111 protein-coding genes, 3 pseudogenes and 1 riboswitch are annotated in these 115,343 nt (G+C 46.2%); of the genes and pseudogenes, 70 read left to right on the plus strand and 44 right to left on the minus strand.

The window, feature by feature from the left end:
• Nucleotides 1-243: 243 nt before the first annotated feature.
• Nucleotides 244-1,359, minus strand: a complete 1,116-nt coding sequence (locus tag ACRN9H_RS06200) for a Fic family protein (RefSeq protein WP_432312928.1) — start codon at nucleotides 1,357-1,359, stop codon at nucleotides 244-246.
• 369 nt (nucleotides 1,360-1,728) lie between these two features.
• On the opposite strand from ACRN9H_RS06200, the gene ACRN9H_RS06205 reads away from it, so the two are divergent.
• Nucleotides 1,729-2,682: a sulfotransferase family protein gene (locus tag ACRN9H_RS06205; protein ID WP_432312930.1), complete on the plus strand. Its 954-nt coding sequence runs from the start codon at nucleotides 1,729-1,731 to the stop codon at nucleotides 2,680-2,682.
• A 9-nt stretch (nucleotides 2,683-2,691) separates the two neighbouring features.
• Here ACRN9H_RS06205 and ACRN9H_RS06210 read toward each other — a convergent pair whose 3' ends face one another.
• From ACRN9H_RS06210 to ACRN9H_RS06225, 4 genes are all read right to left on the minus strand, one after another.
• Nucleotides 2,692-4,110, minus strand: a complete 1,419-nt coding sequence (locus ACRN9H_RS06210) for an MFS transporter (RefSeq protein ID WP_432312932.1) — start codon at nucleotides 4,108-4,110, stop codon at nucleotides 2,692-2,694.
• 187 nt (nucleotides 4,111-4,297) lie between these two features.
• Nucleotides 4,298-5,362 (minus strand): phosphotransferase enzyme family protein, encoded by a 1,065-nt coding sequence (locus ACRN9H_RS06215; RefSeq protein ID WP_432312934.1) that lies wholly within the window; start codon nucleotides 5,360-5,362, stop codon nucleotides 4,298-4,300.
• Nucleotides 5,355-6,227 (minus strand): NTP transferase domain-containing protein, encoded by an 873-nt coding sequence (locus ACRN9H_RS06220; RefSeq protein WP_432312936.1) that lies wholly within the window; start codon nucleotides 6,225-6,227, stop codon nucleotides 5,355-5,357. Before ACRN9H_RS06220 ends, ACRN9H_RS06215 begins: the two co-directional genes overlap by 8 nt.
• A gap of 204 nt (nucleotides 6,228-6,431) precedes the next feature.
• Nucleotides 6,432-8,033: a hypothetical protein gene (locus ACRN9H_RS06225; protein ID WP_432312938.1), complete on the minus strand. Its 1,602-nt coding sequence runs from the start codon at nucleotides 8,031-8,033 to the stop codon at nucleotides 6,432-6,434.
• Between the two features lie 256 nt (nucleotides 8,034-8,289).
• On the opposite strand from ACRN9H_RS06225, the gene gmk reads away from it, so the two are divergent.
• The 28 genes from gmk (at nucleotide 8,290) to ACRN9H_RS06365 (ending at nucleotide 38,345) form a co-directional block, all read left to right on the plus strand.
• Complete coding sequence (gene gmk, locus ACRN9H_RS06230; protein ID WP_432312940.1) at nucleotides 8,290-8,913, plus strand: guanylate kinase; 624 nt, start codon at nucleotides 8,290-8,292, stop codon at nucleotides 8,911-8,913.
• A gap of 59 nt (nucleotides 8,914-8,972) precedes the next feature.
• Nucleotides 8,973-9,257 carry a DNA-directed RNA polymerase subunit omega gene (gene rpoZ, locus ACRN9H_RS06235; protein WP_076497135.1) on the plus strand — a complete coding sequence of 95 codons (285 nt, stop codon included), beginning with the start codon at nucleotides 8,973-8,975 and terminating at the stop codon, nucleotides 9,255-9,257.
• 44 nt (nucleotides 9,258-9,301) lie between these two features.
• The gene (gene spoT, locus ACRN9H_RS06240) at nucleotides 9,302-11,407 is read left to right on the plus strand and encodes a bifunctional GTP diphosphokinase/guanosine-3',5'-bis pyrophosphate 3'-pyrophosphohydrolase (RefSeq protein WP_432312942.1); all 2,106 of its coding nucleotides are present in this window, start codon (nucleotides 9,302-9,304) and stop codon (nucleotides 11,405-11,407) included.
• Nucleotides 11,408-11,432: 25 nt separating this feature from the next.
• Complete coding sequence (locus tag ACRN9H_RS06245) at nucleotides 11,433-11,816, plus strand: RidA family protein (protein ID WP_076497137.1); 384 nt, start codon at nucleotides 11,433-11,435, stop codon at nucleotides 11,814-11,816.
• A 225-nt stretch (nucleotides 11,817-12,041) separates the two neighbouring features.
• Nucleotides 12,042-13,706 carry an AMP-binding protein gene (locus tag ACRN9H_RS06250; protein WP_432312944.1) on the plus strand — a complete coding sequence of 555 codons (1,665 nt, stop codon included), beginning with the start codon at nucleotides 12,042-12,044 and terminating at the stop codon, nucleotides 13,704-13,706.
• Nucleotides 13,707-13,888: 182 nt separating this feature from the next.
• Nucleotides 13,889-14,833 carry a calcium/sodium antiporter gene (locus ACRN9H_RS06255; protein WP_432312946.1) on the plus strand — a complete coding sequence of 315 codons (945 nt, stop codon included), beginning with the start codon at nucleotides 13,889-13,891 and terminating at the stop codon, nucleotides 14,831-14,833.
• 189 nt (nucleotides 14,834-15,022) lie between these two features.
• Complete coding sequence (recG, locus tag ACRN9H_RS06260) at nucleotides 15,023-17,098, plus strand: ATP-dependent DNA helicase RecG (protein WP_432312947.1); 2,076 nt, start codon at nucleotides 15,023-15,025, stop codon at nucleotides 17,096-17,098.
• A 211-nt stretch (nucleotides 17,099-17,309) separates the two neighbouring features.
• On the plus strand, nucleotides 17,310-18,206 hold the full coding sequence (locus ACRN9H_RS06265) for a DUF3014 domain-containing protein (protein ID WP_432312949.1): 897 nt from the start codon (nucleotides 17,310-17,312) through the stop codon (nucleotides 18,204-18,206).
• A 345-nt stretch (nucleotides 18,207-18,551) separates the two neighbouring features.
• Nucleotides 18,552-19,298, plus strand: coding sequence for a beta-ketoacyl synthase chain length factor (locus ACRN9H_RS06270; protein WP_432312951.1), 747 nt, complete (start codon nucleotides 18,552-18,554; stop codon nucleotides 19,296-19,298).
• Nucleotides 19,291-20,148: a lysophospholipid acyltransferase family protein gene (locus tag ACRN9H_RS06275; protein WP_432312953.1), complete on the plus strand. Its 858-nt coding sequence runs from the start codon at nucleotides 19,291-19,293 to the stop codon at nucleotides 20,146-20,148. The genes ACRN9H_RS06270 and ACRN9H_RS06275 overlap by 8 nt, the downstream gene beginning before the upstream one ends.
• The gene (locus ACRN9H_RS06280; RefSeq protein WP_220771923.1) at nucleotides 20,132-20,386 is read left to right on the plus strand and encodes a phosphopantetheine-binding protein; all 255 of its coding nucleotides are present in this window, start codon (nucleotides 20,132-20,134) and stop codon (nucleotides 20,384-20,386) included. Before ACRN9H_RS06275 ends, ACRN9H_RS06280 begins: the two co-directional genes overlap by 17 nt.
• 9 nt (nucleotides 20,387-20,395) lie before the next feature.
• Nucleotides 20,396-20,644 carry an acyl carrier protein gene (locus tag ACRN9H_RS06285; protein ID WP_220771924.1) on the plus strand — a complete coding sequence of 83 codons (249 nt, stop codon included), beginning with the start codon at nucleotides 20,396-20,398 and terminating at the stop codon, nucleotides 20,642-20,644.
• Nucleotides 20,644-21,192, plus strand: coding sequence for a hypothetical protein (locus tag ACRN9H_RS06290; RefSeq protein WP_432312955.1), 549 nt, complete (start codon nucleotides 20,644-20,646; stop codon nucleotides 21,190-21,192). The genes ACRN9H_RS06285 and ACRN9H_RS06290 overlap by 1 nt, the downstream gene beginning before the upstream one ends.
• Nucleotides 21,189-22,553, plus strand: a complete 1,365-nt coding sequence (locus ACRN9H_RS06295) for an AMP-binding protein (RefSeq protein ID WP_432312956.1) — start codon at nucleotides 21,189-21,191, stop codon at nucleotides 22,551-22,553. The genes ACRN9H_RS06290 and ACRN9H_RS06295 overlap by 4 nt, the downstream gene beginning before the upstream one ends.
• A complete protein-coding gene (locus ACRN9H_RS06300; protein WP_432312957.1) occupies nucleotides 22,546-22,929 on the plus strand; it encodes a thioester dehydrase in 384 nt (127 codons plus the stop codon). The genes ACRN9H_RS06295 and ACRN9H_RS06300 overlap by 8 nt, the downstream gene beginning before the upstream one ends.
• Complete coding sequence (locus ACRN9H_RS06305) at nucleotides 22,923-24,779, plus strand: glycosyltransferase family 2 protein (RefSeq protein ID WP_432312958.1); 1,857 nt, start codon at nucleotides 22,923-22,925, stop codon at nucleotides 24,777-24,779. Before ACRN9H_RS06300 ends, ACRN9H_RS06305 begins: the two co-directional genes overlap by 7 nt.
• A complete protein-coding gene (locus ACRN9H_RS06310; RefSeq protein WP_432312959.1) occupies nucleotides 24,776-26,350 on the plus strand; it encodes an HAL/PAL/TAL family ammonia-lyase in 1,575 nt (524 codons plus the stop codon). Before ACRN9H_RS06305 ends, ACRN9H_RS06310 begins: the two co-directional genes overlap by 4 nt.
• On the plus strand, nucleotides 26,347-26,781 hold the full coding sequence (locus ACRN9H_RS06315) for an acyl-CoA thioesterase (RefSeq protein ID WP_006079813.1): 435 nt from the start codon (nucleotides 26,347-26,349) through the stop codon (nucleotides 26,779-26,781). The genes ACRN9H_RS06310 and ACRN9H_RS06315 overlap by 4 nt, the downstream gene beginning before the upstream one ends.
• On the plus strand, nucleotides 26,778-27,530 hold the full coding sequence (locus ACRN9H_RS06320) for an outer membrane lipoprotein carrier protein LolA (protein WP_432312960.1): 753 nt from the start codon (nucleotides 26,778-26,780) through the stop codon (nucleotides 27,528-27,530). Before ACRN9H_RS06315 ends, ACRN9H_RS06320 begins: the two co-directional genes overlap by 4 nt.
• A 2-nt stretch (nucleotides 27,531-27,532) precedes the next feature.
• On the plus strand, nucleotides 27,533-30,010 hold the full coding sequence (locus tag ACRN9H_RS06325; RefSeq protein WP_432312961.1) for an MMPL family transporter: 2,478 nt from the start codon (nucleotides 27,533-27,535) through the stop codon (nucleotides 30,008-30,010).
• Between the two features lie 23 nt (nucleotides 30,011-30,033).
• Nucleotides 30,034-31,323 carry an NAD(P)/FAD-dependent oxidoreductase gene (locus ACRN9H_RS06330; protein WP_432312962.1) on the plus strand — a complete coding sequence of 430 codons (1,290 nt, stop codon included), beginning with the start codon at nucleotides 30,034-30,036 and terminating at the stop codon, nucleotides 31,321-31,323.
• 4 nt (nucleotides 31,324-31,327) lie between these two features.
• Nucleotides 31,328-32,101 carry a DUF3261 domain-containing protein gene (locus tag ACRN9H_RS06335; protein ID WP_432312963.1) on the plus strand — a complete coding sequence of 258 codons (774 nt, stop codon included), beginning with the start codon at nucleotides 31,328-31,330 and terminating at the stop codon, nucleotides 32,099-32,101.
• Nucleotides 32,102-32,152: 51 nt separating this feature from the next.
• A complete protein-coding gene (locus ACRN9H_RS06340) occupies nucleotides 32,153-33,352 on the plus strand; it encodes a beta-ketoacyl-[acyl-carrier-protein] synthase family protein (protein ID WP_432312964.1) in 1,200 nt (399 codons plus the stop codon).
• 3 nt (nucleotides 33,353-33,355) lie between these two features.
• A complete protein-coding gene (locus tag ACRN9H_RS06345; RefSeq protein WP_432313049.1) occupies nucleotides 33,356-33,889 on the plus strand; it encodes a hotdog family protein in 534 nt (177 codons plus the stop codon).
• A gap of 48 nt (nucleotides 33,890-33,937) precedes the next feature.
• Entirely contained in the window at nucleotides 33,938-34,663 is a 726-nt protein-coding gene (locus ACRN9H_RS06350; RefSeq protein WP_432312965.1) for a 3-ketoacyl-ACP reductase FabG2, read from the plus strand.
• The gene (locus ACRN9H_RS06355; RefSeq protein ID WP_432312966.1) at nucleotides 34,664-35,923 is read left to right on the plus strand and encodes a beta-ketoacyl-ACP synthase; all 1,260 of its coding nucleotides are present in this window, start codon (nucleotides 34,664-34,666) and stop codon (nucleotides 35,921-35,923) included.
• 312 nt (nucleotides 35,924-36,235) lie between these two features.
• Complete coding sequence (locus ACRN9H_RS06360; protein WP_432312967.1) at nucleotides 36,236-36,832, plus strand: SCO family protein; 597 nt, start codon at nucleotides 36,236-36,238, stop codon at nucleotides 36,830-36,832.
• A 10-nt stretch (nucleotides 36,833-36,842) separates the two neighbouring features.
• Complete coding sequence (locus ACRN9H_RS06365) at nucleotides 36,843-38,345, plus strand: methyl-accepting chemotaxis protein (protein WP_263188134.1); 1,503 nt, start codon at nucleotides 36,843-36,845, stop codon at nucleotides 38,343-38,345.
• A 193-nt stretch (nucleotides 38,346-38,538) separates the two neighbouring features.
• On the opposite strand, the gene azoR is transcribed toward ACRN9H_RS06365, so the two are convergent.
• The 6 genes from azoR to ACRN9H_RS06395 all read right to left on the minus strand — a co-directional run bounded on the left by azoR (nucleotide 38,539) and on the right by ACRN9H_RS06395 (nucleotide 42,885).
• Nucleotides 38,539-39,135: an FMN-dependent NADH-azoreductase gene (gene azoR, locus ACRN9H_RS06370; protein ID WP_432312968.1), complete on the minus strand. Its 597-nt coding sequence runs from the start codon at nucleotides 39,133-39,135 to the stop codon at nucleotides 38,539-38,541.
• A 134-nt stretch (nucleotides 39,136-39,269) separates the two neighbouring features.
• A complete protein-coding gene (locus tag ACRN9H_RS06375; protein WP_432312969.1) occupies nucleotides 39,270-39,737 on the minus strand; it encodes a thioesterase domain-containing protein in 468 nt (155 codons plus the stop codon).
• Between the two features lie 110 nt (nucleotides 39,738-39,847).
• Complete coding sequence (dtd, locus tag ACRN9H_RS06380; protein WP_432312970.1) at nucleotides 39,848-40,285, minus strand: D-aminoacyl-tRNA deacylase; 438 nt, start codon at nucleotides 40,283-40,285, stop codon at nucleotides 39,848-39,850.
• A 43-nt stretch (nucleotides 40,286-40,328) separates the two neighbouring features.
• The gene (locus tag ACRN9H_RS06385; protein ID WP_432312971.1) at nucleotides 40,329-40,913 is read right to left on the minus strand and encodes a hypothetical protein; all 585 of its coding nucleotides are present in this window, start codon (nucleotides 40,911-40,913) and stop codon (nucleotides 40,329-40,331) included.
• Nucleotides 40,910-41,875: an alpha/beta fold hydrolase gene (locus ACRN9H_RS06390; protein ID WP_432312972.1), complete on the minus strand. Its 966-nt coding sequence runs from the start codon at nucleotides 41,873-41,875 to the stop codon at nucleotides 40,910-40,912. Before ACRN9H_RS06390 ends, ACRN9H_RS06385 begins: the two co-directional genes overlap by 4 nt.
• A gap of 23 nt (nucleotides 41,876-41,898) precedes the next feature.
• Nucleotides 41,899-42,885, minus strand: coding sequence for a virulence factor BrkB family protein (locus ACRN9H_RS06395; RefSeq protein WP_432312973.1), 987 nt, complete (start codon nucleotides 42,883-42,885; stop codon nucleotides 41,899-41,901).
• Nucleotides 42,886-42,966: 81 nt separating this feature from the next.
• On the opposite strand from ACRN9H_RS06395, the gene ACRN9H_RS06400 reads away from it, so the two are divergent.
• The 3 genes from ACRN9H_RS06400 to ACRN9H_RS06410 all read left to right on the plus strand — a co-directional run bounded on the left by ACRN9H_RS06400 (nucleotide 42,967) and on the right by ACRN9H_RS06410 (nucleotide 45,344).
• On the plus strand, nucleotides 42,967-43,188 hold the full coding sequence (locus ACRN9H_RS06400) for a hypothetical protein (protein ID WP_220771959.1): 222 nt from the start codon (nucleotides 42,967-42,969) through the stop codon (nucleotides 43,186-43,188).
• 29 nt (nucleotides 43,189-43,217) lie between these two features.
• Nucleotides 43,218-43,871 carry a DUF2959 domain-containing protein gene (locus tag ACRN9H_RS06405; RefSeq protein WP_432312974.1) on the plus strand — a complete coding sequence of 218 codons (654 nt, stop codon included), beginning with the start codon at nucleotides 43,218-43,220 and terminating at the stop codon, nucleotides 43,869-43,871.
• 258 nt (nucleotides 43,872-44,129) lie between these two features.
• A complete protein-coding gene (locus ACRN9H_RS06410; protein ID WP_432312975.1) occupies nucleotides 44,130-45,344 on the plus strand; it encodes a 4Fe-4S binding protein in 1,215 nt (404 codons plus the stop codon).
• Nucleotides 45,345-45,645: 301 nt separating this feature from the next.
• Here ACRN9H_RS06410 and typA read toward each other — a convergent pair whose 3' ends face one another.
• The gene (typA, locus tag ACRN9H_RS06415; protein ID WP_432312976.1) at nucleotides 45,646-47,457 is read right to left on the minus strand and encodes a translational GTPase TypA; all 1,812 of its coding nucleotides are present in this window, start codon (nucleotides 47,455-47,457) and stop codon (nucleotides 45,646-45,648) included.
• Between the two features lie 920 nt (nucleotides 47,458-48,377).
• Here typA and glnA point away from each other — a divergent pair.
• Nucleotides 48,378-49,790, plus strand: a complete 1,413-nt coding sequence (glnA, locus tag ACRN9H_RS06420) for a glutamate--ammonia ligase (RefSeq protein WP_432312977.1) — start codon at nucleotides 48,378-48,380, stop codon at nucleotides 49,788-49,790.
• A 151-nt stretch (nucleotides 49,791-49,941) separates the two neighbouring features.
• Nucleotides 49,942-50,603 (plus strand): annotated as a pseudogene (locus tag ACRN9H_RS06425) (dicarboxylate/amino acid:cation symporter); the annotation flags it as partial.
• Between the two features lie 56 nt (nucleotides 50,604-50,659).
• Here the strand turns inward: ACRN9H_RS06425 and ACRN9H_RS06430 are convergent.
• Together ACRN9H_RS06430 and ACRN9H_RS06435 are read right to left on the minus strand one after the other, a co-directional pair.
• Nucleotides 50,660-51,781, minus strand: coding sequence for an aminotransferase class V-fold PLP-dependent enzyme (locus ACRN9H_RS06430; RefSeq protein WP_432312978.1), 1,122 nt, complete (start codon nucleotides 51,779-51,781; stop codon nucleotides 50,660-50,662).
• Nucleotides 51,774-52,964 carry a PrnB family protein gene (locus ACRN9H_RS06435; protein ID WP_432312979.1) on the minus strand — a complete coding sequence of 397 codons (1,191 nt, stop codon included), beginning with the start codon at nucleotides 52,962-52,964 and terminating at the stop codon, nucleotides 51,774-51,776. The genes ACRN9H_RS06430 and ACRN9H_RS06435 overlap by 8 nt, the downstream gene beginning before the upstream one ends.
• A 262-nt stretch (nucleotides 52,965-53,226) precedes the next feature.
• Here ACRN9H_RS06435 and ACRN9H_RS06440 point away from each other — a divergent pair, with 262 nt between their 5' ends.
• Nucleotides 53,227-54,570 carry an anaerobic C4-dicarboxylate transporter gene (locus ACRN9H_RS06440; RefSeq protein WP_432312980.1) on the plus strand — a complete coding sequence of 448 codons (1,344 nt, stop codon included), beginning with the start codon at nucleotides 53,227-53,229 and terminating at the stop codon, nucleotides 54,568-54,570.
• A gap of 28 nt (nucleotides 54,571-54,598) precedes the next feature.
• Here ACRN9H_RS06440 and ACRN9H_RS06445 read toward each other — a convergent pair whose 3' ends face one another.
• From ACRN9H_RS06445 to moaA, 13 genes are all read right to left on the minus strand, one after another.
• Nucleotides 54,599-54,772 (minus strand): DUF2986 domain-containing protein, encoded by a 174-nt coding sequence (locus ACRN9H_RS06445; protein WP_432312981.1) that lies wholly within the window; start codon nucleotides 54,770-54,772, stop codon nucleotides 54,599-54,601.
• Between the two features lie 331 nt (nucleotides 54,773-55,103).
• Nucleotides 55,104-55,271 (minus strand): YqaE/Pmp3 family membrane protein, encoded by a 168-nt coding sequence (locus ACRN9H_RS06450; RefSeq protein WP_076497175.1) that lies wholly within the window; start codon nucleotides 55,269-55,271, stop codon nucleotides 55,104-55,106.
• A gap of 291 nt (nucleotides 55,272-55,562) precedes the next feature.
• Nucleotides 55,563-56,255: a TIGR01621 family pseudouridine synthase gene (locus tag ACRN9H_RS06455; protein ID WP_432312982.1), complete on the minus strand. Its 693-nt coding sequence runs from the start codon at nucleotides 56,253-56,255 to the stop codon at nucleotides 55,563-55,565.
• Nucleotides 56,256-56,289: 34 nt separating this feature from the next.
• Nucleotides 56,290-57,546 carry an ATP-binding protein gene (locus ACRN9H_RS06460; RefSeq protein WP_432313050.1) on the minus strand — a complete coding sequence of 419 codons (1,257 nt, stop codon included), beginning with the start codon at nucleotides 57,544-57,546 and terminating at the stop codon, nucleotides 56,290-56,292.
• 49 nt (nucleotides 57,547-57,595) lie between these two features.
• Nucleotides 57,596-58,273, minus strand: coding sequence for a response regulator transcription factor (locus ACRN9H_RS06465; RefSeq protein WP_220771971.1), 678 nt, complete (start codon nucleotides 58,271-58,273; stop codon nucleotides 57,596-57,598).
• A 49-nt stretch (nucleotides 58,274-58,322) separates the two neighbouring features.
• Nucleotides 58,323-58,844 (minus strand): PepSY domain-containing protein, encoded by a 522-nt coding sequence (locus tag ACRN9H_RS06470; protein WP_432312983.1) that lies wholly within the window; start codon nucleotides 58,842-58,844, stop codon nucleotides 58,323-58,325.
• A gap of 305 nt (nucleotides 58,845-59,149) precedes the next feature.
• Nucleotides 59,150-60,253 carry an ABC transporter ATP-binding protein gene (locus tag ACRN9H_RS06475; protein ID WP_432312984.1) on the minus strand — a complete coding sequence of 368 codons (1,104 nt, stop codon included), beginning with the start codon at nucleotides 60,251-60,253 and terminating at the stop codon, nucleotides 59,150-59,152.
• Nucleotides 60,234-60,914, minus strand: a complete 681-nt coding sequence (gene modB, locus ACRN9H_RS06480) for a molybdate ABC transporter permease subunit (RefSeq protein ID WP_432306030.1) — start codon at nucleotides 60,912-60,914, stop codon at nucleotides 60,234-60,236. The genes ACRN9H_RS06475 and modB overlap by 20 nt, the downstream gene beginning before the upstream one ends.
• A gap of 8 nt (nucleotides 60,915-60,922) precedes the next feature.
• Nucleotides 60,923-61,723 carry a molybdate ABC transporter substrate-binding protein gene (modA, locus tag ACRN9H_RS06485; RefSeq protein ID WP_432312985.1) on the minus strand — a complete coding sequence of 267 codons (801 nt, stop codon included), beginning with the start codon at nucleotides 61,721-61,723 and terminating at the stop codon, nucleotides 60,923-60,925.
• 67 nt (nucleotides 61,724-61,790) lie between these two features.
• Entirely contained in the window at nucleotides 61,791-62,264 is a 474-nt protein-coding gene (gene moaE, locus ACRN9H_RS06490) for a molybdopterin synthase catalytic subunit MoaE (protein WP_432312986.1), read from the minus strand.
• A 1-nt stretch (nucleotide 62,265) separates the two neighbouring features.
• On the minus strand, nucleotides 62,266-62,517 hold the full coding sequence (gene moaD / locus ACRN9H_RS06495) for a molybdopterin synthase sulfur carrier subunit (RefSeq protein WP_432312987.1): 252 nt from the start codon (nucleotides 62,515-62,517) through the stop codon (nucleotides 62,266-62,268).
• Between the two features lie 23 nt (nucleotides 62,518-62,540).
• The gene (gene moaC / locus ACRN9H_RS06500) at nucleotides 62,541-63,017 is read right to left on the minus strand and encodes a cyclic pyranopterin monophosphate synthase MoaC (protein WP_006079755.1); all 477 of its coding nucleotides are present in this window, start codon (nucleotides 63,015-63,017) and stop codon (nucleotides 62,541-62,543) included.
• 95 nt (nucleotides 63,018-63,112) lie between these two features.
• Nucleotides 63,113-64,093 (minus strand): GTP 3',8-cyclase MoaA, encoded by a 981-nt coding sequence (gene moaA / locus ACRN9H_RS06505; protein ID WP_432312988.1) that lies wholly within the window; start codon nucleotides 64,091-64,093, stop codon nucleotides 63,113-63,115.
• A riboswitch (molybdenum cofactor riboswitch) is annotated at nucleotides 64,081-64,214 on the minus strand. Its footprint overlaps the gene before it by 13 nt.
• Before the next feature lie 247 nt (nucleotides 64,215-64,461).
• On the opposite strand from moaA, the gene ACRN9H_RS06510 reads away from it, so the two are divergent.
• Together ACRN9H_RS06510 and ACRN9H_RS06515 are read left to right on the plus strand one after the other, a co-directional pair.
• Entirely contained in the window at nucleotides 64,462-66,111 is a 1,650-nt protein-coding gene (locus ACRN9H_RS06510; RefSeq protein ID WP_432312989.1) for an electron transfer flavoprotein-ubiquinone oxidoreductase, read from the plus strand.
• Between the two features lie 344 nt (nucleotides 66,112-66,455).
• The gene (locus tag ACRN9H_RS06515) at nucleotides 66,456-68,372 is read left to right on the plus strand and encodes a methyl-accepting chemotaxis protein (protein WP_263188100.1); all 1,917 of its coding nucleotides are present in this window, start codon (nucleotides 66,456-66,458) and stop codon (nucleotides 68,370-68,372) included.
• Between the two features lie 85 nt (nucleotides 68,373-68,457).
• On the opposite strand, the gene ACRN9H_RS06520 is transcribed toward ACRN9H_RS06515, so the two are convergent.
• From ACRN9H_RS06520 to ACRN9H_RS06530, 3 genes are all read right to left on the minus strand, one after another.
• Nucleotides 68,458-68,814, minus strand: coding sequence for a DUF4870 domain-containing protein (locus ACRN9H_RS06520; RefSeq protein ID WP_220771982.1), 357 nt, complete (start codon nucleotides 68,812-68,814; stop codon nucleotides 68,458-68,460).
• Nucleotides 68,815-68,851: 37 nt separating this feature from the next.
• The gene (locus ACRN9H_RS06525) at nucleotides 68,852-69,547 is read right to left on the minus strand and encodes an MOSC domain-containing protein (RefSeq protein ID WP_432306032.1); all 696 of its coding nucleotides are present in this window, start codon (nucleotides 69,545-69,547) and stop codon (nucleotides 68,852-68,854) included.
• Nucleotides 69,548-69,850: 303 nt separating this feature from the next.
• The gene (locus ACRN9H_RS06530; RefSeq protein ID WP_432312990.1) at nucleotides 69,851-70,702 is read right to left on the minus strand and encodes a PfkB family carbohydrate kinase; all 852 of its coding nucleotides are present in this window, start codon (nucleotides 70,700-70,702) and stop codon (nucleotides 69,851-69,853) included.
• Nucleotides 70,703-71,053: 351 nt separating this feature from the next.
• On the opposite strand from ACRN9H_RS06530, the gene ACRN9H_RS06535 reads away from it, so the two are divergent.
• The gene (locus tag ACRN9H_RS06535; protein ID WP_432312991.1) at nucleotides 71,054-71,236 is read left to right on the plus strand and encodes a hypothetical protein; all 183 of its coding nucleotides are present in this window, start codon (nucleotides 71,054-71,056) and stop codon (nucleotides 71,234-71,236) included.
• 18 nt (nucleotides 71,237-71,254) lie between these two features.
• Here ACRN9H_RS06535 and ACRN9H_RS06540 read toward each other — a convergent pair whose 3' ends face one another.
• Nucleotides 71,255-71,650: a hypothetical protein gene (locus tag ACRN9H_RS06540; RefSeq protein ID WP_432312992.1), complete on the minus strand. Its 396-nt coding sequence runs from the start codon at nucleotides 71,648-71,650 to the stop codon at nucleotides 71,255-71,257.
• Between the two features lie 374 nt (nucleotides 71,651-72,024).
• Between ACRN9H_RS06540 and ovoA the strand changes: the two genes are divergently transcribed.
• From ovoA to glnG, 9 genes are all read left to right on the plus strand, one after another.
• Nucleotides 72,025-74,139 (plus strand): 5-histidylcysteine sulfoxide synthase, encoded by a 2,115-nt coding sequence (gene ovoA, locus ACRN9H_RS06545; RefSeq protein WP_432312993.1) that lies wholly within the window; start codon nucleotides 72,025-72,027, stop codon nucleotides 74,137-74,139.
• A 248-nt stretch (nucleotides 74,140-74,387) separates the two neighbouring features.
• On the plus strand, nucleotides 74,388-74,699 hold the full coding sequence (locus ACRN9H_RS06550) for a pyrimidine/purine nucleoside phosphorylase (protein WP_432312994.1): 312 nt from the start codon (nucleotides 74,388-74,390) through the stop codon (nucleotides 74,697-74,699).
• 287 nt (nucleotides 74,700-74,986) lie between these two features.
• On the plus strand, nucleotides 74,987-75,583 hold the full coding sequence (locus ACRN9H_RS06555; protein WP_432312995.1) for a TetR/AcrR family transcriptional regulator: 597 nt from the start codon (nucleotides 74,987-74,989) through the stop codon (nucleotides 75,581-75,583).
• Nucleotides 75,584-75,764: 181 nt separating this feature from the next.
• Nucleotides 75,765-76,922: an iron-containing alcohol dehydrogenase gene (locus tag ACRN9H_RS06560; RefSeq protein ID WP_226059429.1), complete on the plus strand. Its 1,158-nt coding sequence runs from the start codon at nucleotides 75,765-75,767 to the stop codon at nucleotides 76,920-76,922.
• A 59-nt stretch (nucleotides 76,923-76,981) separates the two neighbouring features.
• Nucleotides 76,982-77,674 carry a type 1 glutamine amidotransferase domain-containing protein gene (locus tag ACRN9H_RS06565; RefSeq protein WP_011982143.1) on the plus strand — a complete coding sequence of 231 codons (693 nt, stop codon included), beginning with the start codon at nucleotides 76,982-76,984 and terminating at the stop codon, nucleotides 77,672-77,674.
• Nucleotides 77,675-77,798: 124 nt separating this feature from the next.
• On the plus strand, nucleotides 77,799-78,425 hold the full coding sequence (locus ACRN9H_RS06570) for a glutathione S-transferase family protein (protein ID WP_432312996.1): 627 nt from the start codon (nucleotides 77,799-77,801) through the stop codon (nucleotides 78,423-78,425).
• Between the two features lie 210 nt (nucleotides 78,426-78,635).
• On the plus strand, nucleotides 78,636-79,142 hold the full coding sequence (locus ACRN9H_RS06575) for a DUF4124 domain-containing protein (protein ID WP_432312997.1): 507 nt from the start codon (nucleotides 78,636-78,638) through the stop codon (nucleotides 79,140-79,142).
• 153 nt (nucleotides 79,143-79,295) lie between these two features.
• Nucleotides 79,296-80,342 (plus strand): nitrogen regulation protein NR(II), encoded by a 1,047-nt coding sequence (gene glnL / locus ACRN9H_RS06580; protein WP_432312998.1) that lies wholly within the window; start codon nucleotides 79,296-79,298, stop codon nucleotides 80,340-80,342.
• Between the two features lie 38 nt (nucleotides 80,343-80,380).
• The gene (gene glnG / locus ACRN9H_RS06585; protein WP_432312999.1) at nucleotides 80,381-81,793 is read left to right on the plus strand and encodes a nitrogen regulation protein NR(I); all 1,413 of its coding nucleotides are present in this window, start codon (nucleotides 80,381-80,383) and stop codon (nucleotides 81,791-81,793) included.
• Between the two features lie 109 nt (nucleotides 81,794-81,902).
• Here the strand turns inward: glnG and fieF are convergent, their stop codons facing one another.
• Nucleotides 81,903-82,781 carry a cation efflux pump FieF gene (gene fieF, locus ACRN9H_RS06590; protein WP_432313000.1) on the minus strand — a complete coding sequence of 293 codons (879 nt, stop codon included), beginning with the start codon at nucleotides 82,779-82,781 and terminating at the stop codon, nucleotides 81,903-81,905.
• A gap of 51 nt (nucleotides 82,782-82,832) precedes the next feature.
• Entirely contained in the window at nucleotides 82,833-83,330 is a 498-nt protein-coding gene (locus tag ACRN9H_RS06595) for a Spy/CpxP family protein refolding chaperone (protein WP_432313001.1), read from the minus strand.
• Nucleotides 83,331-83,621: 291 nt separating this feature from the next.
• On the opposite strand from ACRN9H_RS06595, the gene ACRN9H_RS06600 reads away from it, so the two are divergent.
• Together ACRN9H_RS06600 and ACRN9H_RS06605 are read left to right on the plus strand one after the other, a co-directional pair.
• The gene (locus ACRN9H_RS06600) at nucleotides 83,622-84,308 is read left to right on the plus strand and encodes a response regulator (protein ID WP_432313002.1); all 687 of its coding nucleotides are present in this window, start codon (nucleotides 83,622-83,624) and stop codon (nucleotides 84,306-84,308) included.
• Between the two features lie 14 nt (nucleotides 84,309-84,322).
• Nucleotides 84,323-85,672 carry an ATP-binding protein gene (locus tag ACRN9H_RS06605; protein ID WP_432313003.1) on the plus strand — a complete coding sequence of 450 codons (1,350 nt, stop codon included), beginning with the start codon at nucleotides 84,323-84,325 and terminating at the stop codon, nucleotides 85,670-85,672.
• A gap of 93 nt (nucleotides 85,673-85,765) precedes the next feature.
• Here the strand turns inward: ACRN9H_RS06605 and ACRN9H_RS06610 are convergent, their stop codons facing one another.
• The 3 genes and pseudogenes from ACRN9H_RS06610 to ACRN9H_RS06620 form a co-directional block, all read right to left on the minus strand.
• Nucleotides 85,766-86,746, minus strand: coding sequence for an MDR family oxidoreductase (locus tag ACRN9H_RS06610; RefSeq protein ID WP_432313004.1), 981 nt, complete (start codon nucleotides 86,744-86,746; stop codon nucleotides 85,766-85,768).
• Nucleotides 86,747-86,963: 217 nt separating this feature from the next.
• Nucleotides 86,964-87,116, minus strand: a pseudogene (locus tag ACRN9H_RS06615) (short-chain dehydrogenase); the annotation flags it as partial.
• Nucleotides 87,105-87,245, minus strand: a pseudogene (locus ACRN9H_RS06620) (DUF2809 domain-containing protein); the annotation flags it as partial. The pseudogenes ACRN9H_RS06615 and ACRN9H_RS06620, both read right to left, overlap by 12 nt.
• A gap of 220 nt (nucleotides 87,246-87,465) precedes the next feature.
• On the opposite strand from ACRN9H_RS06620, the gene ACRN9H_RS06625 reads away from it, so the two are divergent.
• The 7 genes from ACRN9H_RS06625 (at nucleotide 87,466) to ACRN9H_RS06655 (ending at nucleotide 92,069) form a co-directional block, all read left to right on the plus strand.
• A complete protein-coding gene (locus ACRN9H_RS06625; protein WP_432313005.1) occupies nucleotides 87,466-88,053 on the plus strand; it encodes a cytochrome b/b6 domain-containing protein in 588 nt (195 codons plus the stop codon).
• Between the two features lie 53 nt (nucleotides 88,054-88,106).
• Nucleotides 88,107-88,553: a DUF1924 domain-containing protein gene (locus ACRN9H_RS06630; RefSeq protein ID WP_432313006.1), complete on the plus strand. Its 447-nt coding sequence runs from the start codon at nucleotides 88,107-88,109 to the stop codon at nucleotides 88,551-88,553.
• A 103-nt stretch (nucleotides 88,554-88,656) separates the two neighbouring features.
• Nucleotides 88,657-89,220: a diheme cytochrome c gene (locus ACRN9H_RS06635; protein WP_432313007.1), complete on the plus strand. Its 564-nt coding sequence runs from the start codon at nucleotides 88,657-88,659 to the stop codon at nucleotides 89,218-89,220.
• Nucleotides 89,213-89,479 (plus strand): PepSY domain-containing protein, encoded by a 267-nt coding sequence (locus tag ACRN9H_RS06640; RefSeq protein ID WP_105251051.1) that lies wholly within the window; start codon nucleotides 89,213-89,215, stop codon nucleotides 89,477-89,479. Before ACRN9H_RS06635 ends, ACRN9H_RS06640 begins: the two co-directional genes overlap by 8 nt.
• Nucleotides 89,479-90,138, plus strand: a complete 660-nt coding sequence (locus tag ACRN9H_RS06645) for a winged helix-turn-helix domain-containing protein (protein ID WP_432313008.1) — start codon at nucleotides 89,479-89,481, stop codon at nucleotides 90,136-90,138. Before ACRN9H_RS06640 ends, ACRN9H_RS06645 begins: the two co-directional genes overlap by 1 nt.
• Nucleotides 90,139-90,143: 5 nt before the next feature.
• Nucleotides 90,144-91,460: a sensor histidine kinase gene (locus ACRN9H_RS06650; RefSeq protein WP_432313009.1), complete on the plus strand. Its 1,317-nt coding sequence runs from the start codon at nucleotides 90,144-90,146 to the stop codon at nucleotides 91,458-91,460.
• Nucleotides 91,461-91,592: 132 nt separating this feature from the next.
• The gene (locus tag ACRN9H_RS06655) at nucleotides 91,593-92,069 is read left to right on the plus strand and encodes a GNAT family N-acetyltransferase (RefSeq protein ID WP_432313010.1); all 477 of its coding nucleotides are present in this window, start codon (nucleotides 91,593-91,595) and stop codon (nucleotides 92,067-92,069) included.
• 78 nt (nucleotides 92,070-92,147) lie between these two features.
• On the opposite strand, the gene ACRN9H_RS06660 is transcribed toward ACRN9H_RS06655, so the two are convergent.
• The 4 genes from ACRN9H_RS06660 to ACRN9H_RS06675 form a co-directional block, all read right to left on the minus strand.
• Nucleotides 92,148-92,357, minus strand: a complete 210-nt coding sequence (locus ACRN9H_RS06660; RefSeq protein WP_220772328.1) for a hypothetical protein — start codon at nucleotides 92,355-92,357, stop codon at nucleotides 92,148-92,150.
• Nucleotides 92,358-92,727: 370 nt separating this feature from the next.
• Nucleotides 92,728-93,240, minus strand: a complete 513-nt coding sequence (locus tag ACRN9H_RS06665; RefSeq protein ID WP_220772326.1) for a DUF1993 domain-containing protein — start codon at nucleotides 93,238-93,240, stop codon at nucleotides 92,728-92,730.
• 163 nt (nucleotides 93,241-93,403) lie between these two features.
• Nucleotides 93,404-94,309 carry a helix-turn-helix transcriptional regulator gene (locus ACRN9H_RS06670; protein ID WP_220772325.1) on the minus strand — a complete coding sequence of 302 codons (906 nt, stop codon included), beginning with the start codon at nucleotides 94,307-94,309 and terminating at the stop codon, nucleotides 93,404-93,406.
• A 69-nt stretch (nucleotides 94,310-94,378) separates the two neighbouring features.
• Complete coding sequence (locus tag ACRN9H_RS06675) at nucleotides 94,379-95,251, minus strand: formate dehydrogenase accessory sulfurtransferase FdhD (protein WP_220772323.1); 873 nt, start codon at nucleotides 95,249-95,251, stop codon at nucleotides 94,379-94,381.
• Nucleotides 95,252-95,570: 319 nt separating this feature from the next.
• On the opposite strand from ACRN9H_RS06675, the gene ACRN9H_RS06680 reads away from it, so the two are divergent.
• The 12 genes from ACRN9H_RS06680 (at nucleotide 95,571) to ACRN9H_RS06735 (ending at nucleotide 109,269) form a co-directional block, all read left to right on the plus strand.
• A complete protein-coding gene (locus ACRN9H_RS06680; protein WP_220772321.1) occupies nucleotides 95,571-96,035 on the plus strand; it encodes a DUF3305 domain-containing protein in 465 nt (154 codons plus the stop codon).
• Entirely contained in the window at nucleotides 96,035-96,712 is a 678-nt protein-coding gene (locus tag ACRN9H_RS06685; RefSeq protein ID WP_432313011.1) for a DUF3306 domain-containing protein, read from the plus strand. Before ACRN9H_RS06680 ends, ACRN9H_RS06685 begins: the two co-directional genes overlap by 1 nt.
• A 190-nt stretch (nucleotides 96,713-96,902) precedes the next feature.
• Nucleotides 96,903-98,564: a 4Fe-4S binding protein gene (locus ACRN9H_RS06690; protein ID WP_432313012.1), complete on the plus strand. Its 1,662-nt coding sequence runs from the start codon at nucleotides 96,903-96,905 to the stop codon at nucleotides 98,562-98,564.
• 10 nt (nucleotides 98,565-98,574) lie between these two features.
• Nucleotides 98,575-99,252 carry a TorD/DmsD family molecular chaperone gene (locus ACRN9H_RS06695; protein ID WP_432313013.1) on the plus strand — a complete coding sequence of 226 codons (678 nt, stop codon included), beginning with the start codon at nucleotides 98,575-98,577 and terminating at the stop codon, nucleotides 99,250-99,252.
• A 140-nt stretch (nucleotides 99,253-99,392) separates the two neighbouring features.
• The gene (locus ACRN9H_RS06700) at nucleotides 99,393-99,590 is read left to right on the plus strand and encodes a twin-arginine translocation signal domain-containing protein (RefSeq protein WP_432313014.1); all 198 of its coding nucleotides are present in this window, start codon (nucleotides 99,393-99,395) and stop codon (nucleotides 99,588-99,590) included.
• Nucleotides 99,591-99,605: 15 nt separating this feature from the next.
• On the plus strand, nucleotides 99,606-102,458 hold the full coding sequence (locus tag ACRN9H_RS06705) for a molybdopterin-dependent oxidoreductase (RefSeq protein WP_220772316.1): 2,853 nt from the start codon (nucleotides 99,606-99,608) through the stop codon (nucleotides 102,456-102,458).
• A 26-nt stretch (nucleotides 102,459-102,484) separates the two neighbouring features.
• Nucleotides 102,485-103,081, plus strand: a complete 597-nt coding sequence (gene fdh3B, locus ACRN9H_RS06710; protein WP_076497216.1) for a formate dehydrogenase FDH3 subunit beta — start codon at nucleotides 102,485-102,487, stop codon at nucleotides 103,079-103,081.
• Between the two features lie 49 nt (nucleotides 103,082-103,130).
• Nucleotides 103,131-104,159, plus strand: coding sequence for a formate dehydrogenase subunit gamma (locus ACRN9H_RS06715; RefSeq protein ID WP_432313015.1), 1,029 nt, complete (start codon nucleotides 103,131-103,133; stop codon nucleotides 104,157-104,159).
• Nucleotides 104,160-104,542: 383 nt separating this feature from the next.
• On the plus strand, nucleotides 104,543-104,743 hold the full coding sequence (locus ACRN9H_RS06720; RefSeq protein WP_076497218.1) for a twin-arginine translocation signal domain-containing protein: 201 nt from the start codon (nucleotides 104,543-104,545) through the stop codon (nucleotides 104,741-104,743).
• 17 nt (nucleotides 104,744-104,760) lie between these two features.
• A complete protein-coding gene (locus ACRN9H_RS06725) occupies nucleotides 104,761-107,613 on the plus strand; it encodes a formate dehydrogenase subunit alpha (RefSeq protein ID WP_432313016.1) in 2,853 nt (950 codons plus the stop codon).
• Between the two features lie 29 nt (nucleotides 107,614-107,642).
• Nucleotides 107,643-108,212 (plus strand): formate dehydrogenase FDH3 subunit beta, encoded by a 570-nt coding sequence (gene fdh3B / locus ACRN9H_RS06730; RefSeq protein WP_220772313.1) that lies wholly within the window; start codon nucleotides 107,643-107,645, stop codon nucleotides 108,210-108,212.
• Nucleotides 108,213-108,288: 76 nt separating this feature from the next.
• Nucleotides 108,289-109,269 carry a formate dehydrogenase subunit gamma gene (locus ACRN9H_RS06735; RefSeq protein ID WP_220772355.1) on the plus strand — a complete coding sequence of 327 codons (981 nt, stop codon included), beginning with the start codon at nucleotides 108,289-108,291 and terminating at the stop codon, nucleotides 109,267-109,269.
• Between the two features lie 124 nt (nucleotides 109,270-109,393).
• Here ACRN9H_RS06735 and ACRN9H_RS06740 read toward each other — a convergent pair whose 3' ends face one another.
• Nucleotides 109,394-110,317: a bile acid:sodium symporter family protein gene (locus ACRN9H_RS06740; RefSeq protein WP_432313051.1), complete on the minus strand. Its 924-nt coding sequence runs from the start codon at nucleotides 110,315-110,317 to the stop codon at nucleotides 109,394-109,396.
• A gap of 455 nt (nucleotides 110,318-110,772) precedes the next feature.
• On the opposite strand from ACRN9H_RS06740, the gene ACRN9H_RS06745 reads away from it, so the two are divergent.
• Nucleotides 110,773-112,110 (plus strand): coproporphyrinogen III oxidase family protein, encoded by a 1,338-nt coding sequence (locus ACRN9H_RS06745; protein ID WP_432313017.1) that lies wholly within the window; start codon nucleotides 110,773-110,775, stop codon nucleotides 112,108-112,110.
• 132 nt (nucleotides 112,111-112,242) lie between these two features.
• Here ACRN9H_RS06745 and ACRN9H_RS06750 read toward each other — a convergent pair whose 3' ends face one another.
• Together ACRN9H_RS06750 and ACRN9H_RS06755 are read right to left on the minus strand one after the other, a co-directional pair.
• Nucleotides 112,243-113,178: a LysR family transcriptional regulator gene (locus ACRN9H_RS06750; RefSeq protein WP_220772310.1), complete on the minus strand. Its 936-nt coding sequence runs from the start codon at nucleotides 113,176-113,178 to the stop codon at nucleotides 112,243-112,245.
• 27 nt (nucleotides 113,179-113,205) lie between these two features.
• Nucleotides 113,206-114,063 carry a DMT family transporter gene (locus ACRN9H_RS06755; RefSeq protein WP_432313018.1) on the minus strand — a complete coding sequence of 286 codons (858 nt, stop codon included), beginning with the start codon at nucleotides 114,061-114,063 and terminating at the stop codon, nucleotides 113,206-113,208.
• 159 nt (nucleotides 114,064-114,222) lie between these two features.
• Here ACRN9H_RS06755 and trmL point away from each other — a divergent pair, with 159 nt between their 5' ends.
• A complete protein-coding gene (trmL, locus tag ACRN9H_RS06760) occupies nucleotides 114,223-114,687 on the plus strand; it encodes a tRNA (uridine(34)/cytosine(34)/5-carboxymethylaminomethyluridine(34)-2'-O)-methyltransferase TrmL (protein WP_432313019.1) in 465 nt (154 codons plus the stop codon).
• Nucleotides 114,688-114,731: 44 nt separating this feature from the next.
• Here trmL and ACRN9H_RS06765 read toward each other — a convergent pair whose 3' ends face one another.
• Complete coding sequence (locus ACRN9H_RS06765) at nucleotides 114,732-115,313, minus strand: hypothetical protein (RefSeq protein WP_432313020.1); 582 nt, start codon at nucleotides 115,311-115,313, stop codon at nucleotides 114,732-114,734.
• Nucleotides 115,314-115,343: the final 30 nt, after the last annotated feature.

Below are 115,343 nucleotides of genomic sequence, written 5' to 3' on the forward strand. Positions count from 1 at the left end.
TTTAATTAGAAGAAATGTGGATACCAATTGTGAGTATGCGCTTATTCAACTGCTAATTTATAACCTCACACAAGTACCACACTGAAGGTAAAGCGTTACAATGGCTGCACAGCGGAAAATGGTATTGATAAGCAGGCCCTCTGCGCCATGGATGGCGCGGTGGAGCCCTCAAGGAAGAGTTTACGGCGTGCCTGCGTCGATACCATTTGAGTGCCACAGCTGAGCCTTAAATCAAAAATCTCGCTACTTTCCACTCGACAATAAGTACCTCGTACTTCGTCCGCCTGCGTCGGCTTTTACTAAAAAGCGCTGTTCGACCATTTGCGCAAGATGACGGGTGGCGGTGGCGCGACTCACCTTCGCGACTTTTTGGTACTGGCTACTATTTATCCCTAGTTCAAAATCGCCATCTAACATCCGATTGAGCACTTTGGCTTGCTCTTGACTCAATAAAGATTGGTCAACATTTTGCCAATACTGCGTTTTCCGCAGAGTCTTGTTCACATCAGCCATCGCATTGAGTAAGCAATCATTGAGGGTTTCAAAAAACCAGACTAACCAAGGAGTAATATCTACATCGCCCCTTTGAGTGGACTCTAAAATGTCATAGTAGGCTTGGCGACGGGCAAGAATACTGACCGACATAGCGTAAAAACGAATCGAGCGTTTTTCCGCTTGTGCCAAAGCTAAATCAGTCAATAAACGCGTGATGCGCCCATTACCATCATCAAGTGGATGCAGAGTCACAAACCAAAGATGTGTTATCGCCGCACGGATAAGCGGATCTAAAACCTGCGCTTGCCGTGAAGCATTAAACCATTCGATAAACTGCGAGAGTTCAGCGTCCAAAGTCGCTCGAGAGGGGGCCTCAAAATGCACCGTTGGTTTATCAATGCGGCCTGAGACAACTTGCATAGGCGTATCGCCACGCAGCGTTCCACCAATAACGGGGTAAAACAGCGTATAACCCTGGGGAAATAACTGCTGATGCCAGCCTAATATCCGTTCGAGGGTTAATTCAGTCTCTAAATTTTTTAAGGCATCGAGCATAATGTCAGCTAAACCATCAGTTTGCGCTGTGGTCGGATACGGTTTGTCCTCAGTCACGCCGAGTTTTTTAGCTAAGGATGAGCGCACTGAAGCAGCATTGAGCTTTTCACCTTCGATGGCACTGGAATGGATAATGTTAGCGAGTAAGGTGTCGAGTGCAGCGTCTGACGTTAACAGGCTGTCGTCGTGACTTAGCATTTGCTTGCCAAGCAGCTGGCCCTGATTGAAATAGACCTGACGCAGCAAGGCATCAATGCTGCTGGTATTCCAATGAAACTTAGGCCAATCAGCTTGCTGCCAAATCCACATATCTTACCCCACGAGTCAAATAACAAGTCTATTCTACTCACATAATGAGGCGATTAACAAGTATATTCGCCTCAAATTATGAGTCGAATAGCACTAATAATCGCCTCATTAATACCAACATGCTATCCAATGAAGGGAAATGAGCCTTGTTGGTAATCTGGGATCTCGTTTCTAAGCCTTGTGGTCATCCATTTTTATCGTACAGCGGCCATACAATACTGTGGCGCATTGCCGTTGTTCGTGACTTTTATGTATAGCCACCGACAAAGCCTTCGCGCTGAGATATACTGCCGCCGCTGATTTGACGCGCCGATATGAAAACTCATTGCTTACATCGCACCGCTTGTACACACATTCTGAGCCCAATCTATGCCTGATAATGCCAACAATTCAACAGCTTCTGCTCACGCACAATGTTCTGCTAATGCACAACATATTGGCAATGCAGATCATGCCGCCAATACGCAGCATACTGGCCATTCACAGATTGCCACGCCAGCTGAGATGAATCCTGCAAAGTCGAATACGCTCGGTGGTGAACAGGCAAGTGTAGAAAAAAAGAAGCTTTTTATCATAGGTTTGCCACGTACGGGCACTACGAGTGTAAGTGTGGCGTTGTTGGAACAAGGGCTTAAAGTGGCGCACATGGCCTTTACTAAACAGGCGTTTATGCTAGCCGATGCGATTTCTGACGTGCCCTGTTTTAGTGACTATCGGCAGCTCGATGGTCTATTCCCTCAGGCCAAATTTGTCTACCTCGAGCGTGATATGGCGAAGTGGGTGCCTTCAATGCAAATGCTGCTGGGTAAAATGCTGCCGCATTTAGATGCAAAATCGGGGCGATTCCACCCGATTATGAAACGCAGTTTTCGGCACACGTTTGCTATTGATAAAGTGGCGTATCCCGCGGATGAGGCACATCTTATTGCTTGTTATCAAAGGCATCAAAACGAAGTGCTCGCTTACTTTCATGGCCGAGAAGATTTTATCTCGCTCGACATAAGCCATGCGGGGAGCTTGAGTCGCTTGTTGCAATTTTTGGGGTTAACCACGGATTGCCCAACCTTAGGCCAAGTGACAGATAGGGCATTCTCGGACTCTCAAATAAAAAGTGCACCAACCCATATATCACAGGAAGGAACGAGTCAGGCAAAGGCAGCCGTCCAACCACTGCCAGTCAACACCAGCGAGCATGGACTGGACTTCCCTAAATTAAACGCAGGCACACACGTCGCGGCTTGGCATGAATATAAACATCCCAATAAGGTGAACAGTAATAGCGCTGGCCCGCAAAGCCGTAAGTTTTTCGACTATACGCTTTAGCTGTACACCCTATTGCTTGCGGCGTTTTACCACAGTGAGCCAATCGAGGCTCACGCCCGAAATGGCATTAAAACCGCGGATACGGAAAATAAGTTGCAGTAACTGCGGCCTTGGACGCACTTTAGGTTCGACCGAGCGCGGAATAAACCAGAGTGTCACTAAGGCTCGCAGTACGGTCGAGACTAAAAACACCACGAAGATAGGGTTAGATAACAAGCTACCCCAACCCGACCAGACTAAAAAATCCGCCGCATGGGAGGCAATAGTGCCGCCCAATATCGCGCCAACAAATACACAGGCCGCACTCAAGGCTGCTTGCAAAGCGGCGTAGGTCGCAAAGTCACTGCGAAAGGGGCGGATATCATAAAGGTAATTTGCCGTGCTTAAGGTGAAGCCGCTCCACGCCAAGCCAGAGAAAGCTTGGATTGCTAAGATATACAGATAGTTATCTGAGAATAGCCAAATAAGCGGCAAGCTTGGGATCATACAACTGGTAATGATCATCACTAAACGATTGCCGAATTGATCGCTAAAACGACCCCAAAATCGCAGGGTGACAAATTGAGTCGCTATCGAAGCCACACTGGCGAATACAAATTCGAGATAAGTAAACTTCAAGCCTTCCAACATATAAACGGCAAAAAATGGTGCCGAGATCGCCACCATGCCCTGCATACTGGCGACAAACAAACTGTACTGACGAAAAGTTTTATCCTTCCACGCCTCACGAAAATGATCAATCGTCTGCAAAAATAAGCCGCGCTGTTTGGGCTCACGCGGATCGGGATCGTGCATCTGCAGCAGTAACCAAGCCGACACAAACCGCCCCATCGCCGCGATAGAAAACAGCAGACTAAAGCCCAGCCACGCCATCTGCATCGAGTCGGTTAAGGTGAGTATGCAGCCGCCAATAAAGAACACATTCAAAGATGCGCCCATAGTGAGCCGAGTGCGCGCGGCGAAGAAAGTGCCTCGGCGCCGTTCGGGAACAATAGAGCCCATCCACGCCCGCCAATGGGGTTGAATTAGATTAATAAAGCCATGGTAACCAACGGCTAAAGCGATAAAGATCCACACCGCATGTTCAGGGCCGAAAGCGGCTAACGCGCCCATAGCCAGCACAACACATGCCTGAAAGGCGGCACAAAAGACGATAAAAGTTCGGCGGGAGAAATGGCTGGCGAGCCAGACAGATAAAAGCTGGGAGATAGCACCAAAAAGCTGAGGTAAACCCGTGACAAACCCCATCTGCGCTAGGCTGGCACCGAGAAAAATAGCGTAGGCATTGAAGAAGTTATCGCTGGTCGCCGTCATCATAGACGAGGCAACCGCCTCCTGCTGCGGGCGACGCAGGGTACATCTTAACCAAGAGTTACGTTCGCTGCGCCGTGAACAAGTGACTAACGGCTGCGCCACAGGTGAATCCATACCAAGCACAAATCCATATGATATTAAGGGATTAATTATTGCACGATTATGTCCGATGAAATGGCATCTGCCTAGGGCTTATAACAATCGTATTAAAGCAAAACGCCCAAAGCAAAGCCTTGGGCGTTTTGTTTATCAGTGCATTGGATCGATAAACTGGCGCAATCACCAAGATCCATATCCTGACTTAGAAATGGGCTTTAAGTACCGTCTCTTGGTCGAGCAAGCTTTGGTACAAGGTAAACTGATTGGCGGCGCGGTCCAGATTGTGGCCTTCGCGGTGGATGTGGAAATACACATCACCGTTAAGATAATCCGTTAAAAAACGCACGCCTATCATCAAACAAATCACCCGCGCACCGAGCCATAGACTGCGTTTTTCATCTTCCGTTAAGACATCACCCAACTCGCTCAAGTAGCCACGGCAAATCGCAGCGAAGATATCTTGGCGCACTTGGACTTTATCCAAGGCCGTTGAGTCTTCTTCCTCTGGCGAGCAGAAAGTGCGTACCATGTCGCCGAAGTCATACATAAGATGACCTTTCATGCAGGTATCTAAATCGATAATCGCCATGCTGGACATATCGCGTTTATCAAAAAGCATGTTATTGATTTTAGTGTCGTTATGACAAATGCGCAGTGGCAGCTTTGGCGATATTTCTGCAAGTTCATCCAGCAAAGCCTGCTGAGATAACGCGTAATCAACCCAATGACGGCAGAGATCTAAACGGTGTTGGCTATCGAGCTCGGCGGCCTGTTGCAACAAGGCCATGCGTCCCGGTAAATGGTGAAACTGGGGGATCACATCTTCAAGCTCTGTCGCATCAAAATCACTCAAGGCTGAAGCAAAATGACCAAAGGCCTTGGCCGCCATTTCCGCTTCTTGTTCTGATTTAACCACTTCAATACTGAGACTGTGGGGCAAGTAACTGATCGCGCGCCAAAATCCTTGTTCGCCTAAATCAATAGCCAATTCACCCTCTTGGGTTAAACAAGGGCTAACGACTTTCAGGCCGTATTGTTGCTGCAACGACTTAGCGCATAAATGATGGCTAATTTTATCGGCATTGCTAACCAAAGCGTTGGGCGTTTTAAATACCTCAGTATTAATTCGCTGTAATACTAATTCGCCCGCAGGCCAGCGCACCAAAAGGGTGTCATTGATGTGGCCATTACCGAGGGCAGAAATTTTCGCCTCGGCAGATTCAATACCAAAATGAGGCAACACTGACTGCCTGATGAGTTCAATCACTCAATAACTCCGTTAATTTTTGTTTTACCCAGACAGTGTCCTGCGGATAAGTCACGCCGAGCCAAGGCTCACAGGCAACATCGACATAGACAGGCAAACCTTGCTCAATGCCCGCTTGTACTATGGCGGGCAAGTAACATTCAGACTTAGGTTGTTGACCCTGTTGCCCGATAAATTCGGTTAATTCACGTTTAATAACATCAAATATGCTTGGGGAGAAGCCCCAGCATGTCATAGATACCAAGGACTCGGGCGGCAAACTCGCATGTCCCTGTGGGCCATCACCCACCAATTGACCAGCTTGCTCGGCGATATTAAGCCATTCGGCGACCGATTTAAGCTGACCATTTTCAACCTGACACAGACCACGGTTAACACCGCCGTGCTCCGACAATGTGAGTTCGATAGGATACGCCACCATCATCCACTCTGCCGGTCTCATGCTTAAGCCTTTGCTTAACGAGGCAAATGCGCTATCACCATAAAAATCATCGGCATTGATAACGGCCATTGGCCCTTTAACGAGATGGCGCGCACTCCAAAGAGCATGGGCCGTGCCCCAAGGTTTTAGCCTGTGACTGAGATCAGCCAGCTGCGCCGCTTCGGGTAAATCCCTTAAGGCTTGATAGCAAAAATGATAGGCAAAATCGGCGGGTAAAAACCGTGTCAGTATCTCAGTTAATTCAGTTTCTAACTCTGGGCGGATCACCAGCACAGCACGCTGAAAGCCACTGCGAATAGCCGACATGATCGATAACACCAACATGGGTTCGCCAGCGGGACCGAGTGCTGCCAATTGCTTATCGCCGCCGAAACGACTACCTAGCCCTGCAGCCATAATGACTAAGGTCAATTCTGTATTCATGCTGGATTGATATATTCAGTTCAAATTTAAAGATGTTTCCCCAAACCGCCGCGCCCAATACCAAGGCATAACGCATTTAAAACGCGGTTTGAGAAAAAGAGGAGCAAAAGTGTAATCTACCCCTCTAATTGTGACTAGCATTTAAGCAGAAATTTTATCGACTTAAGTTGCTGACCTAAGCTGCGACCTAACTTGCAGTCTAAATCAACGCGCGATGTAATCACCAAAAGTACGATTCTGTTCCAATATCGCTTGGCTGCCCTTAAGGCTGAACTTATAACCACACAGGCTAATATTACCTCGACGGGCGAGGTCAATAATGATGGCTTGAGTATCGAGTGGTGAGAATCGCGCCTCTGAAGCGGAATCCGCTTTCAAATCCACAGTCACAGGGCGGTAATCGGTGCCACTGTTAAAAGACAATAGGCTACAGGTTTTATCGCCCTTTGCCGTAGCTAAGGACCACAGGTTTTTCGCCTTACCCTTCTCACCGAGCCAACGCATGATTAAAATATCGTCTTCAAGCGCCACAGAAAAGCCGTCGGGCAAGGCGAGCGTGACTCGCTCACCAGCATAAGGCGCAACCGCATTTACAGTCACAAGCTGTGCGCCATCGCCTTCAGCATCACCACTGGGCCAAAGCCCCCACACCAAGACGATAAACACCAGCACACCAGCACCTATTCCTGCTGGCCGCCAATAACGGCGTTCCACCTTGGGTAGATTAATCTTAGGTAGCTTAACTTTAGGTAACACGAGGAACCGCTTTAGCGGTGCTAAAAATTCAAATAAACCGCGAAACAGTTCAGTCATCGAGCCAGAATCTTTCGCTTCGGCGCGGCGTTGACGCACTTCTTCAGCATGATCTACATCATTAAAGCTATCTGTTTCGTTATCTTCTTCGGCGGCCAAACGCCAACTCGGCTCAGCACTGCGCTCGGCGGGATCTAATTGAGGTGCATTAAAATTGACATGCGTTAAATCCACATTAATCACATCAACATCAGCTAGTTCAATATTGGTGTGTTCGACACGGCTGGCATTGGCAGGGCGAAAATCGGCATGGGCATTGGGTACCACAAAATCGGCAGGATTCTGCGTCAATCGCGTTAATGCATCAAAACGTAATTCATCTTGGCGCTGGATTTCAAGCTCGGTATCAACCAATGAGGCATGAGTAACGGCTTGGTCATGGGTAAAGACATCGATTTCTGGTTCTGTGACTACGACTGATTGGGCATGCGTTTGCTCAACATGCGGCTCATGGCGTTCAACCTGTGGCTGTAGCTGAATATCTGAGCTTGAGTTAGCCGCCTGTCGTGTAATCACTTGTTTAGAATCTATAGCACTTGCATCTGTTGTTTTAGGGATGATTGTGGGTTCCACACGGCGCCGTGGCATGGCTTGTGATGTTGGCGCATCAAGCTCTGGGCCAAAATAGCCGTAGCGATAATCAACTATCGTAGGCGCAGGTAAACGCCAACCCCAAAAAGTGAGCCCTGCCGCTAAAATTAAGCACAGGCCAATAAGCGCAATGTGTGCATCGACAATAAATAACACGAGTAAAATAAGCAGCGGTAACAAAAATGCACCTGTCAGCACTTTTGACTTATCGACATCGGCTAAACGACGCAGGCTAGTGAGCCCTAATAAAGGTAAACCCAGCAGAGCCAGCAAATACATTAGAAAATTTGCCCCAAATGCCGCAGCGGCAATTGAAATACAGGCATATACACCAACACTAATAGCGACAAAGCGGGGACGAGAATCACGCCCGTGAAGGCAGAAAAGAGATTTTAACAGCACGACCCTTCCTTTATTGTTGTAAAAACTAAGTACCAAAAGACAATCATTCATTGCCTAATGAGGCACGAGCGTAACTAATTTACCCGCAATTGTCCGCGCCTACGACCCCAGTCGGGTAAAAATGCATATAATAAACGAATAAATCTAAAATAGGCTTAAATTGCCAAGCAACAAGCCCTAGTAATTCTGTGGTCAAAATCGCTATAATACACGGCTTTCAGGGCCCTTCTTGCGTTACCAATTGGATATTTAGCTCATGACCGCACGCGGAAATTTATTTATTGTGTCGGCGCCCAGTGGCGCAGGTAAATCCTCGCTAATCTCGGCTTTGCTTAAAGACAAGCCCGCCGATATGCAGGTTTCGGTATCACACACTACCCGTGCACCACGCCCAGGCGAAGTTGATGGTCAACACTATCACTTCGTTAATGTTGACCAATTCAAAGCGTTAATTGCTGAAAATGCTTTTTTTGAGTGGGCAGAAGTCTTTGGCAATTACTATGGCACCTCGCGCCATGTCATCGAACATACGCTCAGCCAAGGTATTGATGTATTCCTCGATATCGACTGGCAAGGGGCGCAGCAAGTGAAAGCGGTAATGGCAGATGCCGTTAGTGTGTTTATTCTACCGCCATCGAAAGCCGAACTTGAGCGCCGTCTCACAGGCCGTGGTCAAGATAGTCCTGATGTTATTGCCAGCCGCATGGCACAGGCCGTATCGGAAATATCCCATTACCGAGAATACGATTTTATTATCGTCAACGACGATTTTGACACCGCCTTAGCCGATTTGCGTGCGATCATTCGCAGCAAGCGCTTAACAGGTGCTAGTCAGATCCACGCGCAAAATGCTATGCTTCACGATCTGTTGGCAGACTAACCTGTCATAGTGTACAATTTTGCGTCATTTTTTCCCTAGATAAACTGGAGTTTCAACACATGGCTCGCGTAACTGTAGAAGACGCCGTAGAACAAATCGGCAACCGTTTTGATATGATCCTGGTTGCAGCGCGTCGTGCTCGCCAAATCGCCGTGCAGGGTAAAGACCCTATGGTTGAAGAGATGAACGACAAGCCAACGGTTATCGCCCTGCGTGAAATCGAACTAGGTTTAGTCACTGCTCACACCTTAGATGCCGATGAGCGTCAAACGGTACGTGAACGTGAAGCCGCTGAAATTGCAGCGGTTGCAGCTATTGCTGAAGGCCGTTCATTATCGTTATAAGCATAATTGAGTAAACACCTGTTTAGGTAAAGGAGAGCTGCCACTTGTATCTGTTTGAAGGTCTAAAGGAGTCTGCTTCCGGTTACTTAGAACCCGAACAGGTAGAGTTACTCAAGCAGGCGTACCAAATTGCGCGTGATGCCCATGAAGGGCAAATGCGCACGAGTGGTGAACCTTATATTACTCATCCGGTTGCGGTCGCCCGCATCCTTGCTGAGATGCGTCTTGATCATGAGACGCTGATGGCAGCCCTGCTTCACGATACAATAGAAGACACTTATGTCACCAAAGACGATTTAGCCGAACTTTTCGGTGTCGCGGTGGCTGAGCTCGTTGAAGGCGTGTCAAAACTCGATAAGCTTAAATTTCGCGACAAGAAAGAAGCTCAGGCTGAAAACTTCCGTAAAATGATGATGGCGATGACGCAGGATATCCGCGTTATCCTCATCAAGCTTGCCGATAGAACCCACAACATGCGAACCTTAGGTGCACTACGTCCCGACAAACGTCGCCGTATTGCCCGCGAAACCCTAGAAATCTATGCACCCATCGCTAACCGTCTCGGTATCCATAATATCAAGACCGAATTAGAAGACTTAGGTTTCCAAGCCTATTATCCGATGCGATATCGGGTGCTTAAAGAAGTCGTTAAAGCCGCCCGCGGTAATCGCAAAGAATTGATCCAAGGCATTGAAGCCGCAATACATACGCGCTTAAACGACGCCGGTATTCCGGGAAAAGTCAAAGGCCGCGAAAAAAACCTCTACTCCATCTATAACAAGATGCAGAGTAAAGAATTGCAATTCCAAGAGGTGATGGATATCTACGCCTTTAGGGTGATGGTCGATTCTATCGACACCTGTTATCGCGTGCTTGGCGCCATGCACGGACTTTACAAACCTCGCCCCGGTCGTTTCAAAGATTATATCGCTATCCCTAAAGCCAACGGTTATCAATCACTCCATACCTCACTATTTGGTCCACACGGCGTGCCCGTTGAGATCCAAATTCGTACCGAAGATATGGACCAAATGGCCGACAAAGGCGTTGCTGCACACTGGGCCTACAAAGGCGGTGCACAAACAGGCCAAGGCACAACAACTCAAGTGCGTGCCCGTAAGTGGATGCAAAGCTTATTGGAATTACAACAAAGCGCCAGCACCTCATTCGAATTCGTTGAAAACGTAAAGACTGAACTCTTCCCCGAAGAGATTTATGTGTTCACCCCTGAAGGCCGGATTCTCGAATTACCCGTTAATGCCACCGCGGTAGACTTTGCCTACGAAGTGCATACAGATGTGGGCAATACCTGCGTCGGTGCCCGCGTTAACCGTCAGGCATATCCACTCAGTCAGCCGTTAATTTCAGGCCAAACTGTTGAAATTATTACCGCTAAAGGCGCTCGACCTAATGCAGCTTGGTTAAACTTTGTGGTAACCGGTAAGGCACGCGCTAAGATCCGCCAAGTGCTTAAGAGCCTTAAGGGTGATGAGGCCATTGCACTCGGTCGCCGCCTGCTTAACCATGCACTCGGCAAAACTAAGCTAGATAGCATTGCACCGGAACAAATTGAAAAAGTCGTGCGTGATACTAAACATACCTCGCTCGATTCACTATTGGCCGACATAGGTCTTGGCAATGCTATGAGTATTGTTATTGCCCAGCGTTTGATTGGCGATAATCTTGAGAATCAAGAGAGCCGCGATGGCCATATGATGCCAATCCGTGGCGCCGAAGGTATGTTGGTCACCTTTGCCAATTGCTGCCGCCCCATTCCAGGCGACGCAGTTATTGCTCATGTGAGCCCGGGTAAAGGTCTGGTTGTCCATATGGAAAACTGCGCGAATATTCGCGGCTATCAAGGTGAACCTGACAAGTACATTCCCGTGCAATGGGATAATGTCGAAGGTGTTGACTATCAGGCTAATCTGCGGGTTGAAATTGTTAATCACCATGGTGCACTGGCGAAGATCACCTCAATTATCGCCGCTGAAGGTTCGAACATTCATAACCTCAGTACGGAAGAGCGTGATGGCCGTGTGTATTTGATTAATCTGCGGATTTCAGTCAAAGACCGGATCCATTTAGCCAACGTGATGCGCCGTATTAGGGTACTACCTGAAGTCTTGCGCACATCGCGTAATCGTTAATTAACTCAAGAATAGAGAGAGCGTCATGGCAGAAAAAATCATTATCGCAACCGAAAATGCCCCTGCGGCAATTGGCACTTATTCACAGGCAGTTAAAGTTGGCAGCACAGTGTATTTATCTGGCCAAATTCCACTAGTGCCAAGCACAATGCAAATTGTTAGCGATGATTTTGAAGCACAAGTTGTGCAAGTTTTTGACAACCTAACGGCGGTTTGTACTGCTGCGGGTGGCACAATTAACGATATCGTGAAGTTAAATATCTTCCTGATTGATTTAAGCCATTTCGCAAAAGTGAATGAAATCATGAGCCGTTACTTCAGCCAGCCATACCCTGCGCGCGCAGCTATCGGCGTGAAGCAATTGCCAAAAGATTCGCAAGTTGAAATGGATGGCGTGATGGAGCTGTAGCTCATCTTCGCATCAACTCAACGAAAAGGCGCTACGGCGCCTTTTTTATTACCTTATAAAAACTCTCTGATATCCCCTGTTTATACTTTATTGTTATTTCACGCTCAGCTTGTCAGCTTAGTGTTCAAATTTTAAATGTTACAATTATGCAAAATATTTGCGCCACATCACAAAACTCGCCATACTGAGCCAAGCCAAAAAACAATAAAGAACAGGGAATTGCCAATGGATACAGCGATTAAGACGCCAATTGAAATGCTGGCGCACTGGGCAAAAACTCAGGGAGATCAAGTCTATTTACGCCAACCGATCAAGGGTCAATACCTTGATTTCACTTGGGGCGAGGTTCAAGAAAAGGTTCAACAATTAGCGGGCGCTTTACGCCACCTCGGTTTAGAACCCGGCGATAAAGTTGCCGTGCTCTCTAAAAATTGTGCTGAATGGTTTATCACTGACCTTGCGTTAATGCTCGGTGGCTATGTCAGCGTGCCGATATACCCCACAGCCAATACCGATACGATTCGTTTCGTATTACAACACAGCGGCGCGAAAGCGATTTTTCTTGGTAAGCTCGATCACTGGGCCGACCAAGAAGCGGGTGTCGGCGGTGAGTTACTCCGCCTTGCAATGCCCTACGAGACAATGCCAGCCCAATATCGATGGGATCAATTGCTTAAGCTAGGTTCTCCGTTAATTGATACGCCGCTACCCACGCCAGATCAAGTAATGACACTCATCTATACCTCTGGCTCAACGGGTCAACCTAAGGGCGCGATTCAAACCTTCGCCAGCTATGGCTGGACCTGCCAAGCGGTAGTGCGTGATTTACGCACCGACGGTAATGACCGACTTTTATCCTATTTACCCTTAGCGCACATTACTGAACGTGTGGCGATTGAAGGCTCCTCTTTCTATTCAGGTAGTGTGGTCGCCTTCGTCGAGAACCTCGACTCCTTTGTTGCCGATGTGCAGCGAGCCAAACCGACAGTTTTCTTCTCGGTACCGCGCTTATGGAGCCTGTTTCAAAAAAATATTATCGACAAAATTGGCCTGGGCAAACTCAACTTATTGCTGAAAATCCCCTTAATCAGCAGCTTAGTAAAATACAAAATCCATAAAGGTTTAGGATTAAATCATTGCCGTTTACTGGGTTCAGGCTCAGCGCCCATTCCGCCGTCACTGATCCACTGGTATCACAGCATTGGTCTTAATATCTGTGAAGCGTGGGGAATGACAGAAAACTGCGCCTATTCCATTATTAACTATCCCTTCGATGCCCGTAAAATTGGCAGCGTTGGCCGTCCTGTTGAGGATTGCTATATCCGCCAAGGAGAAGATGGCGAGTTGTTGCTAAAAAGCCCCGGTTTAATGACGGCTTATTACCTACAACCAGAGGCGACTGCGGCGGCATTTGATGCCGACGGGTTTTTCCATACTGGCGATCTGTGTTCTATCGATGCCGATGGTTGCGTGACCATTACTGGCCGAGTCAAAGACAACTTTAAAACCGCCAAGGGCAAATATGTCGCGCCCGTGCCTATCGAGCGTAAATTAGCCCAGGATCCGCATGTGGAGCTTATTTGCGTAATAGGCTCTGGTTTGCCACATCCTATTGCGTTAGTGCAACTATCAGAAGGCGCGAACTTACAAGTACGCGAGGAAGTCCGTTCTTCACTTAAGGCAACACTCGATAGTGTCAATCCACACTTAGAGTCCCACGAACATGTCGATGCGATTGTGGTCGTTACCGAGCCTTGGACGATTGAAAACGACGTACTCACGCCGACACTAAAAATCAAACGCCATGTACTTGAAAAAGCCTTTAGCGAACGCGTAGACGGTGTTCGTGGTGCCCAAATACGCTGGGAAGATGAGTTACCTAAAAAATAACTAAGCTAAAACAGTGGGATAGCTAACATTATCCTGTTGTTATGTTAAAGCACGCTAAGAGCGTGCTTTTTTATGACATAATCTGTCAAAGTGCTACAGAATCAAGTATCATGCCGCCAGTCGATTAAGGGCATAGAGTCCTTTTACCATCCCATTTAAAACAGGTTTAACAGAGTCCTAAGATGCTAATTACATTATCTATTCTTGGTGGTTTTATTATTTTGACCCTAGGTGCAGAAGCCCTAGTCCGCGGCGCGAGCTCCATCGCACTACGCTTAGGTATTACACCACTTATCATAGGGTTAACGATTGTAGCCTTTGGTACTAGTGCACCAGAGTTGGCGGTAAGTGTTAAATCAGCACTAGCCGGCAACAGCGGTATTGCCTTAGGTAACGTCATTGGGTCTAATATTGCTAACATAGGTTTGATTTTAGCGATCACAGCGCTTATCCGCCCTATTCAAGTGCAATCCCAAGTCGTGAAACGCGATATCCCTTTGATGATATTGGCTTCAATGTTGTTCTGGGGACTCTTATTAGATGGTGAACTGAGTCTGATTGATGGTGTGGTATTGCTATCATTACTTATCGGTTATTTAGCCTTTAGTTACGTCAGCTCGAAAAATAGCAATGAAGAGGAAGAAATTGAGGCGGGTCCAAATAACCCATTACTTTCAGCCCTATTTATTGTTGTTGGTATTAGCATGTTGGTCGGCGGCGGTATTTTGTTTGTTAATGGCGCAGTAGACTTAGCTAAAACATTTGGCGTGAGTGAAGTCATTATCGGCTTAACCATAGTGGCAATTGGCACCAGTATGCCTGAATTAGTCACCTCAGTTATTGCGGCACTCAAAGGCCAAAGCGATATCGCTATCGGTAACATTGTTGGATCTAATCTCTTTAATATTTTAGGCATTTTAGGTATCACAGCTATCGTGCAACCGGTATCGTCATTGGGCTTTCAGTCGGTAGATTTTATCGTGATGTTGGCATTTGCAGTTATCATTTTACCTTTTGCTTGGACAGGTTTACGTATCGGCCGCCGCGAAGGCTCCGTACTATTGCTAGGCTACTTAGGTTACATGGGTTATTTAGTTAACCAAGCAAGCACACAAGCTTTGGTTTAACACCACAACTTACACATTGCGATTAAAAACACCGGAATCATTCCGGTGTTTTACTATCTATGTCTCACAAATTAACCTTCGCCAAGCGGCTAAACACAGTTTGGTTTCTCCCTTACAACCCTTGAGATTGCCTTACGCTTATTCTCTGTTAATATATGTATAAATTCACAGTGATTGAGTGCTAACGACTTGCAGCAATTGGATCTTGTTCCGATCACCGACCTCAAAGGCGTCGCCAAAAAGGTCGCGGAGAAACTCGCAAAGCTCGGCATCACAACAGTACAAGATCTGCTGTTTCACTTACCCCTGCGCTACGAAGACAGAACCCAAATCTATCCGATTGCCGCCCTTATGCCCGGCAGTTACGGCACCGTAGAAGCACAAATCCAATCGACGCAAATCATCCAAGGCCGCAAGCGTATGCTGGTCTGCAATGTGCGCGACGATACGGGTAGCTTGAGCCTGCGCTTCTTTAACTTTTCCGTTGCCCAACGTAATGCCATGCAAAATGGTTTGATGATCCGCGCCTACGGTGAAGTGCGCCGTGGCGGCCATCAAGCCGAGATAGTGCATCCAGAATATAAAGTCGTGTATCCCGGAGAAGATGTTCACCTAAGCGATACCCTAACGCCGATTTATCCCACTACTGAAGGCTTAAAACAGGCAAGTTGGCTAAAGCTGACGGAGCAAGCCTTGGTATTGCTGGAAGATGGCGGCTTAACTGAGCTGCTGCCACCGCAGTTGCAACCAAACAACATCAGCCTTAAACAAGCGCTGCAGACGCTGCATCGACCTCCTGCGGGGATCTCTCAGTTCGATTTAGAGTTAGGCCAACACCCTGCCCAGCAGCGTTTAGTACAAGAAGAATTACTCGCCCATAATCTCAGCATGTTACGTCTAAGACAGCGCAGTAATTTAGACGCCGCGGTCACCATGCCCGCCACGGGGCAATTGCTCAACTCTTTCCTCGCTGCTTTGCCTTTTAAGCCCACCGGCGCCCAGCAAAGAGTGGTGGCCGATATAGGCAAAGATTTAGAAAAACCACACCCTATGATGCGCTTAGTACAAGGGGATGTTGGCTCAGGTAAAACCTTAGTGGCGGCGATGGCTGCATTGCAAGCAATTGAAAATGGTTACCAAGTGGCTATGATGGCGCCAACTGAGTTACTAGCCGAGCAGCATGCAACTAACTTTGCCGCTTGGTTTGAGCCACTCGGACTTAAAGTCGGTTGGCTGGCGGGTAAGCTCAAGGGCAAAGTTAGAGCGCAATCATTAGAAGATATACAATCGGGCGCCGCGCAGATGGTGATTGGTACCCATGCCATCTTCCAGCAGCATGTGGTCTTTAGCAAACTTGCGTTAATTATCATAGATGAGCAGCACAGGTTCGGCGTACACCAACGCTTAGGTCTGCGAGAAAAGGGCGTGAGTCAAGGCTTCCACCCGCATCAATTGATCATGACGGCAACACCAATCCCCCGCACGCTAGCGATGACAGCCTATGCGGATCTCGATACCTCAATTATTGATGAACTGCCTCCAGGGCGTACTCCTGTGACTACCGTGGCGATTGCCGATACGCGTCGCCAAGAAGTGCTCGAACGGGTACGCAACGCCGTCATCACAGATAAACGTCAGGCCTATTGGGTGTGTACTCTGATTGAAGAATCCGAAGTGCTCGAATGCCAAGCCGCCGAAGACACGGCCGAAGAACTGCGCCTCGCCTTGCCCGAATTAAATATTGGTCTGGTTCACGGGAGATTAAAAAGTGCTGAAAAACAGCAGATCATGGCCGATTTTAAAGCAGGAATTATCCATTTATTAGTCGCGACGACGGTAATTGAAGTCGGCGTTGACGTACCCAACTCTAGCCTAATGATCATCGAAAACCCTGAACGTTTAGGCTTAGCCCAACTGCATCAACTACGCGGACGAGTCGGTCGAGGCGCTATAGCAAGCCATTGTGTGTTACTCTACAAGGCGCCGCTAAGTCATACTGCAACCCAAAGGCTGAGTGTACTCAGGCAAAGTAATGATGGTTTTATCATAGCGCAAAAAGACTTAGAAATTCGTGGTCCAGGTGAAGTGCTAGGGACTAAACAAACGGGACTCGCCGAGCTTAAAATTGCTGATCTGGTGCGGGACCAAGCGTTAATCCCACACATTCAAAAACTGGCAAATCATGTGATGGCACAGGCACCTGAAAAGGTCGACGCGATTATCTTACGTTGGCTCGGTCATAGGCAACATTATGTGCAGGCTTAAGTTTTTAACTTAGGCCTCAAAGATAAGCCAAAGAAAAGTAATGTGCCTCGATAGTTAAAATAAATTGTTCATGTTCAGCTAAGCGCTATAGACAAGCGCATGGAAACTTGCAGAATAAACCAGTGGTACAAACATAACACCGCTCTTGCACGTTAATATTAGCTACATGTATTCACCAAGTTAACCTTAACACTCAAGCTAAGGATGTAAAATGCAAGTTAATCAAGATGATAGAATAGACCCTAAAGAAACGTCTTCTAGCAGTAATCGCTTCGCACTTTTGGCGATAGTGCTCGTTATTCTGCTTTCTGCAGGAGGATATTATTACTACAGTAATGATTCAGACTCACCCAAACTTATCCCGAATGCACCGATAGTGTTACCCGAAACGCCGTCGTCTGAGCCAATGACGCTCGAAAGTGCACCAGAGCTAAAAACCGAAGAGGTCGCGCCAGTAACACCAGAAACAGGCAGCAGTAATACCAATACATCAGTCGTGCCTGAGCCTGAAGTGATAGCAGATCCAGTACCCGCATTGGCTGAAAGTGATACTTTCGTGCAACAAAAAGTCCTTGCACTCATTAATAATAATGTGGTCGCATCTTCATTAGTACAACAAGATTTAGCCCGCCAATTTGTCGTATTTGTAGACAATTTAGCTCAAGGCGAATTAACCCGTAAGGTCAGCCCAATCAAAGGCCCAGAAAAACAGTTCACAGTATCTGAAATCACTAATAAGGTGTATTTGAACCCTGAGGGTTTCCACCGATACGATGCTTATGTTGATTCAATCGTCAAAATGGACGAACAAAGCTTAATGGCTACTTATAAGCAAATGACGCCCATGCTAGAAGAGGCCTTTAGCGAACTCGGCTACAGTAATGCCAAATTTAACGACAGAATGCTACAGGCTATTAAATTGTTACTGGCGGCACCTATTGTTGAAGACCCCATTGAATTAAGTTCGATTAGTGTTAACTATCAATTTGTTGACCCTAATTTAGAGGCGCTACCTAGCGCACAAAAATTGCTCATCCGCATGGGGCCAGAAAATACTCGCAAACTCAAAGTCGCGTTACGCAAGTTAGAGAACCAACTCGCGCAGTAGACTCTTTGTCATAAATTATCGAGTTAACCGTAAAAGGCGCTGCAGGCGCCTTTTTTTATTTTTATGCTGGCCTAGATTTTGAATATTGTCACCGCAGTAAAGATTGTTGAGCAAGATCCATTTAGCGGTTGAAATTAGCAACATATACTTTCAATCTATTAACCCACTCGATGCAAATGGTTTCATAAAAATGAAGGTCTTAGTGTAGAATAGCCGTGCTGTAGAGGGTTAAAACTTGCGTTTTCAACATGCTTAAACCTATCTGTGGTGAGTCAATCCATCCATGTTCTAACTTATAGGTTAGGGATAACTAAGACAGCTTAAATTAAGTGTCGAGGCAAAGTAGTGCAACTAACATTCAGCATTTTATCTTGGGGCGCATGGGCTCCCCAATATCAGCACCACCAGAGCTGGCGTGATTGGCGCAAAAGCTCGGCTGAATCGACATTGACGATAAGCTCATCCAAGCAAGACAACCGCTCTCCCGCCCTAACGCACATCCCTGCTATGCAGCGCCGCCGTTTTAGTCGCTTAACTAAAATGATGCTAGACGTGAGTTTTCAATGCAAGGCACAAGTCAATTGCCGTTCTATTTTTTCTTCGCGCCACGGTGAATTACCCCGTACTATCGGTTTACTCGAAGACATTATTGCCAAACAGCCATTATCTCCCTTAGGATTTAGCCAATCAGTGCACAATACGGCTAGCGGTATTTTTGGCATAGTGATGAAAAATACCACCCAGTCGACTTCGGTGGCAGCAGGAACAGAAACCCTATCACAAGCGATGGTTGAGGCTTTCGCTCAGTTGCATCAATCTACTGAACCACTATTATTGGTGTTTGGCGATGATCCTGTGCCGCCGGTATACGATGAATTTACTCAAGAATTTGAGCTTCCCTTGGCGCTCGGCTTTATACTCGCGCCCTTTGATGCCAAGGCATCAGTCAAGCTCACAGTAAGCCCGCTATCCAGTGAGGCATCATCAAAGCTTAATCCTTTGACCTATGGCGAATTTATTCACGCCCTAGCGACATCACAAAATATTTCAGGCTGCTTATCTCGATGGCATTGGCGCTTAGAACATGTCTAAACCCCTGCGCGGTCAAGAGCATTTTGAGCTAAACGTGGCAAACACTTTGCCCGAATCTCGCCGCACAGGATTACACTATCTGCCACGTTGGTTAGGTGGAGTAAGTTGTTATATTACCTTTGGTTTAGGCGGTTTATTCAGCTCGTTAACTATTCTGCCGCTACTGCGTTGTTGGCCGGGTACACCTGAGGAGCGGGTTATTCGGGTACAAAAAGCCGTGCATATTATGTTCAAAGGCTTTGTCGCTATGCTCACTTGGGCTGGAGTGATCAAAGTCAGCTGCCATAATGCGCAAACATTACATGCTGCCAAAGGCATTATTGTTATCGCCAATCATCCCAGCTTAATTGATGTGGTGGTACTAATAAGCCTAATGCCTAATGCAGGCTGCATCGTCAAGCAAGGCTTATGGCGCAATCCGTTTTTGCGTGGCGCCTTGTCCTGCGCGGGTTATATTCCTAATCGCGGCGCGGAACTCCTGCTAGAGGATTGCCGCGAAGTACTGGCTAGGGGCACCAATTTAATTATCTTCCCCGAGGGTACGCGCACGGTTGTCGGTCAGGTAATTAACCCCTTTGCCCGAGGCGCCGCCAATATTGCTCTGAGGGTTGAAGCAAATATTTTACCTGTGGTGCTACGTACCAACGTGCGCGGTTTGACAAAGGAGCAACCTTGGTATGAGATCCCAAGACAGACCATAGGGATGGCCGTTGAAATCGGCGCAATCGTTTCTTACCAAAAGTACCAAACGGCTTTAGGTGAACAGGCAAAAATGGCCCGACAATTAACCCGGGATCTTGAGCATTATTATAAACAACAACTAGAACATACTTATGAACTTAAACAATGAAATAAAGCAGTTAATCATCGATTGTCTCGATTTAGAAGATGTCAGTATTGATGATATCCAAACCGATGCGCCGCTTTTTGGCGAAGGTCTAGGTTTAGATTCTATCGACGCCCTCGAGTTGGGTTTAGCTATTAAGAAAAAATTTGATATCAAAATCGAAGCTAATTCTGATGCGACTAAGGCCCATTTTAACAGCGTTGCCAGCTTAGCTCGCTTTATCGAATCACAGCGTCCATAGGAGAGGAATATGCAAAGTCGTGAACAAATCCTCGCGATGCTGACCACTATTTTAGTGGACGAATTCGAAATAGATGCTGGTGCGATAACGCCAGAAGCTAATCTGTACAAAGAACTCGATCTAGACAGTATCGATGCCGTCGATCTGGTGATTAAACTACAGCAGCTGACGGGAAAAAAAATTAAACCCGATGACTTTAAATCAGTACGCACCATCAACGATGTGGTTAATGCCATCGAAGGTTTAGTGAAAGACTAATGCGCGCCTTGCTACAGGTGTTAACCGCCCTAACCTTATTGGCCTATCCGCTGGCGGTATATTTAGGGCTGAATTATTTACCTGCTGGCACCATAGCATTAGTACTGTGTTTATTACTGACAGTGCGTTTAATACTACAAAAGCAAAAGGTTAAGACGTTAGTTTTACCATTACTAGTGGGGATTGGGCTCACCGCAGGCAGTTATCTGACAAAGCGCAGCGACTGGTTACTGTATTACCCTGTGGTAATTAATCTCACTATGCTGGCACTGTTCAGTTACTCGCTGCACAAAGGCCCTTGCATGATAGAGCGTTTAGCCCGCTTAAAAGAACCCGATTTACCGGATGAAGCCATACCTTATCTTAAAAAAGTCACCCGACTTTGGTGCGGCTTATTTATCTTAAATGGCACGATAGCGGCGTATACCGCTGGCTTTACTCGCTTAGCAACCTGGACCTTGTATAACGGTTTGATTGCATACGTACTCATGGGACTACTCCTCGGTGGGGAGTGGTTATATCGCAGCTTTTGGTTGAAGAAAACATGACACAGCTACTCAAAAACTGGTTAACCCAAGGGCCCTTTGCCCAACAACTAATAAGTTTTAATCACCACGACCTCGTCACAGGTGCATTATTTACCAATCAAGTGGCGTATTTTTACGAGCAGTTACTCGCGGCGCCCGAGAAAAAATGGCTACTCGCCAGTGATGCCAGCGATCTGTTTGCCGTGGGTTTGTGTGCTGCGCTTTTAGCAGGTAAAGAAATCATCCTGCCCGCCAACATACAAAAGGGCACGCTCAGCGAGTTAACGCACGAGTTTGATGGCATATTGTCTGACAAGCCACTGTGCGAAAGTCACGCTTTTATTTTGCTGAAAAAAGAGCTGAGCCTACCCAATAAACCTTGGCCCGCCAGTGAAGCAATGGGCGACTTAGTGTTATTTACCTCTGGTAGCAGCGGCGAGCCTAAGGCGATTCGCAAAACACTGACACAATTAGATATTGAAGTGTCCGTGCTCGAACACACCTTTGCCGAGCACCTACCTCATTGCAGCGTGATTTCAACGGTTTCGCACCAGCATATTTATGGCCTGTTATTTAAAATATTATGGCCATTAGCTGCCAGTCGGCCATTTTTAAGCGAGCAGATTGAATACCCAGAAACCCTAAGTTATTACACTGCCTTACTGCCTAACTTATGTTTAATCAGTAGCCCTGCCCAGCTATCGCGCCTACCTAAAGCGTTAGAGCACGAAAGACAACTGCGCTCACCCAGCTTAGTATTTAGCTCAGGCGGGCCATTAAGTTTTAATGCCGCAACAGGCATTAACCAATGCTATGGTCATCTGCCGATTGAAATCTTTGGTAGCACAGAAACCGGCGGCATTGCCTATCGTCGCCAGCATGAGGCGGATGAGCCTTGGCAAGTTTTCGACAGAATCTCGATAGATCAAGATCTTACCGATGGTGCCTTGCTGCTTAAATCACCCTATTTGGCGGATGATGAATGGCTACGCTGCGAAGATAAAATCGAACCGACTGAAAATGGTCAGTTTAGACTCAAAGGCCGACTCGATCGCATTGTTAAAATTGAAGAAAAACGTCTATCGCTGGCACAAATGGAAACCCTTATGTGCAGCCATGCCTATGTTGAGCAGACCGCACTAGTAATATTGCCGCAGTTTAAATCCCAACTGGGCGCGGTGGTGACCTTGTCTGAACTCGGTAAAAAAGTGCTACAAGAGCAAGGTAAGCTCAGTATTAACAATGCCCTAAAAGCACATTTACTGGCTCAATTTGAACGAGTCACACTACCACGTCGCTGGCGTTATCCCGATATTTTACCGTTGAGTACCCAAGGTAAGCGTGTCACTACCGAGTTAGTCGAGTTATTTAATCATGATTAAATCGAATTTACCGCCAATCCTATATACCAACATCGACATTGATAATATTGAATTACGTCTATTAATCACTGCCGAGATTGAGTCTTTTAATGGTCATTTTCCCGAGCAAGCCGTGCTGCCGGGTGTGACTCAATTAGATTGGGCGGTGCGCTTAGGCTGTGAGTATTTTGGTTATGCTGAGGCGGTGGCCCATCTTGAAGTGTTGAAGTTTCAGCAACTCATACTGCCGGGGCAAGAAGTTACCTTAAGCATTCACAATAATGCCGCTAAAGGTAAACTCACCTTCGCTTACCGCGATGGCAATAAGCGCTACGCCTCAGGTCGTATTGTCTTGGATACCCAGTCCTCTCAAAGCGATGAGGCGAGCCAGTGCTAACGCCATCAAACGGCTTAATTGAGCCTGTACCTATTAAACTTGCTTTAGTGATCCCTAATTACAATCACAGCGCCGCAATTGCTCAAACCTTGGCAGAGCTTGCCCAGTTTAATCTGCCTTGTTATTTGATTGATGATGGCAGTAATGATGAAACTCGCTATTTACTGCAAGCCTTAGCCCAACAATATGCTTGGGTGATACTGCTGCAAAATCCCTACAATCGTGGCAAGGGCGCGGCGGTCATCACAGGTCTGCGCCGCGCCTACCGCGATGGTTTTAGCCATGTATTGCAAGTCGATGCCGATGGTCAACATGATCTAAACGATATTCCGGCGATGATAGCAAAGGCGCAGACTAAACCCGCGGCATTAATATCTGGTAAACCCCAATACGATGACTCTGTGCCTAAGGCGCGCTTTTATGGTCGTTATCTCACCCATTTTTGGGTATGGGTAGAAACCTTAAGCTTTGATATTCAAGATTCTATGTGTGGCTTTCGCGTTTATCCACTCGCCGCTACTGAACATTTACTGCGCCAACACGCATTAACAGAGCGCATGGATTTTGATATCGAAATCCTCGTAAAGTTTTATTGGCAAGGCGTAGAGATTTTATTCCAACCGACTAAAGTGATCTATCCCGAAGGCGGGGTCAGCCATTTTAAAGCGATAGCCGATAACGTGCGTATCACTAAACTGCATACTAAGTTGTTTTTTGGCATGTTAAAACGCCTGCCTTGGCTGCTAAAACGTAAGCTGTCGCAACATACCGCGCCAATTCCCGATAATGTATTAGAGACAAAAGCAACCTCAGCCCATTGGTCTGATATGAAAGAGCGCGGCAGTTATTGGGGCATAAAACTGTTAGTGCAGAGCTATCGTATTGGCGGCCATTGGTTGTGCCGCACCATTATGTATCCGGTGATTTGCTATTTCTTCCTCACGGGCAAAGTCACCCGCGAAGCCTCGTTAGATTTCCTGCGCCGCGTGCAAACGCTTGAGCCGCAACACCCTAAGCTCAATCAGCCTGTAGGCTGGCGCGATAGCTTGAATCACTTTTTAGCCTTTGGAAATGCCGCGCTCGACAGAATCGATGCGTGGTGCGATCGCATCCAATTAAGTCAAGTCGATTTCCCCGGCCGCCAACTCATAGTCGACCAACTAGAAAGCGGTAAAGGCGCCGTGTTATTGGTGTCTCATCTCGGTAATTTAGAGCTTTGCCGCGCGATATCCATCCACCAGCGTAAAGTCAAAGTGAATGTGATGGTATTAACTAGCCATGCGGAAAACTTCAATAAGGTGCTCAAACAGTTAAACCCAGATAGCACGCTCAATCTTATTCAAGTGACCGAGCTGAACCCTGCAACGTCTATGCTGTTGCAGCAAAAGATAGAAGACGGTGAACTGGTGGTGATTGCGGGCGATAGAACCTCATCGAATACCCAAGGCCGCGTCATGTATGCGCCGTTTATGGGGCAAGATGCGGCGTTTCCACAAGGGCCGTTTATTTTGGCGAGCTTACTCGATTGCCCTGTGTTTTTAATGTTTTGCCTGCGGGAACAGGGCCGTTATCGGGTGCATTTAGAACACTTCGCCGAAACACTTAAAGGCCCAAGGGCGGGCAGAATAGACAGATTACAGCAGGCGGTAAATCGCTACAGCGAACGCTTAGAATACTTTGCCAGACGCGAGCCTTTGCAATGGTTTAACTTCTTCGATTTTTGGCGTAAAGACAGCGAATTAGAACGCGTATCAGCCAATTCAGTACAAGCCGATGCTGTAACAGCAGAGTCAACATCACCGCAGATCCCAGAGCAGGATCATAAGACAGACAGGACTAGTCATTCATGAGCCACACCCAAGCCGCCGACTCAAAGAATCAATCAGACTTAAAGGCTGTGGAGTTCGGCCGTCAATTTCTTACCTTAGAACAAGTGGTTGCTGTCGCCAAGGGCGCACCAGTCAAACTCTGTGATGATGCGGATTATCAAGAATATATCCAAAAAGGTGCGCGCTTTATCGATAGTCTGCTACACGAAGAAGGTGTGGTCTATGGTGTAACCACAGGTTATGGCGACTCTTGCACTGTCAATGTGAGCTTAGATTTGGTCCACGAATTGCCACTGCATTTGACCCGCTTCCACGGCTGCGGTTTAGGCGAGACCTTAAGCATAATGCAGGCCCGCGCTGTGATGGCTTGCCGTTTAAACTCCTTAGCCATTGGCAAATCTGGCGTGACCTATGAGCTATTAAAGCGCATCGAAACTTTGCTGAATCTCAACATAGTGCCAGTCATCCCAGAGGAAGGTTCGGTCGGCGCCAGCGGGGATTTAACACCGCTGTCGTATTTAGCCGCCGTGTTAGTCGGTGAGCGCGAAGTAATCTACCAAGGTGAGCGCCAAGCGACTCAAGATGTGTACGCTAAGCTCAACATCATCCCACATGTCCTGCGTCCAAAAGAAGGCTTAGCCCTGATGAACGGCACGGCTGTAATGACGGCCTTGGCCTGCTTAGCCTTTGATCGCGCGCAATATCTTGCTCGCTTGAGTAGTCGCATTACCGCCATGGCCTCGTTAACGTTAAAAGGCAACTCGAACCATTTTGATGAAATCTTATTTGCCGCCAAACCACATCCAGGGCAAAACCAAATCGCCACTTGGATACGGGAAGATTTAAATCACCACGAACATCCACGCAATTCGGATCGCCTGCAGGACAGATATTCCATCCGCTGCGCACCGCACATTATCGGCGTGTTGCAGGATGCGCTGCCGTTTATGCGTCAGTTTATCGAAACCGAAGTCAACAGCGCCAACGACAACCCGATTGTCGACGGCGAAGGCGAGCATATTCTCCACGGTGGCCATTTTTACGGCGGCCATATCGCCTTTGCGATGGATTCGCTGAAAAATACTGTGGCTAACTTAGCCGATCTTATCGATCGCCAAATGGCACTGGTAATGGACCCTAAGTTTAATAATGGCTTACCCGCTAACTTATCCGGCTCAACCGGCCCACGCCGCGCGATTAATCATGGCTTTAAAGCGGTGCAAATTGGGGTATCGGCGTGGACAGCAGAAGCGCTCAAGCACACTATGCCCGCCAGCGTGTTCTCGCGCTCGACCGAATGCCACAACCAAGACAAAGTGAGCATGGGCACTATTGCCGCCCGCGACTGTATGCGCGTGCTGCAATTGACCGAACAAGTCGCGGCGGCAGCATTACTTGCCATGACCCAAGGTATTGGTTTACGTATCGCCCAAAATGAACTGGACGAAGCCTCGCTCACGCCATCATTGGCGAAAACCCTCGCTCAAGTGCGCGGTGATTTTGAGACCTTAATCGAAGATAGGCCGCTTGAAGCCGTGCTGCGCCAAACCATAGCTAAAATCCAAGCAGGCGAATGGGAAGTGTGCCGATGAAATCATTGCTCACTATCGATATGGAAATGCAAATCCCCTTCCACGATGTGGATTCTATGGGGATCACTTGGCATGGCAATTACCTACGTTATTTCGAAATAGCCCGCTGCAAACTGCTCGATGAGTTGGGCTACAACTACCGCCAAATGCAAGCATCTAACTATGCGTGGCCTATTATCGATTTGCAGATTAAATACGTCAAAGCCAGCACCTTCGAGCAAAAAATCACAGTCCGCGCCGAGTTAGTCGAGTGGGAAAACCGCTTAAAGATCAATTATCAAATTCGCGATGTCGAAACCGGTGCGCGCATCACTAAGGGTTATACCATTCAGGCGGCGGTCGATATGAGCACCCAAGAATTGTGCTTTGTTACCCCAGATGTATTCCGTGACAAAATAGCCACCCTGCTCGCTAAGGTTGAAAACCAATGAACGCCGCACTAACACACATCAAGCTTATGCTTATCCTGTGTTTTTGCAGCGTATGGATATCGGCACAGTGCAAGGCTGACACATCGACAACGGCAGTTTCTGCCAGCGCTTATCAAACGCTTTTCAGCCAAGATGCGGATAAAACCCAGCTTATAGCCCTGAGCCAAAAGCTCAATTTGGGCGAAACAGTACGAGGCCACTTTGTGCAATCTCGGCAGTTAAAGGTGCTTAAAAAGCCGTTAATCAGCCAAGGGCAGTTTATCTTTGATCAAACCCAAGGGCTTATTTGGCAACAGATAACGCCTTTTGAGTCGCTACTGATTTTAAAAGATAAACAACTTATTCAGCGTGACAGCCAAGGTCGAGTGCAGATCAGCAAGGCCGATGCCTCGGCGAACGCCGCCGCTATGGGCGATTTATTACCCAGCCTAGTGCGCGCTATGCTCGGCGGTGATATTTCCGGTTTAAGCGAAAACTTCGAGCTGCACTTTCTCATTACAGACAAGTTAAACACAGAAGGCCAATGGCAATTAGGCCTAACGCCCAAAGATCCCTTAATGAAAAAAGCTATCGCCAATATGGTGTTAGAGGGGAGCGATGTGTTGCAATCCTTAGTGCTGCTGAGCGCCGCGCCGAATGTGACACCACAGGATATGACCCGCATCGACTTTAGTGCGCTTTCCCAAGGCACACTCAGCGAAACCGAATTGGCGCAGTATGCGTTGGCGATAGAGGCAAATAAACCTTAACTATGGCCGCCAACTTCGCCGCGCGCGCCAATCAAGCTTTGATGCAATCTTCCCCCAAGTGGCGCCTCGTCGTTTGGTTGCTATTGATGCTGTCAGCAAGTTTGTGGACGCTGCAACTCTGGCAAAACGGCGCACGGGTGCAGAGCGATATTCTCGCTATGCTGCCGCATTTACAGCAAGACAAACTCACAGAGCGCGCCCTTAACCAAGTTGAAGCCACGCTCGCCAATCAAGTCTATATTGCGCTCGTCGCCAAGGATGAAACCACGGCAATCGCTGCAGCTAAGCTGTTGATGCAAAAGCTTGAAGCTGACCTTGTTGCAACGGGTAAGCAAGACGCGCTAACCGATATCCGCAGCGCCGATATGCAGCTCGGCGAAGCGCTAGGGCAATTCTATTTTCCCCACAGATTTAAATTACTGACAGCGCCGCAAGCCGAAGCGTTAGCAAGCCAAAATATTGAAAGTCTGATTGAGGCGGCCACAACGCAGCTTTATAACGCCTTCAGTTACGCCAATAGCAACTTGCTCGCCCAAGATCCGCTGCTGTTATTCCCCGCCAATTTACTCGCCCTCGCACCGAGTTCAAAAGTCAGGGCCAGCCAAGGGATACTGCTCGCGAATCAAGGCGATAATGTTGCCGCGGTCGTCATGGCAAAGGGGCTAGAAAGCGCTTTTAATCCCAATGCACAATTAGCGCAGATGACGGCATTAACAGCGGCCTTAGATGCGGTTGAAAAAGACTACCCAGATATCAATGTGCTCAAAGCTGGTGCCCTGTTTCACGCGATTGCAGCGACCCAAACGGCTAAGAGTGAAATCTCGATTCTTGGTCTTGCATCCTTACTTGGGGTGATAGCCTTAGTTTGGTTGGCGTTTCGTTCTGTAATGCCGCTACTGTTGGCAATCGTCACCATTTCCAGCGGGCTGTTGCTCGCCGTGACTTTTACCTTAAGCGTGTTTGGCGAGCTGCATTTACTCACCTTAGTGTTTGGCACTAGCTTGATTGGCATTGCCATCGACTACAGTTTTCATTTTTACTGCGAGCGCTTAAGCGATACAGAGCGGAGCGCTCAGGCCACTGTGGCGTATATCTTCCCAACGGTGACACTCGCCTTTATCACCAGCGCCTTAGCTTACGTGGGCATAGGTTTAGCGCCGTTTCCCGGCATGCAGCAAGTCGCTATTTTCTGCGCCGCGGGGCTGCTCGGGGCCTATCTCACCCTCATTCTCGCCTATCCACTGTTAGCGGGCAGTCGCTTGCCTGAAGGCTCCCGCCCATTAGCACTCGCGGGGACTTACCTTGCTAATTTAACTAAGTTATCCAACAAATTGACCACGCCGTTAGGCATAGGCTGCTTTGCGTGGGTGATACTAGTCTGGTGTTTAAGTGGCGCAACCAAGTTAACCGTCGATGACGATATTCGCCATTTACAGCAAAGTCCTGCAAGCGTGACTGAACCTGAAAATAAGCTCCGGCAGCTACTCAGCGGCGGCACAGATAATCAATTCTTACTGGTACGCGCCGCGAGTGAAGAAGCACTGCTACAACAGCTTGAGCGAGTGTCGCCCATGCTCAATGCCGCTATCGCCAAGCAAGAGTTAGGCAACTACGTCAGCCTGAGTCGGTATCTGCCCAGCCATCAAAGGCAAGACACGGCTTATCGCTTACAGGGGGAAATCTATCAAACTCAGATAGATACTGTGCTCACAAGCCTTGGGTTGAATGAGAACTTAAAGCCAGAGCTGCAAGCAAGCTACTTAGCAGCTAAAGACCAATATATCGCCCCAGCGGATTTCTTTAAGCTAGAGGCAGGCAAGCAACTCGCACCGCTGTGGCTCGCACCAAATGGCAAGACCACCGACTATGACGCGCTAAATGATGGAGGGGCGAGCGCTGAGCATGGCGCTATTGTCTTGCTTGGCGGCATTCAGCAAATCGACGCGCTCAAGGCGCGCTTTGCCCATGATGAAAGCGTACAACTTATCGATAAAGTCGCGGATATCTCCGCCGTCATGGGCCATTACCGACTGTTAACCCTAAAGCTATTAGCGCTCGCACTGGGTATCGCACTCTTGTTGTTTAGCCTGAATTTTGGCATTAAAAAAGCCGCGGTTGTCGTTGCCGTTCCAGCCCTTGCGGCCTTGCTAACGCTTGCAACCTTAGGCTTAACAGGCTCGCCACTGAGTCTGTTCCATGCACTCGCGCTCATTTTAGTTTTCGGGATTGGGGTAGACTACAGCCTATTTTTTGCCTCGGCGAAAAACCATGGTAAGGCGGTAATGATGGCAGTATTTATGTCGGCCTGCTCGACCTTACTGGCCTTTGGCTTACTCGCTTTTAGCCAGACCCAAGCAATTCATTACTTTGGCTTAACGCTGTCGCTGGGTATCGGCTTTACCTTCTTACTTTCGCCACTGATTTTGACCACAACACTGGCTTTAACCACCAATCAGCTTCTAACGACAAAAAAGTCCTGATGACTACAAGGAACGTATTTTACATGTCTACACAGGTTCACGATTTATCAGCTATGTCAAATTCACTTGATGTCGATGTGGCCATTATCGGCGCAGGACCTTCTGGCGCTATCGCTGCCAGCCTGCTGCACCAGCAAGGCAAGCGTGTACTGGTCATCGAGAAGCAATATTTTCCGCGTTTCTCTATCGGCGAAAGTTTACTGCCCTGCTGCATGCAGTTTATCGAAGAAGCGGGCATGTTAGATGCGCTCAATGCCGCTGGATTCCAACATAAAAATGGCGCCGCCTTTCGTCGCAATGGAACTTACACCACCTTCGATTTTACCGATAAATTTACCCCAGGGCCGGGCACCACATTCCAAGTGCAACGAGCCAGTTTCGATAAACTGTTAGCCGATACCGCCCAAAGCCAAGGGGTCGACATCCGCTACGGCGAAACGGTCGAGGCGATCGATTTAACCGAGAACCCACGCTTAACGGTACGTAATGAGGCGGGCGAGCTGTATCAAATCGACGCCAAATTTGTACTTGATGCCAGTGGTTTTGGTCGCGTATTGCCGCGCCTGCTCAATTTAGAAAGTCCGTCTTGTCTGCCAACGCGCAGCGCCATCTTCACCCATGTGGAAGATAACATCAGCGATCCTAGTTTTGATCGTAATAAGATTTTGATCAGTGTCCATCCAAAACATAAAGACATTTGGTATTGGCTGATTCCCTTTAGCCATGGCCGCTGCTCCCTTGGCGTGGTTGCCAAACCCGAGTTACTTGCGCATCTTGAGGGCACACTTGAGCAACAATTGCTACACATGATCAGTGAAGAGCCCACATTAAAAGTGCTGCTCGCCAATGCTAAAGTGGTGCAAGAATGCGCCACGCTAAAGGGGTATTCCGCTAATGTGTCGCGCCTTGCGACCGACAAGTTTGCCCTGCTCGGCAATGCGGGCGAGTTTCTCGATCCGGTGTTTTCCTCTGGGGTGACTATCGCCATGCAATCAGCATCGATGGCGGCAAAATGCCTGACAAAACAACTCAATGGTGAAACGGTTGACTGGCAAGCTGATTACTCAGCCCCTTTAATGCAGGGCGTGAACGCCTTCCGCACTTATGTGCAAGCTTGGTATGATGGCCGTTTTCAGGAAGTGATCTTCTATGAAAATCCGAACTATAGAATCAAACAAATGATCAGCTCGATTCTAGCGGGCTACGCTTGGGATACAACCAATCCCTTCGTCAAAGACTCGGAGCGACGTTTAAATATGGTCGTTGAGCTATGTAAAAATAATATGCCTATTCCTGAGTTCGAAGAGGGCTAACAGCATGCCGCTAAACCTTAATGCTAAAAGGCTGTCGCTCTTTACCCTACTGCTTGCCAGCATAGGGCTTATGGGCTGTACTCAACTTTTACAGCGGCAGACCTGCGTCGCTCTTGCAGAAAAGGTGCATTACTGTTTAGCCCCGCTAGCCAATGAGTTTGGCAATACAAGGGATAAACCCTTAGCTGAACCATTAAGTAACATCACAACAAATACTGCCATAACGGGTCAACAAGCTAACAGCCAATCTGAGGTGTTTTTACCTCAATCCTTCAGCCAAAAGGTCAGTATTAAAGTGGCTGATAAGTCCCACGAGTTGCTGACTCAGGTGGAATTAGAAGGCGATCGCATGACCCTCGTTGGCTTAGCGCCACTGGGGCAGGCTTTGTTTACCTTAGTTTATGATGGGAATACACTCAGCAGTGAACAAAGTGTGCTGCTGGGTGATAGTTTTAAAGCCGAGTATTTAATGGCGATGATGCAATTGATCTATTGGCCGGAGCAAAGCGTTAACGCCCATTTAGACGGCGGCCATTTAGTCACGGGCCATTGTGATATCCTTGACGATACTCTTAGCAATAATCAGAACGGCAATCGGGACGTTACGTCATTCTGTCGTCAGATTAATAGCCAAGATAGCTTGAACAGTAAAAACCGTTCGCAAACCCATGTAGTGCAAATCCGTTATCAACAGTATGTCGGCGATACGCTATGGCAAGCCCACATTCATTTAACGATGCCACAGGCTAAGTTTGCGTTAGACATCGAACCTATTTAACCTTTTAACACCCGCACTTCACTGTGCCATAGCAGAAAAAAACGATACGCAATGATGAACAGAGTCGCCATTACACAGATTGGATTGTGTACCCCACTAGGGCAAGATCCGCAGCAGGTTTTAGATCGCTTAGTCGCGGGCGATATCAGCGCCATGCAAACCAGTGACGTGCTGCTATTTGGGCAATCAACGCTGGTCGGCTCCGTGACTGCCGAGCTCCCCACTATTGCTCCCCAGTTTGCCCAATTTGATTGTCGTAATAATCAATTACTGCTTTGCGCCGCACTACAAATAGCCGAAACCATTGAGCAAGCAAAACAGGATTTTGGTACCACTCGCATAGGCGTAGTGTTAGGCACTAGCACCTCAGGGATCTCCAAAGGCGAAGCAGCACTTGCGTATCGCAATCAACACGGCCACTTTCCGGCAGATTATCACTATTTCCAACAAGAACTCGGCAGCACTAGCGATTTTTTACGCCAATATTTTCAGCTCGACGGTCCTTGTTACACGATTTCAACCGCTTGTTCTTCTAGCGCAAAAGTCTTTGCTAGTGCTAAACGTTTACTCAATGCTAACCTCTGTGACATGGTGATTGTCGGCGGTGTAGACAGCTTATGCCAACTGACCGTTAATGGCTTTAATGCTTTAGAATCTGTGTCAAAAGGTCACTGTAATCCTTTTAGCATCAATCGTGATGGGATCAATATCGGCGAAGGCGCAGCGTTATTTACTCTAACTTTGGGTGAATCGGACGTCATGCTAGCAGGGATTGGCGAGTCGAGTGATGCGCACCATATTTCGGCGCCGCATCCCGAAGGCGCAGGCGCTATTTCCGCCATGCAAGCGGCTTTAAAAGATGCAAACATTACCGCACCAGAGATTGGCTACATTAATTTGCACGGCACGGCGACACCTAAAAATGATGCGATGGAAAGCCGCGCCATAATGGAAATATTTGGCGCAAACATCCCGCCTTGCAGCTCAACTAAACCCTTAGTCGGCCATACCTTAGGTGCAGCTGGCGCAATCGAAGCGGCATTCTGCTATTTATTACTTTCAGCCCATAATCATCGCCAAGCTCTGCCACCCCATTGCTGGGATGGGCAAGCCGATCCGCAAAATCCACCGATTGCCTTAGTCACTAGTCATCAAGTTGCCGCGAGCGGCACACTTAATTATGTAATGAGTAATTCCTTTGCCTTTGGTGGCAGTAATGCCAGCCTAATTTTTTGCCGTAAAGAGGCCTAAATGATGTCTTTTCTTAACATCAATTTACCCTTCGCTGAACAAAAAGTGACTGATTTTATCCCACATCGAGCGCCTATGGTGTTGATTGATAAAATCATCGCTTATCAGTCCGAATCCTTAGTTACCGAAGTCACTATCACAACGCAGAGCCCCTACTTCAAAGATAAACATCAAGCGGTAGCAAACTATGTGGGTATCGAATATATGGCGCAAAGTATTGCCGCGCTGGCCGGAGTAGAGGCCAAGCTGTGCAACGATAAAATCCGCGTAGGGTTTCTGCTAGGGACACGCAAATTAGCATTACATGCCAAACAATACGAACTTGGCCGCACCTATCGCATCCACGTAAAGCGTATCTACCAAGAAGAGTCAGGCTTAGCCGTGTTCGATTGTCAGATTTATCTGTTGCCAGAGCCTGACTCAAATCAAGAAAAAAGCTTAGTCGCTGAAGCTAATGTGAATGTATTCCTACCTAAAGACACGCGAGCGTACCTTGACGGAAATCAAGACGCTGACAATAAACTCCTTGGACACTGACACTCAAGCAATAACAGCCAAACCCTAATCGCCTGAGGTAATAGAAAAATGAATAACAGAGTATTAGTTACAGGTTCAAGCCGCGGTATTGGTAAAGCCATCGCCCTAAAACTTGCCGCTGCTGGATACGATATTGCGCTGCATTATCACAGTAATCAAACGGCTGCTGAGGCGACTGCCATTGAAGTTCGCGCACTTGGGGTGAATATTAGCCTACTGAAATTTGATGTTGCAGAGCGCGCAGCCGCCAAAACCACTATTGAAGCAGATATTCAAACCCATGGCGCCTATTACGGCGTGATCCTTAATGCGGGCATCAACCGTGACACCGCCTTTCCTGCCATGACAGAAAACGAGTGGGACAGCGTTATCCATACTAATTTAGATGGCTTTTATAATGTGATCCATCCCTGCGTAATGCCAATGGTACAAGGCCGCAAAGGGGGACGCATCATTACCTTAGCCTCAGTCTCAGGGATAGCTGGCAATCGGGGGCAAGTGAATTACAGCGCCTCAAAGGCAGGGATTATCGGCGCGACTAAGGCACTGTCATTAGAACTGGCAAAACGTAAAATCACCGTCAACTGTATCGCCCCCGGCTTGATAGAAACCGACATGGTAGCCGATATCCCTAAAGACATGATAGAGCAATTAGTGCCGATGCGCCGCATGGGTAAACCCAATGAAATCGCTGCGTTAGCCGCATTTTTAATGTCGGACGATGCTGCCTATATCACTCGTCAAGTCATATCGGTTAATGGAGGCATGATCTAAATGAGTCAGGCGACAAATCAAACCCGTTTGGGGAGGCGAGCGGTCATCACGGGCATTGGCGGCATTTCTGCCCTAGGTCATGACTGGCCGACCATTGCAGCAAGCCTTAAGGCGCAAAAAAACGCGGTTGTTATTATGAGTGATTGGGATAAGTACCAGGATCTCAACACACGTTTAGCCGCACCCATCACAGACTTTGAAATACCGAGTCATTATTCGCGCAAAAAAATTCGCTCTATGGGCAGGGTTGCAATCATGGCGACTCGTGCCAGTGAGCTTGCGTTAATTGACGCTGGATTATTGGACGATCCTATCGTGTCATCGGGTGAAATGGGTATCGCCTATGGCTCATCTACTGGCAGTACCGATCCTATCAGCGCCTTTGGCGATATGCTGAAAACCGGTGATATGTCAGGTATTTCTGCCACCAGTTATATTCGCATGATGGCGCATACGGCAGCGGTGAATGTAGGGGTATTTTTTGGTTTAAAAGGTCGAATTCACACCACCAGCAGCGCGTGCACTTCGGGCAGTCAAGGCATAGGTTACGCCTATGAGGCCATTAAGTTTGGCCAACAAACCTTAATGTTGGCGGGCGGCGGCGAAGAACTCTGCCCCACCGAAGCTGTTGTATTTGACACCCTATTTGCTACCAGCACTCAAAACACCACGCCTGAACTCACGCCGCGCCCCTTTGATGTCGCGCGTGATGGCTTAGTTATTGGCGAAGGCGCTTGCACGCTGGTGCTCGAAGAACTCGAACACGCCAAAGCGCGTGGTGCAAAAATTTACGCCGAATTAGTGGGCTTTGGCACGAATTCCGACGGCCAACACATCACTCAGCCCAATGCCCAAACGATGGAAATTGCCATTAGATTGGCACTCAAAGATGCACAAATTGAGCCCAGTGCCATAGGCTATGTTAACGCCCACGGCACGGCGACCGATCGTGGTGATATTGCCGAAAGTCATGCAACCTATGCCGTATTTGGCGCTGGTATGCCGATTTCATCGCTTAAAAGCTACACAGGCCACACCTTAGGTGCATGCGGTGCACTAGAAGCTTGGCTGAGTATCGAAATGATGAATGAGGGTTGGTTTGCACCAACACTTAACCTTGAGCATATCGACCCACAATGCGCTGATTTGGACTATATCCGTCACGAACCTCGCCTCATTAATACTGATTATGTCATGAGCAATAACTTCGCCTTTGGCGGCATTAATACTTCGCTGATTTTTAAACGCTGGAAAAGCTAAGACGTATCGACGCTAAGTGATGACATGTCGTACTTATGGCGTGTTATTCACTGAACGAAGAATAACGTCTAATGATGCTCAAAACGAGGCGGCGGCTGATAACAAACGACATAGCAAGCCGCCTAAAAACTATCGTTAATATTCCCTTATCCGCATTAAGTGATCCAGTTACAAACTTCAAACGTATCTTTACGACCTATCTTTACTTTGTAAGTAAATCACTACTGGTCAATAGAACATAAATAATATCTAATGCAATGGAATTGCTCGTCGATACAATCATTAAATTTCAGAGTATTAAATAAAATCTATATGAAAAAACCTAGCGTATTCATAAGCACTGCGCTCATCATCGTCTTAGCTTTGTTACTCCTTCCGGCGGTGACTTATCTCAATCAAGTCATCTCTGGCAGCTACGGTATCCAAACCCACCAGAATACTGCTATCGATTTTACTTGGCAGGATATTAATGGCACACAGCACCAATTTAGCGATTGGAAAAAAGGACCGAGTTATCTCTTTCTTGGTTTTTTAAGCTGCTCACAGATTTGTCCTATTCGGACCCATCAGGTGAAGTTGCTAATGGAAAAGCTGACCGAAACAGAAAGGCAAAATATTCAATTCTTGTTTGTCACAGTAGACCCACAAAATGACACGCCAGACATTAGACAACAAATGATCGATAGTCAGTCAGTACAGTTTTTTAGTGCCGAATTAACACCAAAGCAACTAGAGAAACTGCAATGGCAACTGGCGGAAAAATCAACAGCAACCAGTGATATCAATCTACATTCTGGTAATCTTTATTTAATTTCCCCAACGGGACAGTTAAAACAAACCTATACTCAACAGCAGCTTATAATCGACAGATTGCTAACAGACCTTAATACTATGATGTCTTCAAATTAGGCAAACAAAAATGAATCAGCTATCCAACACGTCAATAACGGCTAAAAACGATCAGACCTTATATCGTATACTCCTCGCACAGGCACCAATGCTGTTTGTGAGTGGTTTTTTTGGAGCACAAATGCTGGGCTTCGCCACTTTGGCCGCCATTGCCGTTTTGCTCATCACTCAAATCAGTTACAGCCTGCTCAAAAATACGCCTATGTTTGCCATAGTGGCGGCTGTGATCATGATGACAGTGTCAGGTCTACTCATTCAGACCCAAATGGGTATGCTTGAAATGCACTTTCATATCTTCGCTATGATGGCTGTTTTTTTAATTTACCAACGTTGGGAGCCCATCGTTGCCGCACTACTCACAGTAGCTGTTCACCATGTGTTATTTACCTACATTCAAATGCAGAGTGTAGAAATAAATCACGTCGCGATTATGCTTTTTGCGGGTCAGTGCTCTTGGGATATTACTTTTATACATGCAATGTTTGCTGTTGCCGAAGCCGGTATTCTTATTCTACTGGCCTCGATGATGCGCGTAGAATCCTCCGCGAATCAGCGCATTGCAGATGCTATCCAACAGATTTCAGAGTTTAAGGATATTTCGATTCGACTGGTACCTGCAAAAAACCATGCTGAAATAGCTTTTAATACCATGCTCGAAGAACTCGCGCAGGTGTTCTCCGACTACCGCGACATTGCCGTCGATATGGCAAAAACGACGAATAACTTAAAGCAGCTCAGTGATGAAACCCAACGCGCAGTACATACGCAAAACCAACAGGCACAACAGATTTCCGATACCGCACAAAATGTGATCCAGCAGATAAGCCAAGCCGCAGTCGATAGTAACGACTCAGCACAAAGCGCACGCCAAGCCGCAAACTCCAGCGATGAAGATAGAAAAAGTGCGCTTAATATTATGGCCGATATGAAAAAACTAGAGAAAAACACTACTGAAGTGACTGAGTTCTTAACGGAATTAACCTCTGATGTCAGTGCGATTACTAAATTGTTAGAAGCGATCCGCAGCATCTCTGAGCAGACTAACCTACTCGCCCTCAATGCCGCCATCGAAGCTGCACGAGCAGGAGAAAGTGGCCGTGGTTTTGCCGTTGTCGCTGATGAAGTCAGAGCCTTAGCGCAGCGTACTGGACGCTCAACCGATGATATAGCCACAGTATTAGCTCACCTTAATACCAGTATGATTAAAACGGTTGAATCAATGGACTTAAGTAAACAAAGCACCATTGAAAACTTGAAACACACCAGTGAAATCGCTAATGGTCTTGCACAAAGATCGGAACAAATAACCCATGTTGCGGTGTCGAGTGAAAGCGTTGCCCATACCACTCAATCCCAGAGCAAAGTACTTACTCATATTGGGGAAGATATTATCGATAATGCTGAAGCTATCAATCAATTAGCCGCGAAAGTGCAAGAGCTATCCCAAGGGACACTCACTCTGAGCCAAATCGCCACGGCTTACCAGACCAAAGCCTCCGCCTATAAAATCTGATATTGAAATACATAACCCAAACACGCTAATGATTTCATTTGGCGTGCTTGGGTGTGAATGTCTGGTTAATGACGGTTCGCTCAACGATTGAGTTTACAGCCTACCAAGCGGTAGTGAAATTGACATAAAAAATGCCAGCCCATTTAAGGCTGGCATTTTTTATTCTGCTAAATCAGATCGATAAATAAAGCGATTATGCTTTCAGCTGATCGATGCTGTGTTTTGCCTCGCTCATACCTTTGTCGTGTGCTTCTGGGCCCATATTTAGCGCCTCTGCGTAAACCACTTCAACATTAGTGATACCAATAAAGGCTAAAACCGTTTTCAGGTAAGGCACCACATGATCAGTAGGACCATCTTTGTGAGCGCCGCCACGGGTCGTCACCAACACGGCGCGTTTACCTTCCACTAATCCTTTTGGACCTGTTTCAGTGTAAGTAAAAGTCACACCAGCGCGGGCAATGAAATCGATCCAGTTTTTAAGTTGAGCCGGAATAGTAAAGTTATACATAGGCGCGGCAATAACGAGAGTATCGCTGGCTTTTAATTCAGCAACTAACGTATCTGATAATGCGAGCATTTCTTGCTGACGTGCCGATAATTCTGCACCACCACGTAAACCAGATGCGATTTCACCGTCTACCATAGGCAATACGTCTTTACCGCCTAAATCGCGTACTGTGATAGCAGCGCCTTGGTTTTCCCAATGGCTAGCTAAGTGATCAATTAATACGGCAGATTGTGAATAACCGCCAAGAATACTTGATTTTAAAATTAAGACTTTAGACATAATCTGCTCCAAAAATAGGGAAATAACTCAGAGTCAGATGAAATATCTCAACTCTATGACGTCAGTGTATTCGCCCATAAAAAAGAAATAAAGCGGATAAAATTTGCGATTCAGTTCGATTTTTTAGAAAGGTATTAAAGCGTTTTAACAGTGCTTACAGCTAAGGCCACTTTTGGCGCGCTCACATACAAGCCCTCAAAAATCGCACACAGTGTATTATCGCAATGCAACTGCACTTCGAGCTTCACCTTAACTCTCCGCCCCCTTTGTAATGGACACAGATCTACTCTTGGCCATTGCACTTTAGCTACCGGGTTACAGGTCACTGGAGCAAGATAGCGAATATGGGCATCTGCGAGCACAATATCGCCTGTAACGCCAGCTAACTGCTGGTTCAGCCATACGGCGCCCCAACCGGTTAAGGTCATCAAAGTATAAATACTGCCTGCAAACATAGTTTGATGCAGATTAATATTGGGCTCAATTGGCGCTGTAGCTTGAAACTCACCCTCGCAATAACTGAGCGGAGCGATCTGCATAAAGCCACTCGCGGGAATGGTGTTATGCCATGTTTGGCATAATTGAGTGAGGAGTTGTGTCATTGATTGAGTAACTAATTGATCTCGTTACATTAGCTTACTACCGCCTTTGAGCACTGCAATATTAAAGAGGTCCAATATTTAACTGCCAATATAAAACCCTGCGCGAAAGACTACACCTGCAGATTAAACGTCACAGGGCCATCATTGACTAATGACACTTGCATATCGGCACCAAATTGTCCGGTTTGTGTATTTACGCCCTTAGCGCGGCAAAAGGCCACAAACTCTTCATATAGGACCAACGCCTGATCAGGCGTACCCGCACCCGAAAAACTCGGCCTCAGGCCACGGTCGGTATCTGCGGCTAAAGTAAATTGCGATACCACTAATAAGGAGCCACCGACTTGTTCTAAGTTGAGATTCATCTTGCCATTGTCATCAGAAAATACACGGTAACTCATCACTTTAGTTGCCAGCTTCTCCATTTTATCTCGAGTATCTTCCCGCTCAACACCCAAGAGAACTAACAAACCTTTGTCGATTACACCTATGGTTTGATGATCGACAACCACACTGGCACCGCTTACTCTTTGAATTAAGGCAATCACAACTTTTCCTTTTAGTTTTCGATTTAGGCTTAACGGGAAGCATTTAAGGTATTAGTGGAATAGGACGAATAAGTTGATCGACACCCTCAGGTAATGACTGTGCAACTTGGGCCAAACCGTTATTAGTCCACAACATAAAGCGGCGTAATTCTTCTATTTCAACCCGTTCGGCAAAGGTCACAACACCTTGTACTTGGATCACAGCACCTTGATCTCGCAAGACAAACTTAGCAAAGTTCAAATTTTGGTTTAAGGTGCCAATCACCACCAGTAATTCTGGACTGGCTTGCAATTGTGGATGTACAGCATAAAAACGATTCATTAAGATGCGGTCAATGCCAGCGGAATTAATACTCGGCTCAAGCAAAAATTGATTATTGCCAAACTGTACCGCCACCTTAGTTGGCGAGACTAAGGTGGCCAGATAATTTGCATTAAGCAATGCTTGATATAAGCGCTGTGCTGCGGCTTCGTTAGTCATGCCACCTAACTCGACGACTTTAGGCGCTACAGGCGCACTCACGGCCTCCTGGGCGGATGCAGGATTAATAGCGGTAGTTTGAGATGGTACCGTGGTTGCACAAGCGGTAAGCCAGAGTAAGCTGGCACTGAACAGTATCGTTTTCATGGTATTTCCCTTTGATGTATCCATATCCACATAGCGTGGATTTCTGCTGTTACCGCTAAAAACAAACTCTCACTATTGAGCATATGTGCGCCATCGTTAACAGTGATCAGCGTTATAGCATGCTCTTGTTCAGCCAAAAAATGCTGTAAGAGTGCTGCAGGGCAAATCGCATCCTGCATGCCTTGCAATAACACACTACGCGCCTTCACCCTTGGGGTCACGCGCTGTAATACACTCATAGCATTGAAGTAATCATGCCTAGCAAAGTGCAGTTCAATATCGGCTAATGCCAATACGGTTTCGGGTAACTGCCTTGGCAATACTAATCTAGCGCCAGCAAGCTTTAATTCCCACTGGATCCAGCTCCGAGCATAATAATGTCGCTGGACAGTGTCTACCGATGACAACCCCTGCTGATAATCATCCAGCAGTTCCGTCAATGGCACAGGCATCGATGAGTTGCCACTAAAGAGACGATAAGCCGCAGGTTGTAACCTTGCTGCACCGTCATAACCATAAAGCCAATCGATACCCGCTTTAGAGGGAATAAATAATGCCCACAATACTTGCGCTATCACCCTCTCAGGAAATAATCCGCTGTAAATTAAGCCTAATGTCGCCCCAAAAGAGCCACCGACTAAGCACCAGCGTTCAATACCTAAATTTAAACGAATGGCTTCAATATCGCAGATCAAACCATTTAAATGGTTATGAGATAAATCACCTAAAGGTAAAGACTGCCCTGCACCGCGCTGATCTAGCAATAAAATCCAATATTGCTCAGCATTAAATAAGGTTAACTCACTGATATCACAGCCCGCTCCAGGCCCGCCGTGTAAATACAATAGGGGGATCCCCTGCGGATTACCATATTGCGCTAGATGTAATTTTTGGCCATTGCCAACACTAATCCAATCTCGGCGGATAAAAGGCGGGCAGGATTGAGGCACTGAATCAATCATTTGATGTTATCGCCACGCTCTAACTATTTAGCCGCGTCATTTTGATCTGACTTAATCACAGCATTTAAGGCCGTCATCTCTGCCGGCGTTAATATTGCCGACGGCTCAACGGGGGCTGAATGATCTAGCGGCTGGCCTTCAAGATCCGTTTCATTATCAAAACTCGACTCATAATCCAAATACTCTGGCATCGCAGCGGTGATTTCGGCGCCGAGTAACACTATCATCCACGATAAATACACCCAGACGAATATAATGGGGATCACCGCCAAAGCGCCATAAATAGCCTCGTAACTCGGAAATTGAGTCACATACAAGGCAAAGGCTTTTTTACCCAACTCGAACAACAGTGCGGCGACAATCGCGCCTAATAAAGCGTGTAAAAACTTTACCTTTTTATTAGGTACGACTATGTAGAGCAGTAAAAATGCCGCCACCGAAAATAACATAGGTAAGCGTTCAATAAACAACGGCATAACGCCCGACAACTGACCATTAAAAACCTTCAATGACACCACATAAGACGTTGCAACTAAACTGGCACCTACGAGTACAGGGCCGAGGGTAAGCACCATCCAATACATAGAAAAAGCCACTACGATAGAACGCTTTTCTTTAGTACGCCAAATATTATTGAGTGCTTTATCAATGGCAGAAATCAGCATAATGGCGACCACAACTAACGCGGCGATCCCAACGGCGGTGCCTTTAGAGGCATTTCCAACAAATTCATTAATATACGTTTGTACAGTATCGCCAGCCGCGGGTAAAAAGTTCTGATAAACAAAGCCTTCAATCTGCCCTCGAATGCCCTTAAATACCGGAAAAGCTGACAGCATCGACATAGTCACAGCCACCAGAGGTACCAGCGATAGCAAGGTGACATAGGCTAAATGCCCCGCACGGATATTGATTTGATCTTCCACCAGACGCTGTCTTAAATGCAGCAGAAAGTGCCAGATCCCGAGGAATAAAACGCGAATTTGAGCCAGTTCTATCTTTTTAGTCACGGGTTTCTCTTGCTTCTGTTGGTATAGACTCGTTATCTTCGTACAATAAACACTTAATTTACAAGTCTAAGGAGTGAATAGATGTCGCAACAAGGATCTGCAGGTAACGTTATTTCGGCGATTGCGAGCTTATTTTTCCCTGGGTTAGGCCAACTGCTGCAAGGTAGAATTATGGCTGCGCTGCTGTTTTTTGTTATCACTGTGGTGGGTTATGCCCTCTGGTGGTTGATTGTACCTGCTGTCATCGGTGCTATCTTTCATCTGTGGAGCATTATTGATGCAGCACGATTTAAGGCCGATTAATGCTATTTCACCCAGCAACGGAAACTCAAATGAAAAAACGGATCACTTTAAGCTTGATTGCCGCTAGCCTCTTACTCGGTGGCTGTCAAAGTGCTTACTACGGCGCGATGGAAAAAGTCGGTTACCATAAACGCGATATTATGGTCGACAGAGTTAAAGCAGCCAAAGAATCCCAAGAGGACGCCCAAGAAGAATTTGGCGACGCCCTCAAGGAGATGCAAGCCTTACTCAGTCACGACGGCGGCAACCTAGAGAAAGCCTATAACAAGGCCAAAGATGAGTATGAATCAGCCCAAAGTGCAGCCGATAACGTCAGTAATCACATTAATAAAGTCGAAGGCGTAGCCGATGCCTTATTTGAAGAATGGCAAAATGAAATTAGTGAAATCAGCAAAACTAATTTGCGTCGAGATAGCGAAACTAAACTAAAGGAAACCCGCCGTTCTTATCAACAATTGGTCAAAACGATGCGTCGTGCTGAATCAAAAATGTCACCCATTCTCACCGCCTTGAAAGACAACATGCTGTATCTCAAACATAACTTGAACGCCCAAGCGATTGGTGCAATTAAAGGTGAGTTTGCCAGCCTACAAACTGATATTTCAGATCTAATTAAAGAGATGAACATATCGATTGATGAGTCCAATAAATTTATTGAGTCTCTGGAAAAATCAAAGAGCTGAACAAAACGCCCAACTCATGTCAGCCCTAGCCATACCCATTGCTAGGGCTTTTTCTGCCCATAATATTTATCTCCTCCTGCGACCTATGTTCTTTTTGTGCAAGCCCCAAATATTCGGCTTTGTGAGCTATCCCGCGCTTTAACTGATTGATACTTAAAATGTTAGATCTGCAGCACAATTTCACTTAGCACTCAAAAACTTATCTTAATTTCATCACTCTGACTTAGCACTTATTGATCATACGTTGTACTCACCATTATGACTTTTATCGAATCACTTACCTTAATGTTGGCACTCATGTATCTCGCCTCTCTTAGTTATTGGAGCGGCAAAAAATGGGGCGCTGTAGTTACTTTATTGCTGAGTGTCGGCGCGGTTACTATTAGCCTTTATTGGCCGTTAGCGCTAGGACTCATTATTGCGCTGCCATTGGCATTACTCGTCCATAGATTTGCACCTGACGAGTTCAAGGGGGAGATTAAAATCAATACCCTTCGTGAAGGGACTCAACATGTGTTGGCGTTATCGCTGTTACTGGTTGCCGTGCAATACACCATCAATACAGTGCTACTTAAGCAAGGGATTACGCCTTGGCTCATGCGCCCTGATGTGGTTGATGCCTTCTTACCGATTGCGGGTGGGATTGAGCTTAAAGCGATTATCAGCCTCAATTTATGGGATCAAACACATCCAGCGGCAGCAGTAATGCTGGCAGCAGTATTAATCACCGGACTACTGTGCAAGCGGGCATTTTGCGGCTGGGCCTGCCCCTTAGGTTTAGCTGGGGAATATCTATATGCCTTTAGAAAACGTTTTATAAAAGCTGAGCTAACACCACCAGCTTGGCTAGACTGGCCACTGCGAATGCTTAAGTATCTATTGCTATTAGCACTGTGCTACATAGTGATTGGCATGCCAGCGCAGTCGATTCCTCATTATCTCGATGGCAATTATCATAAGATTGCCGATTTGAAGATGGCACTGTTTTTCCTGACACCGAGCCTAATTACCTTGTTAGTATTTGCGCTGATCCTTGCGTTAGCGGCATCGCGTCGTCAGGGATTCTGCCGCTATTTATGTCCCTATGGTGCCATGCTGGGGATATTAAGTTTCGCCAGTCCATTAAAAATCCGCCGCGATACCCAGCACTGTCTTATCGAAGCGAAAGGAATGAAATGCGACAAGTGCACCCGAGCTTGCCCAGCAAACATCATAGTGCACACTAAAACCACAGTGCGAAGTGACGAGTGCCAAGCCTGCATGCGCTGCGTTGCGGCTTGTCCTAAATCAGCCGCACTCGGCCTAGGGCTTAAATCTGGCCACAGACTCGGCCACAAGGGATTACTCGCATTAGTGCTCATCGCATTATTTATTCTACCGCTGGGCGCTTACTTAGCAGGGTTCTGGCATAGCCAAACACCCGATAGCATCCGCATGGAACTTATCCCAGTGCTCAATAAAATTGGACATTAGGTAACCAACTCGGGGGTAAGCTCTGCGTCTCTACAGGTTAGTTAAATAGCATTAAACATAACCTCTATGACAATCTGGTAATAGTGACATGCTCATCACCTCAACGGAGACGATTGCCTGAAACATCTCGTGAATGTTATACCCTTACCGCAACAGCATAAGATTCATCGACGACGAGGTGATAACTGATTAACCTCTAAATGAAGCCAACAAAAAGCCCCGCACAGTTTCCTATGCGGGGCTTTTTTTAAACCGATTGACTCACCTTATATGGCGAGTCACCTGAATTAACAGGCTGGCATTAACCGCGGTTAAAGCGCTTACGATCGTTTTCAGTCAAGTGTCTCTTACGAATACGAATATTCTTTGGCGTCACTTCAACTAATTCATCATCATCGATGAACTCAAGCGCTTGCTCAAGTGTCATGGTGATTGGCGTAGTCAGTACTTGAGCTTCGTCAGTACCAGATGCACGCATGTTAGTCAGCTGCTTGCCTTTCAGACAGTTAACTGTCAGATCGTTTGAGCGAGCATGAATACCAACCACTTGGCCTTCGTATACTTCAGCGGCATGGCCAATAAAGAGACGACCACGATCTTGTAGACCGTACAGTGCGAAGGTCAAAGCCTTGCCCGTTGCGTTAGAAACCAATACGCCGTTAGCGCGTTGACCAATATCGCCACCTTTGTGCGGACCATAATGATCAAATGAATGGTAGATTAAGCCAGTACCAGAAGTCGCTGTCATGAACTCAGTTTGGAAACCGATTAAACCGCGGCTTGGGATAACGAAATCGATACGCACACGGCCTTTACCGTCAAGCTGCATGTCTTTCATTTCAGCTTTACGCGTACCTAGCTTCTCGATCACACCGCCTTGATCTTCTTCTTCAACGTCAACAGTCAACGTTTCGAATGGCTCACACAATTCACCGTCGATGGTTTTCAGAATAACTTCTGGACGTGATACGGCTAACTCGAAACCTTCGCGACGCATGTTTTCAATTAGGATTGATAAATGCAATTCACCACGGCCTGAAACACGGAAGCGATCTGGACTTTCTGTTTCTTCAACACGCAATGCCACGTTGTGGACTAATTCTGTTTGCAGACGCTCAAGAATGTTACGTGAAGTGACATACTTACCTTCTTTACCCGCGAAAGGTGAAGTGTTGACTTGGAAAGTCATGGTCAGAGTCGGTTCATCAACAGTCAATGGTGGCAACGCTTCTACTGTACCAACGGCACAGATAGTGTCAGAAATTTTCAGTTCGCCTAAACCCGTAATCGCAACAATATCACCCGCGTTAGCGATGTCAATTTCGGTACGGTCTAGACCCATGTAACCTAATACTTGGCCAATTTTACCGTTACGAGTTTTGCCATCAGCGCCAATCAAAGTGATTTGTTGGTTAGGTTTTACGCTACCACGCTTGATGCGACCAATACCGATAACACCCACATATGAGTTGTAATCGATTTGCGAAATTTGCATCTGGAATGCGCCTTCCGAGTCAGCATCTGGGAAAGATACTTTTTCAACGATAGTTTGGAACAATGGTGTCATTTCAGTGCTGACGACATCAGGATCTAACGTTGCGTAACCGTTTAACGCTGAAGTATAAACGATTGGGAAATCTAATTGCTCGTCAGTCGCACCTAAGTTGTCGAACAGGTCGAATACTTGGTCGATAACCCAATCAGGGCGAGCGCCTGGACGGTCAATCTTGTTGATTACAACGATTGGCTTTAAGCCTTGAGCAAACGCTTTTCTTGTTACAAAGCGAGTTTGTGGCATTGGACCATCAACGGCATCAACTATCAATAATACTGAGTCAACCATAGACAGAACACGCTCAACCTCACCACCGAAATCGGCGTGGCCAGGGGTATCAACGATATTGATACGGTAGTCGTTCCACTTGATGGCAGTATTTTTTGCCAGAATCGTGATCCCACGTTCCTTTTCAAGATCGTTGGAGTCCATCACCCGCTCAGTGGCTTCTCCTCGGGATTCAAGGGTACCTGACTGTGACAGCAACTTGTCTACCAGGGTCGTTTTGCCATGGTCAACGTGTGCAATAATGGCGATGTTACGTAAATTCTCTAGCACGGATAAACCTCTTACCATCAAACAAAAATAGGGATATTTCAGTAATTCGTTATGGAGATCTTATTGGATCCTCCATAATAAAAAGCGTGCCATTCTACTCCAGAGCGGCCTTGGCGCACAGGATTATTTTTGAACACTTATATAAAAATCAATCAAACCTTGGCTTGTTTCCCTCAATATCCCATTGAGTTAAATCCCCTAGAGCCACAGTAAAAGCATGACTTGATGACTATTTCTATCGTAAAAAATAGAGTTAAGGTAATGAATTTGATGCCTTTAACACATAAAACAGTAATAAGTGGCGACAATTTAAACAGCCACTGAATGTAACTCAGTTTTTTCCAATCCTTCCACTAAGCTTTCGTCAAAAAACCTTAGCACCAGTATCATATTAAGCGCCTAAAGCGCTCAACCACTCAGTATTGCAAAGGCGAACATGATTACCGCCCTAACGGCAATTAGGCATGATGTATTTCTCACGGCCAGCAAACAGCAAAGACATTTAGCGCAGGAAAACAAATTAATGCTTAATAACATGATGATAAACCCTTATTTCCCTCTCGATACGTGGCATAGTTGAACAAACGAAGCCACACTCATCATCGTCAGAAGGCATCTAGCCAGCTCAGAGTGTTTATATAGAGCGTCTATCTAAGAATGCTTATCTCGGTGCCGTTGATATGAGTCAATATAGTGCGCACCAAAATGGGCTTATGCACTGAAATGCTACAAACTAAAGCACCATTAAGGTGCAAGCACAAAACCAGCAACAAATGATATAGATTATAATTGATGATAATCAATAGGTTATATTGTTGGCATAGATATCGCTTTAAAGCTTGTCAGTTTGGCTCAACATCAATGTTTGAGTTAAAAAAATTATAGAAGGGCTCTCCCTTTACCCTACCGGAGGTTTGAGAATGTCGTCAGTTGAATCAGTTTTACAGCAACTTCAAGAGTTAGAAGTTAAATTTGTCGATTTACGCTTTACCGATACTAAAGGTAAAGAGCAGCACGTATCTATTCCTAGCCATCAAGTCAATGCCGACTTTTTTGAAGATGGCAAAATGTTTGACGGTTCTTCTATCGCAGGCTGGAAGGGTATTAACGAATCAGACATGGTGATGATGCCAGATCCAACCACTTTCATGCTTGATCCTTTTACCGAAGAAACCACTGCGCTACTGCGTTGTGACATTCTTGAACCCGGTACTATGACGGGTTACGATCGCGACCCACGTTCAATCGCTAAAAGAGCTGAAGCTTACCTAATCTCTACTGGCATCGCTGACACTGTATTAGTAGGTCCAGAGCCAGAATTTTTCCTATTTGACGACGTGCGTTTTGGCACTGATATGTCAGGTTGTTTCGTGAAAATTGATGCGAAAGAAGCGGCATGGAACTCAGCTACTAGCTACGAAGGCGGCAACACAGGCCACCGTCCATTTACTAAAGGCGGCTACTTCCCAGTTGCACCCGTTGACTCATCACAAGATTTACGTAGCGCGATGTGCTTAGTATTAGAAGAGTTAGGCCAAGTGGTTGAAGCCCATCACCACGAAGTAGCGACTGCGGGTCAAAACGAAATCGCCACTCGCTTTAACACACTCACTAAAAAAGCCGATGAAATCCAAATTCTAAAGTATGTCGTGCACAACATGGCGCACGCTTACGGCAAGACGGCAACATTTATGCCAAAACCTATCGTTGGCGACAACGGTAGCGGTATGCATGTTCACCTATCTTTAGCTAAAGATGGCGTTAACTTGTTCGCTGGTGACAAATACGCAGGTTTAAGTGAAATGGCATTATTCTTTATTGGCGGCATCATCAAGCATGCTCGCTCGTTAAACGCCTTCACTAATCCAAGCACTAACTCTTACAAGCGTTTGGTGCCCCATTTTGAAGCACCTGTTATGTTGGCGTACTCTGCCCGTAACCGTAGCGCATCAATTCGTATTCCTGTGGTACCCAGCCCTAAAGGCCGTCGTATCGAAGCACGCTTCCCCGATCCACATGCAAACCCTTATTTAGGTTTCTCTGCGTTGTTGATGGCGGGCCTTGATGGTATTCAAAACAAGATCCACCCAGGCGAAGCAATGGACAAAGACTTGTATGACTTGCCTCCAGAAGAAGCGGCAGAAATCCCACAAGTGGCTACGTCTTTAGAAAACGCCCTTGAGAATCTACAAGCTAACCATGACTACCTGACTAAAGGCGGCGTGTTCAGTGAAGATTTTATCCAGTCTTATATCGTACTGAAAACGGCAGAAGCAGAGCGTGTAGCACGTACAACTCACCCACTTGAGTTTGAAATGTACTACAGCTTGTAATCCTTACTGGCAAATTGATCAAGCCCCGACTCGTCGGGGCTTTTTTTGTTGAGTCGGCAAGAATTAGTCTTTAAGCACAGAGTAAATCTTTTTTGCATTTTCAGTTATTGGAAAGTGATTGTTGAAGACCGTATCTTTACAGTAATAAGACTCCTCCATGGCGGTGTCGATTGTGATGGCGATTATCTCCGCGGTTGGCATTATTGGGCTGGCCTTGTTTTTCTATCCCGCTCAAGGCGTCACTCTCGATCTTAATCAAACCATTAGCGATACGGCGGAGAAGATGGATTTTGTTGGTCTGCTGACTACCAATGACTTTTCAGATTTATTATCCAAATCCAATATCTTAGCGCTCATTATCATGTCGGTAATTGCATGGATTGCCATAGGTCAATCTGGGGAAGACGGCAGAAAAGTCTCGGCAGTTTCAATACCTTTATCATGAAGATTGTCTCGACCATTATGGTAGCTGTCCCCTTGGTGCTGGGTGTCTATTTTGCCTCGACAATGGCCAGCCAAGCCCCGCAGCTCGTGGTTACCTTTGCCCGCGCCGTTGGCCTGTTTATGGTCGCCTGTTTTATTTATCTCACTGTGGGGTCTACCTTTTACGCTTGGATTGGCGGGGGCACGCAAGGGGTCAAACAATTTTGGCGCTTTGCCCTAGAACCCGCAGTGACGGCACTGGGTACCACATCGTCATTGGCTACCTTACCTGTGACCTTAAGAACCGCACTGAAGATGGGTATCAAGCCCGAGATTGCCGATATTAGCTTGCCTTTGTTGGTTAACTTAAATAAAGGCGGCTCAAGCGTAAACGACTCTAAGGCAGTATGCCCAAGCATATGGGTTTGGGCATACTATTTATCCGCTTAGCGATTGGCTTTAATCACATCAAGTAACAGCTTGATATCGGCCATATCGTTATAGATATGCGGTGAAATACGGATCCCCATACTGCGCGAATCGACACTGATATTCGCATTGGTTAATGCCGCCATTATTTGCGCCTGCTGCTCACCAAACTGTAATACTAATGTGCCACTACGCTTTTCGGCATCCCGCGGGGATACAAGCTCACTATCGAACTCTTGCACAACCACATCAATCAACTGCTGGTTATATTTACGTAACAAGGACGCACCTAAACCAGCAAAATAATGGATGCTGTGAGCGGCTATGGCATAAGGCGCAATGGATGGCGTACCGCCCCAAAAACGCAGCGCACTATGGCGATAACGAAAATCGTGAATATTAAACTCAAAGGGGTTCTCATGGCTAAACCAGCCCACATCCTTTGGTTGGCAATGCTCTAATATGGCGGGGTTAATCCAAAGATAAGCAGCACCGGGGCCACCGCAGAGCCATTTCACACTTGATCCGATTAAAAAGTCAGGTTGTAATAACGCCAAATCTAGCGAAATAATGCCTGCCGATTGCGCCACATCGACCAAGCTTAAACATCCGCGATCCCCTGCTATGGCAAAAATGTTTGCCAGCGGTGCCTGTTGACCCGTATTGGAATAAGCGTGGCTAACAAACACCAAGTCAACATCACTGCTAATGTGCGCGTCCCACACATTAGGATCGGTAATATCGAGATTTTTAGGAATAAAGCGTACTTCACAACTGGCGGGCAAGGCTTTTTTAAGGGCAAAGCCCATGCTGGGGAAATCAATCTCGCTCATCAATACCACTGCATGCTCGCGGTTTAATCGCTCGAGTGACATGACGATTTTAGTCAGCGCACTAGACAGATTCACCTGCGGGCAAAAATCCTTTTGCTGACCATTAAACAGTTTGGATAACGCAGAAGTAAAATCCTCAATCACACCCAACCATTGCGTCCAAGGTTCACGCCCTGAGTCTTGCCAAGGTGCAAAAAAGGCACCTTTAAAAACTTGTTCGGTCGACTTGAGCGGCCGCCCAACGGAATGATTCAACAAATATCCCGCTCTGGTGAGGCAAAAATCCTGTTTAAAATCGTTAAACATCCCGTGACCTCAAACTATTTTTTAGGTGATTTAAATCGTAATAGCGGGTACGAATATCGCTACGTTTTGCGGCGGCGCGCCGATCTCTAAGCCGCTCTAACGCATCGAGTAACATCTGCAACGGTGGGCCGCTGGCGGTCACTTTGGCTAGATGTTGTTGTTCCATCGTGGTCGCTGGCTCGGCAATATATTTGATCACGAGTTCATTATGATGTTGAATCGCAGTCTCGCCATGTAATTCACAGACCTCAATAAACAGACTTAAGTTTTCTTGATACCAAGCTTGGCTTGAACTGTCTTTTGCCTGCAGAAAATCATCCATTAAATTCGGCCTACGCATACATTCGCGCAATATTTGTTGATCCTCCGGCATCATGTATAAAAACTTATCCACCAGCATTTGCGAATAGGAGGCTTCGTTAGCAAAACAAAGACCTAAAGTTAAATCGATGACATTAATGCCCGCAAAATCCCCTGCGTTGGCACCACGATAAATCACCGAGCCCACGCGATAAGGTTTGTAATAAGGCCGAACGCAATAAAAAAAGCGATCGGCATCTAAGCGATGAAATAATTGGCTGTTCGACTCAATCACATCCAGCAAGGCTTGTTTAGCCACTCGCAGTAAATCGTGGCTAATAGGATGGGAAATACCTAACGGTTGGATTTTTAACAATGCGTCGGCCGCGCGTTTATAGGCCAAGATGCCCTTAGTGTTGTAATCCACGAACAGCTTTTCATCGGGAAGATCGGTAAAGCGTTTGTAAATACCATTATGAGCCCGATTGTGAGTGGTTAAATGGGCGGTAGCAAAGCGCGGCGTGACGCCTATTGAAGCGCCAATATGCATGGCGAGCGCAGAGGCTTCAATTAATGGCGATGTAGTTTCCCGCGAGGGCTCGGTAATTTCATGGCGCCGACACGCCGCCATATACAAACCCACATTACCGAGTAAATCAAAGGCGCTGTCGAAGCCTTCATCGGTATTGCCTTCATCGAGTAGTATCTTAATCAAATCTCGCCCTTCAGTTTCGAGGGCCAACTTAATATCAGTACCAATATCGAGCACGTTGGCGCGATCGCTTTGTTGGTAATAACGCAGCTCAAGCTCGGAATTAAGCTCCACAAAACGACTACGGATCCATTCATCGAAGGCTTCGGTATTAAAAGTGGTCGGTTTCACTTAAGTATCCTTGAGTATTATCATTTTTATAAACCGAATAAGCCCTAATCATGGACTCGCCCATCAAACTTATTAACCAGAATGCAACTTATCCCAGTGAGTTTCTAGCGCCAGATCAAATTCCTAACAAATCTCATGTACTTTTTTATTAACACCATGCGCCAGCGCAACTTTTTCTACATTTTTACTTAGCAGAATGATTCTAAAGATATTCAATCACTCAACGACTCGCTAAGCGGTAGATTCCGCAGAGGTAAATCAAATGATTTTAATGGAATTTATAATTGTACTTAGCTGCTTGTTGTTAGGTACACGTTATGGCGGTATGGGACTGGGCCTTATCAGCGGCATTGGTCTTTTTTTACTGATTTTTGTATTTGGCTTAGCACCTGGGCAACCGCCAGTGCAAGTGATGTTAACTATTTTAGCGGTCATTGGTTGCGCATCGGTATTACAAACGGCTGGCGGTTTAGATGTGATGATGCAATTTGCCGAGCGTCTACTGCGCCGTCATCCACAATACATCACCATACTGGCGCCATTAACAACGTGGACGCTGACCTTCCTCTGCGGTACGGGCCACGTGGTTTACACTATGTTCCCGATTATTTCTGATATCGCGCTGAAGAAAAATATCCGCCCAGAACGCCCAATGGCGGTAGCGTCTATTGCTTCACAAATGGCGATTTGTGCCTCGCCCGTGTCGGTCGCTGTGGTGTCTATGGTATCCATCCTTGCCGCGCAGCAAGGTGTAGGACGCTCCTATAACCTGCTCGAAATTTTAATGGTGTCAGTACCTGCATCACTTTGTGGCGTGATGGCCGCCGCACTTTGGAGCCTACGTCGTGGCAAAGATTTAGATAAGGACGAGGAATTTCAAGAACGTATTAAAGATCCCGTTCAAAGAGCCTTTATCTATGACAAAAGCGAAACCTTGTTAAATCAGCGCTTTCCGAAAGAATCTTACTGGGCGACGGGGATTTTCTTTGTCGCTATTGCCGCCGTGGTATTGCTAGGCTCCTTTAGCGAACTGCGACCCGCCTTTGAAGTTAAAGGTAAATCCACTTTATTATCGATGAACTTAGTCATCCAGATGATGATGTTAATTGCAGGGGCATTTATCCTGATGACCTGCAAAGTTAAACCAGCGAGCATCTCTAACGGCCCCGTATTTAAAGCGGGTATGGTGGCGATATTTTCGGTATTTGGTGTGGCATGGATGAGTGATACCTTTTTCATCAGCCATATGGATGTGCTACAGGAAAACCTGTCACATGTAGTACAAAACCAGCCTTGGACCTATGCGTTAGTGCTGTTTTTAATCTCTAAACTGGTTAACAGCCAAGCGGCAGCACTCACAGCTATTGCGCCGATGGGACTGGCACTTGGCGTTGATCCAAAACTTTTAATTGCTTTCCTACCAGCCAGTTACGGTTATTTTGTACTGCCAACCTATCCAAGTGATTTAGCCTGTATCGGCTTTGACCGTTCAGGTACCACAAAAATAGGTAAGTTCATTATTAACCACAGCTTTATTATTCCAGGCTTTATTGGCGTGGGTACGGCATCAACCGTCGGCTATCTACTGGCAACCGCTTTGCTCTAGCCGCTATTTAATCAATAACAAAGAGCACTTAGGATACAACGATGGCAGAGCCAACAACATGCAACTCCGTTGGCTCTGTATTGACTAATGCAGCCCTATCCGCTTTGGTAATATATTGAGGTTTATTGCTCGATTGCAGTTTAGCATTGGCCTTTTTTGCCTTGTTTTTCAAGGTTTGATTAATCTTTTTTTTGCGATTCATTATGCCGCCAATAGGATTACAATATTAAAGGGCGCGATTATAGCCCCCCACCTACGGGTCGACAATCGAAAGCGCGCACTCAAACAACAGCAGCTCAAGAGCCCTCTAATAACGATACAAACAACAAAAATAATGAGATTAAAAAGTCACTATCATCGACCTTACCCAATTAAAAAAACAGTTCCCCATTACTAAATGGTTTATCAAACACCATAAGATTCGACAAGTTACTCTTTGACTAAACCAATTGGTTTAAAACGCAAAAAAGCGCAATGTTATTGCGCTTTTTTATATTTTAATAACTATCGTTCAACCTGCATTGCGATTGGAATTAGTCCTTCGTCACCACCCAAAGCGCGTGCAACAGACCCGGAAACCAAAAAATTAAACAAAGGACGATGTTGATCAACAAATCCTTTCCCGCTCCCGCCTTTAAAAATACACCTACGGGTGGCAGTAAAATGGCAATAATCACTAAAAGTAGTTTGTTTGTATCCATAATCGCATCTCCTTAAAATCACTTAAATCCTAATATTCATGACTAATTTCGCAGTAAGCCTCAGAATTTGCAATCACTTTAGTGAGATTGAAGTTTCAAACGAAAGCTGAAATATGATAAATGTGTGTTTTTAACACCGATATCATCTGATATTGAGTATCTTAAAGTATCCGTTTAGCTATGCATGCATCAGCTTAGCCATAAGCACTAAAAGCCCAGTACCTAAAAGTTAGCTAGCCGAGATCGTCTCTACCCAGCGGGTTAAACTTTGCTTAAAATAGTGGTGTTGCACTAATCTCCTTTAGTAGGCCAAGCTAACGTATCGGGCTCGTGCCACGCCACTAGCGCTTCTGTAATATTATCCGTCGTAAAATGCTCACCTTGGGTCGGTAAATCCCTATAAGTATAATCACGCCAGCCAGTAATCGCATCGCCATAGCGAAAATGTAAGCAATAGGCATGCAAATAGCAGCGATCGGCAACCGCGTCACCGTACAAGGCATCACCCAAAATCGGCACGCCTAAACTTGCCAAGGCGACTCGTAATTGATGGGTTTTACCTGAGTGCGGTTTAAGCAAATATAAGCGTACTCCCTCGCCAACACTCAAGGAAAAAAACTGCGTAATTGCGGGATTATCTATTGTCCGTAATAACTTAAACATACTGCGACGCGACTTTGCCATATCACCAATCACCCAGCCTTGCTTCTTTTTCGGTTTACCTGTAGCAAGGGCAAGATAATATTTTTGCACTTTATGGGCGGTAAACAACTCAGTAAATTGTCTGGCGGCAACTGCACTCTTAGCTAAAATTAATAGGCCAGAGGTAGGCGTATCGAGTCTATGCACGGCAAAAAGCTTAATACCGAGATCTTGTTCAGCCTGCGCTACTACGCCAGCAGCGCCGTCTTGACTATGGAAATGAACATTGGCTGATTTGGAAATAATAATAAAATCAGCCTCATCGGCTATGATTCGATACATGGGATGCTCGGCGTTTAAAAGGTGGGGTATCAGCTTAAAAGGTAATAGTAACCACTAAGCCGGGATGATTATCCGTGAGAGTAATTTTAGCATTGTGCCGTGAGAGAATCGCTTTGACCATAGATAATCCTAATCCAGTGCCCTGCAAATGCCGGCTAGGATCGAGGCGCACTAAACGTTCGAACACTCTTTCTTTACTGTCGTCAGGGATACCTGGACCATTATCGCGGATCTGAATTTGTGGGCCAGACTGGACTATCTCTATGCGTGCACCTTGGCCTGAATACTTCATCGCATTATCGACAAGGTTATATAACGCTTGGAATAATAAATACTTATCGCCAAACACTTTATAATCAGACAATAAAGATAAGCTCAAGGTTTGCTCATTGGATTCAGCTACGGCATCGGCCATATCCAATAAGTCGGTACAAAGTTGCGCTAAGCTAAGCTCTTGTAAATCGAGTGTCTGCTGGCCCTCTTCAATACGGGTGAGCGACAACATGGCATCAAATGTCGCCAAACAATGATCGAGTTCCTCGGTCAAAATGGCGCAACCTTCGCTAATCTCATCACTGGGCTTGCTCGCTAATTCTTCAAGGCCAATACGAATATGGGATAGTGGAGTACGTAAATCGTGGGCAATATTGTCGGTCGCACCGCGCACTGCCAACAGGTTATTTTCGAGAATATCTAGCACGTTATTAAACTGTAGCGCCAGCATATCAAATTCATCCTGACGCCAACTCAAGGGTAAACGAGTATCGTAATGGCCGCGTTCAATCTGCTCACTTAAACGATTGTATTGCACCAATCGGCGTAAAATTGCCTTAGAAAATAGATAGCCAAACGCTAAGGTCAACACTATGGTAAGCATGACTGCCGTGGCAGCGGCACTGATAAACTTATCAATTAAAGTGGCTAAGTTATCGGTACGGGTCGCAATGAGTACTGGGCCGTAACGGGTCATCACTAGGCCACCAGTAAGAATATGCAGTTTGTCTGGACCACCGGTTAAAATAGGGAAGTCCCGCGTTTGCGGCAACATGGGCATGTCTTCGGGCATAAAACTTAAAGCGCCAACCATATCGTAACTATCACGCCAAGCGATCAGAGCGGTTTGTGGATCGGCGGCGCGGATTTGAGCGGCAAAACTACGGCGATCAACCGTTAGGGCAAGTTGCTGATAACGCTGAGTCTCAGACTCTAAAGACTGCGTTACTTGGTACTGTTGCTCGATAATCAACTGTCGATAAAGCGTAAATAACAGCGCCCCAATGATCACAGTCACTAAGGTCGAAAAGACAATTGTGATACGCCAGGCGCTGCTCTGGTAAGGCTTAATGCCTTTGTCGTAAGCGATAACCCGCTCCTCTAACGGTTTCAATCAATTCACCATGGCCTAGCTCTTCAAATTTACGGCGTAACTTGGCGATATGCACATCAATCACGTTAGTGCGTGGATCAAAATGATAATCCCACACAGCTTCGAATAACAAAGTCCGACTAATGACTTGATTTGCATGTTCCATCAAATACTTGAGTAGCTGGAACTCTTTGGGTTGCAGCAGCAGCTCTTGTCCATCTAACGTCACATTACGGGTCAGTAACTCCATCTTTAAACTACCGACCACGAGATCCGTCGTCACAGGCACAGACTGACCACGGTGCATCAATTTTTCGGCGCGTACCAGCAGCTCAGAGAAGGCAAATGGCTTAGTCATATAATCATCGCCACCTGCACGCAAGCCTTTTACTCGCTCATCGACGTGCGCTAAGGCTGATAAAATCAATACTGGAGTTTGATTACCCGTTGCCCTTAAGGCGGCGAGTAATTTTAGGCCATCGAGCTGGGGTAACATACGGTCGAGGATCACTAAGTCATACTGACTGCTGGTCGCCAATGATAGACCTTGATGGCCATCACTGGCGGTTTCGATATTGTGGCCCTGCTCGAGAAATCCTTTGACGATGTAATCAATCGTCGTCGCATCATCTTCTACTAAAAGTATTTTCATCTGTATGTTGCGCTCCTCAATGTTAAATATGGGCAATAAATTTAGGGGGTTAATCCCATTGGAGTAAAGGTAATGGGCGTAAATTATCAACATCGAAAGCCAATTTAAACTTACCCGTATCATCCAACAATTTAAGCTCTAAGTAACTGATACCTAAGTCGTGATCTAATTTTGCTTCGGTCAAAAAAGCCTTACGTTCTTTAATCGCCTTCGCGATTATGCCTGAAAATGTTTGATTTTTTGCGGCAATCAAACGTGCGGCCTCAACCTCAGCCAGATCATCAGCACTGACTTTGCTTGCCTTTTGTTTCAGTAACTTGCCATCACGGGCACGATATTCAAACCGCGTTATAGAATTAGCTAAAGGGTTAATCAGCTCAAATTGGTAGACTAACTCGCCCTCTTGCGTCTCCATCTCAAATTCGGCTATCACGCCAGAGAACCCTTTTTCAATCTGCTGCATAACGCTCAGCGGTTGAACATAATCACCCGCCGCAAACATCGAATACATGCTCTGGGCCGCACTAGCAATCCCAGATACCAACATGAATCCTAGCAACCATAATCTCATGGCTCCTCCCTATAAATCAGCTAAGTTGTATCTTATGGGACGAGCTACTAGAAGTCGATGGAGCCTATTATTGCTGCATTCAGCCTCTAGCTAGCCCACGCAATCATTTGTTACTGGATATAAAATCACTTTACGACTATTTCAACTTAAATTTGACCATAAAATAGCTAAACAATGGCATTGCTGTATCGACTCGGCGGCCAACTCCCAAGCCTAATAGCAATCATGTGATGGCTAATGCGTTAAGTCTACCTAATGCCAGCTGAAACACCGATGGAAACAAGATTAAGCTTTGATCATCTAGGTTATTCTAAAATATGAATTTGCTCTGATTTTAGCGCCACTGTAGTTTGCATTCCTTTAGCGAGTGCAAGCTTTTGGGCAAAATGCAACGAGACTTCAGTATTGAGTTGTAACTGAGTGCCGGTGACATAACAAATAAGCCGTACGGATTCACCCATCACTAACATAGTGTCGATGGTGACATCCAACTTATTAAAGCTACGGCATAAACGTCTGTTAGAAATCGAATTAAAGCGGATACCCTGATTAGGAATCGCCCAACGAACACGTGAGCCTACCGTTAAATTTTTACCATAATCACAGGCAATGAGCTGCTCACCGAATTTAAGCCAGGTTAAATTTTTAGTATCGTCTTGGAAGACGACTTCACCGTCAAAAATATTTCTCAGCCCCATTTGCCTTGCAACGGCTTCGTTGCGTGGCCGCGACAATACATCAAAGGGCGCACCCTGTTGTAGCATCTGTCCTTGGCTAATCAAAATCATCGAATCGGCCAGTAACAAAGCTTCATTTAAATCATGGGTAACCATGATAACTGGGCATAATAACTGCTCTTTGAGGCGAGCAAGCTCAAGATACAAACGTTCCCGAGTTTCCCTGTCTACCGCAGAAAAAGGTTCATCTAACAACAAAACCGACGGTTCACGGGCTAATGCTCGTGCCAAAGCAACGCGTTGCCGCTGTCCACCGGATAACTGTGCGGGTAATCTATCGGGTAAACCGTGCAAATTCACTCGTTCGAGCCAGTCTTTTGCACGTGGGATGCGCGCAGCCTTAGGTATATGATCAAGCCCTGCGATCACATTTTCTAAGGCGGTGAGATTAGGAAATAAGCCAAAATGCTGTGGCATATAACCAATATGGCGTTGCTGTGGGCTCAAGGCGATGCGGGTTTCGCTATCAAACCAAGGCTTTGCACCAAAATTTATCTGCCCAATATCGGGATGGTTTAACCCTGCTATCATCCTTAATAGCGTCGTTTTTCCGCCGCCAGAAGGGCCGACCACAGCTAACACTTCACCCGCTTTGCAGCGAAAATCAGCATTGAGTTTGATGTGTTTATAATTATGGATCTGGCAATGCAGATCAGCGATGATTTGCGCCACGCTGACCTCCTAAGCGCCGCGATAAACTAGTGGTCAGCGCTAACGCCGTGACGGCAAACAGCAATAATACTAACGACATAATACCAGCCGCATTAAAGTCAAAGGCTTGCACACTGTCGTAGATAGCAATTGAAATAGTCTTAGTCTCACCAGCGATATTACCGCCCATCATAAGCACAACACCAAACTCCCCTAACACGTGGGAAAAACACAACACGAGTGCAGTCAATACGCCTGGCCACACCATAGGCAATTCAATCTTAAGCAGAATTTTAAGCCGACTCATACCGCAACAGGCTGCCGCATCACGAACATCATTAGGCACAGCTTCAAAAGCGCGCTGTATTGGTTGTACTGCAAAGGGAATATTGACGATGACGGAAGCTAAAACAAGCCCAGAGAAATGAAACACTAACTGCTGGCCGAACAGTTGCTCAATCCACTGTCCTAACCAGCTTTGGCTACCAAGCCCAACTAATAAATAATAACCAATCACGGTAGGCGGTAACACTAAGGGCACCATAATCAATGCCTCAACCCAAGATTTACCGACAAACTGGCGGTAAGCCAACGCTCGCCCTGCGAGTATTGCGAGAGGGATCAACACTAATACTGTAATACTACTGAGCTTTACCGATAACCACAGTGCCTGCCAATCCATTTAAATCCTTAACTTACTGGCAAACCAAAACCGTATTGAGTGAATACGGCACGGGCAGCATCAGACTGCAGATATTGATAGAAACGCTCAGCGGTTGAGCTCGCTTTAGGCATAAGCGCCATACGTTGGTAAAGCGGAGTATGGAACTTTGCAGGTAGCGCCACGTAGTGACCTAATGCTTGAAACTGCGGTGCCATTGCCAATGATAACGGAATAATTCCGCCCTGAGTTGAGCCACTCACCGCAAATTGTGCCGCTTGAGCGGCATTTTCACCTAAAATCAACTTGGTTTGCATATCATCCCATAAACCGAACTTTTTCAATAACTCACGGGCGCTTTCACCATAGGGTGCGTGATCGGGATTGGCAATCGCAAACCGCTCAATCTTACCCGATGCCAGTAATGTTTTTAGCCCATTAAGTTCAATATCTAATGTGAGGGGGGACTTTTTTGGCGCAACTAAAGCTAAACGGCCAATGGCGTACATCACTCCCTCGTCTTGGGTAAAACCAACTTTATTCAGCTCAGCAATATAACGCTCATCGGCGCTAAGTAGCATTTCGAACGGCGCACCATGCTGAATTTGCGCAACGAAGTTGCCCGATGAACCGTAAGACACCCGTACTTTAAGGCCTGTTTCTGCGGTGAAGTTTTTAACGATATCATCCAGCGCAAACTTAATATTGGCAGCGGCTGCAATCGCAGGAATAGGCGCGTTATCCGCTGCCTGACTCGCTAATGGCACCATAGATAAGCAAAGCAAAAATGTAAAACCAAGAGTATGGAACAAACGGGTTAAACTCTGCATGGGATCACCTTAGGCCATGTTCACGTTGAGCCAGCACTTGTAAACACAGCGCTTGCCCGGCGACTGATTACAACGAGTCTTTGTGCTGCCACAGCTTAGCAGCTTGTTCATCGGCATCTTTCGCCTCAACCCAACTTTGGCCTTGAGCGCCAGCTTCTAATTTCCAGAATGGCGCTTTGGTTTTTAAAAAGTCGATTAAGAACTCACAGGCAGCAAAAGCGGCTTTACGATGGGCACTCGTTACGCCAATAAATACGATTTGTTCACCTAATGCCATAGTACCAACACGGTGGATAACGGTGACTTTATTAACCGGCCAACGACTACGCGCTTCAACAACGATCTGTTCGAGTATGGCTTCTGTCATACCGGGATAGTGCTCTAAAGTTAAGTCTGTTACGGCGGCGCCATCATTAAAATCACGCACTTTACCGACGAAGGTCACCACGGCACCATCACTATCATCTTGGATTAATTGTCGATATTCATCAGGCACATTAAAGTCGACCTCTTGCACTCGCACTGCGGGTAATAAACGCATATTAGCCTCCGGTGACGGGTGGAAAGAAAGCGACTTCATCGCCATCTTTAATAGGCGCATCCCACTGGCTCATGGTTTGGTTTACTGCCACCAGCAACTTATCTGAGGTTAATACTTTTGCCCATTTTTCGTCAGTAACCGCTAGCATTGCCCGTAGTGCTTCGGCAGTTTGCGTTTGCTCGCTCGCCTCTACACTTAACTTGGCCGTGCCTAATAATTCTCGAACTTGAGCAAAAAACAACACGTTAATCATAATTTTCTCTCGTTTTTGATCCGCTAAACCTTAAAATGTCCCGACTTACCGCCACGTTTTTCCAGTAAGCGCACTTGGGAAATCACCATATCTTTTTGCACCGCTTTACACATATCGTAGATAGTTAACGCCGCCACAGAGGCCGCGGTTAAGGCTTCCATTTCTACGCCGGTTTTACCGGATAATTTGCATAGGCTAGTGATCCGCACGCGGTTATGTTCAGGCTGCGCCTCTAAATCAACCTCAACCTTAGTCAGCATGAGTGGATGACATAGAGGAATAAGATCTGAGGTTTTTTTAGCCGCTTGGATACCCGCAATACGCGCGGTCGCAAACACATCACCCTTATGGTGGCTACCACTCATAATCATTTCTAGGGTAGTGCTTGCCATCTCAATAAAGGCTTCTGCACGGGCTTCACGCTCGGTGACCGCTTTTTCGGTTACATCAACCATATGGGCATTGCCATCGGCATTAATATGAGTAAATACATTGCTCATTGGAGCGATCCTTTAATGTGAAGTCAAAACAAAGTGCAAGGAAAATTAGACTGATACCCGCGCTAAATCAACGGTGAAAGAACGAAAATCCTGCTCTAACCGCCAATTGAGGCAAGATGCTGAGTCACACCCGTGATGCCTTGATGCAAATAATGGGTTTCTTTCTTCTGGGCTAATTGACCGTGCAAACGCTCGATCAATTCTGCTTGTTGACTGGAGTGCTGCAGTAAATCACGTAAATCGACACCTGATTCGGTAAAGAGGCATAAATGTAACTTACCCTTAGCCGAGACTCGCAGACGATTGCAACTCGCACAGAAATTATTGGCATAGGGCATGATCAAACCAATACGCCCCTTGTAATCGCTGCGGCTAAAGTTTTGCGCAGGGCCATCATCGGCGCTCGGCGTATCTAAATGCCAACCATCCGCCAATAACTGGGCTTTAATATCTGCTCCCGCTAAATGGTGGGCTTCAAAATACTCACGGCCAAGGCCCGTTTCCATCAGCTCGATGAAACGTAAATCGATGGGTGTATTTTTAATCCAATGCAAAAAGCGGGGTAAATCTTTATCATTTAAGCCTTTAAGCAGTACGGCGTTAATCTTTACGCGCTCAAAACCAGCCGTCAGAGCAGCATCAATGCCCCGCATCACTTCGTCGAATTTATTCTCGCCAGTGATCTGGTAAAACATTTTAGGATCTAAACTATCCACAGAGACATTGATACGGCGTAGACCCGCATCAAACCATTCTTTGGCATGTTTTTCGAGTCGATAACCGTTAGTAGTAGTTGCGATATTTTTAATATCACGATTGTCGGCTACCACACGAATAATATCGGTGAAGTCTTTACGCAGGGTAGGTTCACCACCAGTAATGCGGATTTTTTGGGTGCCGACTTGACCAAATGCAGAAACGAGATTTTCTATCTCATTAAGCGATAAGAATTTAGGCTTGCCATCAGGATGATAACCGTCGGGGAGGCAATAACTGCATTTAAAGTTGCAAACGTCAGTAACTGACATGCGTAAATAGTGAAATTTTCGACCAAAGCTGTCTTGTAATTGAGACATGATCACCTTTCCAAGTGTGGGAGGCGAGAGCATTTCTTATCCCGCCCCGGTGGCATTATTACCACGGCTACACCTCCATATTTTTCAACTTAGGCAGGCAAGCTCGGAGAACCGTCGCCGATGATTATAGGCCGAAAGTACTCACTAGCTATACCCCTAAACAGGTATTTATTTATCTAAACTTCACTAGCGTGAATAATCTGTGACAGCCCTCACCTTAAGATTTGTACTCAAGAAGACTCAACAATGGCTTAATCCACTGTGACCTTATCTTATTTTCAGGTAAGGTGGTACAAACAATAAAACGCCCGTTTACAAACGACAACACTCGATAGAAATCGGGGAAACGTAAAGGAAGAGGTGAACTAATGGAACGCGAATCAATGGAATTCGATGTTGTGATCGTGGGTGCAGGTCCAGCGGGCTTAGCAACTGCGTGTCGATTAATGCAAATATCACAGGATTCAGGTAAAGAAATTACTGTCTGCGTGGTTGAGAAAGGCTCAGAAGTGGGTGCACATATCCTGTCTGGCGCAGTGTTCGAAGCAAAAGTCCTTAGTGAGCTATTTAGCGACTGGCGCGAAAAAGATGCCCCAGTAAAAAATGCTGTCACTCAAGACGAAATCTATTTATTGAACTCTGCCACCGATGGCAAAGTCATGCCGAATGCTTTTGTGCCAAAAACGATGCACAACGACGGTAATTTTATTATCAGTGTCGGTAACCTGTCACGCTGGCTTGCGGGCCGCGCAGAAGAGCTCGGCGTTGAAATATTCCCAGGTTTTGCGGCAAGTGAATTACTGTTTAACGACGATAATAGCGTTAAAGGTATTTTGATTGGCGATATGGGCATAGGCGCCGATGGCAAACCGAAAGACAGTTATATGCCGGGTATGGAGCTACATGCAAAATACACTGTCTTTTCTGAAGGTTGCCGTGGCCACTTAGGTAAGCAACTGATCGAAAAATATCATTTAGATAATGGTAAAACACCTCAACATTATGGCTTAGGTTTCAAAGAAATTTGGAAGGTCCCTGCCGAGCAACATGAGCTAGGTAAAGTGGTTCACACTGGGGGCTGGCCATTAACCGAGGGCTCATCTGGCGGCGGCTTCCTTTATCATATGGAAGACAACCAAATTGCGGTTGGGCTTATTATCGATTTGAACTATAAGAATCCGCATCTTAGCCCATTTGATGAATTTCAGCGTTACAAAACTCACCCTGTGATCGCCAAATATTTAACTGGTGGCGAACGTCTTAGCTATGGCGCACGCGCAATCACTAAAGGCGGTTTAAACTCACTGCCTAAGATGAGTTTCCCTGGCGGCCTAATCATAGGCTGCAATGCAGGCACCTTGAACTTTGCTAAAATCAAAGGCACTCACACTGCGATGAAAAGCGGTATTGTCGCTGCAGAAACCTTAGGCAAAGCCATGATGGCGGGGGTCGAAGGCGGTAAAGATCTTGATTGTTTCCAAATTCATATAGAAGAAAGTTGGCTGCACGACGAATTATACAAATCGCGCAACTTTGGCCCTGCCATGCATAAGTTTGGCACTTACTTAGGTGGTGCCTTCAACTATATTGATCAAAACTGGTTTGGTGGAAGATTCCCAATAACATTGCGTGATGAACAGCCTGATTATGCACAAATGGCGCCAGTCAGTGCTTACAACAAGATTGATTATCCGAAACCAGATGGCAAGCTCAGTTTTGACAAATTGTCCTCAGTTTATCTATCGAGCACGTACCATGAGGAAGATCAGCCCTGCCATTTACGCCTAAAAGACAGCAATATTCCATTGGGTATTAATCTCACTCAATTTAATGAGCCAGCACAACGCTATTGCCCTGCAGGTGTATATGAAGTTATCGAAGAGGCGGGTCAGCCCAAATTTGTGATTAATGCGCAAAACTGTATTCACTGTAAAACCTGCGACATTAAAGACCCAAGCCAAAATATTACTTGGGTAACCCCAGAAGGTGGTGGTGGACCCAACTACCCTAATATGTAATAAATTATTATAAATATGTGAACCAAGGCGTCGAAATTGACGCCTTTTTCTTACCTAAAACACGAATAATTCACTCTTTTAGCTTGCCCTTGCTCACTACATTAGCCACAATCGCGGCATAAAAAGAGTCAGTTCTAAACACCGCTGTATTTCCGTCTATACTCTACATAATAAGATCTACTTCAATAGCAATAAGTTAGGCTAAAAAGCCTTGCTAACGCTGTTTTATTAACCAACCAATCTAGACTAAAGTTAACTTTTAACATTATTGTCCGATAATAATTATCGTACACGGTGCGTCGACCGCTAACTTACAATAGTCCAACAAAGGCATATTGATATTTATGATATTTAATAACCTCACCATTAAGCAGAAAATTCTGCTAACTGTTACATTTGCGGTACTACTGTCGACCATCCTTGTCGGTGTGTTAAGCCAGCGCAGCGCTAAAAATGTGGTCGAGCAACGTATGTTGGGTTCGGAACTGCCTAGCTTGATGATGCAGATCCGTAATAAGATCGATCTCGACATTTCCACCTTAATGAATGCTGCAGAACAACTCGCCAACAGCCGTATGTTACTGCAATGGCTAGAAGACGGTCGACCGCAGGACAAAGAAGCCATTGTCGTTGCCGAGCTGAAAGATATTTCTCGCCAATATAAATTAGTGCAGACCTCCTACGCAGACAAAGAAACTGCGGCTTATTACACTCAAGATGGCTTTTTACGTTTACTCGTCCCAGGGCCAGACGATTGGTTTTTTGGTTATCGCGATAGCGGTCAAGAGCGAATGTTAAACGTATTTACCGAGGCCAATGGTGAAGTTAAACTTTTTATTAACTATCAGCAGCCTAATGGTCGCGGCTTAGTAGGGCTGGCAAAATCACTTGATGATATGGTGAATTTACTGAACTCGTTTAAGATTGAAAAAACGGGTTTTATCTACTTAGTTGATGCTAAGGGAGGAGTTCAACTTCACCCCGATCCGAGCCAAATTGGTAAGAGCAACTTAAGCAGCCTATACAAAGGAGATAATTCAAGTTCATTATTAAATCGCAGTGATTTCAATCTGATCACTACCACGATCAATGGCGAAGAGATGCTGGTCGCCAGCAGTTATATCGCCTCAATGGATTGGTACCTCGTCGCACAAGTGCCTAAAGCTGAAGTCTTTGCACTATTAACTGATGCCGCCTATCAAATTTTAATGTGGACGCTATTCATTGCCGCAGGCTTTATTGCTCTGGCCGTATTAGTTGCCGGCTCAGTTAGCCGCCCTATTACACAAATTGCAGCAATGTTCCGTGATATAGGTGAAGGTGAAGGTGACTTACGCCAACGCTTACCCGTTAATGGTGAAGATGAAATAGCTCAACTGGCAAAAGGATTTAATAGCTTTATCAGCAAAATCCAAGAGACTGTGATTGAAGTTGCCGAAACTAGCGAGCAGCTCGGTTTTTCAGCTAAAGATGTGTCTAACCAAGCACAGCAAACGCTGGATGACAGCAACGAGCAAAAAGATCGCACTGTTATGGTGGTTACCGCCATTAACGAAATGGGTGCCACGGTTAACGAAATAGCCAGCAATGCCGCCCAAGCCGCGGTTGCCGCTAGAGATGCCGATACTGAAGCCAGCACTGGCCAAGTTGTCGTGACTCGCGCTCGAGATACCATTAACCAATTATCAAAAGACGTTGGCCAAGTGGGTGAAGTGATTGAGTCGCTCGCGACGCACACTAAATCCATCGGAGGCATTTTAGATGTGATCCGTGCAATCTCTGAACAAACTAACTTACTCGCTCTCAACGCTGCCATTGAAGCAGCGCGCGCAGGTGAGGCAGGACGCGGATTTGCCGTTGTTGCCGATGAAGTCCGGAACTTAGCATCACGGACTGCGGCATCAACCAACGAAGTGCAAGGCATGATCGACAAGCTGCAATCGGAAGCTAGCCGCGCAGTGAATGCGATGGCTCAAAGCCGCACCCGCTCACATGAAGGTGTGGTGGCTGTCGATGAAGCCAGCCAATCTTTGATTGGTATTAGCGATAGAATTGGCCTGATTAGCGACATGAATATCCAAGTCGCTGCCGCGACAGAAGAGCAATCTACCGTTGTTGAAGATATTAACCGTAACTTCACTGAAATCAACGACATTACTCAGCGCACGGCAGATACAGCACAAGCTGCAGCGCAAGCGAGTTTAGCCTTGAGTCAACTGTCGCATCGATTAGATTCTCTAGTGGCCAAGTTTAAGGTGTAATACCTGCTTTTTGCTCTATTCTTACTGCATAAAAACGCCTTAGATAGCAATATCTAAGGCGTTTTTATTTCACGTAATAACGCTATTAATCCATTGAAATAAATTTAATTGTCAGTGGGTATTTATACACTTTACCTTCGCTGGCTTTAATTATTGCCAGCACAGTACACACTAGATCTAATATGCCCAGTATGGCTAAAAAAATAAAACCGATACCCACAAACGCTAATACGCCACTGATGATCACATAAATCAGCAGGCTCAACTTAAAGTTCAGACAACTACGGCCACATTGATCGACAAATATCGACTCTTCGCGCTTCATTAGCCAGATAATTAATGGCCCAAGGATTGATCCTAACGGCACGAGATATCCTACAAAACTTGAGGCATACACCAGTAAACCAAAATCCTTATCGCTCTTTTTCACGGGCTCTATCATGAAATTATCTCTACTTTATCATTTTGAATATCAATACTTATTTGGCATTATTTCCGTACAAACGCATTTGCCAGTCTTCTATTGTTTGCAATGCTAAGCGGCGCCGCAAACTATTAACCCAACTCTGTGCTAAGCCCTCACAGGAAGCTAAACGTTCATAGGCATCGACATTGAAAGTAGGTGAGAAATACAGTGACATCGCTTCTGCTACGCTGATGTCGGTGCGGCGCTCAACTAATTCAATCTTATCGTTGAGATAGATTACCCCAGGAGTGAGTATTCGATAGAACCAACCGCATAACTGGCTCTGTTGCATAGCCAAGGCAAATTCTTTATGACCGAATTGCAGATTAAGCTTAAAGCAAGGTGAGCGGGGCTGGGTCACCTGCACTCTTACGGCACCAATTTGCAAAATATCACCAATATTTACCTGAGTTTCGTTAAGCCCAACTGTACTGATATTTTCTCCCATAGTGGGGGCATCTTCGAGCTGGGTGATTAAATCCCAACGCCGATACTGACCATAATGCTCACGGGGGAAATGATGAAGCACTCGATCGAGCCCGCCGTGGTGTTTAGGGTCAGCCTGTACATCACCCTCAGCATGCCCACTATGCACTAACAATTGTTGGGCCGATTGCTTGCCATTAATACCGCTAATCACGCCGGCGATCGTTTCAAGCTCTGCCCCTAAGTACAATCCGGATAACTTATTAATCAGCAACGTTGACATCTACCACTCCCTATCCATGGACTATCAAGCACTATTCGTTTTTCAAATGCAATGAATTGATTTATATGAAATAACTTAAATTTGATTGCGTTATAACCGTATAATATTTCAGTCATCGACCTATTTTAAGAATAGGATAACTTTATTTTGAGCAAAAAAATGCCCCGTTACGAAAACGAGGCAAAATGATGCACTAACAAATGGGGAAAAAGCACAATAAAACATCAGTGTCACTCATAACAAAATAAACTCTAGCAAATACAGATGACAAAAAAATGACTCAAACAGAACACAACCAATTTATTATGCTGTTGCCTTACTCGCTAAATACTGTTTCAGCGCCTCTCCCGGAACAGAGCTATCTGTCGCGACCGCAAAGGCAGCCCACACGGCGCCTTCGGCCATAGCCTGAGTAATCGACTCGCCACAACATAGGCTATGGATAAGTCCTGCAGCATAGGCATCACCCGCACCTGTAGTATCAACAACGTTTGCAGGGACTGCGGCAACATGTTGTACATTATCCTGGGTATAGACCTTAGCGCCGTTGATGCCATCAGTAACCACAAAATAACGCAATGCACTGCCGCCAATGCTCACGCCATATTCCCAAGATGCGGCATCACAACGCCCCTGCATATCACTCACAGATGCCAATAAAATATGGCAAGGTCTTGGCCTATCGTCTTTAGCCAGTTGCGCCACCACAAGGCAATGTTCTAAGGCGGTTTTCGCCCAGCTAACAGAACCTTCAGCTGAAGTATTAAAATACAGCGCATTCCATGATTGCCATTTTGGTGGTACCGACAACTCAAATATGGGTCTTTGTGGTCGAATAATCGTGCGCTCGCCATCTGGCGTCATTACGAGCAGCATTTCGCAGGTATTACCCACACGGCGCTGCACTAAACGGCAGTCGAGCCCTTGAGTGTTGGCCTCAGCAATAAGCCAATCCCCCATATCATCACGGCCAACTTGACTAACAAGTGCAACGCTATGTCCGGCCCATACTAAGCCTAATCCAGTGTTTGCGCCGCCGCCGCCGAGCCGCTGCCCCCCATCCTGATAATGGAAGCGTCCACCGGTTTTTAAAGGTTTATCAAGTAGTAAAATCCGGTCACAATTAAGATTGGCCACTAACAGAATATTCGCCATTACACGACTCCAAGGGGCAAAAACACAATGCCAGAGAATTAAAGTCCCTCAATCTAGAACAAAATACGCATAGGTACAATCCAATCATTACGATAGAAATAGAATAAGAACATCACTGCATACGTGTGTAAGCATTTGTCCCATATAAGATGAAGTAAAATATTAAATAGCGTGCGGTATATCACAGTGCAAAAAAAGTAACCAATTGTTTATGTTAAACTTAAAAAATAAAACAGGTCTACCTGGTGATTTATTCAAACTAAATAAGAATCTGTACCATTAAATCTAAATAAACAGAGTTAACATATGTATCAATTATGTTTCTCAACGTTTTGAATGGAATCAAACGCTATGCTAATGGAAAGATGGGATACGATTGAGGAGAGAACAGAGCAACTGCGACGTTATCAGCTCTGTTTAGAGGAGTTTGCAGCGCTAGACTTTTATGACAACTATGTCGCACAGATTAAACAAGACTATCAACAACTGACAGAAACAGTAAAAGTGCAGCCAACGCCAATATCAGAGCGTTAACTGCACTTAACTATTCAATTACTTTTTTGGCGTTAATGGTGATAAAGCCGCAAATGTTACGGTTAATTGCCAATCGGTAATAACCATATCAGAAGGTTGCCAACTGTCATCAACCCACTCATAAACCAAGCCAGGGTTTTCCTCTGCATTAACTAGCAAGCGACGTCCATCTCGCAACACCAGTGTATAATCGAGCCCCTGCGCATCGACACTCTCAATATCCCCCAAGACACTGTGATGAATCGCCGAGATCGTACCCGTTGCCTTAACGGCATCGCCGCCCTCTTTACCGCTATAAAACTTTAACGCCTCGTTTGCGGCAGTCTGGTGAAAAACAAACTCCTCAGCAACCCCCACTACGATCGACGGATCAAGCTCATACCAAGCGGGTATCCATAATGCGTTAATTGTCATCCCGTTATATCCTGCATAATAATTTTACGGACTGGCTCATTCTGCCTTAACCCCGTCAGAGAAAATACTCTTCAAGGATAAAATAATTTTAATCTCAATAAAGAATGGGGTAGCAAACTTGAATAGAACACTTCTTTTGCAAGAAAAACCAATATAAAGGGGTCATATCGAGTATAGACACTTAGAATGGACATCCGTGCAGGACATCGATGAATGCCCAAAGTCTCTGTTAGTTTGTTTTATCGTTGGCATTGAGTCGCCACATAAGCCAACAAAGTGATCCTGAGCCCAGTAATAACGTATAAAGTCACACACGATAGATTAATGTTCCCATGCTTGCACCGCAGGCCGATGAATACGGAGTTTACTTGCCTATGGATAAGCCTATAACGCAAGCCCCTCAAACCCTAAAACTAATGGGTGAAAGTGAGGCTAAAAAGCGTCAAGAGCTTAAACTTTATTTTAATCAAACATGGGCTCTATATGAGTCGCTGTTTAATTTAATCCAAGAAGATAGCGCCTATTACCTTAAAGCCGAACCGCTACGCCATCCGTTAATCTTTTATTTTGGGCATACGGCCACTTTTTACATTAACAAGCTCAAGCTCGGAAAGTTTCTCGATGAACGTGTCAATGACAACTTCGAATCCATGTTTGCCATTGGTGTCGATGAAATGTCTTGGGATGACTTGAACGATCAACATTACCCATGGCCAAAGGTTGCGCAAGTGCACGCCTATCGTCAACAAGTTAGCGCTGTGGTGAATCGCATTATTGATGAAATGCCACTGGCGCTGCCGATCACACAAGACAGCCCAGCTTGGATTATTTTGATGGGCATTGAACATGAGCGCATTCACTTAGAAACCTCATCAGTGATTATCCGCCAGCTGCCGCTAGAATATGTTGCTGCAAGCCAGCTTTGGCCCGCATGCCAAGATGTAGGCAGTGCTGAGACAAACCACTTAATTGCCGTAAAAGGTAAAAAAATTACCTTAGGTAAACCAGAGCAAGACCAGACCTATGGCTGGGATAACGAATACGGTAATAAAACATTTAACGTTGCCGACTTTAAAGCCTCGCAGTTTTTAGTCTCGAACCAAGAGTATTTAGCGTTCATCGAAGCGGGGGGTTATCAATCAGCACAATTTTGGAATGAAGAAGGCCAAGCTTGGCTCAACTATACCCAAGCGAAAATGCCACGTTTTTGGCGATTACAGCAGGATAAATGGTGGCAACGTAACTTAACGGAAGAAATCCCACTACCGTTAAACTGGCCAGTTGAGGTCAATCAGCTGGAAGCCAAAGCTTTTTGCAATTGGAAAGCCGAGCAAAAGCAAAGTAATATCCGTCTACTAACTGAAGCGGAGTGGTCGATTTTACGTGAGAACATACCCGCTGATGCTCCCGATTGGCAGGAAGTACCGGGCAATATCTCTTTGGCTTATTACGCTTCTTCCTGCCCTGTAAATCGTTTTGCGCATAATGGTTTTTTTGATATTGTCGGCAATGTTTGGCAGTGGACAGAAACCGCTATCGACGGCTTTAATGGCTTTGCCGTACACCCACTCTATGATGATTTCTCCACGCCAACCTTTGATGGTAAGCATAATCTCATTAAAGGTGGTTCGTGGATTTCCACAGGCAATGAAGCCATTGCTTCGTCACGTTATGCGTTTCGTCGACATTTTTATCAACATGCTGGCTTCCGCTATGTGGAATCCACGCAAAACCCTACCCAAATGGCCGAGGTCAATGTGTACGAAACCGATGAACTGATCTCCCAATACCTTGAGTTCCACTATGGTGCCGAATATTTTGGTGTACCTAACTTCTGCGTTAATGGCGTACAACAAGTGCTGGCTGAAATTCAACTCACTCACACAAGTAAAGCGTTGGATATTGGCTGCTCCGTTGGCCGAGCGAGTTTTGAGCTGGCAAAAGTGTTTGACTACGTCGATGGAATCGACTTCTCGGCACGCTTTATTCAACAAGCGTATGCACTAACCGAGCAAGGTGAGAAGCGTTATACCATTCGTACCGAGGGCGATTTACAGGAGTTTAAGAGCGCAAACTTAGCCAAGTTAGGTTATGGCCCAGAAGCTAAAAAAGTGAACTTTATGCAGGGTGATGCGGGTAATTTAAAGCCCATGTTTACCGGTTATGATTTAGTGTATGCCTCTAATTTAATTGACCGATTAAACGATCCTAAGTACTTTTTAACCAGTATTGCCCAGCGGATTAATCAAGGTGGATACCTTGTCATTGCCTCGCCATACACTTGGTTAGAGGACTATACCCCTAAGGATAAATGGCTCGGTGGCGTAAAAGTCAAAGGTGAGAACTTCACCACGTTAGATGGGTTAACTGAAACCTTAATTGGTCAATTTGAACTGGTTGCAGTGAAAGAGATTCCGTTTGTGATCCGCGAGACTAAACGTAAATTCCAACATTCGATTTCAGAAATGACCATTTGGCGTAAGCGTTAATCCTTACTCCTGCCTCGATAAATAATGCAAAAAAGCATCTGTCAGTAATCTATTTCTGGCAGATGCTTACTCTTCATCAGTAGATTTATGCCGTAAACACCTTCTTCACAACAGGTAAATATACTATCAGTCGACATTAAACTCGCATTAATACTCAACATGTATTCTCATGCCCACCAAAATAATATATGGATGTTTACTAAATATGCATATAAATTCAGTTAACATTTATTTGTAGAGGATTAACCATGAGTTTGCTCGAGAACGTATCTGTAGCTAAAAAAGCCAATATTTATTTTGATGGTAAAGTCGCCAGTCGTAGCGTGTTTTTTGCCGATGGTAGCAAACAAACCTTAGGCGTAGTGCAGCCTGGTGAATATGAGTTTTCGACTTCTCAAGGTGAAATCATGGCGGTGATTAGCGGCCGTTTTGAGGTGTTGCTACCAGAAACGACCACTTGGCAAGAATTTAGCGAAGGAACTCAGTTTGAGCTTGCTGCAAATGTCAGCTTTAAAATTCGTAACACTGCCATTGCAGAGTACTGTTGCAGCTACCTCTAATCATCTTGATTGAGTAAAAGTTTCAATATCAATTATGAATCTAATGCTCACAGTGACGGTTTATCTCAGCACTGTGGGTATTTTGTCCTACCGAACCATTTCTCCTTGCCACAATTTCACCCTCTGCATGCTTTATCCGTCTGGCTTTTTATCAATTTGATAGCTTTATTAGGCAGACCCAAGACAGTTTAAACCTCGCGACTTAAAGAAGACTAAATCGAGCGTGTTGACATCGCCGATAAAAACAACACTAGACGACCGGTCTATTTTGATTTACCCTAGACCACATGAAAATTGAAACTCAATCCACTCGCCAGCACATTCTCGACATCGGCTATAAGCTGATCGTACGAAAAGGCTTCTCCAGCGTCGGCTTATCGCTACTGCTGCAGGCCGCCGAAGTGCCTAAAGGCTCGTTCTACCATTACTTCAAATCCAAAGAACAATTTGGTGAAGCGCTGATTACTGATTATTTTGATAAATATCAAATAGCGTTAGACGCATTATTTAATGACTCGACACTGACTGGCTATCAGCGCTTAATGCAGTACTGGCAACAATGGTTGCACGTACAAGCAGATGGCTGCGTAGATCAAAAATGCCTCGTCGTGAAACTCAGTGCCGAAGTGGCCGATTTATCCGAAGCCATGCGAGTTGCCTTACTGAAAGGTTCCGCTGGCATCATAGACAGGTTAACCACTTGTGTTCACGTTGGCATAAACGACAGTTCAATCGCCGAGCAAGATCCGCAATCGACCGCTGAAATGCTGTATCACATGTGGTTAGGTGCCAGCTTAATGAACAAGTTAGGCCACAGCCCCGCGGCACTCGAACGTGCGCTCGTGACGACTAAAGCCATTTTAACGCCTAAAACGGCCCTTTAACTTAATACCGATTCAAAACCAATATTTGCTGATATCAGTCAGCCGATTTTTAAAGAATACATTTTCACGCCACAAAATTAGACGACTGGTCTACTAATTTAACGGGCGATTAATTAACGCAGCGCATTTAACACTGCTAATTTAAAGTAGCTCACTTAAAGTAATAAGGGATAAATCATCCATGCTAAATTTTAACTATTACAACCCAACCCGTATCCGTTTTGGTAAAGACACTATCGCCGAAATTGATGCTTTAGTACCGAGCGATGCTAAAGTCATGATCTTATTTGGCGGCAGCAGCGCCAGAAAAACAGGCACGCTAGATGAAGTTAAGCAGTCATTGGGTAATCGTTTCGTCGTCGAGTTCGATGGCATTGAGCCAAACCCAACCTATGAAACCTTAATGAAAGCCGTTGCTCAAGTGCGCGAACAGAAGATCGACTTCCTCCTCGCAGTGGGTGGTGGCTCTGTTATCGATGGCACTAAATTTGTTGCCGCTGCAGCAGTATTCGAAGGTGAACCTTGGGATATTCTCACTAGCTGGGGCGCAAAAGTAACGCAAGCTATGCCTTTTGGCTCAGTATTAACCTTGCCAGCAACGGGTTCAGAAATGAACAACGCCAGCGTAGTAACCAGAAAATCACTGCAAGCTAAGCTGCCATTCCGTAATGACTTGGTTTATCCACAATTCTCAATACTTGATCCGACGAAAACCTTCACCCTGCCAGAACGCCAAGTGGCCAACGGTGTCGTCGATGCTTTTGTACACATCACAGAGCAATACTTAACTTACCCAGTCAACGCCGCCGTACAGGACAGATTTGCCGAAGGTCTGTTACAAACCTTAATTGAGCTTGGTCCACAAGTGCTAGTTCAACCCGAAGATTACGACATTCGCGCGAACTTAATGTGGGTTGCCACTATGGCACTCAACGGCACGATTGGCGTCGGCGTTCCCCACGACTGGGCAACCCACATGATAGGCCATGAACTGACTGCGCTTTACGATATCGACCATGCGCGTACATTGGCAATCGTATTGCCTGCACTACTGCAATGTACAAAAGAGGCTAAGCGCGAAAAGTTACTCCAATACGCAGACCGAGTGTGGCACATCAACACAGGTACCGATGACGAGCGCATCGATGCCGCTATTGCAAAAACTAAGGCTTTCTTCGAAGCCATGGGCATTCCGACACATTTATCTGCCTATGATCTCGATGCCAGCCACGTTGATACCGTAGTGAAACAGCTTGAACTGCACGGCATGGTGGCACTCGGCGAACATGGCAACATTAACCCAGCCATGAGCCGTGACATTTTGACCTTAGCCCTATAACGTCAAATGAACTAAACCCAAAGCTCACACGTATTGATGTGAGCAACTTAGGTAAAGGTATGAAAATGAATATATTAATGGTACTTACATCACACGATAAACTCGGCGACACAGGTTTAAAAACCGGCTTTTGGCTCGAAGAATTCGCCTCACCTTTTTATGAGTTTAAAGATAAAGGTTTTGACATTACCTTAGCCTCGCCATTGGGCGGTCAACCCCCGCTCGATCCAAAAAGTGATGAGCCAGACTTTCAAACTGAAGCCACTGCGCGCTTCAGCAAAGATCCTGAGGCACAAGCACTGCTAGCAAATACCACTCGCTTAAGTGAAATTAACGCAGCAGATTATGATGCGGTTTTCTATCCTGGCGGCCACGGCCCATTGTGGGATCTTGCCGAAGATAAACATTCTATCGCCTTGATTGAACAGTTCTATCAAGCGAATAAACCCCTAGGGCTCGTCTGTCATGCGCCTGCGGCACTGCTGCACCCTAAAGCCAGTGATGGTAAGCCATTGGTCAGCGGCAAGCGCGTTACCGGTTTCAGTAATTCTGAAGAAGAAGCCGTGCAACTTACTCATATCGTGCCATTTTTAGTCGAAGACATGCTACAGAAAAACGGCGGCACTTATGTCAAAGGTGATGATTGGACAAGCTTTGTTGTCGCAGATGGCCATTTGATCACAGGTCAAAACCCAGGATCATCCGAAGCCGTTGCGCAGGCCATCGTCGCGCAACTGAACGCTAGAGGCTAATAACATGCTGCACACTCAACTTAAAATAAATTAGGACAAGTGTGCTAACAACGCTAAAAATTGCTATCGCACCATAATAGTGCGATAGCAATAAAATGTACTCTCACGATAGAAAGGGAAGCCCATGATCACCTTGCACCATCTTAATAAATCACGCTCTAAACGTATCATCTGGTTGCTAGAAGAACTGGGTCAACCTTATCAAATTAAGTGTTATCAGCGTGATAGCCAGACTTTTCTCGCGCCACCTGAACTTAAGCAAATTCATCCATTAGGCAAATCACCCGTTATCGAAATGGACGGCCAAGTGATAGCCGAGTCGGGCGCGATCACAGAGTATCTGATTGAAAAATTTGCCGCTGATAGCTTAGCGCCAGCAAGAGACAGCGCTGACTACATCAATTATCTACAATGGTTACACTTTGCCGAAAGCTCGGCTATGTTGCCTTTGTTATTGCGCATATTCGTGCAAAAGGACGGCTGTAAAACCAATTTCCTTGAAGGTTATGCGGCGATAGAGGTCAGTAAAATTAGCCACTACTTCAATGATATGTTGGCAGGCAAAAGCTACTTGGTGGCAGACAAGCTCACTGGGGCAGATATCATGATGTCATTCGTGGTAGAGCTATTAGCGAACAGTGGCGACCTTGCTAAATTTGAACATATTCAACGCTATGCTACTCAATTATCGCAACATGCCGGATGGGCTAAAGCGAATCAAATCGAGCAAGATCTCGACGTAAGCGTATAATTTCTGCGTTAAGCTCGGGCGCATAGCAGATGAGTGCCCGTGCTTTGCAAAAAATGAAATCCCGTCTCCCCCAGCCTCGCTTTTCTTCCCCACTATAGACCTTCTATCCGGCGACAACCCTAACCGCTGATACTAAACAAACATCATGATTTTTAGTAGAAAAGAGTCTAATCTTGATCAACTCCATTTAAACACGACAAGGACCTTAGCATGCGCTCACTCACACTCATCGGCTTAATGCTATTTAGTATGTTGGCTCAGGCAGTTGTTTATAAATGGGTTGATAAGGATGGTAAAGTCCACTACTCCGATGAACCACAGCCTGATGCTAAAATTGTGGAGTTAAAGGATAAAACCTTAAATCAAATTACCTTACCGCAGCCAAAAACAGATATGGATGATGCTAGTCAAGCAATTGAATCTATTAAATATCAAGTCAACATTGCCGCTCCGAATGAAGAGGAAACCGTCAGAGATAATAATGGTGATTTTGAGGTAGTTGCGACCATCACACCAGAGCTTAAAGGCCAATATTTAATGGCTATCAAACTCGATGGCAAACCTATTGGTCAACCGCAAATAGGCAATGTTTTTCAACTTAAAAACATCGACAGAGGTCAACATACCTTAGTCGTTGACGCTATGACTCAAAACGGCAAAGTCTTTGCATCAAGTCCACCAAGAAAGATATTTCTTCATCAAGCAACTAAGCGTTAATCATATCAATATTGGGTTTAAATTCAGTTTAAAGACTTTAAATACATAATGTTAGATTAGCATTGATATCTTAAACCGTTTGATAAAGCCAAGTTGCAGCTCGCACCAGATTGGTGCAACATAGCGGTGCAACCTTATTTCTAGGAACGGTCAATGGATAAAGAGATTCTACTCAATCACTTAGTTACAGCTGTGCTTGTTATCGATCAGGATCTCAAGCCTTGTTATGCCAATGCAGCGGCTGAGCAATTATTAGGTGTGGGTAGCCATAGACTGGTAGAACAAGCTTTACCTGAGCATTATCAAATACTCGGTGTTGAAGGCCAACTTTTAATCGATGCCGTAAAAGCCAGCCAAGGACTAACGGTAAATACCACAGTGCTAGTGACCCTCGATGGCCAACACCATACTGTGGATTTAACATTGATCCCACTCGATGACACCGTAAAACTGAGCCTGCTTGAACTACGCCAAGTTGATCAGCAAAGGCGCATTCATCAACAACTCACCCAAGATGCTCAGCAGCAAGCAGCACAGTTTTTAGTGCGTAATTTAGCCCATGAAATTAAAAACCCTTTAGGAGGGCTTCGCGGTGCAGCGCAGCTGTTATCACGGGAACTTAATAGCCCTGAATTGAAGGAGTTTACAACGCTCATCATAGAGCAAGCGGATCGCCTGCGTAATTTAGTCGACCGGCTACTCGGCCCTCAAAGGCCGACACAGCACAGTCTGCACAACATTCATCAAGTGGTGCAAAAGGTCTATAAGTTAGTTGAAGTAGCACTGCCTGCTAACGTCCAGCTTAAACGGGATTACGACCCATCGATTCCCGATATTGAAATAGATGCTGAACAAATGCAGCAAGCGGTACTGAATATTTTGCAAAATGCAGTGCAGGCGCTTGAACATTCGGGCGGGGAAATTTTGATCCGCACACGTACCCAGCATCAAGTCACCATTGGTGCCAAACGCCACAAGCTAGTGCTAACACTATCGATTATCGACAACGGTCCCGGCATACCGCCTGAACTAATAGACACATTATTTTATCCCATGGTGACAGGCCGTGAACAAGGTTCAGGTTTAGGTCTCTCGATTGCCCATAATATTGCCCGTTTACACTCGGGAAGAATCGATTGCCTTTCCAGTGCAGGGCACACCGAATTCACGATTTCACTACCTATTTTAAGCGTTAAATAATTTCAACAATACCGGCCCATGTCGTATGAGGAAGCAAGATGCGAATTAGTGAACAAGTATGGATCCTCGACGATGACAGCTCGATACGTTGGGTACTCGAAAAAGCACTCCAAGGTGCCAAGCTAAGTACCGCCAGTTTTGCCGCCGCCGAATCCTTATGGCAGGCATTAGAAATATCGCAACCGCACGTGATAGTGTCGGACATTCGTATGCCGGGCACCGACGGTTTAAGCCTGCTCGAGCGGCTGCAGGTGCATTACCCTCATATTCCCGTCATCATCATGACGGCGCACTCGGATTTAGACAGTGCGGTGAGCGCCTACCAAGCAGGTGCATTTGAGTATCTGCCTAAGCCCTTCGACATCGATGAGGCTATCTCTCTGGTCGAGCGCGCTATCACACATGCCACAGAGCAAAGTCCCGCACCAGTAAAAGAAGCCCAAGTTAAAACACCGGAGATTATCGGTGAAGCGCCAGCGATGCAGGAGGTGTTTCGCGCTATCGGCAGGCTCTCGCGTTCATCCATTAGTGTGCTTATCAATGGTCAATCGGGAACTGGCAAAGAATTAGTCGCGGGAGCCTTGCACAAACACAGCCCGCGTAAAGATAAACCTTTTATCGCATTGAACATGGCCGCTATTCCTCGGGATTTGATCGAGTCTGAACTTTTCGGCCACGAAAAAGGCGCCTTCACTGGCGCGGCTAATGTACGCCAAGGGCGCTTCGAGCAAGCCAATGGTGGCACCCTCTTTTTAGATGAAATCGGCGATATGCCGCTAGACGTACAAACGCGGTTACTCAGAGTACTCGCCGATGGCCAATTCTACCGCGTGGGGGGACATAATGCGGTACAAGTGGATGTGCGTATCATAGCGGCGACCCACCAAGATCTTGAATTATTAGTGCAAAAAGGCGGCTTTAGAGAAGACCTATTCCATCGACTGAATGTGATCCGCGTGCACTTGCCGCCATTGTCACAAAGACGGGAAGATATTCCTCAGCTGGCCAGCCATTTTCTCGCCTCCGCAGCTAAGGAGATTGGGGTAGAAACTAAGATAATGACCAAAGAAACCGCGGTAAAACTCTCACAATTACCTTGGCCCGGTAATGTTCGGCAACTCGAAAACACCTGTCGCTGGTTAACCGTCATGGCATCGGGGCAAGAAATTTTACCCCAAGATTTACCGCCAGAATTACTGAAAGACCCTGTGAGTATCACCCACACGGCTAAAGGCAGCCAAGATTGGCAATCAGCACTGACAGAATGGATAGATCAAAAACTTTCGGAAGGAAACAACGACCTACTAACTGAAGTCCAACCCGCCTTCGAACGCATACTGCTAGAAACAGCACTGCGCCACACTCAAGGCCATAAACAAGAAGCAGCCAAACGCTTAGGCTGGGGACGAAATACCTTAACGCGAAAACTAAAAGAACTGTCGATGGATTAAACCAGCGTGGGAGTTGTCTTTGGCAACTCCCAGCGCTAAAAGAACGGCAAAGACCCATTTAAGCTGCCATGAATACCGCTTTATCCATGTATTCAACCTTAAAAAAGACTTAAGTGACCTGTACTGGATCTTGGTGAATAATGACCTCGGCATCTTCAAAGGCTGCTTTAACCCGCAAGCCTGTTGTATCAGCAATACTGTGAGCCTCATTTAAACTTAAATTACCATCGAGCTCTAAATGAAACTGAATAAAGGTTGTTTTCCCCGCTTGACGAGTCCGTAGGTCATGTAACCCTTGTACACGCGGATCTTCTTTGGCAATTGTTTTAATCTGCTGACGGGTTTCGTCGTCGAGTTCCCTATCTAACAAGGCTTGAATTGAACGATAGCCTAAGCCATAGGCTTGATGACCAATATACAATGCAATTAATACGGCAAACAATCCATCAGCCCACCACCAGCCATATTGCGCTAGCACTAACGCCAGTAACACTGCGCCATTGAGGAATAAGTCAGATTTGTAATGTAGGGCATCGGCTTCAACCACAGTGCTTTTAGTCACCGCTAAGGCGCGTTTCTGTAACATGACTAACGCTAAGGTCAGTACAATTGCGATAACAGAAACCACTACGCCTATGGCAGCATTGTTGACTGGAGTTGGCGTTAATAGACGCTCCCCACCGTAGAAAAATAATAGAAATGCCGAACCCATAATAAAGGCTGATTGCGCCAAAGAGGCTAAAGGCTCAGCCTTACCATGGCCATATCTGTGGTCTTGATCGGGTGGCACAATAGCGTAACGAATAGCAATAAAGTTGATTATAGAGGCGAGTGCGTCGGCGAAGGAATCAGTCAAGGATGCCAGCATACTGGCAGAACCCGAGTAGAACCAAGCGAACATCTTGATAAGAATAAGGGTCAAAGCGGTAGCCACTGAAGCGCGGCTAGCCAGTTTGACCCAAAAATCATATTGGGAAATCTGAGTCATAGGAGAGCTATATTAGAAAGCAATAACCCTATTGTATATCAGCTGCCGTATTTAACCGCGAGGTTCTTTATCGGCATGTGCTTCAAATCGCGCTTTAAATTTAGCTTGCTGCTCAGGCGTCAACAGATTGTAAACTTGATTTTGTATCTTCATACGTTCAATCATTTGAACTTGACGTTGCTCTTGCTGTGCGCTCATTAAGGCTTTGGCTTGCGTTTCATCGAAGTTAGGTGCGGTTAATAATGCCAGCATTTCAGTACGCTGGGCTAAACGCTCCTCTTTCGTAGGGCGGCTATCCGTTCTGGAAGCTTTCTGTTCGGCGAACAGTTTTTTAACGTCAGCTTTTTGAGCATCGGTTAAATCCAGTCCTTCAAACATCTTGTGCATACCGCCCTTATCCATATGTCGGCCGCCTTGCTCCATGTGGTAGCCCTTATGGTGTTCAGCTTTGCCACTCTCAGTAGGAGCTGCACTAACTGACGTTGCCAATACGGCTGAGCTAGCAAGGATTGCAAATAAACTCGCTTTCAAAGGTGATAATGTTTTCATAGTGTTAACCTCAGTGGTTCAACTTAATAGACAAGTAATAAGACACAGTGACGACCCTTTAAAGCCAAGTCACTTTCGACGCTTACAGTCTAACCTTCCCTATGTAAGTGAGAATATTGCTCAAGTAAATCACTGTAAAGTTATGACAATAAATAGCAAATTCTCTATTCTTTACTTTGACTTACATTGCTACACAGCAATTGACATCAAAACAGGTATACTCAGCCAAAGGCTAAAGTGCCAGCGAATAAGTGGGCTGACAAGGCCATATGATCAAGATGAAGGAAATGTATGAATCGGATATTATTAATCGATGACGATCTGGGTTTATCTGAGCTCCTAGGGCAACTGCTTGAGTTAGAAGGGTTTCAATTAACCTTGGCCTACGAGGGTAAACAAGGGTTAGAACAGGCGCTTGCTACGGATTATGATCTGATCTTGCTCGATGTCATGCTACCTAAATTAAATGGCTTTGAAGTGCTGCGTGCACTGCGCCAACATAAGCAAACGCCAGTATTGATGCTGACCGCGCGTGGTGATGAAATCGATCGCGTGGTTGGGCTTGAGATTGGTGCCGACGACTATCTGCCAAAACCGTTTAACGATAGAGAGTTAATTGCGCGTATCCGCGCCATTATTCGTCGCTCGAACTTAACCACTCAAGAAATCCATGCAACACCCGTACAAGAGTTTGGTGATTTACGTTTAGACCCATCACGCCAAGAGGCTTACTGCAACGATCAGTTAATCATACTCACTGGCACCGAATTCACCCTACTGCATACCCTCGCACTGCATGCTGGCGAGTTGATGAATAAAGAAGAGCTCAACGAGAAAGTGCTTGGCAAAAAACTTATGCCCTTTGATCGCAGCTTAGACATGCATTTGTCGAATTTACGTAAAAAGCTACCCGAGCGTAGCGATGGTCGGCCAAGGGTGAAGACTATCCGTGGCAAAGGTTATATCTGGCTCCCATAACGGCGGTATCGACTGTGCCTAATCGTTTATTTATCAAATTATTACTTGGATTTTGGCTTTGCAGCTCACTAATTATTGCCTTAGTGGGCCTGCTACCATTGCTGCAGCAGAATCATGACCGTGCGCCTCTGCCGCCTCATCTTGAAAGAGTGCTTGCTAGCATAGCCCAGCGTATTCAACAGGATCCGTCCTTATTGACAACTGACTTTATCCGCCGCTTAGAAAAACATCGCGATATAGAAGGCAAACCACTGCGGATCTATTTAGCCAATAGCCAAGGACAAGTGATTAACACCCACAGAGTCAGTCGTGGTGTACGCAGTTTTATGCTGATGGCCGATGAAGAAAAACAGCCTATTAGTCATCAATTTAAAGACGAACTGGTGTTTGGCCCCTATCAATTTAATTTAGGCGCAGAAACCTATTCACTTTATGGTCGCCTACCAGATAACCATCCGCGGCCTTGGTTTTTCTTCTTTGCCGAAAATAAGCTACTCACCTTGAGCCTGGCTATTTTTCTGTCGGGATTATTATGCGGCTTACTGGCATGGCATTTAGGTAAGGCATTAAATTCACTAAAAAAAAGTGCCAATGCACTTGCCCAAGGCGATCTAACCCACCGTGTTGATGAAGCCACCACCAAGCGCAACGACGAAATAGGTCAACTCGCCAGCGCCTTTAACAGCATGGCCGACTCCATCGAAACTATGGTCAATAATCAGCAACGGCTGATGGGCGATATTTCCCATGAACTGCGTACTCCATTAACACGTCTACAGTTATCCCTCGCCCTCGCCCGTAAAAAAGGTCAGCAGACCGCCGAAACTGAGCGTATAGGTTATGAAGCCGAGCAGCTTGAAAAGCTCATTAGCGAATTACTGGAACTGTCACGGGTTAAGCTCTGCACTAACGAAACCAAGGTCTATTTAGGCTTGGCAGAATCCCTAAGCCAAGTGTTAGACGATGCGGAATTTGAAGCAGAGCAACAGGGAAAAAGAATAACTATCGATATTGATGAAGACATTGAATTAGCGCATTTTCCTAAATCGCTTTCCCGCGCGATTGAAAACCTACTGCGTAACGCTATCCGCTACGCCGAACATGATATCCACCTACAAGCTAATACAACGGCAGATCAAGTGTTTATCACGATTCAAGATGATGGTCCGGGCATAGATGCCGCCGAACTTGATGCTATTTTTAAACCTTTCTACCGCCCAGACTCGGCAAGACAAAGAGAAAGTGGCGGTTGGGGGCTCGGACTTGCCATTACTGAAGCAGCGATTACCGCCCACAAAGGTAAGATTAAAGCTGAGAACCGTGTACCAACCGGTCTTGAAGTGACGATCACACTACCGAAATAGTCAATATGAAGATAAGTACAAGTGGCAAACTTTGCGTATTCCTAGATGGCAACACCTCAGTGTTGCCATCGTTTTTAAGTATTAAAAGCTAGATTACAACTTAACTAATACACGCCCCGTGACTTGGCCTTGGATAATTTTATTCGCGAAATCAGGCACCTCTGCTAATGATATCTGCTGGCAAGCTTGCTGATAGAAATGTGCAGGCAGTGCTTTAATCACAGCTTCCCACGCAGCTTTTCGTTTCTCAAATGGACAAGAAACAGAGTCGACTCCCAGTAAACTCACACCCCGTAAAATAAACGGCATAACGGTTGTCGGTAATGCAAAACCGCCCGCTAAACCACAAATAGCGGCGGCGCCACCGTATTGCATTTGCGCCAATGCTTTAGCGAGGATCTTGTTGCCAACGGTATCGACCACACCCGCCCAGCGCTGCGCCTCAAGCGGCTTAGCATCTTGTTCAAGCTCACTGCGATCAATCACTTCTGCGGCGCCAAGCTCCTTCAATAAAGGTGCATTTTGTTCAACCCGACCACTGCAGGCGACCACACGATAGCCAGCATTGGCGAGCAAAGTCACCGCCACCGAACCCACACCACCACTAGCACCTGTGACCAAAATATCCCCACTTTGCGGTGTTATCCCAGCCTGCTGCAGCGCTTGCACGCACAACATCGCCGTAAGCCCAGCCGTGCCTATCATCATGGCTTTAGCGGCATCACAACCTTGCGGCATGGGCACCAGCCAGTCGGCTTTAACCCGCGCTTTTTGCGCCATACCACCCCTGTGATTTTCACCCACGCCCCAGCCTGTCAAAATCACCTGATCGCCAACTTGGTATCTCGCATCAGTCGATTCGCGGACTACGCCCGCAAAATCAATGCCTGGCACCATAGGAAACTGGCGAATGATTTTGCCAGCACCCGTCACAGCTAAGCCATCTTTATAATTCAGCGAGGAATAGGCAACCTCAACTAAGACTTCCCCTTCTGGTAAATCAGCTTCTGTGATCTGTGAAACTTGAGCAAACGTGCGTTTATCTTCTTGCGTCAGTAGTAAGGCATCAAACATAAATTGCTCTCCGAAGGCCATGAAAATCGTATTAAACGATATTCAAAAAGTTACCATAAAAGGCATAGACGCTATTAACAAGCAGACTTATGGCTAATAGTAAACGCTGAGATCTAAACAGATTAAAGAGAATGACCCAGAGTGATCGAGCGCAAAAGATGGCAAAAAATGATGTCTTTATGGCTTCAAACTCGCCTGCTGCAAAGCGTTACTCTGGTTAACTTGTCACGATGCAAGCGGCCGCAGGCGACAACAAGACACTAATTGCGCCACCGATATCGTCAGGTAAGCCCACACGTCCTAACGCCGTTTGCTGCGCTAAAAACTGATTCATCTGTTCATTATCCCGTACAGCACCGCCGCCAAAACCACGGATAAAACCCGCAGGCGCATATAAAGCGATTAAGACTTCAGTCAAAAATAATAAAACGGCATAAATAAAAAAGGATTTACGACTCGGATTGCGGCTGATGAAAGCGCGAATAACGGCGGTAGACATAGATAAGTTAGTCCCTAACTTCACTCAGTTGAGGTGGCAGAATCTACCGTAATACCAAAAGGTTAACAAGCGAGCTTTCGTTAACATTTAAGGCTCGTCACCCAGGCAAGCGCGCCACTTAACCCCACCAACTCACTAAATGTTCGCGCCTCAAAATTTAAGCGAGGTTTAAGTTTGGGTTAAGTAGCCTACACCTAAACCAACTTAGGAGCGTCACACCATGTCATCAAACACACTGCAAACCATCAAAGTCTGGGACCTGTTGATCCGCATATTCCATTGGTCACTTGTCGGCTTTTTCACCTTAGCCTACCTCACTGAAGGCGAAGACGAGTGGATGACCATCCACAGTTACGCAGGTTACAGCATCTTAATTTTACTGGTGTTTCGTCTGCTGTGGGGCGTGATTGGTACCCACAATGCGCGCTTTAGCAACTTTATTACTCGCCCTAAAGAAGTGCTGGTGTACCTCAAAGGACTCGTCACGGGCAAAGCCAAAGACTACATAGGCCATAACCCCGCTGGAGCAATGATGATAGTGGCCTTGATTGCCAGCATCGCCATCACGGGATTTTCAGGCATGGCTCTATACGCCACCGACGGACACGGCCCATTAGCCACAAGCTTTTTCGCCACTTGGCCCGAAGGCGCCATAAAAGAAGTCCATGAATTCTTTGCCAACTTCACTGTGTTCCTTGTGGTTATCCATGTTGGCGGCGTCATCGTCAGCAGCCTGCTACACAAAGAAAACTTAGTCAGAGCTATGGTCACGGGCAAGAAACAACGCCCAGTGGAACAAGAAGATTAATCCATTAGCCATTTTGCTTAGCAACAAGACATCCAGCCCAAAAGGAATGCCCTATGAACAGTTTCACCAGACACACGAATAAAACTCGCCTTGCTATCGTCGCAATTTCCACCTTGCTGCTGAGCAGCCTTAGCGTTAGCGCCGCCAACAGTAAGGTGCAAAGCCTGCCACAGAGCGCCGAGCGCATTGGCACGCAGCTGCAAAGTTATCAAGCCCAAGGCGCTGGACCCTTTACCGCCGCCGCAGGACAAAAGCTTTGGCTACAGGACATGGACGGTCGTAGCTGCGCCAGTTGCCATACCGCCAAAGTCACCGACATGGGGATGCACCAAAACACCCGTAAACCCATTGACCCTATGGCGCCGTCGATTACCGCAGATCGGTTAACCGACTCAGCCCAAATCGAGAAATGGTTTACCCGTAACTGTAACTGGACCTTTAAACGCGACTGCACGCCACAGGAAAAAGGCGATGCCTTACTCTGGTTAAGCCTGCAATAACCGCCAAATGTCGACCGTATCACTCATTCAATTAGCTCATTTAATTAGATCAATTAATTTCAATACCTTCCACAGAAGGTAACGGCACAAAAAGGAAGATGTCATGACTCAACAAGCACACCCTATTAGCTGGTTCTTAGGTTCATCACTCACAGCCGCGGCATTAGCCATTGGCGTTATCGGCATCAGCATAACCTTAACCGGCACAGGCTATGCGGACGATGGCCGCGAGCTCAGCCGCGCTGTTCCACAAAATGCGGAATATACGGCAGAATGTGGCAGCTGCCACATGGCTTATCCTGCGAACTTACTCCCCGCCGACAAGTGGCGCGCCATTACCGCAAATCTTGATAATCACTTTGGTGACAACGCCAGTCTAGATCCTCAAGTCACTGCTAGAATTGAGGAATATCTGGTTCAACATGCGGCGCAAAATGGTAAGGTGATGAAAAACAGCACGCCGCTGCTCGTAGGATCTGGGCCGCAGAAGATCACAGAACAGGCATTTTTTATTCGCAAACACGATGAGATCCCAAGGCGTATGGTGCAAGATAACCCCAAAGTCGGCTCATTCAGTCAATGCAGCAATTGTCACAACCTCGCAGAGAAGGGCATATTCGATGAAGATACCGTTAATATTCCTGGCTTTGGCCGTTGGGATGATTAGCAGCCCCAGCTGCAATGCCCACGACGATGATCTTTCCAGCAAGGTGGTCGAGTGGGTTAAGGAGGGCAAAGTTTTGCCCTTCGACACCATAATGCAACGCTATGAATCACGGCTAAAGGGACGGTTGCTCGATCTCGAAGTCGAGCAAAAACATGGAAGGATCATCTACGAGCTCGAAATCCTTCGTGACGATGGCATAGTGTATGAAATCAAGATTGACGCCAAAACCGGCGAGTGGCTAAAGGAAAAGGTCGACTGATGCGTTTGCTATTGATTGAAGATGATACCGATCTGGTCGCGCGCCTCATTCCCGCCCTTAACAAGGCGGGTTATACCGTCGAGCACGCCGATAACGGTATCGACGGTGCCTTTTTAGGCGAAGAAGAAAACTTCGAAGCCGTGATCCTCGATCTCGGTTTACCCGGCAAACCCGGTTTACACGTCCTTGGCCAATGGCGACAAAAAGGCTTGGCTATGCCAGTGCTTATTCTCACCGCCCGTGATGCGTGGCACGAACGGGTCGACGGCCTCAAGGCGGGTGCGGATGATTACCTCGGCAAGCCTTTTCACATTGAAGAACTACTCGCAAGGCTCGAAGTGTTGATCCGCCGCCACTTTGGCCGTGCCGACAATGTGTTGCAACATGCGGGTGTTTCCCTCGATGTCGACAAACAAGCCGTCACCAATGTCGAGGGTGAAGTGATAGAGCTGACTAAGATTGAATATCGCCTGCTGCATTATTTAATGGTCAATCCCAGCAAAATCGTCTCTAAGTCAGAGCTCAGTGAACGCATTTACGAAGAAGATCAAATCAAAGACAGCAATGTCATCGAAGTGTACGTCAACCGCCTGCGCCAGCGCCTAGGTAAGGATTATATCGAAACCCGTCGCGGCCAAGGTTATCGACTCAAGGAGTAAAAGGCGTGTATTCACTCAAGGGTTATCTGACGCGCAATCTGCTGATCACGCTCACCTTTGCCATGGTGCTGTTACTGTATTTTCTGTACCAAGGTATCCAAATATTAACCCAAGACTTTGTTGCCTCGCGATTGCAACACGATGCCGACAGCCTGATCTCCGCCCTGAATCACAATCCCGATGGCACCTGGGCACTCACCACTGACCGCTTACCCAATGTGTACCACAGGGTTAATTCTGGGCATTATTTTGCAATTCAAATCGGCGAGCAAACCCTGCGCTCACGCTCCCTATTCGACCATAACGTGAACATGCCGAAGCTAGCCGCCGGTGAGCACCACCAAGCCACTGAGTTTGTCGGCAAAGAACATTGGTTGATGTTCAGTCAGGCCATTATCAAAGATGATCAATTAGTTACCCTGTGGGTAACAGAAGACATCAGCGAGCTCGAACAAACCCAAATACACTTTTTAGCCTTTGCCAGCGCGGCCGTGTTGCTCACGATTGTTATTTTATTACTGGCTCAGTATCAATTACTTAAACGCGGCTTTAAACCCTTAGAGCAGATGCCAGAAGCCATACGGCAAATGCGCACCCAAGGGCAAGAAATCAATCCTGACCAAGTGCCAAGCGAGATAGTCCCACTGATCGAAGAGATAGATCGTTTAGTCAATCAATTGGGCCAGCGAGTACAACGCTCCCGTAATGCCTTGGGTAACTTAGCCCACGAGATGAAGCGTCCACTACAAGGGCTGCAGTCCTACCTAGAAAGCCTTCCGCCTGAACAGCGGAGTGAAGGCAGTAAAGTGCTCGCAAACCTGCACCACATCATTGAGAGAGAGCTTAAGCGCACTAAGATTGTCGGTCTGTCCACTCCAGGGCGTTATACCTTGCTCGATGACGATCTTGCGCCGCTGATTCAAGTAATGCAGCGCATCTACCCAGACCGCATTATGCATAGCCATTACACGAGCGGCTTAGTAATGCCGTTTGATCGGGATGACTTACTCGAACTCTTAGGCAATTTACTGGATAATGCCTGCAAGCATGGTCGCAAAAATATTGAGATCCATATCAGTCAGCAAAACGTGCCAGCCACTGGCTATAGGATAGAAGTGAGTGATGATGGCGAAGGCGTCTCCGATGCCGCATTGTCGATTATCATCGAGCGCGGCATTCGGTTAGATGAAAGCATCCAAGGCCATGGCTTAGGATTATCTATCTGCAAAGATATCGTCGACAGTTATCAAGGTGAACTGCGCTTTAAACATGCTGAACAAGGCGGACTCGAAGCCAGAGTGTTTCTGCCAATTCCGAGTTAAGCGGTATACTCAGCCAAACCATGCTCAATCAAACCTGCCGCCACATAATGTAGACCAGCGAACGGACTTAATTATTCGTGCCACTATGTCGCACCATTAAGCCCTTTGCATAACACAAGTCCAGAGATTTATATGAAAGTTATCGACCTAAAATCGGCCCCGCAGCACATTCCACTGCTAGCACAATGGCATCATCAAGAATGGGCACATTTAAGTTCTGCGGACGCCACAGTCACCACACTCATTGAGCAAATGAGTGAGTATTTAACTGACGCCGTCATCCCAAAGATGTTTATTGGTGAAGAAGCAAACCAAGTAACGGGATCATCGTCATTGATTGCTGAGGATATGGATAGCCGAACTGATTTAAGCCCTTGGCTCGCCAATGTGTATGTTGATGCAAACCATCGCAATAAAGGGTTGGGTAAATTGTTAGTCAAGGCTGTCGTTGATTATGCTAAAGCGCTTGGTTTACAGAAAATCTACTTATTTACCGCCGACAAAGCCGATTTTTATCAAACATTGGGATGGTCAATCATTTCACGGGAAGATTATAAGGGCGGGAGGGTGACAATAATGGAATATGAGTTAATGGATTACAGTCGTTAACCGAGTGAATAAGCTCCACGACTGCGTCGTGAAGCTATACATGCAAGCTACCTTTATTTTTACGGTTAGCTTTTAACGCTAATCAATTTCTATTTCCATACCGAAACGGTTGGATAATTGGCGCTGTTCATGCAGGATTTCAATTCGGCGGCGGGTATCTTGAGCCAACTTGTCTTTGAGCCGTAAGCCACTAGCAGCTGTGGTTTTTTTGGCTTTTTTACTCTTAATCGGTAAATCAATGGTCGTTGCATCGGTTGGACTTTCGACGGTTTGAAATTCGACAGACATAGCTAACTCCTTTAATTCGAACCATTAAGCGGTTCTTCCAGTAAATCCCTGTTTTGAAGACTCCACAGGTTATTTCAATCAATCTATTTCGCTACAAGATAGTAACCTATTAAGATTAACTCGTTATTAACCTAGCGGTTTATCATTCAAGCAAATCAGTATTGCGACTCATCCGTTAGCACAACGATATTTAAGAATGAGACATTGTCGATAAACAACGCACCTAACGAGCGAATATTTATTGGCGACCGAGCGGTATATATTGTTAAAAATAATGCTTAAATAGTGCAGAAAGGTTGGCGAATATATGCGGGGCAATCTCTGCTGCACAACTTTTAGGCTGTGCAACAGTACTACATCTAGACTCGTTTTACGACTTATATGGCATAGCACCAAGGTAATCTTTCTTGCCCACATCGACACCATTGTGACGTAAAATTGCGTAGGCTGTTGTTATATGAAAGTAAATATTTGGAATTGCATGCTCAACAGCAAACTCATAACCGGTAAGATATTTCCCCTCCCAGCGTGGTTGTGACACATGAATAGTGTCTGAATTAACAAAATCTTCTGCTTTGAAGGTCGCTAAGTACGCCAATACTGAGCTAATACGTTCCTGTAATTCAGCTAATGTCGTTTCATTATCATCATGCTTAGGGACTGTATCTAAATTATCCGTTAAACGGGCAACGCCAATTTTGGCGGTATCGCAGGCAATTTGCACTTGGCGAGCAAGATTAAATTGATCTGGCGCTAAACGTGAATTGAGTAAAACAGCCATATCCACTTTCTTAAGGTTTGCGAAACACTCGCCTTTTTCAAGAATAACGCTTAAATTTTTCAGCATCTTGCTAAATTGTACAACCGTTAAATTATAAAGCATGGCATAAACCTCAGTGATGAACGCTACAAGACTGCAGCACTTTAGTTGATCTTGGGGCAAATAAACCTAATTCAATCACTTTAGCAAATTATGTTTTATTGCACAGGAGCTGATATGCGCCAGTACCAGCCTATAATGTTGCCAAATAATAAGATCGCCAATATTAACTCGCACTCCATAATAACTGACCACAATCGGTCAAATCATAACCACCGAGTAACGCAGCCATTTGGCGTGAGTGCCCCGTCGAAAGCATCGTAAATAACTGCTGTAACTGGCGACGGAAGTAAATGCTTTGAGGCATAACAAAATCAAAAGATTCTTTAATCAAAGGCACAAAATGTAAACCACTTTCGAGTGCAACCGACTGGCAGCCAAAGCCAATATCCGCATCACCACGGGCAATATAACCCGCTAATTCACGCTCGCTATAGGCAGTAAGCACCACATTGAGTTGGTCTAATCGAGCACCTTGTTTCAGCAACCAATGCTCTAAATGTTGCTGGCTACCCGCCCCGCCCTGACGACTAACCCAGCGCCAAGGTAGGCTTACAACTTTGTCTTCCTCTTGGCATCTGTGGTGCATATCAGCACGCATAATTAACCCCTGTTGACGGGAATAACCGTGCACCATGATCCACTGCTGATGATTGTTGTAACCCTTTAATAATGCTGGATGACGAATATTTCTATCTTCCATGCTACCCCAGTGTAAGGTGCACACATCCGCATAACCTTTAGCGAGTAGCTCAAGACCAAGGCGTGAGCCGGTAGCACTGTAACTAATTAATTCTCGGCTACCCACTTGCGCCATCAAGCGCGCTACCAGCATAGATAAGAGAGGGTCATCACTACCGGTAATTAATAAACGGTCGGTAAGCATGCCGCTATGGCACGAGTCCATGACCCAACGGTCAATCAACACTTTTGGGAACAACCACTTGCCGGTTATTTTGGTAGCCGGTAGCACTCTGTCATTGGCCATGGCATAGACTTTTTTCTCATTTAGATCTAAATACTCGGCCACTTGCTTTGCGCTCATATAGACCAATTCGCCGCCAGAACTCATCTGCTTTCCTTGTTTTATTATCCGTTTTTGCGTGTAAATCGTCGTCGCTACCTTCGTAACAATCGTGTTCTAAACGGTGGTATTGACATCGAACTCAAGATTTTCGCTACCGTGATACACCAAAAAGTGTCGGCCTTTAGCCCGGGCAATAATGGTAATCCCTAACTGCTGCGCCAACGCTAAACCCATTTGAGTCACACCGCTTCGCGATAATAAAAGTGGAATGCCCATCTTGGCGACTTTAATCACCATTTCCGAGGTTAAACGGCCGGTAGTATAAAAAATCTTATTGTCACCTCGGTCCTGCGTTAACCACATATCACCAGCCAAGGTATCAACTGCATTATGTCGACCCACATCTTCAACGAAGGCCATAATTTTATCGGCCTCACACAAGCCACAGCCATGAACAGCACCGGCATTTTTATAGGTTTCGTTATAGTCGTTAATATTTTTTAATAAGCTATAAAGCGTGCTTTGTTTCAGGCTAGGTGTCGGTAATTTAATATCCTCTAAACCCTGCATAAAACTGCCATATACCGTACCTTGGCCACAGCCTGATGTTACCGTTTTTTCAGACAGTTTTTCATCTAGATCAGCAGTTTGCTCACGGGTGACCACAGCGGCAGAACTCACATCCCAATCTACAATCACAGAATCAAGCAGACTTACATCCGAAATAAACCCCTGATTTTTAAGATAACCTAACGCCAGTGATTCAGGTTTAGCGCCGAGTGTCATCAGTGTCACTATTGGCCGCCAGTTTAAGTACACAGTAAGCGGACGCTCACAGGCAACAAATTTATCTAACACTTCGCCTGCTTCATTCACCGCTTTTACGGCAATGGTTAACGGCACTTCAGCTTGAGTTCTTACAAAGGAACATTGATGCAAAGGCTTTTGATTGGGGTGAGCTGTCGTTACTACTTTATCTGTGCCCATAGTGTTTTCCAAAGTCATAATGCTACCGCTTGGCGAGTGATGGCCTGAGCATAGCAATATTTGTACCTAGGTATAAAACTCAGCTTTAAATGCGTGATCTGCCGCAGAACTGATTTTTCATTAGCCCTTTTATGTCCCAAACAAAACCCAAGATAGGTCAAAATGTCCCACTTTAAAGCGGGTTTTGATGATCCAGCTCAAACAAATACCCCCCATTTAATGGCATCAATATTGCAGTGACTATTTATTACAATTGATTGGTTACACCGATCCGTAAAATCAACGGTTCGCCTATCAACACGGCTGAGACGGAGAGATAATGCAACATACAACAAGTGTTTGGCCCATGTACGTTTCACTCAGAAAAGTAGAGAAACTCGTTGGCCGCTGGACTTCGGTACAATGGGAAATTGAACATCTGCTGCCCGCCACCCACCCAGCCCCCGATGGTGCAACCTTAGTGCTACTCGAATTGCATAAAGATGAACGCGCCAGCTACCGCCTTAATATCGATTTAGATAATCCTATGCTGTATTTAGTGTGCGATGAAACGGTTGATAATACTTGGGTGCCCGCATTACTGTCGGCAGATCAAAACGTTGCCGCTGGTTGTCTTGAAGGCAACACGCCAGTCATCAACCTATTGATGCCAAAAGCTATTGCTTGTTGGATTGAAGCCTTTATCACTCAGTATGGCGAAGTTGAAATCGCCGCTCATCGCCGTAAGCATGTCGATGGCCGTAGAAATCAAGGCCCTAGTCACGATCCACTTCGGAGGGATTAATGCCTCAACCGACCCCAAAAGCTGGCGGATTATTAAGCCGCTGGAACCAACGCCGCGAACAAGTTGCAGCAGAAGAAGCACTAGACACGCAAGGGCAAACTACGCCTCAACAAGCACATGCGATTAATAAAGTTGATGAAACAGTCTTAGCAGAATCGACTCAAGCTACTGAAGCGATAACTGAGGTTCATCCCGCAGAAAATGACGATCCAAACCGCATACTTACCGCAGCGGATTTACCTAACCCTGACGAGATTGCAATTGGTGGTAGCTTTGCCAGTTTTATGGGGGCGAATGTCGATCCTGCGGCTAAGTCCGCAGCGTTACGCGCATTGTGGAAACAACCTCATTTCAATGAGATAGATGGGCTTTTAGAATATGCCCTCGATTATAGTAATCAACCTAAACTCAGCCCAGAAGTCTCAGCCGAATTAGCGAAAAAAGTCTTCCGCTATATCACTAAAGAGAGTGAAGCAGCGGATGAAGAGTCAGTCTTAGCTAAACACGCTGCAGACACTGAACAATCAACTAATCTTGATGTTAGCGAAGTAAAAACAAATGAAGTCGAAACTGAATTGGCTGTAGAGCCAATAACGGACAATTTGGATGGAGAGGCTGATGACCTATCCCAAAATGAACCAGAGCCGCTAGCTCAGGCCCATACTCGAGTTGTTTAACGTCAGTTTACCTAATTTTAATGTCCGTAACCTTGGTATGTGAATTGCTGTACTAAGCACTAGATAAGCTTAGATAAAAGCAGAAAAGGCAATGACTTAGTTATTACCAACCGCCTAAATCTGCCCAGATACAGTAAAACAAGAAACAGCCAACGTACTGTTCAAAAACGTAATGTGAGCACTCAATTTGATGACCAGTCAAAACCAAGAAGCGTTAAAACAAACGCGACAACAGGTGTTAGCGCAAACTCAGATGCTACAGAATCTGATCCCGCCAACCGTCAGCTACACCACCGAAGGCAATGTCCTCATTATCGGCCCAGAAGACTTAGCCCGCCTCGCGGCGGACAAATTGTCCACTATGACGCAGCGCGTAATTTTGGCCAATGAAGCCATTACCAACCAAGATGAAGACCACCTTGAGCGCGTAATGGCCGCTGCCACTGACGTCGAAAGCTACTACAACAAACTCATTGGCGTAAAAGGCTTTTTAGGCCAATTTCAAGTCAGTGTTGAACATGAAAATGGCGCGGCTGAGCTCAGCGTGGTGTCGATTCGTAAACCCCACTTCGATATCGTACTCGATTTAAGTAGCACCGCCTGTTTGAATTTAGAAATGCTGCCACCTGGGTATTTTTATGTCGGCCAAGATACGGCAAAACTTGACGATGCACTGGCACAAATCCCAAACTTTATCGGCCAATTTGATAAACCACGTTACGTCAAAATCAATCCCGATTTATGCGCCCATGACCGTAACGGTATCAATGGTTGTAATCGTTGCCTTAATTTTTGCCCAGCCGATGCGATCAGCAGCGTTGCTAAAAAAATTGAAGTCGACCCGTATCTTTGCCACGGCGCAGGTAGCTGTAGTAGCGCGTGCCCAACGGGTGCGATTAGTTACGATTTACCTACGCCACAAGCCCTGTATTCATACCTCAACAAAGTGGTCAGCCGCTTTCGCGAACAGGCTCAAACAGCACCTGTGATTTTATTCCACGACAATGCTATCGGCGCTGATTTTATTACTGAAAATTTAGCGGGAGATATCATCCCCGTTGGCCTTGAAGAAATTACCGTTGCCAGCATAGATCACTGGCTATCGGTACTCGCTTGGGGCGCGCGCCAAGTGCTTATCCTTAACACGGATGCCACCGCGCCCACCCTTACGCAAATGCTTAAAGGTGAGCTTTCATTAGCCAACAGTATTTTAGATGAAATGGGCCAGCCACAACGCATCAGCCTTATCGACCCAAGCATGCTTAACGACTTATCATCGATGCTCGATATCAGCTTAGATTGGCCCGTGATTGTGCCTGCCGTGTTTGCATCGACCACTAAGCGCAACACGTTATTTGAAGCAATAGATCACCTCAATAGCCAAGCGGGCGAAATCGATACTTGCCTAAGCCTCAATAATATTCCCTTTGGCAAAGTCAGTGTAAATGTCGAAAAGTGCACCCTATGTATGTCCTGCGTGGCAATTTGCCCCACTGTGGCATTACAAGATGGTGGTGACAAACCTGCGCTCTATTTTATTGAACAAAACTGCGTGCAATGCGGTTTATGTGAGGCGGCCTGTCCTGAAAAAGTGATTAGCCTAATCCCACAAATTAATTTTGATAAAACCGTTCGTCAGCAACAACACACCCTAAAAGAAGAAGCTCCCTTCGAATGTATTCGCTGCGGCTCTGCTTTTGCGACCCAATCTATGGTGCATCGGATGCTGGATATGGTCGGCGCGCACAGTGCATTTTCTGCCAATATTGAACGCTTGAAAATGTGCGGTGACTGCCGGGTAAAAGACATGTTTGAAGACATTCTTCAAGATCCTGAAAAGCAACTTCGATAAGAGATCCGCAATGACCGAATCAGTAAGACAAGTTTCAGAAAACGATCAGTTGAGAGCAGATATCTATCAACTGTTTGCCGCCCTGTTGCGCCGTCAGCCGAGTCCTGAACTGCTGCAGTTTTTGATCACACTTGAAATCGATGACAACGAAGACAACGAGATGACCAAAGCCTGGTTATCACTCCAACTTGCCGCCCAGCAGTTCAACAGTGACCAGCTAGAAGACGAGTATTTTAACCTATTTCTCGGCGTAGGTTGCGGTGAAATCCTGCCCTACGGTAGCTGGTTTATGACGGGCTCATTAATGGATAAACCACTGGCATTACTGCGCCAAGACCTAATACAACTAGGTTTTGAACGTGAAGAGAACGTGAAAGAGCCTGAGGATCACGTTGCCGCCTTGTGTGAAGTCATGGGTGTTCTGATTTTAGAGGCGCCAAGTTATCGCCAACTCGCCTTCTATCAACGCCATATAGGTAGCTGGATTGGTCGCTTCTGCGATAATTTAGCCAAAGCGCCAAGCGCGGCTTTTTACGCAACCGTCGCACAACTGGCCAAAGCCTTTTTTGAGATGGAAGCCAATGCCTTTGAGCAATTGAGCTTAGATATTCCCGTTAATTGCCCCGGTAGTGCAGACTTACAACCCGCCACCAGCGATTTAGCGAAAAAAATAGATTTAGTGAATTAATGATCAGCTAAGAGCTGCATAAGTTCAAACGATGAAGGTAAGTACATGCTTACCTTCATTAAAATAACGAAAGCTTAGGCTTTCACAATACCGAAGTGGTCGATTTTTGTGCCATTTCAATCCAGTAACAAGGAGACACTATGAAGAAGCCAACTTCCGATATCGGTCGTCGTCAATTGCTAAAAGCATTGGCGTTAGGCAGTGCGGCAGGCGCAGTGGTTACCGTAAGTAGTCAGGCACTTGCCTCGACAAAAACGGCAGCAACCGTAGAGCCAAAGAGTGAAAACTACCGCGAAACCGAGCATATTCGTCACTATTATGCGTCGCTAAATAACTAACCAAAGGAGAGTGTGATGCGATTAACCCGCAAAACAGACCAGGTTGTCGGCTCTACAGCGTCAGCACTGGGTCTCAACCGTCGTCAGTTCTTGAAATCGGCAGGTCTTGCCACAGGTGGAATCGCTGCGGCGTCCATGCTGGGTACAGGCATGATGCGTAAAGCACAAGCCCAAGAAGACATAGGCCATAATGTTCCTACCGAAGTTAAACGTACTATCTGTTCTCACTGCGCCGTAGGCTGTGGTGTCTATGCAGAAGTACAAAACGGCGTGTGGACAGGCCAAGAACCGGCATTTGACCATCCCTTTAACCAAGGTGGACACTGCGCGAAAGGTGCGGCACTGCGTGAGCATGGCCATGGCGAAAAACGCCTAAAATATCCGATGAAGTTAGAAGGCGGTAAGTGGAAAAAGATCTCTTGGGATCAAGCTATTAATGAAGTTGGCGACAAGATGGACATGATTCGTCAAGAGTCAGGCCCAGATTCAGTTTACTTTATGGGTAGCGCTAAGTTCTCTAACGAACAAGCTTATTTATATCGCAAATTCGCAGCACTGTGGGGCACGAACAACGTCGACCATTCAGCCCGTATTTGTCACTCTACCACGGTAGCCGGTGTTGCTAACACTTGGGGCTACGGTGCGCAAACGAACTCTTTAAATGATGTTCGCAACTCTAAATGCATCATGTTTATAGGTTCAAACCCTAGTGAAGCACACCCAGTAGCGATGCAACACTTTTTGATTGCCAAAGAACGCGGCGCAAAAATTATTGTTGTTGATCCACGTTTCACCCGTACTGCAGCTAAATCTGACGAGTACGTGCATATCCGTCCTGGTACCGATATTCCATTCATTTATGGTCTGTTATGGCATATCTTTGAAAACGGTTGGGAAGATAAAGAGTTTATCAAAAAGCGTGTTTATGGCTTAGAGCGTATCCGCGAAGAAGTTAAAAAGTACACACCAGAAGAAGTTGAACTGGTTGTCGGTGTACCTAAAGCACAAATGTATCGTGTGGCTAAAATGATGGCCGAAACTAAACCCGGTACTATCGTTTGGTGTATGGGTGGAACCCAGCATCACGTTGGTAACTCCAATACTCGTGCATACTGTATTTTACAGTTAGCCCTTGGCAACATGGGCGTTTCTGGTGGCGGCACTAACATTCTGCGTGGTCACGATAACGTACAGGGCGCAACTGACTTTGGTTTGTTATTCGATAACTTACCCGGTTACTACGGCTTAACCACTGGCGCATGGGCTCACTGGACTAATGTCTGGGATCTCGATCCTAAGTGGGTTGCGGCTCGTTTTGATCAAGGTGAATACTTAGGCCAAAGCCCACAAACGTCTACAGGTATCCCTTGTTCTCGCTGGCACGATGGTGTGTTAGAAGATAAAGCCAAAATTGCCCAAAAAGACAATATTCGTCTAGCGTTCTTCTGGGGGCAATCGGTTAACACTGAAACCCGTGGTCGTGAAGTGCGTGAGGCACTGAACAAAATGGACACTGTTGTAGTGGTTGATCCATTCCCAACCATGGCGGGTGTTATGCACCAGCGTCAGGACGGCGTGTATCTGTTACCTGCGGCAACGCAGTTTGAAACCTATGGTTCGGTCTCTGCCACTAACCGCTCAATTCAGTGGCGTTCAAAGGTTATTGAACCTTTGTTTGAGTCGCTACCTGATCACGTGATCATGTACAAACTGGCTAAAAAAATCGGTATCGACCAAGAGATGTTTAAACACATCAAAGTCAATGGCGAAGAACCTTTAATTGAAGACATTACCCGCGAGTTCAATACGGGTATGTGGACAGTGGGTTACACAGGTCAAAGCCCTGAACGTTTGAAAATGCACCAAGAAAACTGGGGTACTTTCGACGTCAACAGCTTACAAGCACCTGGTGGTCCAGCCAAAGGCGAAACCTATGGCTTACCTTGGCCTTGTTGGGGCACGCCAGAGATGAAACATCCCGGCACCCAGATTCTGTATAACGAAGCGAAACATGTTAAAGACGGTGGCGGTAACTTCCGCGCCCGTTACGGTGTTGAGCACGATGGCGTCAATATTCTTGCCGAAGGTTCTTTCTCTAAGGACAGCGAAATCCAAGACGGCTATCCAGAATTTACCGCCGATATGCTTAAGCAATTGGGTTGGTGGGATGACTTAACCGAAAACGAGAAGAAACACGCTGAAGGCAAAAACTGGAAAACTGATATTTCTGGTGGTATTCAACGTGTGGCAATCAAACACGGTTGTATCCCTTATGGTAACGCTAAAGCACGTTGTATCGTTTGGACATTCCCAGATGATATTCCGAAACATCGTGAGCCACTTTACACTCCTCGTCGTGACTTAGTCGCTAAGTACCCCACCTACGAAGACCGTATGGTTGCACGTCTACCGACACTGTATAAGTCAATTCAGGACAAAGACTTTGCTAAAGACTTCCCACTGGCGCTGACATCTGGTCGCTTGGTGGAATATGAAGGCGGCGGTGAAGAATCTCGTTCTAACCCTTGGCTTGCTGAACTGCAACAAGAAATGTTTATCGAAATCAGCCCAGCCGATGCGGCAGACCGCGGGATCCGTGATGGCGATGACGTTTTTGTACATGGTCCAGAAGGCGCCAAAATTACGGTTAAAGCTATGGTGACACCGCGTGTAATCGCCGGTGAATGTTTTATGCCATACCACTTTGCTGGTGTGTTTGAGGGCGAAAGCCTAGCGAAAAACTATCCCGAAGGCACAGTACCTTACGTGATCGGTGAATCCGCAAACACCATTTTAACTTATGGCTACGACGTTGTGACTCAGATGCAAGAAACTAAGTCCAGCTTGTGCCAAATCAGCAAAGCCTAACCTACTTGATGAGGAGATAAGCCATTATGGCAGTCATGAAATTTCTGTGTGACACCAAACGCTGCATCGAGTGTAACGGTTGCGTCACGGCATGTAAGAACGAAAACGACTCCGCTCTTGAGTGGGGAATTCAGCGTCGCCGCGTGGTGACGATTAACGATGGTCTACCTGGCGAAGCGTCTATTTCAGTGGCATGTATGCACTGTACCGATGCACCCTGCATGGCCGTATGTCCGGCAGATTGTTTCTACCGTACCGAAGATGGCATAGTGCTGCACAACAAAGATACCTGTATCGGTTGTGGTTATTGCTTCTATGCTTGCCCATTTGGTGCACCGCAATTCCCGAAAAAGACTGCCTTTGGTAGTCGCGGTAAAATGGATAAGTGTACTTTCTGTGCCGGTGGCCCAGAAGAAACCTTCTCCGAAGCCGAGCGTAAAAAATACGGTGCAAACCGTATTGCTGAGGGCAAGTTACCTATGTGTGCTGAGCTTTGTTCGACTAAAGCACTGCTCGCAGGTGATGCGGAAGTGGTATCAAACATCTACCGTCAACGTATGGCCTCTCGAGGCAATCCTAACGTGATTTGGGGCTACAACCCCAAGACAGGTGAGATTATCTAAGCAGAGCGAGGGTTAGGGAGCTTTTCCTAACCCCCAGCAAGGAGTGAAAATGTTAAACAAACAGTTAAACAAATCACTGCGCAGTCTGTTTGCTCTGTTGGTGCTCGTCACGGGATTGGGATTAGGTTCAGTCATGAGCGCAATCCCAGCACAAGCAAGTGATCAGCAATCGAGTCAACAACAGGCGACAGCGCAAACCAGTGAGGCCGATCTTTGGCGTGCGGTAAAAGCAGGCGATGCCGGCTATACCACAGCTAAAGGGATAGAAACTGGGGTGTTGATTAACGTTGTCGGTAACCAAGGTAAAGAACTGAGAAACGAGTATCTGACCCCTATCATGGCATTAGCTGTGGTCGGTGTTTTCGGTGCTTTCTTATTGTTCTATCTGGTGAATGGTCCATCAAAACTGAGCAAAGGCTTTTCAGGTAAGTTGGTCGCACGTTGGTCTAAGGCGGATCTGTGGATCCACTGGATCATGGCAAGCAGCTGTCTGGCACTGATGTTTACCGGTCTAACGATTATGCTAGGTAAGCATGTTGTGCAGCCAATGTTAGGGCCCGATCTTTGGGCGCCGTTGATCTACGGTAGCAAAACCATCCACGATTGGGCTGGCCCCATCTTTATCGCGGCTTGGGCGGTATGCGTAGTAAAATGGATGCCACTACAAACCTTTAAAATGTATGATTTAAAATGGTTTTTAGTGGTGGGTGGTTATATCAACTTTGGTCCGTTCAAAGGTAAACACCCTGACAGTGGTTTTGCTAACGCCGGTGAAAAAATGTGGTTTTGGACGCTGATGTTGTTTGGTTTATTCATCAGTGTTTCTGGCATCATGTTGGTCTTGCCAGGCTTAGAACTACCCCGTACAGCTTCTATGGCCGCACTGTTGATCCACTCAATCAGCGCAATTATCCTGATTGCCTTTACCATAGTGCATATTTGGATGGCGACCGTGCTCAGCGAAGGCGGTATGGAATGTATGAAGTCGGGTTATTGTGATGAAAACTGGGCCATCCAGCACCACAATCTCTGGTATGACGAAATCAAAGCCAATGGCAGCTTGACCTATAAAGACTAAGTTAAACCGCAGCTTTTATGCCCTTAAAACACCTCGCCATGCGAGGTGTTTTTTTATCTGCACTTCATTAGATAATACAAAAACTTAACACCTGAAACACCGTGGTACGAAAAAGCTGCCTGCGGCCTGCTCTCAAGGGATTTGTGAAACTATGAGCGAGTTAACGCTTTAAGAGAACGGTATCCTATTTCAAGGCCGCAAACTGTTCTAGATCAATTCCTGCTCAACCCTTTCCCACTATATTGCCGTCACGCGCGATGATTGATGGTAAGCAAGATGATTTCATTATCTTTCCCACCACCGAACTTCACTTTTTGATAACAAGATAATCCCACAAAAAAGCCGTGCGAACTTAACACTAGACCTTAATTTTAGGAGTCAGCATGAAGCAGCAACCCAGCGATTTATCTCGCCGAACTTTGCTAAAAGCGCTCACCGTCGGCAGCGTAGCAGGTGCCACGATTGCGGCAACGGGCATAAGCGTGGCAAAGGCCAGCGAGAGCAGCAAGGTAACCACTAAAGAGTCAAATGGTTACCACGAAACTGCGCATATCAGCAGCTATTACGATAGCTTGCGCAGCTAATCTAGGAGAAGTCAGCGATGAAGTTAACTCGCAAGTCCAATGCTGCCCCAGTGGCAGGCAAACCGGCGTTAGGCATTAGCCGTCGTCAATTTATGAAGCACGCAGGTATTGCAACTGGCGGTATTGCGGCAGCATCACTCATGGGTACTGGCATGATGCGTCGCGTCGAAGCCAAAGAAGTGCCGCATGATGCCCCCATCGAAGTCAAACGTACTATTTGTAGTGCCTGCGCTGTCGGTTGTGGTTTATATGCCGAAGTGCAAAATGGCGTGTGGACAGGCCAAGAACCTGCATTCGATCATCCGTTTAACGCTGGTGGTCACTGCGCCAAAGGTGCAGCACTGCGCGAACACGGCCACGGTGAAAAACGCCTGAAATATCCAATGAAATTGGTTGATGGCAAGTGGAAAAAACTCTCTTGGGAAGATGCGATTAACGAAGTGGGCGACCAAATGCTCAGCATTCGTAAAGAATCCGGCCCAGACTCAGTGTACTTCATGGGTAGTGCTAAGTTTTCTAACGAAGGTTGCTACATGTACCGCAAATTAGCGGCTATGTGGGGCACAAACAACGTCGACCATTCAGCTCGAATTTGTCACTCTACCACGGTAGCCGGTGTTGCTAACACTTGGGGCTACGGTGCGCAAACTAACTCTTTTAACGATATTCAAAATGCCAATGCGATCTTTCTGATTGGGGCAAACCCAGCAGAAGCTCACCCAGTGGCAATGCAACATATTCTGATCGCAAAAGAAAGAAAACACGCCAAAATTATTGTGGTTGATCCACGTTTCTCTCGCACTGCAGCGCACTCAGACTTACATTGCGCTATCCGTCCAGGTACTGACATTCCGTTTATTTACGGTATGTTATGGCATATTTTTGAAAACGGTTGGGAAGATAAGACCTTTATCAAACAACGTGTTTTCGAGATGGAAAGCATCCGCGCCGAAGTGAAAAAGTTCCCACCTAAAGAAGTGGAAAACATCACAGGCGTAAGCGAAGCAGATGTGTACCAAGCAGCCAAATTGATGGCCGACAACCGTCCTGGCACTGTGATTTGGTGCATGGGTGGTACTCAACACCACGTCGGTAACGCTAACACCCGTGCTTACTGCATTCTGCAATTAGCCTTAGGCAATATGGGCGTTTCTGGTGGCGGTACTAACATTTTCCGTGGTCACGATAACGTCCAAGGCGCAACTGACTTAGGCTTATTATTCGATAATTTACCCGGTTACTACGGCTTAACGACAGGTGCTTGGGCTCACTGGACCCACGTGTGGGATCTGGACATGGCATGGGTTAAAAACCGTTTCGACCAAACGCCTTATTTGGGCAAAGACCCAATGACCACGCCGGGCATTCCTTGTTCTCGCTGGCACGATGGTGTGTTAGAAGAAAAGAGTAAATTAGCGCAGAAAGACAATATCCGTATGGCGTTTTTCTGGGGACAATCGGTTAACACTGAAACCCGCCAACGTGACGTACGCGATGCCTTAGATAAGATGGATACCGTCGTTGTTGTCGACCCATTCCCTACTATGGCAGGCGTCATGCACCGTCGTAAGAATGGTGTGTATCTATTACCCGCTGCAACGCAATTTGAAACCGAAGGCTCAGTATCAAACTCTGGCCGCTCGATTCAATGGCGTGAAAAAGTCATAGAGCCACTGTTCGAGTCTAAAACTGACCTCGAAATCATGTACCGTTTAGCGCAAAAGCTCGGTATTGATGAGCAATACACTAAACGTATCGCTAAAGAAAACGGTTTACTTGTGATTGAAGATATCACCCGCGAAATCAACCGCGGTATGTGGACTATCGGTATGACGGGCCAAAGCCCTGAGCGCATCAAATTGCATACCCAAAACTGGGGCACCTTTAGTAATAAAACACTCGAAGCAGCCGGCGGCCCAGCGAAGGGGGAAACCTATGGTTTACCTTGGCCATGTTGGGGCACGCCAGAAGCGAAACACCCTGGTACCCAAATTCTATATAACCAATCAAAACACGTAAAAGACGGTGGTGGTAACTTCCGCGCCCGTTATGGTGTTGAATATAACGGTCAAAGCATTTTAGCAGACGGAACTTACTCTAAAGGCGCTGAAATTCAAGACGGTTATCCAGAGTTTACCGCCGATATGCTTAAGCAGCTGGGTTGGTGGAATGATCTGACCGCCGAAGAAAAAGCAGAAGCTGAAGGCAAAAACTGGAAGACCGACTTGTCAGGCGGCATCGTTCGCGTGGCTATTAAGCATGGTTGTATTCCTTTTGGTAACGCTAAAGCTCGTTGTATTGTTTGGACTTTCCCAGACCAAGTGCCAATTCACCGTGAGCCGTTATACACGCCGCGTCGTGACTTGGTAAGCAAATACCCAACCTATGCCGACATGCAAGTGCACCGTCTACCAACACTTTATAAGTCAATTCAAGACCAAGACTTCAGCGGTAAATACCCATTAGCGTTAACCTCTGGTCGTTTAGTGGAATATGAAGGGGGTGGTGAAGAATCTCGTTCTAACCCATGGCTAGCTGAACTTCAACAGGAAATGTTTGTTGAAATGAACCCCGCCGATGCAGCCGATCGCGGTATCCGCAACGGTGAAAACGTGTGGTTAGAAGGCGCCGAAGGTGGCCGTATTAAGGTACAAGCACTGGTAACCCCAAGGGTTAAACCTGGCGTAACCTTTATGCCATACCACTTTGCCGGTGTGATGCACGGAGAAAGTTTAGCGCCTAACTATCCAGAGGGCACTGTGCCTTATGTTATAGGTGAATCCTGTAACACTGCGATGACCTATGGCTATGATCCTGTGACCCAAATGCAGGAAACCAAGGCGTCACTCTGTCAGATCGTTAAAGCGTAAGTGCAGCTTAAGCTAGGAGAATTGCCATTATGGCTACAATGAAATTTTTGTGTGATACCAAGCGCTGCATCGAATGTAACGGTTGCGTCACTGCCTGTAAAAACGAAAACGACTCCGCTCTTGAGTGGGGAATTCAACGCCGCCGCGTAGTGACGATTAACGATGGTCAACGTGGAGAAGCCTCAATCTCTGTCGCCTGTATGCATTGCAGTGATGCACCTTGTATGGCCGTTTGCCCAGCAAACTGCTTCTACAGAACTGACGACGGCATAGTGCTACACAACAAAGACACCTGTATTGGTTGCGGTTACTGCTTGTACGCCTGTCCGTTTGGTGCACCACAGTTCCCGAAAAAAGGTGCCTTTGGTAGCCGCGGCAAAATGGATAAATGTACTTTCTGTGCCGGCGGCCCAGAAGAAAATCACTCAGACGCAGAACGCCAAAAATACGGCTCAAACCGTATTGCTGAAGGCAAACTGCCCATGTGTGCAGAACTGTGTGCCACTAAGGCCTTGTTAGCCGGTGATGCGGAAATTGTTTCGAGCATCTTCCGCGAACGTGTGGCTTACCGTGGTGCTAAAGACGCGGCTTGGAATTAATTCAGGTCAACAGGATCTGTCCACAACTTAGCTGCGCCCGCCTCGGTAGGCGTAACTAAGTGAGAGAGGATATATGATAAATAAATGGTTCAAGCACATAGGGTTAGCTATCGCACTGTTATTTAGTGCTGTGTGCTTCGCTAATGGTGGTGGTGAACTGGCTCAAGTTGAACAGTCTGATGCACAAATGTGGGCACAACTGAAAGATGGCGCCACGGGATACACCACTTCCCAAAGTGAGTTTCACGCTCAGCCCATCAATACCTATGATTTACGGGTATTGACGTTACGCAGCGACTGGTTAGCGCCGGCCTTAATGGCTGCGTTATTTGGTATGATTATTATCTTCGTCTTATTTATCAAGGTGAATGGCATTTCTACGCTGCACCATGGTTTTTCAGGCAAGCTGGTGCATCGCTGGTCTAAATTCGATGTTTCAATCCACTGGTTAGGCGCGATCCCGTGCTTATTGTTGATTTTAACGGGCTTAACCTTACTGGCTGGACGGTTCTTTTTCCAACCTTGGTTAGGTGAAGGATTTTGGGCTGGCCTTGTTTACGGTGCCAAGCAAATACATGACGTAATGGCGTTTCCTTTCATGATCGGTTGGGCATTAATGACCGTATTATGGGCGAAAAACCAGCTGCCAAAAATGTACGACGTAAAGTGGTTTATGGTGGTCGGTGGTTACATTAACTTTGGTCCATTCAAAGGTAAGCACCCCGATGCTGGTTTTGCTAACGCGGGTGAAAAAATGTGGTTTTGGGCCTTTGCCCTGTTTGGATTAGTGATTTCGGCCTCAGGCATGTTGTTACTCTTCCCTAACCTATTTGAACCTAGCCGGACAATAAGCTTAATCGCATTGGTATTGCACTCAGTAAGCGCCATCGTGATCTGTGCTTTTTCTATCGTGCACATCTTCATGGCAACCGTCATGTCAGAAGGCGGGATGGAATGTATGGTATCAGGCTACTGTGATGAAAACTGGGCCAGCCAACATCACAATCTATGGTTTGACGAAATCAAAGCCAATGGCACCTTGAAGTACAAAGAATAATTCTTGTTACTTTGACGATTAAAAAACCTCTGTGAGTTGACTCACAGAGGTTTTTTATTTAAACCCGCCAACTGCTAGCGCAACTCTTGATAACATCAAACTGTAAAAGCGTAACTGCACCCTGTTATTTTTCCGCCTTTTTTTGCTCTAAACTCGCCCAATAGCCGGCCAACATAGCACCCGATAGGTTATGCCATATCGAGAATATCGCGCTAGGAATAGCAGAGATAGGGCTAAAAAACTTAATACATAAGGCAGTGGCTAGGCCGGAGTTTTGTAGGCCGACTTCGATGGATATGGTCTTACAAACCGTATGGCTAAAGCCCAATAAGCGGCAGCAAAAGTAGCCCAAGGCGAGGCCCAAACCATTGTGTAAAAATACAGCTAACAAAATAATCGAGCCGACCTTATCAAACTGATTGGCATTTAACGCCACAATAATAGTGATCGCCATTACAATCGCTAAAATAGAAATGAGCGGTAATGCTGGAGCGATTTTAGCCACCCGTGATTTAAAAAAATGATTGATAATTACGCCAGCACTGACCGGAATTAATACAATTTTCACTAAACTCAGCAGCATATCGGTAAAAGGGATATCGACCATCTCACCAATCAGCAGCTTGATAATCAGCGGAGTTAATACCACTCCCGCTAAGGTCGACAGCGCCGTCATAGTGATTGATAACGCCACATCACCTTTTGCCAGATAACAGACGACGTTAGAAGCAGTGCCACCCGCAACACTACCCACCAACACCATGCCAATGGTGAGCTCCCTATCTAAGCCTAATAGCTGGCTGATCAATAATGCGCTAAGCGGCATCACTGAGAATTGCAGCACCAGCCCAGTGAGTACCGCACGTTTCTGTTTGAAGGCATTAGCAAAATCGAACAGATTTAAGGTAAGCCCCATAGATAGCATAATGACCACCAGCAGCGGCACAATGGCGGATTTAAGCTCAACAAAACCACTGGGCATAACATAAGCAAGCACAGCACCACACAATGCCAACAGCGGGAAAAATCGATTTATATTGACCAATATAGCCAGCCTTTTTAACAGCAGAGGTTAAGTTAACGCTCGGATGATGACAGCCACCCCTCAGATAGACAAGCCAGCTGCGGGGGATTAATACTAAATAATCTGAACTCAGGCGTTTCTACAGGTTATTTGTCTCTTTATCTAGGTTAACGTTGTAGATAAGGCAATAAGATTAATCAGTTACCACAGTCACTATCCTGAGTTTAGGTTAAATAAAACAGGCTGAACCCTATTTTAAGCATCCCTTTTGAACCACTTACGATTAAAAAATGCATCGCAGATCACTAAAACATGATCTGCTTAACAAAACACCGTGATTTATATGTTAGGAAGCCGTAACTTGTAACCAGTTCACATTTTATTAGCCGCATACCCGTTAGTCTAACTACGCTAGGTGGTCGTGAATTACCTAAAGCAATTCTGGTATTTACGGTTAGCACTCTCAGATAGGAATAGTCATGTCTTCAATTATCCAAACGCCTAACAGCACTATCATTAAGCCTTATCAAGCTAATATTACCGTTCCTAACTGGATGCTCAGCTCAATGGAGCGGGTGATGCAGTATTATGTCGACAAAAACCTTCGCCTTGATACTATTTCTGCCGAAATGATGCCTGCGCCAGTTGAAGGCAAAAAGTACATGTTGTACGCACACATTCCTTTCTGTCACACCCTATGTTCTTACTGTACCTTCCACCGTTTTATATTTAAGGAAGATAAGGCGCGCGCTTATTTTATCTCGCTACGTAAAGAAATGGAGATGGTTAAAGCATTAGGCTATGACTTTGAATCTATGTACATTGGTGGTGGTACTACCACAGTATTAGAAGATGAATTAGCCCGCACTATCGAGCATGCAAAGACGCTGTTCCCCAGCATTAAAGAAGTGTCCTGCGAGTCCGATCCGCAGCATTTAGACAGTCCAGGGTTTAAACAACTTAAAGGCTTAGTCGATCGCATGTCTATTGGCGTGCAAAGTTTTAATGATGATATTTTAAAGATGACCGACAGGCTGGAAAAATTCGGTACTGGTCAACAAACCTTCGACAAAATTATGGGCGCAAAAGAGCTGTTCCCGATTATTAACGTCGACCTGATTTTTGGTTTCCGTGGCCAAACCGATGAAGTGATCCAGCATGATCTCGACATGGCATCGCGTTTAGACCCAAGACAAATTACCACTTATCCATTGATGATCACCCATCAGACTCGCAAGAGCGTTAAAGGTAAGCTGGCCGCGCCACAAGGAGAGATGGCAAACCAATATCGCCAAATTTTAAACAGTTTAAATGGCCAATATAATCAATTATCTGCCTGGGCATTTGGTAAGACCGACAACGAAGGATTTGACGAATACGTTATCGATTACGACGAATATTTAGGCGTGGGTTCTGGCTCATTTAGCTTTTTAAATGATACCCTTTATGTCAATACCTTCTCATTGCGTAAGTACCAAGAGCGCGTTGCCGCGGGGAAAATGGGCGTTGAGCAGCAAAAGAACTACAGCAAAAAAGATGTGATGCAATATCGCTTCTTGCTCGGCATGTTCTCTGGCCGTTTATCACGTAAATATTTCCGTGAAAATTTTGGCGTCAATTTAGATACTGCCTTATTTAAAGAAATGACCTCAATGAAGTTAATTGGCGCGATCAAAAATGACCCAACGGATCCCGATAATTTGATCGTGACCGACAACGGTAAAATGATGGGTCTATTAATGATGAAAGAGTTTTACTCCGGCATGGATAACGTGCGTGCTCAGTTACGTAAACCACTCAAACCCTGTGATATGTAACATTGATTAATAAGGGTATTGGTAACGATAAAACAGGCCCTTTCGAGGGCTTTTTTGTTAATTCGGTTTAATGGATAGTAAGTACTGATAGCTAAAGCAAAATCAACTCTTGTCATATCAATACAATCAAGCCTAAACGATAAGTGACTGCTGAACTCGGCTAATGATCAACTCTCGCAGCCATTTATGGCTAAGATCGTGTTCAAAATGTTTGTGCCACATCAATAAGTAAGCACCGGGGATCAAGTGAATAGGCGAAGGTAAATATTGCAGATCAAAGGATTTCATCAAGGTTAAGGCATAACGGGAAGGCGCGCAGAGAATTAAATCGCTTTGTTCACACAGGGTCAGTGCGCTCTGAAAATCGGTCATGTGCACTGCAATATCGCGCTTACGCCCTTCAAGCTGTAATACATCGTCCAGCAACCAATGCTCTAGGCCACCAAAAGCCACCTGTAACTGGCGATAACTTAAAAAAGTTTCTAAATTCCACTCCTGCTTTAACGCGGGATGATCACGGCGCATTAAACATACTGAGTAATCTTGTACTAATTCGACATAAGACAGATCGTCTGACATATCATTTACATGCATCGGCGAACGCTCATCCCATTCACGACAACCAATCGCTAAATCAATATCACAACGCAGTAATCTGTCCATGGTATCGAGCCGCCACGTTTGGCAATTAATACTCACACTCGGCGCCTGTATCAGCAACTCAGGCATAAAATAAGGCAGAGTGAGCGAGTAAGTAGTCTCGACTAAATGCATTCTAAATTGGCGCTGACTTAAAGCGGGCTCAAAGGTATCTGGCCGCGTAAATTGGGCTAATTGTTGTAGGCATTGGCGTAACTCAGGTGCAAGGGATAACGCCTTAGGTGTGGGTTTAAGACCATAGGCAGTTCGCTCAAACAACGGATCATCAAATACTTCCCTAAGACGAGTCAGCTGTTTACTCACCGCTGATTGGCTTAAATGCAAACGAGCTGCCGCTGCGGTAACGCTGCGCTCCTCTAGCAGGATTTCAAGTACGGGCAGTAAATTTAGATCCAGTCGTTTTTGCATCTATGACTCAGTTATCCCAACAAATTGTTATCGAGGTGTATTTTTAAATAGGTGGATACTGAACCTATGCGGCAATTTCATCAACAACAGCGACAATAAAATCACTCCAATCCCTATCCATTGGCGTAAATCAAGCGTTTCACCGACGATTAACACCCCTAATAGTACCGCAACCACGGGGTTAACTAATGCCACCATACCCATAATTTCTGGCCCTAAATGTCGCATCGACCACAACCAAGCCCAGTAAGCTAGCGCAGTGTTGGCAATCACTAACCAGATAAGTGAAGGCACCACGTGCATCGCTGGCAATTGTGGCGCACCAGACATAAACAACGCCAGCGGAATTAACATCAATCCCCCCAAGAATAACTGCCATGCGGTCAGCACTAAGTAGTCACCCACATCCCATCGTTGCATCCAGCGAGATGACAAAGCCACTAAGGTCGTCGCGCTCAGCATACAAAGCACGCCGATAGGATCGAGATCCGCCGAAGGATTGAGTAGTAACATCACCCCGCCAAGGCCCATTAATCCCAATAGTAACCACTTCATTCCCGGACGTTTTTTATCAATTACCCAAGCTAAAATGATGAAAATTAACGGTAGAGTTGCACCTAATGTACCTGCTACTGCGCCGGGTAAACGATAAGCCCCAATAAACAACAAAGCAAAGAAGGCACCGATATTACAAAAAGAAAGTAAAGATAACTTTGACCATGCCAGTGTGGGCAAACGAGGACGCAGCATCAACAGTAAAATCCCTGCAGGTAAGGCACGCCATACGGCCACCCAATAAGGCGACATATCTTGTAAATACAGATTAACTAACGCATAAGTCGTACCCCAAAATACCGGGGCGAGTAAGGCAATCACAAAAGGCATAATGAGTCTTTAAAAAGTATCTTGATGTAGAGAAAGGTTATCTTGAGACGAATAAACTAGCAAGCATTGTCTCAACCCGAGCGGCACCATCATAACAAACACTGCGTTTAGGCGCAGTTTACCGTATAATCAGCCGTCATTTTCTACAGGCGGGCAAGCATGTTCCATATCGCACTCTATGAGCCAGAAATCGCACCGAACACAGGCAATATTATTCGTTTATGCGCTAACAATGGCTGCCAACTTCATTTAATTGAACCTTTAGGCTTTGATTTAGAAGAAAAAAAATTACGCCGAGCCGGATTAGATTATGCTGATTTAACCAACGTCACTCGGCATCAAAACTTTGATGCCTTTCTCGAGGCTATGGCGGGCAAGCGCATTATGGCCTGCACCACTAAGGGGAGTCGCCCACATTCAGAACTTCGTTTTGCAAAAGATGATGTACTGCTATTTGGTCCAGAAACCCGCGGTTTACCGATGGCGATTATCGAGTCGATTCCTACCGAACAAAGATTACGTATCCCAATGGCAGCCACGAGTCGTAGTTTAAACCTCTCTAATGCGGTGGCGATTATCAGCTATGAAGCTTGGCGTCAGCTCGATTTTACAGGCGCACTTTAAGCAAACTTCGGTGAAATGCCATTGAAGGCGGTCCGAATTAACAACTAAGGAGATGGCGCGACAGGCGTCATCTCTATGCCGCGAAACAGCTGATAGCGGTCGATATCATCATCTAAATACTGAATATTTTGCGTCCACAGCCATGCGCCAGCAGGCGTTTTGGTATCAAAGAGTAATTGGATCAATGCGGGTCGTGTGCTGACAACCCCTTCCCCCAGCAGTGAATAATCACCATTTTGACGATATAGGCTAAACACTTGCTGTTTATCTTCTGCTACACCGTCGTAGTAAGTCAGCAGCACTTGCGAACCTTGTTCCCGAAACCACCAAGTTTCACTAAAAGGTGCCCTAGTGCCGATACTCACAGACAAGATTAACTGCCGCTGATCTTGGGAGCAAAAACCAGTGACTGTGACTTTTTTAGGAATTTCCCCGACTTTGGCAGCATCACCCGCCCACTGCCCGACCAATTGAGGGCAAAACTCCTTGAAACTGACCTTAGCCGCTAAAGCCGAACTCGGCAGTAAGGCAAAAAAAGTTAGCGCTACGCCTAAGTAGATGTTGAATCTTGTATGACTTAATTTTAAAAGTCGCCTTTGTGGACCATCTTTTTGCTTAAACTGCATTTCCCCACCTAAACGCCTATCGTTAATTTC

The sequence above is a fragment of the Shewanella sp. MF08487 genome, from assembly GCF_050848685.1.
Taxonomy (GTDB): domain Bacteria; phylum Pseudomonadota; class Gammaproteobacteria; order Enterobacterales; family Shewanellaceae; genus Shewanella; species Shewanella glacialipiscicola.

What these genes read in the sequence shown, in the direction of transcription:
- ACRN9H_RS06200 (WP_432312928.1), bottom strand. Translation starts at nt 1,359, where the DNA reads ATGTGGATTTGGCAGCAAGCTGATTGGCCTAAGTTTCATTGGAATACC.
- ACRN9H_RS06205 (WP_432312930.1), top strand. Translation starts at nt 1,729, where the DNA reads ATGCCTGATAATGCCAACAATTCAACAGCTTCTGCTCACGCACAATGT.
- ACRN9H_RS06210 (WP_432312932.1), bottom strand. Translation starts at nt 4,110, where the DNA reads ATGGATTCACCTGTGGCGCAGCCGTTAGTCACTTGTTCACGGCGCAGC.
- ACRN9H_RS06220 (WP_432312936.1), bottom strand. Translation starts at nt 6,227, where the DNA reads ATGAATACAGAATTGACCTTAGTCATTATGGCTGCAGGGCTAGGTAGT.
- gmk (WP_432312940.1), top strand. Translation starts at nt 8,290, where the DNA reads ATGACCGCACGCGGAAATTTATTTATTGTGTCGGCGCCCAGTGGCGCA.
- rpoZ (WP_076497135.1), top strand. Translation starts at nt 8,973, where the DNA reads ATGGCTCGCGTAACTGTAGAAGACGCCGTAGAACAAATCGGCAACCGT.
- ACRN9H_RS06245 (WP_076497137.1), top strand. Translation starts at nt 11,433, where the DNA reads ATGGCAGAAAAAATCATTATCGCAACCGAAAATGCCCCTGCGGCAATT.
- ACRN9H_RS06250 (WP_432312944.1), top strand. Translation starts at nt 12,042, where the DNA reads ATGGATACAGCGATTAAGACGCCAATTGAAATGCTGGCGCACTGGGCA.
- ACRN9H_RS06255 (WP_432312946.1), top strand. Translation starts at nt 13,889, where the DNA reads ATGCTAATTACATTATCTATTCTTGGTGGTTTTATTATTTTGACCCTA.
- ACRN9H_RS06265 (WP_432312949.1), top strand. Translation starts at nt 17,310, where the DNA reads ATGCAAGTTAATCAAGATGATAGAATAGACCCTAAAGAAACGTCTTCT.
- ACRN9H_RS06275 (WP_432312953.1), top strand. Translation starts at nt 19,291, where the DNA reads ATGTCTAAACCCCTGCGCGGTCAAGAGCATTTTGAGCTAAACGTGGCA.
- ACRN9H_RS06280 (WP_220771923.1), top strand. Translation starts at nt 20,132, where the DNA reads ATGAACTTAAACAATGAAATAAAGCAGTTAATCATCGATTGTCTCGAT.
- ACRN9H_RS06285 (WP_220771924.1), top strand. Translation starts at nt 20,396, where the DNA reads ATGCAAAGTCGTGAACAAATCCTCGCGATGCTGACCACTATTTTAGTG.
- ACRN9H_RS06290 (WP_432312955.1), top strand. Translation starts at nt 20,644, where the DNA reads ATGCGCGCCTTGCTACAGGTGTTAACCGCCCTAACCTTATTGGCCTAT.
- ACRN9H_RS06295 (WP_432312956.1), top strand. Translation starts at nt 21,189, where the DNA reads ATGACACAGCTACTCAAAAACTGGTTAACCCAAGGGCCCTTTGCCCAA.
- ACRN9H_RS06300 (WP_432312957.1), top strand. Translation starts at nt 22,546, where the DNA reads ATGATTAAATCGAATTTACCGCCAATCCTATATACCAACATCGACATT.
- ACRN9H_RS06310 (WP_432312959.1), top strand. Translation starts at nt 24,776, where the DNA reads ATGAGCCACACCCAAGCCGCCGACTCAAAGAATCAATCAGACTTAAAG.
- ACRN9H_RS06315 (WP_006079813.1), top strand. Translation starts at nt 26,347, where the DNA reads ATGAAATCATTGCTCACTATCGATATGGAAATGCAAATCCCCTTCCAC.
- ACRN9H_RS06320 (WP_432312960.1), top strand. Translation starts at nt 26,778, where the DNA reads ATGAACGCCGCACTAACACACATCAAGCTTATGCTTATCCTGTGTTTT.
- ACRN9H_RS06325 (WP_432312961.1), top strand. Translation starts at nt 27,533, where the DNA reads ATGGCCGCCAACTTCGCCGCGCGCGCCAATCAAGCTTTGATGCAATCT.
- ACRN9H_RS06330 (WP_432312962.1), top strand. Translation starts at nt 30,034, where the DNA reads ATGTCTACACAGGTTCACGATTTATCAGCTATGTCAAATTCACTTGAT.
- ACRN9H_RS06335 (WP_432312963.1), top strand. Translation starts at nt 31,328, where the DNA reads ATGCCGCTAAACCTTAATGCTAAAAGGCTGTCGCTCTTTACCCTACTG.
- ACRN9H_RS06340 (WP_432312964.1), top strand. Translation starts at nt 32,153, where the DNA reads ATGATGAACAGAGTCGCCATTACACAGATTGGATTGTGTACCCCACTA.
- ACRN9H_RS06345 (WP_432313049.1), top strand. Translation starts at nt 33,356, where the DNA reads ATGTCTTTTCTTAACATCAATTTACCCTTCGCTGAACAAAAAGTGACT.
- ACRN9H_RS06350 (WP_432312965.1), top strand. Translation starts at nt 33,938, where the DNA reads ATGAATAACAGAGTATTAGTTACAGGTTCAAGCCGCGGTATTGGTAAA.
- ACRN9H_RS06355 (WP_432312966.1), top strand. Translation starts at nt 34,664, where the DNA reads ATGAGTCAGGCGACAAATCAAACCCGTTTGGGGAGGCGAGCGGTCATC.
- ACRN9H_RS06360 (WP_432312967.1), top strand. Translation starts at nt 36,236, where the DNA reads ATGAAAAAACCTAGCGTATTCATAAGCACTGCGCTCATCATCGTCTTA.
- ACRN9H_RS06365 (WP_263188134.1), top strand. Translation starts at nt 36,843, where the DNA reads ATGAATCAGCTATCCAACACGTCAATAACGGCTAAAAACGATCAGACC.
- azoR (WP_432312968.1), bottom strand. Translation starts at nt 39,135, where the DNA reads ATGTCTAAAGTCTTAATTTTAAAATCAAGTATTCTTGGCGGTTATTCA.
- ACRN9H_RS06375 (WP_432312969.1), bottom strand. Translation starts at nt 39,737, where the DNA reads ATGACACAACTCCTCACTCAATTATGCCAAACATGGCATAACACCATT.
- ACRN9H_RS06385 (WP_432312971.1), bottom strand. Translation starts at nt 40,913, where the DNA reads ATGAAAACGATACTGTTCAGTGCCAGCTTACTCTGGCTTACCGCTTGT.
- ACRN9H_RS06390 (WP_432312972.1), bottom strand. Translation starts at nt 41,875, where the DNA reads ATGATTGATTCAGTGCCTCAATCCTGCCCGCCTTTTATCCGCCGAGAT.
- ACRN9H_RS06400 (WP_220771959.1), top strand. Translation starts at nt 42,967, where the DNA reads ATGTCGCAACAAGGATCTGCAGGTAACGTTATTTCGGCGATTGCGAGC.
- ACRN9H_RS06405 (WP_432312974.1), top strand. Translation starts at nt 43,218, where the DNA reads ATGAAAAAACGGATCACTTTAAGCTTGATTGCCGCTAGCCTCTTACTC.
- ACRN9H_RS06410 (WP_432312975.1), top strand. Translation starts at nt 44,130, where the DNA reads ATGACTTTTATCGAATCACTTACCTTAATGTTGGCACTCATGTATCTC.
- glnA (WP_432312977.1), top strand. Translation starts at nt 48,378, where the DNA reads ATGTCGTCAGTTGAATCAGTTTTACAGCAACTTCAAGAGTTAGAAGTT.
- ACRN9H_RS06430 (WP_432312978.1), bottom strand. Translation starts at nt 51,781, where the DNA reads ATGTTTAACGATTTTAAACAGGATTTTTGCCTCACCAGAGCGGGATAT.
- ACRN9H_RS06440 (WP_432312980.1), top strand. Translation starts at nt 53,227, where the DNA reads ATGATTTTAATGGAATTTATAATTGTACTTAGCTGCTTGTTGTTAGGT.
- ACRN9H_RS06445 (WP_432312981.1), bottom strand. Translation starts at nt 54,772, where the DNA reads ATGAATCGCAAAAAAAAGATTAATCAAACCTTGAAAAACAAGGCAAAA.
- ACRN9H_RS06450 (WP_076497175.1), bottom strand. Translation starts at nt 55,271, where the DNA reads ATGGATACAAACAAACTACTTTTAGTGATTATTGCCATTTTACTGCCA.
- ACRN9H_RS06455 (WP_432312982.1), bottom strand. Translation starts at nt 56,255, where the DNA reads ATGTATCGAATCATAGCCGATGAGGCTGATTTTATTATTATTTCCAAA.
- ACRN9H_RS06465 (WP_220771971.1), bottom strand. Translation starts at nt 58,273, where the DNA reads ATGAAAATACTTTTAGTAGAAGATGATGCGACGACGATTGATTACATC.
- ACRN9H_RS06470 (WP_432312983.1), bottom strand. Translation starts at nt 58,844, where the DNA reads ATGAGATTATGGTTGCTAGGATTCATGTTGGTATCTGGGATTGCTAGT.
- modB (WP_432306030.1), bottom strand. Translation starts at nt 60,914, where the DNA reads ATGGATTGGCAGGCACTGTGGTTATCGGTAAAGCTCAGTAGTATTACA.
- modA (WP_432312985.1), bottom strand. Translation starts at nt 61,723, where the DNA reads ATGCAGAGTTTAACCCGTTTGTTCCATACTCTTGGTTTTACATTTTTG.
- moaE (WP_432312986.1), bottom strand. Translation starts at nt 62,264, where the DNA reads ATGCGTTTATTACCCGCAGTGCGAGTGCAAGAGGTCGACTTTAATGTG.
- moaD (WP_432312987.1), bottom strand. Translation starts at nt 62,517, where the DNA reads ATGATTAACGTGTTGTTTTTTGCTCAAGTTCGAGAATTATTAGGCACG.
- moaC (WP_006079755.1), bottom strand. Translation starts at nt 63,017, where the DNA reads ATGAGCAATGTATTTACTCATATTAATGCCGATGGCAATGCCCATATG.
- moaA (WP_432312988.1), bottom strand. Translation starts at nt 64,093, where the DNA reads ATGTCTCAATTACAAGACAGCTTTGGTCGAAAATTTCACTATTTACGC.
- ACRN9H_RS06510 (WP_432312989.1), top strand. Translation starts at nt 64,462, where the DNA reads ATGGAACGCGAATCAATGGAATTCGATGTTGTGATCGTGGGTGCAGGT.
- ACRN9H_RS06515 (WP_263188100.1), top strand. Translation starts at nt 66,456, where the DNA reads ATGATATTTAATAACCTCACCATTAAGCAGAAAATTCTGCTAACTGTT.
- ACRN9H_RS06520 (WP_220771982.1), bottom strand. Translation starts at nt 68,814, where the DNA reads ATGATAGAGCCCGTGAAAAAGAGCGATAAGGATTTTGGTTTACTGGTG.
- ACRN9H_RS06525 (WP_432306032.1), bottom strand. Translation starts at nt 69,547, where the DNA reads ATGTCAACGTTGCTGATTAATAAGTTATCCGGATTGTACTTAGGGGCA.
- ACRN9H_RS06530 (WP_432312990.1), bottom strand. Translation starts at nt 70,702, where the DNA reads ATGGCGAATATTCTGTTAGTGGCCAATCTTAATTGTGACCGGATTTTA.
- ACRN9H_RS06535 (WP_432312991.1), top strand. Translation starts at nt 71,054, where the DNA reads ATGCTAATGGAAAGATGGGATACGATTGAGGAGAGAACAGAGCAACTG.
- ACRN9H_RS06540 (WP_432312992.1), bottom strand. Translation starts at nt 71,650, where the DNA reads ATGACAATTAACGCATTATGGATACCCGCTTGGTATGAGCTTGATCCG.
- ovoA (WP_432312993.1), top strand. Translation starts at nt 72,025, where the DNA reads ATGGATAAGCCTATAACGCAAGCCCCTCAAACCCTAAAACTAATGGGT.
- ACRN9H_RS06550 (WP_432312994.1), top strand. Translation starts at nt 74,388, where the DNA reads ATGAGTTTGCTCGAGAACGTATCTGTAGCTAAAAAAGCCAATATTTAT.
- ACRN9H_RS06555 (WP_432312995.1), top strand. Translation starts at nt 74,987, where the DNA reads ATGAAAATTGAAACTCAATCCACTCGCCAGCACATTCTCGACATCGGC.
- ACRN9H_RS06560 (WP_226059429.1), top strand. Translation starts at nt 75,765, where the DNA reads ATGCTAAATTTTAACTATTACAACCCAACCCGTATCCGTTTTGGTAAA.
- ACRN9H_RS06565 (WP_011982143.1), top strand. Translation starts at nt 76,982, where the DNA reads ATGAAAATGAATATATTAATGGTACTTACATCACACGATAAACTCGGC.
- ACRN9H_RS06570 (WP_432312996.1), top strand. Translation starts at nt 77,799, where the DNA reads ATGATCACCTTGCACCATCTTAATAAATCACGCTCTAAACGTATCATC.
- ACRN9H_RS06575 (WP_432312997.1), top strand. Translation starts at nt 78,636, where the DNA reads ATGCGCTCACTCACACTCATCGGCTTAATGCTATTTAGTATGTTGGCT.
- glnL (WP_432312998.1), top strand. Translation starts at nt 79,296, where the DNA reads ATGGATAAAGAGATTCTACTCAATCACTTAGTTACAGCTGTGCTTGTT.
- glnG (WP_432312999.1), top strand. Translation starts at nt 80,381, where the DNA reads ATGCGAATTAGTGAACAAGTATGGATCCTCGACGATGACAGCTCGATA.
- fieF (WP_432313000.1), bottom strand. Translation starts at nt 82,781, where the DNA reads ATGACTCAGATTTCCCAATATGATTTTTGGGTCAAACTGGCTAGCCGC.
- ACRN9H_RS06595 (WP_432313001.1), bottom strand. Translation starts at nt 83,330, where the DNA reads ATGAAAACATTATCACCTTTGAAAGCGAGTTTATTTGCAATCCTTGCT.
- ACRN9H_RS06600 (WP_432313002.1), top strand. Translation starts at nt 83,622, where the DNA reads ATGAATCGGATATTATTAATCGATGACGATCTGGGTTTATCTGAGCTC.
- ACRN9H_RS06610 (WP_432313004.1), bottom strand. Translation starts at nt 86,746, where the DNA reads ATGTTTGATGCCTTACTACTGACGCAAGAAGATAAACGCACGTTTGCT.
- ACRN9H_RS06625 (WP_432313005.1), top strand. Translation starts at nt 87,466, where the DNA reads ATGTCATCAAACACACTGCAAACCATCAAAGTCTGGGACCTGTTGATC.
- ACRN9H_RS06630 (WP_432313006.1), top strand. Translation starts at nt 88,107, where the DNA reads ATGAACAGTTTCACCAGACACACGAATAAAACTCGCCTTGCTATCGTC.
- ACRN9H_RS06635 (WP_432313007.1), top strand. Translation starts at nt 88,657, where the DNA reads ATGACTCAACAAGCACACCCTATTAGCTGGTTCTTAGGTTCATCACTC.
- ACRN9H_RS06640 (WP_105251051.1), top strand. Translation starts at nt 89,213, where the DNA reads ATGATTAGCAGCCCCAGCTGCAATGCCCACGACGATGATCTTTCCAGC.
- ACRN9H_RS06645 (WP_432313008.1), top strand. Translation starts at nt 89,479, where the DNA reads ATGCGTTTGCTATTGATTGAAGATGATACCGATCTGGTCGCGCGCCTC.
- ACRN9H_RS06655 (WP_432313010.1), top strand. Translation starts at nt 91,593, where the DNA reads ATGAAAGTTATCGACCTAAAATCGGCCCCGCAGCACATTCCACTGCTA.
- ACRN9H_RS06660 (WP_220772328.1), bottom strand. Translation starts at nt 92,357, where the DNA reads ATGTCTGTCGAATTTCAAACCGTCGAAAGTCCAACCGATGCAACGACC.
- ACRN9H_RS06665 (WP_220772326.1), bottom strand. Translation starts at nt 93,240, where the DNA reads ATGCTTTATAATTTAACGGTTGTACAATTTAGCAAGATGCTGAAAAAT.
- ACRN9H_RS06670 (WP_220772325.1), bottom strand. Translation starts at nt 94,309, where the DNA reads ATGAGTTCTGGCGGCGAATTGGTCTATATGAGCGCAAAGCAAGTGGCC.
- ACRN9H_RS06675 (WP_220772323.1), bottom strand. Translation starts at nt 95,251, where the DNA reads ATGGGCACAGATAAAGTAGTAACGACAGCTCACCCCAATCAAAAGCCT.
- ACRN9H_RS06680 (WP_220772321.1), top strand. Translation starts at nt 95,571, where the DNA reads ATGCAACATACAACAAGTGTTTGGCCCATGTACGTTTCACTCAGAAAA.
- ACRN9H_RS06685 (WP_432313011.1), top strand. Translation starts at nt 96,035, where the DNA reads ATGCCTCAACCGACCCCAAAAGCTGGCGGATTATTAAGCCGCTGGAAC.
- ACRN9H_RS06690 (WP_432313012.1), top strand. Translation starts at nt 96,903, where the DNA reads ATGACCAGTCAAAACCAAGAAGCGTTAAAACAAACGCGACAACAGGTG.
- ACRN9H_RS06695 (WP_432313013.1), top strand. Translation starts at nt 98,575, where the DNA reads ATGACCGAATCAGTAAGACAAGTTTCAGAAAACGATCAGTTGAGAGCA.
- ACRN9H_RS06700 (WP_432313014.1), top strand. Translation starts at nt 99,393, where the DNA reads ATGAAGAAGCCAACTTCCGATATCGGTCGTCGTCAATTGCTAAAAGCA.
- ACRN9H_RS06705 (WP_220772316.1), top strand. Translation starts at nt 99,606, where the DNA reads ATGCGATTAACCCGCAAAACAGACCAGGTTGTCGGCTCTACAGCGTCA.
- fdh3B (WP_076497216.1), top strand. Translation starts at nt 102,485, where the DNA reads ATGGCAGTCATGAAATTTCTGTGTGACACCAAACGCTGCATCGAGTGT.
- ACRN9H_RS06715 (WP_432313015.1), top strand. Translation starts at nt 103,131, where the DNA reads ATGTTAAACAAACAGTTAAACAAATCACTGCGCAGTCTGTTTGCTCTG.
- ACRN9H_RS06720 (WP_076497218.1), top strand. Translation starts at nt 104,543, where the DNA reads ATGAAGCAGCAACCCAGCGATTTATCTCGCCGAACTTTGCTAAAAGCG.
- ACRN9H_RS06725 (WP_432313016.1), top strand. Translation starts at nt 104,761, where the DNA reads ATGAAGTTAACTCGCAAGTCCAATGCTGCCCCAGTGGCAGGCAAACCG.
- fdh3B (WP_220772313.1), top strand. Translation starts at nt 107,643, where the DNA reads ATGGCTACAATGAAATTTTTGTGTGATACCAAGCGCTGCATCGAATGT.
- ACRN9H_RS06745 (WP_432313017.1), top strand. Translation starts at nt 110,773, where the DNA reads ATGTCTTCAATTATCCAAACGCCTAACAGCACTATCATTAAGCCTTAT.
- ACRN9H_RS06750 (WP_220772310.1), bottom strand. Translation starts at nt 113,178, where the DNA reads ATGCAAAAACGACTGGATCTAAATTTACTGCCCGTACTTGAAATCCTG.
- ACRN9H_RS06755 (WP_432313018.1), bottom strand. Translation starts at nt 114,063, where the DNA reads ATGCCTTTTGTGATTGCCTTACTCGCCCCGGTATTTTGGGGTACGACT.
- trmL (WP_432313019.1), top strand. Translation starts at nt 114,223, where the DNA reads ATGTTCCATATCGCACTCTATGAGCCAGAAATCGCACCGAACACAGGC.
- ACRN9H_RS06765 (WP_432313020.1), bottom strand. Translation starts at nt 115,313, where the DNA reads ATGCAGTTTAAGCAAAAAGATGGTCCACAAAGGCGACTTTTAAAATTA.